This window comes from Hallella bergensis DSM 17361 (genome assembly GCF_000160535.1).
GTDB lineage: Bacteria > Bacteroidota > Bacteroidia > Bacteroidales > Bacteroidaceae > Prevotella > Prevotella bergensis.
The window spans coordinates 220,154-311,501 of sequence record NZ_GG704781.1 but is presented as its reverse complement, the minus strand read 5'-3'; the positions used below and the strand labels follow the sequence as shown (position 1 = coordinate 311,501).

General features: G+C 46.4%; 62 protein-coding genes, 1 other RNA gene and 1 pseudogene. 35 read left to right on the top strand and 29 right to left on the bottom strand.

Going from position 1 to position 91,348, the window contains the following annotated elements; all coding sequences use genetic code 11:
* The 4 genes from HMPREF0645_RS13645 to HMPREF0645_RS05195 form a co-directional block, all read left to right on the top strand.
* On the top strand, positions 1-242 hold a 242-nt coding region (locus HMPREF0645_RS13645), incomplete at its 5' end, for a UDP-N-acetylglucosamine 2-epimerase (RefSeq protein ID WP_007173856.1).
* A gap of 128 nt (positions 243-370) precedes the next feature.
* Complete coding sequence (locus HMPREF0645_RS05205) at positions 371-1,315, top strand: DUF4595 domain-containing protein (RefSeq protein ID WP_007173855.1); 945 nt, start codon at positions 371-373, stop codon at positions 1,313-1,315.
* Between the two features lie 151 nt (positions 1,316-1,466).
* Positions 1,467-1,682 carry a heavy-metal-associated domain-containing protein gene (locus tag HMPREF0645_RS05200; RefSeq protein WP_044123416.1) on the top strand — a complete coding sequence of 72 codons (216 nt, stop codon included), beginning with the start codon at positions 1,467-1,469 and terminating at the stop codon, positions 1,680-1,682.
* A 12-nt stretch (positions 1,683-1,694) separates the two neighbouring features.
* The gene (locus HMPREF0645_RS05195; protein ID WP_007173853.1) at positions 1,695-3,674 is read left to right on the top strand and encodes a heavy metal translocating P-type ATPase; all 1,980 of its coding nucleotides are present in this window, start codon (positions 1,695-1,697) and stop codon (positions 3,672-3,674) included.
* 73 nt (positions 3,675-3,747) lie between these two features.
* On the opposite strand, the gene HMPREF0645_RS05190 is transcribed toward HMPREF0645_RS05195, so the two are convergent.
* Positions 3,748-5,532 (bottom strand): glycoside hydrolase family 15 protein, encoded by a 1,785-nt coding sequence (locus HMPREF0645_RS05190; protein ID WP_007173852.1) that lies wholly within the window; start codon positions 5,530-5,532, stop codon positions 3,748-3,750.
* A gap of 10 nt (positions 5,533-5,542) precedes the next feature.
* Positions 5,543-7,717 (bottom strand): bifunctional alpha,alpha-trehalose-phosphate synthase (UDP-forming)/trehalose-phosphatase, encoded by a 2,175-nt coding sequence (locus HMPREF0645_RS05185; protein ID WP_044123415.1) that lies wholly within the window; start codon positions 7,715-7,717, stop codon positions 5,543-5,545.
* A gap of 476 nt (positions 7,718-8,193) precedes the next feature.
* On the opposite strand from HMPREF0645_RS05185, the gene HMPREF0645_RS05180 reads away from it, so the two are divergent.
* Positions 8,194-9,099: an IS982 family transposase gene (locus HMPREF0645_RS05180; RefSeq protein WP_083793816.1), complete on the top strand. Its 906-nt coding sequence runs from the start codon at positions 8,194-8,196 to the stop codon at positions 9,097-9,099.
* Positions 9,100-9,230: 131 nt separating this feature from the next.
* On the opposite strand, the gene HMPREF0645_RS05175 is transcribed toward HMPREF0645_RS05180, so the two are convergent.
* From HMPREF0645_RS05175 to HMPREF0645_RS05155, 5 genes are all read right to left on the bottom strand, one after another.
* Complete coding sequence (locus HMPREF0645_RS05175) at positions 9,231-10,892, bottom strand: glycoside hydrolase family 43 protein (protein ID WP_007173848.1); 1,662 nt, start codon at positions 10,890-10,892, stop codon at positions 9,231-9,233.
* A gap of 55 nt (positions 10,893-10,947) precedes the next feature.
* Positions 10,948-11,910: a glycoside hydrolase family 43 protein gene (locus tag HMPREF0645_RS05170; RefSeq protein WP_007173847.1), complete on the bottom strand. Its 963-nt coding sequence runs from the start codon at positions 11,908-11,910 to the stop codon at positions 10,948-10,950.
* A gap of 130 nt (positions 11,911-12,040) precedes the next feature.
* Positions 12,041-13,159 (bottom strand): endo-1,4-beta-xylanase, encoded by a 1,119-nt coding sequence (locus HMPREF0645_RS05165; RefSeq protein WP_007173846.1) that lies wholly within the window; start codon positions 13,157-13,159, stop codon positions 12,041-12,043.
* Positions 13,160-13,171: 12 nt separating this feature from the next.
* A complete protein-coding gene (locus HMPREF0645_RS05160) occupies positions 13,172-14,584 on the bottom strand; it encodes an MFS transporter (RefSeq protein WP_007173845.1) in 1,413 nt (470 codons plus the stop codon).
* Positions 14,585-14,615: 31 nt separating this feature from the next.
* The gene (locus HMPREF0645_RS05155; RefSeq protein ID WP_007173844.1) at positions 14,616-15,770 is read right to left on the bottom strand and encodes an SGNH/GDSL hydrolase family protein; all 1,155 of its coding nucleotides are present in this window, start codon (positions 15,768-15,770) and stop codon (positions 14,616-14,618) included.
* Between the two features lie 891 nt (positions 15,771-16,661).
* On the opposite strand from HMPREF0645_RS05155, the gene HMPREF0645_RS05150 reads away from it, so the two are divergent.
* The 4 genes from HMPREF0645_RS05150 to HMPREF0645_RS05135 all read left to right on the top strand — a co-directional run bounded on the left by HMPREF0645_RS05150 (position 16,662) and on the right by HMPREF0645_RS05135 (position 25,464).
* Entirely contained in the window at positions 16,662-18,623 is a 1,962-nt protein-coding gene (locus tag HMPREF0645_RS05150; protein WP_044123314.1) for an alpha-glucuronidase, read from the top strand.
* Between the two features lie 52 nt (positions 18,624-18,675).
* A complete protein-coding gene (locus HMPREF0645_RS05145; protein WP_419185646.1) occupies positions 18,676-20,238 on the top strand; it encodes a GH35 family beta-galactosidase in 1,563 nt (520 codons plus the stop codon).
* 119 nt (positions 20,239-20,357) lie between these two features.
* Entirely contained in the window at positions 20,358-23,465 is a 3,108-nt protein-coding gene (locus HMPREF0645_RS05140) for a SusC/RagA family TonB-linked outer membrane protein (protein WP_007173840.1), read from the top strand.
* A 13-nt stretch (positions 23,466-23,478) separates the two neighbouring features.
* On the top strand, positions 23,479-25,464 hold the full coding sequence (locus HMPREF0645_RS05135; protein WP_007173839.1) for a RagB/SusD family nutrient uptake outer membrane protein: 1,986 nt from the start codon (positions 23,479-23,481) through the stop codon (positions 25,462-25,464).
* 144 nt (positions 25,465-25,608) lie between these two features.
* Here the strand turns inward: HMPREF0645_RS05135 and HMPREF0645_RS05130 are convergent, their stop codons facing one another.
* From HMPREF0645_RS05130 to ssrA, 16 genes are all read right to left on the bottom strand, one after another.
* On the bottom strand, positions 25,609-26,589 hold the full coding sequence (locus HMPREF0645_RS05130) for a Gfo/Idh/MocA family protein (protein ID WP_007173838.1): 981 nt from the start codon (positions 26,587-26,589) through the stop codon (positions 25,609-25,611).
* Positions 26,590-26,630: 41 nt separating this feature from the next.
* Complete coding sequence (locus tag HMPREF0645_RS05125; protein ID WP_007173837.1) at positions 26,631-29,123, bottom strand: glycosyl hydrolase 115 family protein; 2,493 nt, start codon at positions 29,121-29,123, stop codon at positions 26,631-26,633.
* Between the two features lie 159 nt (positions 29,124-29,282).
* The gene (locus HMPREF0645_RS05120) at positions 29,283-31,415 is read right to left on the bottom strand and encodes an endo-1,4-beta-xylanase (protein WP_007173835.1); all 2,133 of its coding nucleotides are present in this window, start codon (positions 31,413-31,415) and stop codon (positions 29,283-29,285) included.
* 14 nt (positions 31,416-31,429) lie between these two features.
* A complete protein-coding gene (locus tag HMPREF0645_RS05115; RefSeq protein WP_044123413.1) occupies positions 31,430-32,467 on the bottom strand; it encodes a DUF5627 domain-containing protein in 1,038 nt (345 codons plus the stop codon).
* Between the two features lie 28 nt (positions 32,468-32,495).
* Entirely contained in the window at positions 32,496-34,298 is a 1,803-nt protein-coding gene (locus HMPREF0645_RS05110) for a RagB/SusD family nutrient uptake outer membrane protein (protein ID WP_007173833.1), read from the bottom strand.
* Positions 34,299-34,311: 13 nt separating this feature from the next.
* Complete coding sequence (locus HMPREF0645_RS05105) at positions 34,312-37,143, bottom strand: SusC/RagA family TonB-linked outer membrane protein (RefSeq protein WP_007173832.1); 2,832 nt, start codon at positions 37,141-37,143, stop codon at positions 34,312-34,314.
* Positions 37,144-37,184: 41 nt separating this feature from the next.
* The gene (locus tag HMPREF0645_RS05100) at positions 37,185-39,131 is read right to left on the bottom strand and encodes a RagB/SusD family nutrient uptake outer membrane protein (protein ID WP_044123412.1); all 1,947 of its coding nucleotides are present in this window, start codon (positions 39,129-39,131) and stop codon (positions 37,185-37,187) included.
* Positions 39,132-39,150: 19 nt separating this feature from the next.
* Complete coding sequence (locus tag HMPREF0645_RS05095) at positions 39,151-42,288, bottom strand: SusC/RagA family TonB-linked outer membrane protein (protein ID WP_007173830.1); 3,138 nt, start codon at positions 42,286-42,288, stop codon at positions 39,151-39,153.
* Between the two features lie 875 nt (positions 42,289-43,163).
* Positions 43,164-45,728, bottom strand: coding sequence for a xylan 1,4-beta-xylosidase (gene xyl3A, locus HMPREF0645_RS05090; protein ID WP_007173829.1), 2,565 nt, complete (start codon positions 45,726-45,728; stop codon positions 43,164-43,166).
* Between the two features lie 48 nt (positions 45,729-45,776).
* Positions 45,777-49,682, bottom strand: coding sequence for a hybrid sensor histidine kinase/response regulator transcription factor (locus HMPREF0645_RS05085; protein WP_044123311.1), 3,906 nt, complete (start codon positions 49,680-49,682; stop codon positions 45,777-45,779).
* 303 nt (positions 49,683-49,985) lie between these two features.
* Entirely contained in the window at positions 49,986-50,396 is a 411-nt protein-coding gene (locus HMPREF0645_RS05080) for a hypothetical protein (protein ID WP_245544004.1), read from the bottom strand.
* 35 nt (positions 50,397-50,431) lie between these two features.
* A complete protein-coding gene (locus tag HMPREF0645_RS05075; protein ID WP_007173826.1) occupies positions 50,432-50,818 on the bottom strand; it encodes a hypothetical protein in 387 nt (128 codons plus the stop codon).
* Positions 50,819-50,934: 116 nt separating this feature from the next.
* Entirely contained in the window at positions 50,935-51,447 is a 513-nt protein-coding gene (locus tag HMPREF0645_RS05070; RefSeq protein WP_007173825.1) for an RNA polymerase sigma factor, read from the bottom strand.
* Between the two features lie 55 nt (positions 51,448-51,502).
* On the bottom strand, positions 51,503-52,879 hold the full coding sequence (locus tag HMPREF0645_RS05065; protein WP_007173824.1) for a L,D-transpeptidase family protein: 1,377 nt from the start codon (positions 52,877-52,879) through the stop codon (positions 51,503-51,505).
* A gap of 212 nt (positions 52,880-53,091) precedes the next feature.
* Positions 53,092-53,403: a T9SS type A sorting domain-containing protein gene (locus HMPREF0645_RS05060; RefSeq protein ID WP_007173823.1), complete on the bottom strand. Its 312-nt coding sequence runs from the start codon at positions 53,401-53,403 to the stop codon at positions 53,092-53,094.
* Positions 53,404-53,516: 113 nt separating this feature from the next.
* Positions 53,517-53,916: a transfer-messenger RNA gene (gene ssrA / locus HMPREF0645_RS13315) on the bottom strand.
* 807 nt (positions 53,917-54,723) lie between these two features.
* Here ssrA and HMPREF0645_RS05055 point away from each other — a divergent pair.
* From HMPREF0645_RS05055 to HMPREF0645_RS04965, 19 genes are all read left to right on the top strand, one after another.
* Positions 54,724-56,220 (top strand): hypothetical protein, encoded by a 1,497-nt coding sequence (locus HMPREF0645_RS05055; RefSeq protein WP_007173822.1) that lies wholly within the window; start codon positions 54,724-54,726, stop codon positions 56,218-56,220.
* Between the two features lie 10 nt (positions 56,221-56,230).
* Positions 56,231-57,319 carry a bifunctional hydroxymethylpyrimidine kinase/phosphomethylpyrimidine kinase gene (locus tag HMPREF0645_RS05050; protein ID WP_007173821.1) on the top strand — a complete coding sequence of 363 codons (1,089 nt, stop codon included), beginning with the start codon at positions 56,231-56,233 and terminating at the stop codon, positions 57,317-57,319.
* Between the two features lie 101 nt (positions 57,320-57,420).
* Entirely contained in the window at positions 57,421-58,293 is an 873-nt protein-coding gene (gene pdxS, locus HMPREF0645_RS05045) for a pyridoxal 5'-phosphate synthase lyase subunit PdxS (protein WP_007173820.1), read from the top strand.
* On the top strand, positions 58,290-58,856 hold the full coding sequence (gene pdxT, locus HMPREF0645_RS05040) for a pyridoxal 5'-phosphate synthase glutaminase subunit PdxT (protein ID WP_007173819.1): 567 nt from the start codon (positions 58,290-58,292) through the stop codon (positions 58,854-58,856). The genes pdxS and pdxT overlap by 4 nt, the downstream gene beginning before the upstream one ends.
* Positions 58,857-59,156: 300 nt before the next feature.
* Positions 59,157-60,698 carry a sulfatase gene (locus tag HMPREF0645_RS05035; protein ID WP_007173817.1) on the top strand — a complete coding sequence of 514 codons (1,542 nt, stop codon included), beginning with the start codon at positions 59,157-59,159 and terminating at the stop codon, positions 60,696-60,698.
* Positions 60,699-60,917: 219 nt separating this feature from the next.
* Positions 60,918-63,512 carry an SLBB domain-containing protein gene (locus tag HMPREF0645_RS05030; RefSeq protein ID WP_007173816.1) on the top strand — a complete coding sequence of 865 codons (2,595 nt, stop codon included), beginning with the start codon at positions 60,918-60,920 and terminating at the stop codon, positions 63,510-63,512.
* Positions 63,513-63,550: 38 nt separating this feature from the next.
* Positions 63,551-65,263 carry a DUF4838 domain-containing protein gene (locus HMPREF0645_RS05025; protein WP_007173815.1) on the top strand — a complete coding sequence of 571 codons (1,713 nt, stop codon included), beginning with the start codon at positions 63,551-63,553 and terminating at the stop codon, positions 65,261-65,263.
* Positions 65,264-65,333: 70 nt separating this feature from the next.
* Positions 65,334-66,374, top strand: a complete 1,041-nt coding sequence (locus HMPREF0645_RS05020) for a GumC domain-containing protein (protein ID WP_007173814.1) — start codon at positions 65,334-65,336, stop codon at positions 66,372-66,374.
* A 23-nt stretch (positions 66,375-66,397) separates the two neighbouring features.
* Complete coding sequence (locus HMPREF0645_RS05015; RefSeq protein ID WP_007173813.1) at positions 66,398-67,441, top strand: EpsG family protein; 1,044 nt, start codon at positions 66,398-66,400, stop codon at positions 67,439-67,441.
* Positions 67,442-67,443: 2 nt separating this feature from the next.
* Positions 67,444-68,790: a lipopolysaccharide biosynthesis protein gene (locus tag HMPREF0645_RS05010; RefSeq protein WP_007173812.1), complete on the top strand. Its 1,347-nt coding sequence runs from the start codon at positions 67,444-67,446 to the stop codon at positions 68,788-68,790.
* Positions 68,771-69,649, top strand: a complete 879-nt coding sequence (locus HMPREF0645_RS05005; RefSeq protein WP_007173811.1) for a glycosyltransferase — start codon at positions 68,771-68,773, stop codon at positions 69,647-69,649. Before HMPREF0645_RS05010 ends, HMPREF0645_RS05005 begins: the two co-directional genes overlap by 20 nt.
* 13 nt (positions 69,650-69,662) lie before the next feature.
* Positions 69,663-70,931: a glycosyltransferase family protein gene (locus HMPREF0645_RS05000; protein ID WP_007173810.1), complete on the top strand. Its 1,269-nt coding sequence runs from the start codon at positions 69,663-69,665 to the stop codon at positions 70,929-70,931.
* A 1-nt stretch (position 70,932) separates the two neighbouring features.
* Positions 70,933-71,898 carry a glycosyltransferase family 4 protein gene (locus HMPREF0645_RS04995; protein WP_007173809.1) on the top strand — a complete coding sequence of 322 codons (966 nt, stop codon included), beginning with the start codon at positions 70,933-70,935 and terminating at the stop codon, positions 71,896-71,898.
* 48 nt (positions 71,899-71,946) lie between these two features.
* Positions 71,947-72,882 (top strand): SDR family NAD(P)-dependent oxidoreductase, encoded by a 936-nt coding sequence (locus HMPREF0645_RS04990; protein ID WP_007173808.1) that lies wholly within the window; start codon positions 71,947-71,949, stop codon positions 72,880-72,882.
* Positions 72,879-74,129: a D-glycero-beta-D-manno-heptose 1,7-bisphosphate 7-phosphatase gene (gene gmhB, locus HMPREF0645_RS04985; RefSeq protein WP_007173807.1), complete on the top strand. Its 1,251-nt coding sequence runs from the start codon at positions 72,879-72,881 to the stop codon at positions 74,127-74,129. Before HMPREF0645_RS04990 ends, gmhB begins: the two co-directional genes overlap by 4 nt.
* 2 nt (positions 74,130-74,131) lie before the next feature.
* Positions 74,132-75,121, top strand: a complete 990-nt coding sequence (locus HMPREF0645_RS04980; protein WP_007173806.1) for a GHMP family kinase ATP-binding protein — start codon at positions 74,132-74,134, stop codon at positions 75,119-75,121.
* Between the two features lie 17 nt (positions 75,122-75,138).
* Positions 75,139-75,711 carry an SIS domain-containing protein gene (locus HMPREF0645_RS04975; protein ID WP_007173805.1) on the top strand — a complete coding sequence of 191 codons (573 nt, stop codon included), beginning with the start codon at positions 75,139-75,141 and terminating at the stop codon, positions 75,709-75,711.
* Positions 75,695-76,531, top strand: a complete 837-nt coding sequence (locus HMPREF0645_RS04970; RefSeq protein ID WP_007173804.1) for a glycosyltransferase — start codon at positions 75,695-75,697, stop codon at positions 76,529-76,531. The genes HMPREF0645_RS04975 and HMPREF0645_RS04970 overlap by 17 nt, the downstream gene beginning before the upstream one ends.
* 84 nt (positions 76,532-76,615) lie before the next feature.
* Positions 76,616-77,281, top strand: coding sequence for a sugar transferase (locus tag HMPREF0645_RS04965; RefSeq protein ID WP_007173803.1), 666 nt, complete (start codon positions 76,616-76,618; stop codon positions 77,279-77,281).
* 55 nt (positions 77,282-77,336) lie between these two features.
* On the opposite strand, the gene HMPREF0645_RS04960 is transcribed toward HMPREF0645_RS04965, so the two are convergent.
* Together HMPREF0645_RS04960 and HMPREF0645_RS04955 are read right to left on the bottom strand one after the other, a co-directional pair.
* On the bottom strand, positions 77,337-77,780 hold the full coding sequence (locus tag HMPREF0645_RS04960; RefSeq protein WP_007173802.1) for a lipocalin-like domain-containing protein: 444 nt from the start codon (positions 77,778-77,780) through the stop codon (positions 77,337-77,339).
* Positions 77,777-79,351, bottom strand: a complete 1,575-nt coding sequence (locus HMPREF0645_RS04955) for a capsule assembly Wzi family protein (protein ID WP_007173801.1) — start codon at positions 79,349-79,351, stop codon at positions 77,777-77,779. The genes HMPREF0645_RS04960 and HMPREF0645_RS04955 overlap by 4 nt, the downstream gene beginning before the upstream one ends.
* A gap of 161 nt (positions 79,352-79,512) precedes the next feature.
* On the opposite strand from HMPREF0645_RS04955, the gene HMPREF0645_RS04950 reads away from it, so the two are divergent.
* Together HMPREF0645_RS04950 and HMPREF0645_RS04945 are read left to right on the top strand one after the other, a co-directional pair.
* Entirely contained in the window at positions 79,513-80,601 is a 1,089-nt protein-coding gene (locus HMPREF0645_RS04950) for a hypothetical protein (RefSeq protein ID WP_044123310.1), read from the top strand.
* 352 nt (positions 80,602-80,953) lie between these two features.
* Positions 80,954-81,628, top strand: a complete 675-nt coding sequence (locus HMPREF0645_RS04945) for an HdeD family acid-resistance protein (RefSeq protein WP_007173798.1) — start codon at positions 80,954-80,956, stop codon at positions 81,626-81,628.
* Positions 81,629-81,926: 298 nt separating this feature from the next.
* On the opposite strand, the gene udk is transcribed toward HMPREF0645_RS04945, so the two are convergent.
* From udk to HMPREF0645_RS04925, 3 genes are all read right to left on the bottom strand, one after another.
* A complete protein-coding gene (gene udk / locus HMPREF0645_RS04940; RefSeq protein ID WP_007173797.1) occupies positions 81,927-82,565 on the bottom strand; it encodes a uridine kinase in 639 nt (212 codons plus the stop codon).
* Positions 82,566-82,586: 21 nt separating this feature from the next.
* On the bottom strand, positions 82,587-83,123 hold the full coding sequence (locus tag HMPREF0645_RS04935) for a uracil-DNA glycosylase family protein (protein WP_044123309.1): 537 nt from the start codon (positions 83,121-83,123) through the stop codon (positions 82,587-82,589).
* Between the two features lie 507 nt (positions 83,124-83,630).
* Positions 83,631-84,716, bottom strand: coding sequence for an endonuclease/exonuclease/phosphatase family protein (locus HMPREF0645_RS04925; protein WP_007173794.1), 1,086 nt, complete (start codon positions 84,714-84,716; stop codon positions 83,631-83,633).
* Between the two features lie 145 nt (positions 84,717-84,861).
* Here HMPREF0645_RS04925 and HMPREF0645_RS04920 point away from each other — a divergent pair, with 145 nt between their 5' ends.
* From HMPREF0645_RS04920 to HMPREF0645_RS04900, 5 genes are all read left to right on the top strand, one after another.
* Positions 84,862-87,345: a TonB-dependent receptor gene (locus HMPREF0645_RS04920; RefSeq protein WP_007173793.1), complete on the top strand. Its 2,484-nt coding sequence runs from the start codon at positions 84,862-84,864 to the stop codon at positions 87,343-87,345.
* Positions 87,346-87,355: 10 nt separating this feature from the next.
* Positions 87,356-88,213 carry a DUF5689 domain-containing protein gene (locus HMPREF0645_RS04915; RefSeq protein ID WP_007173792.1) on the top strand — a complete coding sequence of 286 codons (858 nt, stop codon included), beginning with the start codon at positions 87,356-87,358 and terminating at the stop codon, positions 88,211-88,213.
* A gap of 18 nt (positions 88,214-88,231) precedes the next feature.
* On the top strand, positions 88,232-89,677 hold the full coding sequence (locus HMPREF0645_RS04910) for an OB-fold nucleic acid binding domain-containing protein (protein ID WP_007173791.1): 1,446 nt from the start codon (positions 88,232-88,234) through the stop codon (positions 89,675-89,677).
* 108 nt (positions 89,678-89,785) lie between these two features.
* On the top strand, positions 89,786-90,037 hold the full coding sequence (locus HMPREF0645_RS04905) for a type B 50S ribosomal protein L31 (protein WP_007173790.1): 252 nt from the start codon (positions 89,786-89,788) through the stop codon (positions 90,035-90,037).
* Positions 90,038-90,154: 117 nt separating this feature from the next.
* On the top strand, positions 90,155-91,060 hold the full coding sequence (locus HMPREF0645_RS04900) for a DNA/RNA non-specific endonuclease (RefSeq protein WP_044123307.1): 906 nt from the start codon (positions 90,155-90,157) through the stop codon (positions 91,058-91,060).
* Positions 91,061-91,152: 92 nt separating this feature from the next.
* Here HMPREF0645_RS04900 and HMPREF0645_RS04895 read toward each other — a convergent pair.
* A pseudogene (locus HMPREF0645_RS04895) lies at positions 91,153-91,348 on the bottom strand (hypothetical protein); the annotation flags it as partial.

Genomic DNA, 91,348 nt, shown 5'->3' with positions numbered 1-91,348 from the left:
GCAACGTGGCCGAGGAGTCTACATTCAACCAAGTGCCCTGCATCACGCTCAACAGCTATACCGAACACGAGGAGACCGTCAAAGTGGGTACCAATGTGCTGGTTGGCGAGGACGCAGATATGTTGGGTAAAATGGTAGGACAGATGATTGATGGTCAGTGGAAGAACTCCGGTCTGCCCGATCGATGGGACGGCCGGTCGGCCGAGCGCATAGTGCAGATATTATTGGAAAGTGCTGGGTAATGATTTAGGAAACGAGCCTTTGATGTTTCGAAAATGCAAAGCCGAGGAAAAATGAACGCATCATACATCTTGTTATATATATGGCACGGTTAATAAAAATTTAAATTATACGTAACATTAATTTACTCATGACTAAAAGACAAATAATGATGATAGCAATGACAGTATTGCTATCTGGTAGCGTTTACTCACAGAGTACTAAACGTTTAATAAAAGCATACAATGCGGAGCAGAGTATGTCGTTTGAGTATGCCCCAAATGGTAAGCTTGCAAAATTCAATTTCGTTTATGGCGCGTCGGAAACCCGTACAGACACCTACACTTATGCAACAGATAAGATTGTGCAGGAGCATGTAGAGGGTGGTTCAGGCATTGCTGATCATCATACCTCGACACTCACTAATGGCAAAATAATAAAAACGGTTGTCATGATGAACGAGAACGATCCTAATATTCCTGTATATGAAATTACCTACGACTACACATATAATGACGCAAACCAGTTGATCAAGGTTGTGTTGAAAAACGGAAATGACAACAAAAACGTCACTTCAAAGATAACGTGGGCAGATGGTGGTATCAGCAATATCAAACAGTATGAAGATGAAACTCTAATTGGAGAAATCAATTTTACATACGACCCTTCGATAACCAGTAAACATGTTATTATGCTGGTCAATCCTCTACAGAATATTCTGAGCTATGAAGGCATGCTACCGTATGGTCAGTTACTGGCAGACTACTATGGATCCCCTATTAAGCATGCGGTAAAAAGTATGCAATATGTACCTCATGTAGAGAAACACTTTGGCTGGAATTCAGAGGACAGTTTCACCATGACATATACCAAAAATGAAGAAGGCGATGTGGTGAAGATTGCTCAAACTGACACAGACGACACAGTCATGTCTTTGGAATGGACAGCAACTTCAAGCGGGATTTCTGCAGCACCCCACTGTCAGGCTATGCCGGAGGTGTATTTCAACGGTAACGGCATACGTCAGAGTCGGTTGCAAAAAGGTTTGAATATCATTAAGTCGACCGATGGCAGCGTGCGCAAGGTGCTGAAATAAGATGAGGGAAACAGCCCTTAACCAAGCTCCCTTTCCTAAGTACCTGATCACGACTACTATACAGTCGAAAATATGCAAAGTCTGCACCATTGCAGGATGAAAACACACAGAGTGCCCTTTGTCATCATAGTTTATTCTTAAAATGAAAAAAATGAAAAAAACAAAAACATTTTCCATAACAGGAATGAAGTGCGAACATTGTCGGACAAACGTGGATAATACATTGAGAAACTTGGACGGTGTATGCCATGTTGAAGTGAGTCTTGCCCACAACAATGTAACTGTGGAGTATGACGACAGCGTTGTAACTCCTGAACAAATGAAAGAAGCAGTAGCCAATGTTGGCCCTTATGAAATGACACTGTAATTTGAGAGGGGCATGAAACAAACTATTCCTGTTGTTGGTATGGCGTGTTCTGCATGCTCTGCCAACGTTGAACGCAAACTCAATTCGCTCGAAGGCATCTCGAGTGCATCCGTAAACTTGGCGGGACGAAGTGCTTTGATAGACTTCGACCCGAACAAAATCTCGCTCGAAACGATGAAGCGGGAAGTCAATAACATTGGTTATGACCTCGTGATAGAAAAAGACCGATCGGCGGAGGAAATCCAGAAACGAGAATATGCCCTGCTCAGGCGCAAGACAATCGTATCATGGATTATCGCTGTTTTGGTGATGTCTATCTCTATGCGGTGGCTTCCAGTAGGTGACAGGGACGCGGCCAACCAAATGAGTTTGGTGCTCTCCCTGTTCAATTTGCTATACTGCGGCAAGCTGTTTTACATCTCGGCATGGAAACAACTACTCCATGGCACAGCCAATATGGACACGCTTGTAGCCTTGTCTACAGGCATCAGCTTTCTTTTCAGTGCTTTCAACACTTTCTGGGGCGATGCCGTTTGGGGCAGTAGCGGTATGGAATGGCACACCTATTATGATGCCAGCGTGATGATTATCACGTTTGTTCTCACTGGTCGGTTGCTGGAAGAGAAAGCGAAAGACAGCACGGCAAGCAGCATTCGACAACTGATGGGGATGGCGCCGAAGACTGCACGGGCATGCGAGAGGGCTACACCTGCCCCAACTACCCCTTCTCAAGGAGTGGAAAATCAAAGCATCACGGATAACGAAGCTGTTCGCGAGGTTCCCATTTCCACCATCGAAAGAGGCGATATTCTGGAAGTTCGAGCGGGCGAAAAAATACCCGTCGACGGTGAAGTCACCTGGGCAAAATCCTTTATGACAGCGGATGCAGCCTACGTTGATGAAAGCATGATAACCGGTGAGCCTACCCCTATTGAGAAAAAAGTTGGTTCGAAAGTGTTGGCCGGAACCATTCCGAGCCAAGGAAAACTTCGAATGCGTGCCCGCGAGGTAGGCGAAGAAACGGCTCTGGCACACATCATCCGTATGGTGCAGGAGGCACAAAGCTCCAAAGCACCGGTGCAACGCATTGTGGACAAGGCGGCATTGGTATTTGTTCCCGTTGTAATTGGCATTGCCATTATTACTTTTCTGACTTGGTATCTCATTGGTGGCGTATCCTCTCTTCCACAGGCTACGCTGAGTGCTGTAGCCGTTTTGGTGGTGGCTTGTCCATGTGCCATGGGGTTGGCCACACCCACAGCGCTGATGGTGGGCATTGGCAAGGCTGCTGAAAAGAAAGCCTTGATCAGAGATGCCACAGCTTTGGAAAAGCTCCGTAAGACAGACGTGCTGGTGACAGACAAAACTGGAACGCTGACGATACCCAATCAGAATGTGGACTTCACCCAAGCCGACAACCTGTCTTTGGAAGACCGCGAGACCCTGAAGCCCCATGCTCGTGAGGCCATGCAGGCTTTGCAGCGTCAAGGAGTCGAGGTATATATGATGAGCGGAGACAAGGAAGAAGCGGCCCGCTATTGGGCGGAGAAGGCCGGAATCAACCATTTCCGAAGCAAGGTTTTGCCCGGAGATAAGGAAAAATTAGTTCGGCAACTCCAGTCAGAAGGCAAATGTGTAGCCATGGTTGGTGATGGAATTAACGATACCCAAGCCTTAGCCCGTGCCGATGTGAGCATCGCCATAGGAAAAGGCACAGACGTCGCGATGGATATCGCACAGATTACGCTCATGGGCGACGACCTCCAAGCCATTCCCGATGTGCTGCAACTGAGCAGGAAAACTGTCAGGATGATTTGGCAAAACCTATTTTGGGCCTTCATCTACAACTTGATAAGCATACCCTTGGCCGCCGGGGTGCCTTGGCTCTTTGGCATTCATTTCCAGATTACACCCATGTGGGCATCGGCTCTGATGGCCTTTTCAAGCGTGAGCGTAATACTCAACAGCCTGCGGTTGAAACTTGCAGCCTGAAACGGCGAGACTGCAACGGCTTCTCGAAGAAGCAATCGCAGTCTCGTCATTTCTTTTGTTTGGGTTCTCGGTACTAAAAAGGTTTGTTTGTCTCTTGGGTGAATAGCAATGCCGAATTGACCAATGCCAAGTGCGAGTAGGCTTGTGGAAAGTTTCCCAACAGTCGCTTGGTTTTAAAGTCTATGTCCTCGCTGAACAATCCCAAATGGTTGGAATATCCGAGCAGTTGGTTGAACAGTTCCTGTGCTTTCTCTTTTTTCCCGGTAACAAAGAGGGCACGTATCAACCAGAATGTGCAGAGGGTAAAGGCCGACTTGGGTGTTCCAAAATCGTCAGGCGCATTATATCTGTACATCAGCCCATGGTGAAACAATTCCTTTTTGACCATTCTCACCGTGCTCTTGTATTTCGGGTCTTGACCGTCAATAAATCCATACTCCTCCATCAGCAACAAGGATGAGTCCATGGCGGTGTTGTTATAGGTCTGTGTAAAACTTTTCAGCTCTTCATTCCATCCCTTTTTCATCACATCATTCTTCACGCGGTCGGCCTCCCCACGCCAATCCTTGGCAAACTGTTCTCTGTGCAACAGGGCTGCTATCCTCGCTCCCCGATCCAAGGCCACCCAACACATCACCTTGGATGATACAAAATGCTGAGCTTTCCCCCGTATCTCCCAGATACCCTTGTCTGCTTTCTTCCACTCCTTTTGCACCGTCGCCATAATGTTTTTCACCATGTCCCAAATGTCCTCGAGGTCTTCCTGCCGACTGGGCAGTAGGGTGAAGTACTGGTAAATCAGGTTCATGAGGTAACCGTAAGAATCGTTTTGCTTCTGATGATAGGCCGCGTTGCCCACTCTCACAGGTTTTGAATTTTCGTAGCCCGACAAGTGAGTCAACTCTTCTTCATGCAGTTTCTGCTCCCCACGTATGCCATACATGATCTGGAAAGAATCGTGATTGGCCACAAAGGTAGACCTCACAAACTGCATGAATCGCTTGGCCGAGCGGGTGTGACCGAGCTTGACGAGCGTTTCGATAGACATGGAGGCATCCCTGAGCCAACAGAAACGGTAGTCCCAGTTGCGTGTTTCGCCAATGGCCTCGGGCAGACTTGTGGTGAGCGCAGCCATCATGGCACCATTGTCAAACGACAAAAGCTTCAAGGTGAGCAGGCTTCGTTCGATAACATCATTGTAGACTTCATACTTTTTTGTCTGCTCAGACCAGTTAAGCCAAAACACCATGGTACGACAGTAGTCAGCCTTCTCTCGTTCCAATGTGACATCTGTGAGTTTTTCGTTTGATGAAAACAGAAAGAACTCATCTTTCTCCAATGTGAACACTTCTTGGCTCACAATACTTTCCAAAGGGATAGACGAATAGAGATACTGCCTGTCCCTTTCGTTCGATGTGGAATAGGATTCGATATGATTGAAAGATATGGCGAGCACACACTCCCCACGGGCATAGTCCGGCCGCGGCTCATAGACAACCGAAAAACGGGGAACACCCTTGATGTATCTGATATAGCGATACAGTTCACTGGGGTTATAGAGGTTGGAAGTACCGGGGTGATAATAGCAGGGCATAAAGTCGAATATCTTAAATTCAGCCTCGTCCGACACGTAGTGGGTGGTTAGGATGTTGGTGTGCGGAACATAGGACTGCCTGACATCGTAGTCTCCCACCAACTTAATCCCAAACTTCCCACCCCTTTCATCATCGAGCAGGGCTGCAAAACACGATGAGGAGTCAAAATGCGGCAGGCAAAACCATTCCACGAATCCATGCTCTGAAATCAGTGCAGCCGTGCTGCCGTTACCCACAATGCCGTAGTTTAAGTTTTTACTCATATCGTATTCGTTACGCTTTAGATAATTTGTTTAAAAATGGCAACACTTCTTCCTGTTTGCGAAGACAGTAGCGGGCATCATCACTGACAAGCCCCACCTTAATGGTTGTGGCATCAGCGGGCAGACTCCGAAACATACTCTCATCGGTCACGTCGTCTCCGATGGCCATCACAAAGTCATATTCATTCTCGGCACATAGGCGTTCAGCTTCCGTGCCCTTGGAGTAATCGTTGGGCTTCACCTCCACAACCTTGTTGCCATTCAGTATTTGCATGTTGATATTTGAGCATATTGGAAACAGAGCCTGCATCAGCTGCTTAGCCCTGAGCATACCCATCCAGGGATCGACCTCTCTATAATGCCATGCCAATGCCACCTCTTTGTGCTCCACCCAGGCACCCGGTGTTTTACGGGCAAAGGCATCCATGATGTCGGAGATGCTCTCATCCCACTCTATCTCCTCCACATGATTATGCCACCTACCCCTTTCCTTATAGCATGCACCGTGCTCTGCGGCCAGTATGACCGATGGAATTTGACCAAACCATTGTTCGAGGGTTTTACGATCACGGCCACTGTTAATCACCACACTATTTTTATCACTTCGACAGAAACGCTCGATGAGTTGTATTAGCTCCGGCGTTGGAGCAGCGTCCATCGGATCATCCTTAAAGCCAACTAATGTCCCATCATAGTCAAGCATAATTAGTCGGCGGTGAGCTTCCTTGTACTGGGTTACCAATTGCTCAACGATCGTATCCGTTAGATACTTGCTGTTAAGCTGGCGATTCCGTTCGACCACGGTCTTCCATTCGTTCATAAAATCGCCGGCCCATTTGTTTACAGTTTGCATGCTCACCTTGCGTTGCATGCGCTTCAGTCGGCGTTTCTGCTCTGCCTCGGACATAGAGAGCGCTTGGTATATAGCGGTTGCAATTTGATCGGGGTCGTTTGGATTGACAAGAATTGCCTCACTTAGTTCTGCCGCCGCTCCAGCCATCTCGCTCAGGATAAGCACCCCACCCGACTCTTGCTTGGCGGCAACATATTCCTTAGCCACAAGGTTCATGCCATCACGAAGTGGAGTCACAAGGGCAATATCAGCAAGCGAATACATCGCCACCAAATCCTCGAATGGAAAGCTATGATAATAATAGCACACGGGTGTCCACCCTACCTGTGCATACTTACCATTGATAATACTGATACGCTCGTCTATCTTCCGTTTCATCTCGGCATAGCGCTCAACCTTGTCTCTTGACGGTACAACAATCATGGCAAGACTCATCTTACCATGATATTCAGGGTGTTGCCTAAGGAAACTCTCGAACCCCACAAGACGATGGAAAATACCCTTGCTATAATCCAAACGGTCTACCGAGAGAATCACTCGCTTGTCCCTAAACTGCGACTTAATCTTCTCGATAGAGGCCTGAACGGTGGCACTCTCGTGTGCCTTGCTATACAACTCGTAGTTAATACCCATAGGCAGGGTTTCGACATGCACGGCACGGTTGCCCACCATCACCTCATTCAGCCTGAACTCCTTGTGCAACGTACGCTCCACGGCACTGATGAAATGACGCATGTAGTCGTGGGTGTGAAAAGCTACAAGGTCAGCTCCCAAGAGTCCCTCCAGCAGTTCTGAACGATCGGGTAGCACTCGGAAAAGCTCATACGAAGGGAACGGAATGTGGTGAAAATAGCCAATGCGGAGGTTTGGCCGTTTCTCGCGAAGCATTCCAGGCAGGAGCATGAGTTGATAGTCCTGTACCCACACCATGCTCTCCTCGTCGGCAATCTCCAACACCCTCTCACAAAATAGCGTATTCACTTCCTTATAGGCCTCCCAGAATTTTCTTTTCTGCTGCGAATAAGGAAAGAAATAATGACAGAGAGGCCACATTGTACTATTGCTGTAACCCTCGTAGTAATTGCTGTATTGAGTGCTCGACAGGAACACTGGATGATAGTTCATCCGCTCCAGCGACTCTTCTATCTCACGCTTGGCGGTTTTCTTCCTCGTGTTAACGCCCGGCCATCCTATCCAGTGTTGTTCATATTGTGAATCGAGCGAACCCAGCCCCGTGGCCAAACCGCCCTCGCTTCGTACAAACGTGAATTGTCCCTGACTTGTTTCCTGAGCCTTGACCGGCAAACGATTAGATACAATAATTAGTTTCATCGTAACTTCCTTCCTTTTGAATTTATTAGACAGCATACCAAGAATTTGCCCTGTATATGCGATAACAAATGATGGGACAATGTTGTATGCAGTAAGAACAAAAGCGTGTGGAACGTAACAAGTAACTTCCTGATATTAGAAATGACGATTGAACATTCCCCTTAAACGATGCACCTAAACTGGCTCAACTGGTGGTTCCATCATGTAAGGCATCATTTTATCAAGGTGAGAAAATGTGCCCCATCACAAAATTACAAAAAATAATCGAAAAGAAATCTTTTATCTACAACTTTTTGAAAATGACGGGGATTTCAGAAATCATCAGCAATATGCACATACGAACGTGCGCACGTTTGGTGATAACCGTAACCTAACGTGAGTTCGACGAATTATAAGTGTCTATAAATTTGGTGATTAGCGAAATTTGCTGTAACTTTAAAGTATTGATTTACAAACAATTACAAACAAAAATCGCTATGATCACCGAGGACAAAGTTACTGAAATATTTTGTATGGCAGATGATTTCTGCAAGTTTTTTGATGCAATGGTGGCAAAATATACGCTAAAGCCTACTGGAAAAAGAAAGTATCATCGAGATTCTACGATGTCAAAGGCAGAAGTCATGCTAATAATGATTCTTTTTCACGACTCTGGTTATCGCTGCTTTAAACATTTCTATCTTGAAAAAGTATGTAAGCATCTGCGTCATTTGTTTCCTAAAGTTGTGTCATACAACCGTATAGTAGAATTGCAAAGGGAGATTGTCATTCCACTCGCTTTGTTTATCAAGAAAGTCTTGTTAGGAAAATGCACGGGCATAAGTTTTGTTGACAGCACACCACTGCGTGTCTGCAAGAACCAAAGAATACATATTCATAAGGTTTTCAAAGGTATAGCCCAAAGAGGAAAATGCTCCATGGGTTGGTTCTTCGGTTTCAAATTACATTTGATTTGCAATGAGAAAGGAGAACTTCTCAATTTTATGATAACACCGGGAGATGTTGATGACCGTAAGCCTTTGGAATACAAAGCTTTTGTGGATTCCATATATGGCAAGCTGGTCGGCGACAAGGGGTACATCGGCAAGAATCTCTTCCAAAGGCTGTTTGTGGATGGAATACAACTTATTACCAAGCTGAAAAGCAACATGAAAGGAGCTTTGATGAGCGTTTCTGACAGACTCTTACTCAGAAAAAGAGCCATTATAGAAACTGTGAATGATGAGCTTAAGAATATTGCACAGGTGGAGCACTCCAGGCATAGATGCTTTGACAATTTTATCGTCAATTTATTAGGCGCTATTGCAGCCTATTGCCTGTTCCCCAAAAAGCCGTGTATCAATGTACAAAGGACTATTGACACACAGCCTGCCCTGTTCTGAATTCGTCGAACTCACGTTAACCTAAAATTCCGGACAGCACAACAACTGGCTGTCCGGAATTTTCTTTTTTGCAGTAGGCATTATCAATTGCCACCTACTTCATGTCTTCTATGTTGCCAACAAACTGACTCCTACTTCTGGCTTATCTTGTTGGACGTAGCGTATAGTCCGATACAATTGCCAATGAATCCTCCGCTTCTCGAAGTACTCAAATTAATGGCATCGACTCCCATGCACAGTGGCATCCACGCGCCGTTGCCCACAGCATAGTAGAAGTCGTAGTAGCGACCATTACCCTCAACCTTTAGTTTGAGTTCGCCGTCAGGAATGAAAGCAGAAGCGATAATCGTGCTTTGCTTCTCGGCACGGGTCAGCACCACAGCTTGTCTGCCCCGTAAAAGTGTCTTACCGAAAACAAAATTATGATCCTCGTTTTGCAATAAGGCCATGCCTGCAAGATGTTTTTCATTCTTCACCGTAAATGACACGGCTGTCTCAGCCACGAAATGTTCGTGCTGCTGACGGGTCCAAACGGCAGAAATCGCATCACGCTGATAGATGTTTGTACCCAAGGGTTGCAACAAGAGCTTGCCATTCGCAACGCGATAGAACTGCGACGGATTGCGGAGAAAAAACCATTTTTGTGAAAGCTCGGTACCCGGGAAGTTATCTGTATACGAGAAGTTGCCGGTCAGTTCATTCTTGGACGATGGCATCAATCCCTTCTTGTCGCCTACCGGAGGTATCGCAATGCCGGGCTTGAGAATAGTCGGCCATCCGTCTTTCCACGTTACGGGCAGCAGATAGGTGTCGCGCCCTGTGTTGTAAAAATCGTTTTCATAGGGACGACATCCCAAGAACACAGCCCACCAGTCGCCCTTTTTGTCCTGAATCATATCGGCATGACCGGTACTGGTGACAACATTGGGGCGGTTAGGGTCGAGTCCCGTGCGTTGTGTCAGGATGGGGTTATTAGGGGCTTCCTCCCACGGTCCTTTAGGATTCTTAGCCCGGAAAATCACCTCGCTGTGCCATGCACCTGTTCCACCTTCGGCACACATGAGGTAGTAATACTTGCCTATGCGATAGAGATGTGGCCCCTCAATCCAGATAGGGCGTTTCTCCACCTTTGTACCACCGCGTACAATCTCGATGGGTTCACCAATGGCTTTGTCGTTTTTGACATCAAATTCGATGAGACGGATGGCACGTTGACCCTCATAGTCGGCACCACCCATAACAGGAGCGTTGTGAACAATGTATCCCTTGCCATCTTTGTCGAAGAAGAAAGAGGGGTCGATGCCGTCGATAATGGGTAGGTAGATGGGGTCGCTCCAGCCTTTCTCCGGATCTTTACTCTTGACATAGAAGTTGCCTCTCCCCACATTTGTGGTAATCATATAGAAGGTTTTGTTCTTCTCGTTGTATTCTATAGCCGGTGCAAAGATACCACCCGACACACGCTGCTTCTCCAATGGCAGTTGCGAGGGACGGTTAAGCACATAGCCAATAGATTCCCAGTTGACCAAATCCTTGCTTTTGTGGATTGGCACGCCGGGATAAAAGCTGAAAGAAGAGTTGACGAGATAGAAAGTGTCACCTGCCCGACAAATGGATGGATCAGGATAAAAACCCGCCAATATAGGGTTATAGTACTGTGTCGTCGGATTGATTTTTTGTTGGAAGCGGGCATCGTCTCCCGTGTAGGAGAAATAACTGAACGATGCGTCCTGGGCCATAGCCGTGGTACACAGTGTGAACAGGGCTACGGTGCTGTATAAGAGTTGTTTCATGTATATATTCTATTTTGAGTTGCTCAACTATTTTTGGTGGTTACTCCAGAAAGCATTATTTGCTTTCCATACGAACAATTTTATCATTTTCATCATATTCCAACTCCATCACTTTCATACTCCTGAGCCATGTTTTTCCATCGGATGGTACACAGTCGTGGTGGAAGAGGTACCACTTGCCCTTGAACTCCACGATAGAATGGTGAGAGGTCCAGCCTACCACAGGGTCGAGGATGACACCTTGATAGGTAAACGGGCCGTATGGATTGTCGCCCACGGCATAGCAAATGAAATGCGTGTCGCCGGTGGAATAGGAGAAATAATAACGTCCTTTATACTTGTGCATCCACGAGGCCTCGAAGAAACGGTAAGGGTTGTCGGCCTTCAGAGGTTCACCGTCCTCGTCGACAATGAGTATTTCACGTGGAGCCTCATCAAACTGAAGCATATCGTCGGCCATGCGCGCCACGCGCGGAGAGAGTGCCGGCTCATCACCTTCAGGCAAGTGTTCCACGCCAAGCGCCTTGTTGCCCTTGTAGCGTTGCAGTTGACCGCCCCAAATACCACCAAAGTAAACATAGATTTTGCCGTCGTCGTCCTTAAACGCACAGGGGTCTATGCTGTATGAGCCACGGATGGGATCGGGCTGAGGGATAAACGGTCCTTCAGGCTTGTCGGCAATAGCCACTCCGAGATGGAAAGTTTGCGTTTTGTCCTTGGCACAATAGATCAGGTAGTATTTGCCATCTTTCTCCACGACATCATTGTCCCAGAGTTGGCGGTCGGCCCATGGAATATCCTCCAACCGAAGCATCATGCCGTGGTCAGTCACCTCGCCGTTTTCCACATCGTCGAGCGAGAAAACGTGGTAATCTTTCATTTGGAAGTGCCCACCGTCGTCATCGAAGGCCGCACCGCTATCCCAGTCGTGTGAGGGATAGATATAAAGTTTGCCGTTGAAAACATTGGCCGAGGGGTCAGCCATATAGTCTTGGGGATATAAATATCTTGGTTTCATGTTGGTTGGGTTAAATAAAAGTTTAGTTTTATAAATAGCGGCACCATCATTAAATAGAAATGGTGCACACCGATCAAGTTACGATTGGCACAAGTCCGACATGAACTTGCGCCATCATGCTATTGATGCGTTATCTGTTTTCTTCAAACATCTTGATAATCTTTTGCACTACCGGCTTTTCCTTGTAGTCTCGGTCGAAGAGCAATGGGTAGTTGGTGCGTCCGTGGATTGGCCAGTCGTTGAGCCATGACGTGGCATCAGTAACACCCCAAAGGGTAACGCGGAGAATATCTTTCTTGTTGCGTTCGATAATCTTGAAGAAGTTGAGGTATTGTTGTTCAAAAATTTTGTTGGCCTTCTTGGTCAGTCCCTTGGTGTAGGGGTTGTACTTGGTATCGTACTTAAAGTTTTGTCCTACTTCGGCACCATGGAAGTTTTCTGGCCGTGGCAACATGTTGATATCAAATTCTGTCATCTGAACTTTCACGCCTGCAGCAACAAAAGCCTTGATACTCTTCTCATATTCTTCGAGTGAGGGGTAGTCGTAACCGTGATGACTCTGCATGCCCACAGCATCAATGCGGCATCCTTTTTCCTTGAGTCGCTTGACTAAACGACAAACTGCATCGCGCTTGGCCGGATTAGACAACGAATAGTCGTTGTAGTATAGTTCTGCATCAGGGTCTGCTTCGTGTGCAAACTTGAATGCCAACTCAAAATAGTCCTCGCCGATAATCTTGTAATAAGGTGTCTTGCGATAGGTGCCATCGTCGTTAAAGGCTTCGTTCACCACGTCCCATCCCTTGATTCTGCCTTTGTACCGCGACACGACATCCGTGATGTGGTGATACATACGGTCAATCAGTACGGCACGTGTGACGGGTTTCCCTTGCTTATCAGTGAACATCCATTTGGGTGGTTGCGAGTGCCACACCAAGCAATGCCCGATGACTACTTGCCCGTTTTCTTCTCCCCATTGTACAGTTTTGTCTGCATTGGTCCAGTTGTAACGATGTTCTTCCGGATGTATTTCCTCGCCCTTCATGCTGTTTTCTGCGACAATGGAGTTAAAATTCTTTCTCACAATGTCGGCAGCCCTTTCGTCCCTGCCGTTCACAAGATCAACATTCACGGCAGCTCCCACGAGGAAGTCCTTGCCCAATGTTTCTTTCAATGTTGGTTTCTGTGCCTGCACGGTGGCAGTCCCCAATAAAAGGGCAGCACAGAAAAATACAAATTTCTTGTTCATGATTTACTGTTTTTAGTTATTGTGTCTTGCTTCTATTTCTTTGTTAATATCATCGATCACTTTGTCTGTCAGTTCATATTTCGAAATGATGAACATGCCGAGTAGCAGCAGAATGGCCGGAATGACGCACACCAACCACAGAATACCCTGCTTGGCGAAAGTCGACTGTGACACCGCGTTGGTCTCATTGAAACCTACAAACGAGAGTACCACGCCCGGGACAATGCCGCCCAAGGCCATACCCGCCTTATAGAAAATTCCTGTCAGCGCATTGACAATACCCGATATTCGCTTGCCCGTGGTGTATTCTCCATACGATATGACCTCCGGAACCAAGGCCCACATATACCCCGTCGTAACAATGACACCTGTCGATTTGATAAATTGCGCTACATAAACAAGCCAGATAACATGTTTCAGGGCAGGCACAATAGAGATTACATAGAGCATGATCATACCAATGATACCTATAGACAGGAAGAAGTAGAACATGCCTCGCTTGCCTATCTGCCGTTTAATAGCAGGCACCATGGGCATGAAAATGAATGCGGGAACCGATCCAAGCCCCATGTATATCGCCGTTTGTTCGGCAGTTCCCTCCACATTATATAATATGTAGTAAGACCCGGCAGAGTTGCCGATAGCCATCATGGCAAATGAAATAATGAAGAAGAAGGCGAGAATGCGCAGTGGTCTGTTGTGTACAAACTCTACCCAAAGATCAGAAACTTTGACATTTGCCGTCTCCTTCTCGTCCATCACAACTCGCTCCCTACATTGGGTGAAGCAAAAAACAAGCAGTGCCATTCCGATGAGGGCATAGATGCCCATCGTGATAAACCAGGCCGTGCCCGATTCGCGCGTATTCATCTTTCCATCCGGTGAGAGAGCGGCAACTATGATTGGAATGCCAAGCGACACGATAAGTCCTCCCGTATTGGCAAAGAACATGCGCACAGAGGTGAGGATGGTTATCTCGTCGGTATCCCGGGTGAGACTTGCGTTCAAGGCACCATATGGCACATTGACCAATGTGTAGCACATGGACATGCCCACATAGGTGATGTAGGCATAGAGCAATGAGCCCGAAAAACCATTCCAGAAACACAGAATGGCAAACCCCGTTAGTGGTATTCCACCCAAAATAAGATAGGCTCGGTATTTTCCCATCTTGGGATTGTGCTTGTCTACAAAAGCGCCCACGACAGGGTCCCACAGGGCGTCCACGATTCTCACAATACCAAACATCACTGCTACAGAAGCAGGATTGATGCCATATACATTGGTATAAAACAACAGCAAATACATACCCACTGTCTGATAAATCAGGTTTTGAGCTAAATCGCCGGATGCAAATCCGATTCTTTGAATCCAATTGAGCTTGTAAAAGCCCCTCACCCCACTGGTCTGTCCAGAATTATCCATATTGATTGATTAGTTTGTTTTCTGATTATGTTTATCTTCTTAGTATTTCAGCAGCATACTCGCCCATGGCTCTATAGCCTGCCGGATTAAGGTGCAGGCCGTCCTCTGAATATTCCTCACGCAATTTTTCCTTGTCAAGTGGGTCACGGGTAAGCTCGTCAAAGTCGATGATGCCGTCAAACTTACCACTCGTTCTGATCCACTGATTTACCGTGCGGCGCATGGCTTCATGAAAGTAGCTATACCATCCGTTGCCCTTGAACGGCGTGATGGTACCACCATATACCTTCATGCCCTTTTTCTTGGCTTTGGCAATGAGTTCCTCATAGGCCCTTATCATACCTTCGACCACCTTTTCATATTGGCCGTGGCTCGTGCCGATGTCATTCGTTCCCTGAAAGATGATCAGTCGGTCAACATTGCTTTGTCCAAGAATATCACGATCGAAGCGTTTCAGAGCGGGTTCACTCAACCCGCCTTTCACAACGCAGTTGCCACCAATACCAAGATTGAGCACACCTGTCGGACATTTGGCATTGAGCGCTTCAGACATCATATCCGGCCATCTGTTTTGCTTGTTGGTGGTACTTCCGCGACCATCGGTAATGGAATTCCCCAGCACAGCAACGGCTGTGGCGGTGCTAAGCACGTTGATTTTGCAGATGTTATACCAGTGTTCCAACTTCTCAAAGGCCTTGAACGTTGATTTGGGTTTCACTTCTCCACGTGCAATATAAGAGGTGGTACGCGAACCGCGATGTGAAGTGGCATGCTCAGGCACTCTGTCGCCGTAACACACGGTAATGGAAAGCAATTGCAATGGCTTGAGTGGATACTCCAACACATCAGAGTCTATCACTCCTCCGACTGGAATGACCGTTTTCCTTTTTTTATTAAAAGTAAAATATTTGCTGGTCTCGATGTTGATATTGCAGGAGTCTGATGCATCGGCAATATAAACAGATTTGACCTCTACAGGAGCTGAGCCAAACTCGTTGCTGAGTTGTAAGACAAGCTTGTTGCCGCCAAGGCTCACTTTTACAATTTGTCGCACTGAGGTGTTTGCCAGATTTGTTGTTCTCGGCATATCTCCTTTACCAGTGTATTCAGCTGCGGCAGCCCACGTTCCGGTCCAAACAGCGCCAGTCTTGTCGTTATATTGCGCCATAGCTTGCACACTTAGCATTGAACATATCAAGAGCGATAGTACTGTTCTCATTGTTAGGTTCTGTTGGGTTTAAGTATTGCAAAGATACTCAAAAATCCAAGTTCAAACAATAGAATACGTTACACATGTGTTTTAAAATATGCCATATCCCACATTTATGCGTGCTTTAGGCATAACTCCGCATTGTTCATGGCTGAGGGGTGGTATGTTCCGTTGTGTAAAAACAGATTACCGTTTCCAGGTGATTCTTTTCGGATCATCCAGAGAAAATAACGCCATGTTTTGGCGTTTTTATTCAGCTCGTGGCATGAACAAATTCTGACAGCTGTGCGATTGCTGCCTTTTCATCGTGCGGTTTGAACCCATTGGCCATGCAAAAGAGGCTTAGTTGCATCGCGACTAAAGCCTAACCACACTGCCAATAGCTATGCAACCGCAGGCGATAAAGCAAGCATCCCGTTTCAATTTTTCAGAAACAACTGATAATCAACATTTTGTAAATCGACATAAAATTCACGAATTTCGAGCCGAGGCAAAATATTTTTTAAATACGCGAAGCATTGAGAGATGTTTGTCAGGAAAAATACACTAATCAATAATTCTGTGTTTGTCCGGCTGTAACAATTTAGCACAACATGGAAGATGGCGCGCAACCCTGACAAGTTGAGTCTGGGAACGGTTTGCATACATCCTATGTCTCATTATATCAAGCCGTTGAAAGAATTAGATTAATGTCGGTGGCACAAATTTGAACGATTTAAGAATGTTTATAAACATGGCAATAGCACATTAAATCAGTCTTTTTTCGTATTTTTGCAAATACTGAAATGACAGGGCGTGGAAATGAAACACGTTGCGCCTGTCTACCCTTTTTAACCATCACTAAAAACTAAAACTATTAATATCCCGATGAAGAATTTATTGACGTTAATTCTGCTGACACTGACTTGCAGTTTATCTTATGCAGAAGACGGTTCCCGCTTATGGATGGGCACCCCCGTTTTGTCGAATCCTTGCACGGTTGTGATCAAGGCTCCGACCTCACCAACTGTTGATATTGCTCGCCAAGAATTAGAAAGCCACTGGTCACTGGGCTCCCGAGTGAGTCTGGTGTTGAACAAAAAACTGCGTTTGGGCGAGGGCTATAGAATTATTGCCAAACGTAAAGGAACTTCTTATGAAGCAGCAGTCCATGCTTCCCGACCCATTGGTTTGCTCTATGGTGCATACGATTTGCTGAGAATGCAGAACAGCGGAACCCTTGCCCTGCATGGCAGTCATGCAAACACTGCGGTTGACAAGGTTGAAAGACCTGTCTTCCCAACGCGCATGCTCAACCATTGGGACAATTTAGACGGAAGTATTGAGCGTGGATACGCCGGCAAAAGCATTTGGAAGTGGGAACAAATCAGCAACGGCACCATGACCGAAACATTGAGGAGCCGCATCCAACAATATGCTGCAGCCAATGCTTCCCTTGGTATTAATGCTTCTGTTCTGAATAATGTGAACGCCTCTCCCAAGATGCTCACGCGCGAATATCTTGATAAGGTGAAGCTCATCGCTGATATTTTACGACCCTATGGAATCACGACTTATCTCTCCATCAACTTTGCCACCCCCATGGCTCTTGGCGACACCAAGACTGCCGACCCGCTCGACAAGGATGTGGCCAAATGGTGGAAGAAGAAAGCCAAAGAGGTTTACAGTCTCATACCCGACTTCGGCGGATTCTTGGTTAAGGCCAATTCAGAGGGACAGCCGGGCCCCGGCGACTACCAGCGCACGCATGCTGAGGGTGCGAATATGCTGGCCGACGCTGTGAAGTCATACGGCGGAAAGATCATTTGGCGTTCGTTTGTCTATGGAGCCAACCATAAAAATGAAGACAGGGTTAAGCAGTCGTTGTCCGAATTCAAGCCCATGGACGGCAAATTCAGGCCTAATGTCATTTTGCAGTCTAAGAACGGACCGCTCGACTTCCAACCACGTGAGCCTTTTGCACCTATTTTTATGCACCTCAAGAAGACGCCTCAATATGGCGAGTTGCAGATAACACAGGAGTATCTCGGACAGAGCAAGCACCTGGTTTATCTTGCTCCGATGTGGAAAGAGTTTTTCTCCTTTGTACATCCGTCATTGATGCAAGGCATTGCGGCAGTTGCAAACATTGGCGATGATGCCAACTGGTGTGGGCATCCTTTCTCCCAGGCCAACTGGTATGCTTTTGGGCGGCTGGCCTGGAATCCTGAACTCTCGTCCGAGGAAATTGCAGACGAGTGGCTCAGACAAACCTTCAGCATGCCCGACGAGGCCATAGCAACGATGAAAAGCGTAATGATGGAGAGCCGTGAGGCTTGCGTCAACTACATGATGCCATTAGGCCTGCATCATATTTTCAAGTTCGACCATCACTATGGGCCGGAACCAGACGGTTTCAAGGCCGACTATCCTTTGGAGTGGTGCCCAGTCTACTATCATCGAGCAGACAGTATAGGCGTTGGCTTTGACCGCACTGTTGCCACAGGTTCTGGTGCCACCGCGCAATACCCAGAGCCCTATGCATCGGAATATGACAACATCGCAACGTGTCCCGAAGAATATTTGCTCTGGTTCCACCATGTGCCTTGGACTTATCGAATGAAGTCGGGGAAGACGCTTTGGCAGGAACTTTGCGACAAGTATAACGCTGGAGTGGCCACGGTTCGCAATCACAGATACATCTGGCATTACAAGATGAAACCTTATGTGGATGCAGAGCGATGGCAGCATGTAGACACCTTGCTCAATCATCAACTTGACAATGCCAGGGAATGGCGTAACGTTTGCTTAGACTATTTCCAGACTTTCTCAAAACTACCGGTAGAATAACACTTTTCTTGACCTAATGAAAAAACTATTATTATCCTGCCTTGCCATCGCAATGCTCTCCCTGCCTGTCTCTGCGCAGTATTATAGTCCGGTATTAGGTGGCGAGTTGAGCAATTCTGCAGCCACGTCTGTCGCCGATATTGACGAGGTGATGCCACGCATGAAAGCGATCGGACTCAACACGGTGCTTGTTCCTGCCTATTGGGAGTTGATTGAACCCGAGGAGGGTTCTTTCGACTTCACCACCGTTGACCGGGTGATTGACCGTGCGCGCGAAAACAGCCTGAAAGTAATCTTTCTATGGTTTGGTGCATGGAAAAACTCCATGAGCTGTTATGCCCCCTTGTGGTTCAAACGCGACACCAAGCGTTTTCCCCGTGCCATGACGCGCACCGGCAAACCGTTGGAGATAGCCAGCTGCTTTTCTGACAATGTGTTGCAGGCGGACTTGCGGGCTTTTACCAAATTCATGGAGCAGATTGCTGCGAAGAACAGAAATGACAAGGTTGTCACCATGATCCAGATTGAGAATGAAATAGGCATGCTCGAAGATGCCCGCGACCATTCTCCTCTGGCCGAAAAGGTCTATCGACAGCAGGTGCCCGCCAAACTCTTAAAAGCCTTGAAGATGAACAAGAAGGGGACTTGGAGTGAGGTTTTTGGCCATGATGTCTATGCCGATGAAAAGTTTATGGCCTATCATTATGCCTGCTACGTTGAACATTTGGCCAAGCAAGCACGCCAAATTTATGATGTGCCGCTCTATGTTAATGCGGCCATGAATAGTCGGGGGCGAAAGCCGGGCGAATATCCTTCTGCCGGACCATTGGCTCATCTCATTGACTTTTGGCGTTGTGGTGCACCAACGATTGATTTTATTGCGCCCGACATTTATGACGCGGGCTTCAAAGGTTGGGCAGCAAGGTATGCCTTGCCCGGCAACCCCCTCTTCATTCCCGAAACCCGTTGCAATTCGAATGCCGCATTAAGGGCACTTTATACCATAGGAGAGTACAGGGCGTTGGGCTTCAGTCCGTTTGCCATAGATCAGGCTCCTGACAACGTGACGGACCAAATCACCCAAAGTTATCGTCTGATCAATCAACTCACTCCCCTACTGAACCGGCATCCCTGCTCGTGGGGACTACTCTTCGATCAATCGGACAAGGAACGTATCATCGATGACGACGGGTTGTGCATGACGGCTCGCCACTTCTTCACGTTGCCTTGGGATTCGCGCGCAACAGATGGCACGACATGGCCCGAGGGAGGTGGCATGATTATTCGCTTGGCCAAACACGAGTATATTGTTGCCGGTAATGGATTGGTGGTGGAGTTTCAAACACGTAGCGAACGACAGCAACACGAAGCAAAAGTGCTGGGCGAAGATGGTTTTGCCGATGCCGGCAAGCAGACCCAACAGTCGTCTGCCGTGAACAAGCCCTTCACGGGCAAGCGCCTCGGCTTAGGCTATGTCGACCAGGTGAGTGTGAGTCAAGATGGAACGCTCCATTACATCCGTCGTGACAATGGCGACCAGAGTCACCAAGGCCGACATGCCCGAATCTCCGTAGGCGAGTATAAAATTCTTCATATCAAACTCTATGAATACTAATTTCAAAACGTAGAACATATTTATTTAACCTAATTCAATTCATTAAAACATGAGATTAACCAATGCCTATGAGTGTTAATAATGTTATCATGTATGATCACAATTAATCTACATTTATTATGAACCTAAAAACATGTAAAAGTAATTTTATTTTGTCGTTGGGTGTCTGTCTCGGCTTCGGCTACAGCCCCAATCTCTATGCCGCAGCCGGAACTCCTGCTGCGCAGGCTATCCAGCAAACAAAGAGAGTGACCGGACAGGTATCTGACTCGTATGGAACCTTGATCGGAGCATCAGTGATAGAGAAAGGTACCACCAACGGAGTTGTGACAGACGCCGATGGCAATTTCACAATCAACGTCAGGGACAATGCCGTGTTGGTAATTTCTTACGTGGGCTACGTCTCGCAAGAAGTGTCTACAGTGGGGAAAACGAGCCTCAACATCAGCCTTGAGGAAGAACGTAGTAGTTTGAACGAAGTGGTGGTTATTGGCTATGGCACCCAACGCAAAGAAGCTGTAACGGGATCGGTGTCGAACGTGTCAGGCTCATTGGTACGCGAGGTGCCCGGAGCCGACGTCACCAATGCATTGCAAGGCCGTGTGGCCGGTGTGCAAATGATGCAGACATCTTCCAAACCGGGAGCATCCATGCAAATCCGTGTGCGTGGTACGCGCTCGCTTACGGCCAGCAATGACCCGCTGATCGTACTCGATGGTATTCCCTTCGCTGGTAGCATCAATGACATTGCACCCAGCAATATCAAGTCTATGGACATACTCAAGGACGCTTCGGCCACTGCCATCTACGGTAGTCGTGGTGCTAACGGTGTGATTATTATTACCACATACAAGGGTTACCAGGAACAGAAACCAACGGTCACCTATAATGGTTACCTGGGTGCTAAGACCTTGTTTCATCGCTACCCAATGATGAACGCGGAACAGTTTACCAAACTTCGTGCTTATGCCAACAAATTCCAGTATGGTACAGATGAAGTGGCCTGGGGTGAGGAAGGCGCTGTCGATACGGATTGGCAAGACATGCTCTTCAAAACAGGTATAACTTCCAGCCAGGATGTGGGCGTTTCAGGTGGGACAGCCAAGGGAAGTTATAATTTTGGTGTCTCCTATTTCCGCGATGAAGCCGTTATCCCTGAACAGAATTTTAATCGCTATGCCATTCACGCAGCCATAGACCAGGAAATTGGAAAATATGTCAAGGTCGGTTTCAGTTCCAACAGCAACTACAGCATAACCAATGGAGGAAGTTTAGGGCTTTACAACACGTTGAGTGCAACGCCCGTAACCAACCCCTACAATGCGGACGGCACACTGAAAACACGTGTCAGTATGGCTAGCGACACGCAGTGGGTGTATGCCAAAGAAAGCGTGGAGGGACTTGGAGACAGCTTCAAAGACCAGACCAAGAGCTATGGTACATATAACAATCTTTACGGCGAAGTGAAGATACCAGGAGTGGAGGGCTTGAAGTATCGGCTGAATCTTGGCTTGAACTACAGGCATAGCGATTATGGCAATTATGTGGGTGTGGGCGTGTTTTCCGACACAGAAAATGCGAAGTCGCATGCCACGGCACAAGCTCAAAACACCACCAACTGGGCTATTGAGAATGTGGTGAGCTATGATAAGAGTTGGGGCAAGCACACCATCAATGCCGTAGGACTTTATTCGGCAGAGCAGACCATCTTCCGACAGACACACATATATGGACTTGACATACCTGCCGATGCATTCCAGTTCTATAATATTGGCCAAGCAGGCACTGTAACTGTAGACCCGGCCAACCAGAAATATTATAAAAGTGGGCTGTCGTCGCTCATGGGTCGTATCATGTACAATTACGACAACAAATATATGTTCAGCGTGGCTGTCCGTGCAGATGGTTCCTCACGTTTGGCCAAGGGACACCAATGGCACACCTATCCGGCAGTGTCGGCGGGCTGGAACATGGCCCGTGAGGACTTTCTCAAAGATGTGACATGGCTTGACAACCTGAAGATCCGCGTGGGCTATGGAGAAACCTCCAACCAGGCAGTCAACCCCTACTCCACATTGGGAGCACTCACCACACGCCCATACAACTTTGGCAACAGCTATGTGGTTGGTGCCTATGTATCTGCCCTGCCGAATGCTGAGCTGGGATGGGAGTTCTCCAAGACTTGGAACTTTGGTATAGATGCCACTCTTTTCGGAGGTCGCCTGAGTGCAACGGCTGAATATTACATTCAGAACACAGAAGATCTTCTCATGAATGTCACCCTGCCCGCTACAGGTGGTGTGAGCAGTTACATGGCCAATATAGGTAAAACACGCAATAAAGGCTTCGAGCTTTCATTGAATGGAACTATCATTGAAAACAAAAACGGATGGACATGGGAAGCCGGCGTAAACTTCTACACCAACAAGAATAAGTTAATCGAGCTGGCATCCGGTGGTGATACCGATGAAAGTAACTGGTGGTTCAAGGGCAAGCCTATCAACGTGCTGTATGACTATGAGAAAATAGGTATATGGCAGACTGACGAGGAAGATATCCGTAAGGTGGCCGAACCCGGTGGTAATGCCGGTATGATAAAGATTAAATACAATGGCGAGTATGATGCCGACGGTAAACCTACACGCGCTTATGGCGAGGCCGATAGGCAGATCATCGAAGTGGATCCCAAGTGGGAAGGAGGCTTCAATACACGTGTAGCCTATAAGAACATAGATCTCAGCATCGTGGCATCATTCCGTCATGGGGGCACGTTGATTAGTACAATCTATGGCTCACAAGGATATCTGAATATGCTCTCCGGACGTCGAAACAATATTGACGTAAACTACTGGACAGAGGACAATCCCACCAACGATTTCCCAAAGCCAGGTGGTGTGGAGAGCAGCAACAACCCTAAATATGGCAACTCGCTTGCATATTTCAGCGGTTCATACCTGAAGATACGTACCATCACACTTGGATACAACTTCAATCAACCTTGGCTGAAGAAGTGTGGCATCAGCAAAGCTCGTGTTTATGCAACGGTTCAAAATCCGTTTGTCCTCTTCTCTCCCTACACGAATGAGTCGGGAATGGATCCAGAGACCAACTCATATGGAAACGAAAACCAAGCTGTGAATTCCTTCTTCAAGTCTCGTCTGCTCGTTGTGGGTTTCAACACCCCTTCAACACGCAACTGGCTTCTTGGCCTTAACATCACTTTCTAAACAACAATTATCAATGGAAAAATTTCATTCTAAAATAGCTTCAGGCGTTCTCATCTTAGCAATTTCGCTTGTTGGATGTACCAACATCCTGGAAGAAACAGATCGGCAGGGATATACTCCAGAATACTTCAAAACCAAGGCCGGTGTCGAATCCGGAATCACATCGCTCTATGCAAACCTACGTTACTATTGGGGCAACGGCTACTGGCTTATCGCCAATGAAACGGGCACTGATGAATACACTTACGGCCACGGTGGAAACAACAACGACCTACCCATCGATATGTCCGGCCAAGGCGAACTCAATGCCACCAACTGTCGGGCAGACGTGTTATGGAACACAGCGTTTTCCGACATCAACACGGCATGTGGCGTGCTGGAAAACGGTGAGCAGGCAGGCATTGCCGAGAGTCTGTTGTCTGAAGCCCGCTTTTTCCGAGCTTACGACTATTTCCAGCTGGTGCAGACTTTTGGCGGCGTACCACTTGATTTGGGATCAGGCGAACTCAAGTTTAACACCAAGCCAAGCCGAATCGCTGTTCGCAACACCGTGCCGGAGGTTTACACCAAAGCGGTTTTTCCCGACCTCCTCAAGGCCATTGAGAGCTTGCCCGAAGTGGGTCGTGTGACAGGTGGCGTCACCAAGACTGCGGCACGACTCATTCTTGCGAAAGCCTATCTCACCTATGGATGGTGGTTGGAAAATCCCAACAATATTCCCACATATCCCAAGGCTGACCGAACCGATCCGGATGGGCACAATGCCCAGTGGTATTTCCAGCAGGCTTATGACGTAGCCATGACTGCTATCAAGAATCCGGGGGCGTTTGGACTGCAGAAAACCTTCTACTTGGTCAACCTTGGTTCGAACGACCGCAATAATGAGATTGTGCTCTATGCTGACCACAACGAGAACAACAACTATTATGACGGTGGCACCAACTTTGACTGGGCTAACGGAAATGCTCCTGGAAACTTCGCACGATGGATGTGTCGATGGGACTACACTTTCTTGGAAAGCTCCACCAGTCCAACTTCTTGGACAAGTGCCCGTACCGTGCAACGTGAAGCCGTACAGGGTAAAGATCGCCCCTGGAAGCAGATGGCCACACCCATAGAGGTGTCTACAAAAACGTTTGCAGACAAGACACATGACTCGCGCTATGATGGTACTTTTGCATATCAATTCCGCGGTAATTGGAACAGGACATCTCTGGCCTCTACCACAACTATGTACAATGCCAACTTCCTGCCCATCCAAGCAGGAGACTCGGTACTGACGTTCCTCGACGAGGACGACCCCAACGTGATTTATCCTAAGGCCGGAGAGGTCAACGTTGCCGGTACAGGTAAGACGGCAGCAGGATATAGTAATGTAGGTGCAGGAGTGCTGCCCGGACGTGCCGACTATGTTATCAATCCATCAGGCATCAGCCGATATGCCTACCTGAACAACTGGAAAAATGGTATCTACCGCACAGACAATGGAGCGACGCTTGGTCGTCCCAATGGTGACAGCCCGCGCCCATACCCTATACTGAAGTTTTCTGAGTTATATCTCATTGCTGCCGAAGCTGCTGTCAAGGGGGCTACGCCACAGGGAGGTTACTCCGCAAGAGACTTAGTCAATGTATTGCGTGCTCGCGCAGGCGTTTGGACTTACGACAACAATAGGCAACGGACCAAGATAGCTGACCACAGCGCTGAGATGATGGCCAAGACACCGTCAACTATCACTGTGGATTATATCCTCGATGAGCGCAGCCGTGAGTTCTTCGGCGAGGGCTATCGCTGGTTGGACTTGGTGCGCACACAGATGTGGGCTGCCAAGGCTGGCACATACAGTATCTGCGGCACACAGGCTGGTGACCACACACCGCAGATTGTCACCCGCACCATTACGCCAGAAAAATATCTTCGTCCTATTCCACAAGGACAAATAGATGCTCTTCAGATGACTCCGGAGGAGAAATCTGCATTCCAAAACCCAAGCTACTAATTTGGGAGGCGAGGTTAAAAACTAAATGATTATCCCGGACTTTGTTGATGGCAGTTAGCCGACAGTTATCAACAAAGTCCGGGACTTTTTATAGACTGACCAATGGTCGCATATCCGGCACACATCTGATTTTACAGATGAACTCTACAAATCTACATCCATCGGATATATCACGTCCCACTCCTTGCGAAGCGTATCCATCTGCTGCATGATACTGATGGTTTCAACGTGTGGCATCATGGGCGACTCCTGCAGTCCTGCGTTGATACACCGACAACACTCCATCACTTGATATTCATAACCATTGACCATATCCTCAGGCTTCCTGACAGTTTCCACCAATTCATAGTTGCGGTAAACATCTATCTGCTCGGGGCAGTTGATGTTGTCTACCCGGATATAGCCATCTACCCCACTGATAATGCCCTGCCGATCGTTCAGACAGAGCACCCCAGACTGCAGGTTGGCCATTTTGTTGTCAGCATAAGTCAGGGAGATACATTCGTGCATGTCTACACCCGTATCACCCAGTATGCAGTTGGACACTGTTTTTACGATGTCGGTTCCAAAATACATGCGTGCAAAGTTCAGCGTATAGACGCCCAAATCGAGCAACGCACCACCACACAGTCCGGGTCTTATGATGCGTTCCTTATGCTCCATCATGTAACACAGAGTGGCCGTCAAGGCACGTGGTTCGCCAATAATTCCGCTATCCATCAGTTGTTTCACCTTTTCAGACAGCGGCATGTATCGCGTCCAAATGGCCTCGGTAATGAAAACGCCCTTCTCACATGCCGCGGCAATAAGCTTTTGAGCTTCTCGGGCATTGGCCGTAAACGACTTTTCGACCAGCACGGGCTTGTGATTTTCTATCGCCAACATGGCATGCTGATAATGGTGTGAGTGTGGTGTGGCAATATACACCAGGTCCACTCCGTCGTCCTCAACCAATTGGGTATAACTGCCATACGCCTTTTTCACATTCCATTTTCGTGCAAACTCATCGGCTTTGGCCTGCGTTCTGGAAGCAATGGCGTAAACTTCGTAATCTTTCAGGGGAGCCAAGGCTTCGGCCATCTTACCGGCTATCCACCCTGCCCCAATAATTCCTACTTTAAACATAGTTCCTCAATTTATAGTGTTCGCATGAACCTGTTTGCATCTCATCTCCGACAAGGAGACTCGTTCATGAAAAGATAGGAGGGACGATAGCCGCCACAATCTACAACAATCTTCTCGAACACGATGGCCGGGTCGTTAGGTCGTATGACAAGCGTGTACAAGTCTTGAGCCGAACTGTCTATGGGCAACTCTATGACAGATTCCACTACACGGCGAGCTACCGTGGGATAGTATATGCTGTAAATATTTTCCTTCTTCTCATTAAGATTTTCGTTGAATCGCACTTCCTTGGGTTGCCCACCGTTCAGCGAAACCGTATAAGTCAAACTGCCCTTGTTGGGGTAGTCGAGTGTGGATTTCACGACGACATGCACCTTGACCGTGTTGGTCTTGATGCCGTTCAGCGAGAATTTGTAGGTTAGCATAGCGCCGTCTGTTAGCTTGTCATAGGGCATCAGGGTAAGGCCGCTACGTGTGCGTCCCATGTGGGGTATCACCGTCCATTGGGCCTCCGCGGCATCTGTTGCCGTATGATAGTGTTCGGCCTCCATGGCCACCACGCTATCTTTTGCCGTAAAGACATAGCCGCCTGGCTGCGTATTGGCAACGCGGAATACTTTGGGCATGATATCCTTGGGGAAATCATCGTTCCAAGATTTGTAGCCAATGTGCTTCTGAATCATCATACCGTCCCACTTACCCCCGGCTATTTCCTTGTTGTAGCCAGCACATAACAAAGAGTCTCTCCTGAAAGCATCGGCCACCCTATCGGCCCAAATATTGGCATCCGGATTGTTGAGTTTGTAGAGCTTGTGATTCATGGCCTGCGCATAGTACATCTCATAGATATTGGCCATAGCCTGCAGGGGAAAAAGGATAATCTGCTGATAGGCATCCCGGTGGGTGGCTGGCAACGTGATATACTGGCGCAGCGCCTCAGCCTCAAGCTTGAGATATTCATCGGTCACCTGCTTCCACTCCCCCGTTTCGATGTTGTACGTGTTGGCATCGAGCATTTCGGCTGTGATGCGACCGTTGTACTTGCACAAAAGATTGAGGATGCGTGCAGCCTCGTCGGCCTGATGATCACCGAACAACTCCCGGCAGAAAGACACGGCGTGATCAGTGATGTTGGCTGCAGTGTATCGATTAGGGTGCCATGCCATGTCGAAATAGAGCGATATGGGATATTCCATTGGTTTGAGGTCGCCCACATTGAGTATCCAAATACGGTCTATGCCATGTGTATAAGCCAACTGAAGCTGCTCCCACATATTCTGTATGGGGGTCACGTTGAGCCATTTGCTGTTGCGTGGCGCGCCCACATAGTCTACGTGATAATACAATCCCCATCCGCCCTTACGGTTGCGTTCAGCGGCCGAAGGCACACGGCGGACATTGCCCCAGTTGTCATCACAGAGCATCAGTGTGACATCCTCGGGCACGCGCATACCCTTGTCGTAATATTCCAACACTTCTTTGTACAGTGCCCATACCTGTGGCGTTTGGCTTGCCGGGCGACCCGTTACATCGGCTATGATCTTACGTTGGTTTTTCACAATGTTTTTCAGTAGTCGTGTATCGGCCTCATCACTCATAGCCTCGTCGCCATCGCCTCGCATGCCAATGGTGATGATGTCATCCGTATGTTTAGTCCGTTCGATGCCTTCGCGGAAGAACTTGTCGATAACGGTCTTGTTGGTGCGATAGTTCCACGCACCATAATTCTTACGGTTGCGGGCCCATTCCTGATGGTTGCGGGCCATGGGCTCGTGATGAGAAGTGCCAATGATAACCCCCATTTCGTCGGCGGTCTTACTGTTCAACGAATCGTCGGCATAGAATGCCCATCCCCACATGGCAGGCCACAGCATGTTGCCCTTGAGCCGAAGTATGAGTTCGAACACCTTGGCATAGAATCGGTGGTCGCCGTAATTAGTCCCGAATGTGTTTTTCACCCATGTGGTAAGGCAGGGCGCTTCATCGTTGAGAAATATCCCCCGATACTTAACAGCTGGTTCCCCGTCTGTATACTCCCCATGGCGAGCATATATCACATTGTGCTTGGCAATGGGTGCGTCTGCCCAGTAATACCAAGGAGACACACCTATCTGACGGGCGAGTTCATAGATGCCATAAATAGTGCCACGCTTGTCGCTCCCGGCAATAACAAGTTTATCATCAATAGTCTTGATGACAAACTTTTCGTATTTACCTTTGAGGTCGGACTGTTTGATGATGCCACGCTTGACAAAACGGTCTATAGCCTTGCTTTTACCCAAAGTACCAATGACAATATGCCCGTCTGCATGAGTTTGCGCTTTAGTTCCCGTAACGGCCTCAAAATCTTTCTGAAGGCTTTCGATAGCGATTTTAACACCGGGAAAATCATTGGCATCGAAAGAGATGACAGCGGGGTAATCTTTGTCTGCAAGCCGAACACCGCTATTGTTGTCATAGTCGACAAATGTGGGGGCTGCCTGAGCGTATAGCACCGCAGAGAGCAGGAATAAGATAAAATTGATTTTCTTCATTTGTTTATTGATATGTAGTGTTGATGAGAAAAAAGAGATGCTCTATTACCACGCGGACGCGTATTTCCAAGAAATACAACGTGCATCGTAATAGAGCATGCTCATCATCAAAAGTGACGTATTCAACCACAGCTGTCACGCCAAGCTGTTGCTTTCGGATTATTTACCCGACAAGCCATCGGCAAATCCGGCATAGGTGTGCTTTCTGTTATAGTTTACGTCCCATAAGCCAATAGGCATTCCGGCTCTCCAGAAACTGTCCTCAGGGCTGTCGGTAACAGCCCAGGCCGTGATGCCATACTGCTGATTGACAGGAATGATTTCAAGATACTTCTCCACGATAAACTTATAATAGCCCGCCATGGCATGATGTTGCTCTTCAGTCACCTGGTCTGTCTTGATCTCTTTTCCAGTCTCATCGGCGATGCCCATATCGAGCTCGGAAATACGAATGAGTTTGCCAGTAGCCGCCAACTTGTTAAGCATGTTGACAACAGCTTCCTCGTTGCGTTTCTGTGTGGCAGGATTGAGCGAATAGGAAACGTGCATCTGTGTGCCGATACCGTCAATCTTTGTCACTCCGTCAGACTCCCAGTACTTCACCATTTCGATAAGTCCGTCGCATTTCTTATTGTTGTTGTATGCAGCCTCAAGGTTATAGTCGTTGACGAATAGCTTCAAATCGTCGCCACCATATTGGCGGGCAAATTTAACGACCACACGGACATAGTCCTTGCCAAGATAGTCTTGCCAATAGAAGTTGTTCTCGCCACCCTCGACGGCGCCCGATTTCAGCTGGAAGGGATTGCCGTCGGACATAGGCTCATTCACCACGTCCCAAGCCTTCACCTTGCCGTCACAGGCTTTCATCATGTTGCTGACCCACTGCTCCATGGCCCAAGTGAGCGTATCGCGTTTCTCCTCATCAGTCAGCGGTATGCTGTTGCCCTTAACCATTTCGAACACCTCAACATCATCAAAGAGGATGGTTCCTGCCAAGGTGCCAAGGTTCAGCGTGAGGCGTTTGCAGTTGTCACCCGTAACGGATGTGGAAACGGTATATTCTTTCCAATCGGTTGTGAGGTCCATGTTGGGGAAGTTTCCTCTGCCGCTATAGTCCGCAGGATTTTGGAACCCGGCACCTACAGTACCTTCTACACTGCTCTTGGCCCAGAAATGCAAATAATAAGTGTTTCCCTCAGTCAAAGGCGACTCGAAGTCTATCGCAACCTGTGCTTCCCAGGGATTGACAGCAGAGGGATTGGTAAATTGCATACAGTGGCTGCCGTCATGAGAACCAGCAACATTGGTTCTCGTGGAATTGTTACCCCAGCCACCTATTGTGTTACCATCCTCAAAGTCGTATTTCACAACCGTCTTGGGTATGTCAACAGTAGGCGTTGCTCCTGTGTACAACTCAAGGTTGTCCATATAGATATCGCCAGCATAAGAGCCAATGCTGAAAAGGAAGCGGGTAGCCCCAGCACCGGTCACTGTAGCCTCTATGGTGTACTCTTTCCAATCGGTCGTCAGATTGATGACAGGAAAGTCACCACAACCTTTATAACCATTGGGGTTTTGATAACCGGCTGTAATCGAACCTTCTTGCGAGCCCTTGGCCCAGAAGTGGAGCGTGTAGGTCGTGCCCTCGGTCAGTGGTTGTGCAAGGTCTACCGCCATTTGGCTTTCCCATGGATTGGTGACAGACGGGTTGGTGGCTTTCATGCTCTTGCCGTCATAGCCGTTATCGATTACTTTTCGCGACTGGTTGTTTCCCCATCCACCAATAGGTTGCCCGTCCTCAAAGTCGTGTTGGAAAACATAGCTTTTGCCGCCGTCTCCCTCTGGTATGCGGTCAGCAATGAGCTTGCCCAGATACTTTATGTTTTGCTGTGCATGCCATGCTAAGGTGTGGCCGTAAACCGAGAGGCCGGCTTCAGTGGCCTTATCAACAAACTCCTTGACGACGGTAAAGTCCATCGAGCCGTCATCACCCACAACGGATGAGTATTTGAAAGAATTGCCCGTAACCAACTCATCGAAGTTACCCACATTGAGTGCATATACCAAACCCTGCTTATTGAAGGTGGCAGCATCTGTGGCTCCGCCCAATTTGAACATAGGATACTTTGCCCGGTCAACATAAGTTTTCAAATCTCCGTATTCGTTGAGATAGGCGTATTGAGCACCACGCTCCGGGGCTGCAGTCCTAAAATCCTGATAGTTGTCATCAGCACATGAGGCAAACGTAAGCGCTGCCGCGGCCATGACCAATATTTTTGTTTTGTTCATAGTGACTTGCTGATTTATTTTTGTTTGTATACTGTGGCAAACTCTTGACTTTTCACTCCTCTACGTTGCCATATCAAAGTGTCGCGGGTGCTAAAGGAAGCATCAGAGAATTCTACCTTATAATCAAGATACATCGCGTCGCGGTCTTTATTGCCCCATGCTTTTTTCTCTGACTTAACCTTGTAAGCTCCCGTTCCAGATACCTTCACACCGTTTGTTCCGCTCTTGATCGTGCAGTTATCCTTGTCGTCGAAGGAAAGAATTAAGTCACAATTATAATTCTTCTTATTAACGGTATAGGTAACGGGATACTTGATGGAGTTGAGAGAAAGCGTGGTGATGCCTGTAAAGATTTCATCCTTGTCAAGACGGCCGGCATGACGCACGTTTTTGTATGTACTACCACCGGTCTTGATTTCGTCGATACCACGACGAATATATTTCGCATCATACTTGCAAATATATTTCACCAGGTAGAGAACATAATTCTTGGGCTGAACATCCCAGTAGGGAGCATTGGTGAGCTGAGGTGTCTCGCCGGCGACCATCGCTTTACCCGAAAGAATAGAATCAGCACCTGTCTGACTTTTCATCAGAAGCGGAATAACATAATTGTTGGTCAATGCCTTTGGATCGTTGAAGAATGCATCGGTAAACTGCACATCAACATAACCCTTCACATCACCATTGAACTTAATGGTGTTGCTCCCCAGAGTATAATAATTGGAGGGCATGGGCAAGACAGGAGTCTCGCCATCGGAAAAATACAGATTGTTGCACAAGGAGTTGTCAACAGCCACTTCAATATTAATGTTGCGACCGTTATAGGCACCACCCATCGTTGCTCCAATCTTGCACTTGTGTGCATTGTCCAATGTCACATCGTATTCGTCTTCACCCATCACCAACGTTCTGACGGGATTCTGCGTGGGGAAATAGACAGTTACACCCTTTTCATAATCAGGAAAATCTATTTCCCCATTCTCACAGGATACGGCAAGCATACCCAGCATGAGAAGTGCCGACGCAGTTAAAATATTGTATGTTTTCATTTTATAGAGTTTAATCATTTGTCACGAGTTACCAGCCCTTGTTTTGCTCAAGATTAGTCCACTTGCGGGTTTCCGAGAAGGGTATGGGGCCGTAATACATATATTCTTTAAAATCGCGAATTTCAACCTTGGGCAGTACCTTGTAGGTAAGCGTACCAGCACTATTCTTATCGATCTCCATGCCGTGAGCAGCCTCATTGAGTTTGCTCAAATCGACTTTCCAACGACGGAGGTCATAGAAACGATGGTTCTCAAAACAGAGTTCAAGGCGACGCTCATTGCGAATCAACTCGCGCATTTTGTCTTGATTGCCCTTGATTGATTCAAGATAGGCATCACCGTTGCCAGCACCTACGCCGGCACGTGCGCGCAACGCCTTGATTACATCATAAGCAGAGTAGCCATGTGTGCCTCGTCCCGTTGGCCCCCAAGCTTCGTTTGCCGCCTCAGCATAGGCAAGGAATATTTCCGTGTACCGTATACGGGCAAGATAGTGGTTCTGGGTTGTCGAGTTGGAAGGATCCAAGTTGATATCACTACGCAGTAACTTACGCAGATAATAGCCCGTACGTGTGGAGCTGCCGCTTTCACGGTTTAATGCATCGCGGTTGGTTCCATACACGCCTGTCGTGATTGTCGATCCGGCACTTCCAATAGTACTCTCGTTGAGCAGGATGTAAGCAGCCAGACGCGGGTCACGGTCGGCATAGGGGTTGTCAGCATTGTATCCGCTGTTGGCATCGGTTATGGGGTATCCATTCGCCATAGGGAAAGCATCAACTAAATTCTGTGTCGGATTGACACGACCCGAACCATAGAGAGAGGGAGGATAGTTGTTAGACTCAAGATCATTGTTCGAGCCTCGGCTAGCACGCCAAACAATCTCCTTGGGGTCGACACCGGCCTTGAGGTTGTCAATTTCTTCGTGATTATCAAACCATTTCCAACCGTTGGTATCAATACCACCGATACCGTCGATATGGTCGAGCACAACTGCGGCATAGTCGGCAGCCTGTGCCCAGCTCATCCCAGAATCAGCGTTGTAGGCAGGACTTGCTGCCAGCAAAGCCACCTGTGCACGGAGAGCCCCGGCCACCTTGCCATTGATTTTGCCACGGAGATGATTACCAAAGGCACGGTTGTATTCGCCCATGGTGCCTCCCTGACTGGCATATTTGGCAGGAACATCGTTATCAGAAGCTACATCTCCATCCTCGTAGGGCAACAACACCAGGGCGCTATCCAAATCAGAAATGATCTGATCCACACAAGCCTTAAATGTAGCACGGGGTTGATTGAAATCGGAAGAGGCGCCTTCTGAATTCAAATGGATTTGTACTCCCATGAGTTGTCCATCATTGGTGTAGCCAGCATGAGCACGCAAAAGGTAAAACATCTGCAGAGCACGCAGCGCGTAACTCTCACCCATGAAGTGGTCGCGGAACATGCGATTCAACACAGGGGTATTGGCCCATTTTACCTTGTCGCAGTTTTCAATCATGATATTGATATACTGAATGGCATTATATCGGTTTTGCCACTGTGAAAGCGGATCGTTGTCTGCTGCCCACGAACCGGTTGCAATACGCAGATAGTTGTTGCTAAAGTCGTTGGTAACAGCATCGTCTGTGGCAAGGTCACTATTGGGTGCACCCTGATAAGGCAACAACACATAGGCGTTGGCCAAAATGCCCTGCGCATAAGACGGCTCCTCCCACATGGCTTCAATGGATCGTTTGTTCTCCAATGCCGGCTCAAACAAGTCGTCGCATGCGGAGAAAAGCGGCACGGCAATTAAAAACAGCAACTTATATATATTCTTATTAGTCATAGCTTGTGAAGTTTTAGAACGTTAGTTTCACACCGAGATTATAGAAACGAGCTGTCGGCTCGGAGCCTACATTCATTTCCATGATCTCACGATTCTTTGAGATGGTCAGCAAATTGCTTCCGCTCACATAAGCCGACAATCCGTGAACAAAGGAGTTGCCAAGCATGGTGGACGGGAAGTCATAGGTTAATTGCACCTTGGCCAGATTAAACTGGTCTCTTGAATACATCCAGAAGTCAGAATTGGTGAAGTTATTGGCTCCGTCACCCGTTGTCAAACGTGGATATGTGGCCGTTGAAGCAGTCTCGGGAGTCCATCTGCCTCGCACAGGAGCTGAGTATTTTTTCTCTCCGCTAACCCACCAATAGGAGTTGTTTTTGAAAGCCTTAGCACCAAAACCTCCTGTTCCGAGAACAAAGAATGTGAAGCCTCTGTACTTGGCCGTGAGATTCAATCCCAATGTCAACGGGTCTCCATACCATCCGCCTCGGCCAAGATAAACCTGGTCTTTGTTATCGATGATATTGTCGCCATTCTGGTCTTTGTACTTCAAGTCACCAGGGGCGATATTACCACTCAAGCGACTTTGGCTGGGAGAGTTGGCAATATCTTCCTCACTCTGGAAATAGCCAAGGCACTCATAACCCCATATGGCATCCACCGGGCGTCCCTGACGATATTGATACTCATCAAGAAAGTTGGTATCGTTGCGCTTGGTAGCTTTCGTATCATAATATGTAGCATTCAAGCCCGCCGAGAAGTCAACCTCTCCAAACTTCTTATTGTAATTCAATGAGAAATCAAAACCTATGCGACGGTCGTTGTCGTAGTTCATATACGGAATGAACGTGGCATCAGGATAGTAAGTGAAGAAATAGTTAGGATATGAGGCATTGCCTGTAATCACCTTTCCATTGAGCGTGTTGATAAAGAACGAAGCATCAGCCGTCAGGGTTCTATTCCATAGCGAAGCCTTCAAATTGGCCGAGAGTTCCTTGCGCTTCAAGAAGGTCAAATCCTCGTTACCTCCTCGGTTTGACACGGTGGGGTTCATGGAGACACCCTCTGTCCAACCCCACCAATAAGCATTGGTCTGGCTGAATGCGCCGGCATACATGTAATAGTCATCAATACCTATATCGGTATTCAAGACACTGCCACTTACACTGAAAAGCAAATCATCGAATGCAGAGTCCTCCATGAAGGATTCGCGCGCCAGGTTCCACCCTAACGACAGCGAGGGAGAGAGTGCCTGACGATGTCCTTCTGCCAGACGAGCCGAATGTATGGCGGCAGCAGAGAAGTCAGCATAATACTTGTGATCATAGTTATAAGCCAGCTTCAGACCTAAGTTTGCATTACTGGTCTTGTGGTATTGCTGCGAGAACGTCTGCTGATAGCCATTAACAACCAACTGAGCATTGACATTGTGCACTCTGTCGAAAGTCCTCTCATAGTCGAAATGAGCATTGAAGTTCATCACTTGGTTATCCGTGCTGTTGCTGATATTCTGTACACCCGACTTCTTGTCCAAATTGAACTTGTTTAATCCTACAATGACGTCCTTGCCTCCATAGTTCGACCATTTCGGCTCATAGGTGGCAAAATCATTGTTATAGGATGTAGTGTAAGACGTCTGGTAGTCTACTGAGAACTGTGTATGGAAAGACAATCCCTTCAGCACAGCGTCCAACACCACATCTATTCCGGCATCGAACTGGAACTGCCTGCTGGTGTACTTGCTACGTCCACCGGCATAATAAGAAGCGAAAACGTTTTTCAGATCGCTCTGCGTACCACCAAGGAAACCACCGTCAAAAATATTTTGGGTCTCGCCAATCATCTTTCGGGCTGCCAACGCATTAGGATCCAAATAACTCATTGGAATAATCGGACTAATACGATTGGGACGGAAAGTCGATGCCGTGCTCCAGTAATTATCGCCCACTGGTGTCTTCTGGTCATAGAAAGTCACATTGGCATTAACATAGGCTGAAATGAAGTCGTTGAGCCGCAAGTCGACATTACCACGCACATTGAATCTTTGCCGACTGTTGTTCTTGGCCTCTCCAAAATTCAGATAATCGCCGTTGCGATAGTAGCCAATGTTAGCATAATACTTAGCCAACGTTCCGCCACCGCTTATCTCCGTGTTAACATCAGTGCGATTGTAAGCTTTCTTGATATAGTCCGAGGAATAGAAATTAACGTTCGGGTAGCGATAAGGGTTCAAACCGTTGCCGTAGTTGTATATCTGCTCCGGTGTATAAAGTGGATTCAGTCCATCGTTGGCCAAAGCCTCATTGTAGAGTGTCATGTATTCAGCAGAACCCAAATACTCAGGATAACTCTTGGCTACGTTCCATCCGGTGTTGACACGTACATCAACACGCAGCGGACCCTCTTTTCCACGTTTCGTTGTTATAAGTACAACGCCCTTGGCACCACGACTGCCGTAAAGCACCACAGCCTGTGCACCCTTGAGAAACGTGATGTTCTTAATTTCGTCGGGCTTCACGTTGTTAAGATCGCGTGGCACACCGTCGATAAGGACAAGCCAATCGTCCATTCCCCATAGGGAGTTACCATTCCAACCTCCTACATAACCTACCGTGTTGTCAAGGCTGTAGGTGTTGTAGCTTTTCCTTGTCAGCTCCTCAACGTCTACAACCGACACACCCCCAAGCGTCTCCTTCAAGGGTGTCTTGGCAAAGGCAATAGGAACATTGTTGTCTGTCTGCAATGTATCTGCCACAACTTCATCCAAGCCTTGGGCTGCCATGGGCAGATGACACGCTATGACTGCCAGAGCCGGTAAAACAGTACATTTATATATATATTTCATATCTATTCAATGCTATTTATGATTTGTGATTGTGTCTTAGCTTACCAACCGGGATTCTGTGGGAAGTCTTCGTATAGGTAAATGTCCTTGTCGAGTAATGGGAACCAATAATGCTTGGTACCAAATACTCTGGTTACAATATTCTTTTCTCTCCAGTTGGAAACCTTGGCATCACGAGGGTCATTATTCTTGAAGAAGCTTTCGTTCTCCTGACGGTCGAACTCCTGCGATGTCTTGATATTGTAAGGATATACCGTGAGAAGCAACCAGCGTTGCAAATCGTTGAAACGGAAACCTTCAAACGCAAGCTCTGCGGCGCGCTCCCGACGAACCTCATCCATGAACTTATGATCGTCTGCAACATACGAGGCGTTCACATGACCTGAACCAACTCTGTCGCGAAGCACGTTGATGGCGTCTTCCGCGGTCTTGCCATAGTTGGTAGACTTAGCCGAAGCACCGCCAAAAGCAGCGCAGGCCTCAGCATACATCAGGTAGATGTCGGCCAACCGCATATAGGGCAAGTAAACGTGCAGGCTACCGCTCCAGTTATACGCTCCGTCAAACTTGTTGGCCGTATGGGGCACAAGTTTCTGGGTGTAATATCCCGTGCGGCTCGCATTGGCTGCATCACGTGTCTGACCACCCGTGTAGAAACCGGTATACTGCTGGTTGTGACTGGGGTCACTAGCAGGAATCGTAGTATTCACATATTTGAAACCATCAAAGATAATGTCGTGATAAAAGCGGGGATCACGGTTCTTGAACGGATGTTCCGGGTCGAATCCGGAGTTCGGATCAGTAATGGGCAAGCCATTGGCCATACCATAGGCATAGTTCACATAGTTGGCCGTGGGCTGATGAATCACATTGTCATGTTCCACAAGACTGTTGATTTTTGTACCCCACGTCTTGGTAAAGTTCCAGTTACTACCATTGTAATCGGTAGACGGTCCCCGCATAATAGCCTCTGTGCTTCCCGGCATCTTCCAGTTCTGCCCCGTGGTATAGAATATATCAGAGTAGCAGGTTTTTGCCGAAGACGATTTGATATGGTTATAAATGTCACTGTAGTCAAACTCGGCAAGCGCATACTGCGTCTGTCCGCTTTCCACGAGTGCGAGCAGTTCGCCAAAGGCCTCTGCCGACCTGCGGGCATATTCCTTATTATAATCGTATGTCTTTTTGCCGTCCAGTTCCGCACCATGTTCCATCAGCGGACTTGAAGCCCACAGCAACACCTTGCCGAGATAGCCAAGAGCGGTGATCTTATTGATACGCAAATCGTTCTTGCCAAGAGTTTTGCGACCCACAGTCGTCTTGTCCCAATTAACCGGCAGCAAGTCGGCAGCCTTGCGGAAATCCTCTGCACAACTGTCCGCACATTCCTGAAACGACAGGCGCGGATATTCCATCTTTTGTGTTGCGGCAATACTGTGTTTCAGGTAGGGAAATCCGCCGAACCATTGCATCAGTTCCTCATACCACCACGCACGAAAGAAGTATAGCTGACCGGCAATGATGTTCTTCTCTTCCTGGCTGGCAACAGTGAGTTTATCCAGATTTTCAAGCCCCATATTGGCCTTGCGTATGCAGTACCAAGCATGGCGCCAAAGAGAATGATTGAATTTATTCATGGGGTCAGAATTGACCGGGGTGCGGTAAAGCCAGTTCTGATTATTAGTGGACCAATTGCGGAATGCACCGAGGTCTACCTGGTGGGTCATGTGGCTATCGCCCAAACCGCTGTTCATGATTTCGTCATCACCCCAGTTGAATGATGTAACCCAATAACATTTCTCCTTATCGGGTATACAGTTGTACATTTCCTCAATATACCCCTGGAAGTTATTGAAGTTTACAAACGACACATCTTCTGATACGGTCGAGTCGGCCTCTTTGTCCAGATAATCTGTGCAAGAGGTCATTCCCGCCGATATGCAGACAGCAATGGCGCTGTATGCCAAAATACCATATATTTTTTTCATTGTCATCATATCTTATTTGTTAGAAGCCTACGCGTAATCCAAAGTTAATACGTTTCACCGTAGGATAGGCACCCTGTCCGCCCGCACCGGCAAAGTTAGACTCGCGGTCGTCCGGCATGCGCGACCATACCCATAGGTTATTGCCACTGACATACAGTCTGAGATTTGAAAGCCCAATGGTCTTCACCCACTTCTGTGTGAAGTTGTAGGCCAACTCAATGTTTTTCAAGCGCACGTAAGAACCGTCATACAAATAGCGCGTGCCACTGGCATAGTTCGCTTGCTGTGAAATCCAGCGCGAAGGAGACACGTCAGCATTCATGTTGTCAGGTGACCACCAAGATCCTTGGTCGAAGACAGTGTTCATCTTTCCGCCAAAGTTGGTCAGCGTCACCTCACGGGTAACGTTGGTTACACCATAGAACTGTACAAAGAAGCTAAGTCCTTTCCACTCTGTACCCACGGTAACACTGTACGTGTTTTGTGGTGATCCGGAATAGCCGTATGGGGCCTGGTCATTGACATCCACTACGCCGTCACCGTTGAAGTCGACGATATATTTGTCGCCCGGCAATTTCATCTCATTGTTGGAGTCGAATCTCGGACTGGCATAAATCTCGTCATAACTATTCATATAGCCCCTGTCGATATAGGCATGTGTCTGCCCGATGGCATATCCGGCAGCTTTTCTGTAAGCAGGGAGCAAGGGTTGGTCATCCTTCACGATAATCTCGTTTTCAGCATGGGTCATGTTCATATCACCCCAAACTCGCAGACCGGTAGGAAATACCTTGTTGACACGCAATGCCAACTCGTAACCGCGGGTCTTCACCTCTCCGAGGTTAGCCGTAACAGCACTCTGTCCGAAATAAGAAGGCACCGACCGGTCGCCTCCACCAACAAGAATGTCGGTACGCTTGTCGCGGAAAACATCCACACTTCCCACGAAGAGTCCATCGAAGAATGAGTAATCAGCACCGATGTTGAGTTTTCTCACCTTCTCCCAATGAACATCCGGATTACCTACCGAAGCCTCTCGATACCAAGTGTAGGGACTTGAGCCATGGTTGACATCCAACGATGCATTACCACCGTATGCCCACTGATTCATGTAGAGCCAGCGCGAAGGCACGTTGTCGTCTCCAATCTCACCATATGAAACACGAAGCTTCAACATGTCGAGGAACTTCACATTTTTCATAAACTTTTCCTCTGTCACCATCCAGCCGAGTGCGCCAGAGTTGAAGAAAGCAAAACGATTGTCCTTGCTGAATTTCTCAGAACCATTGTAGGCACCGTTATATTCTATAAAATATTTCTGTGCATAATTATAGGTCGTACGAAATGCCCAGTCCTCGCGATAGTTAGGCACCATGCTTCCCCAAGCCGTTTCCTGACGGCTGAACAGTCCCATGGCAGTAAGGTCATGAACACCGAATGTTCGTGCCCAGTTCATTTGCAACTGATAGTTAAGATGTCGCTGCGTGCGCCAGTTTTGCACCTCTCCACCTTGTATGGTCCAATTGACGGGTTGTTGAAAGTCGAAATGGTTATTGTTCTCATAAGCCTGCTTGTAGGTTACTTCACCCGTCAGCGGGTCAATCCATTTCCGCTGAGCATCATTGAAGAGGTCGTTGATACCGCGTTTCCACTCCACAAAGACATTATCCCACGATATCATGCCATGGAAGTTCAATCCCTTGGTGATAAAGTCGAGCTTCTGGTCGAGCGAGAAGTCGGTGTTGATACGGGTCGTCGTGTTCTTCATGGTACCGCCAAGCGACATCTCCTGTGCCGAGTTGGTCACATTGGTGCCCGAGGGATAGAAACCCCACGATCCGTCGCTGTAGGTGGGAAGAAATACGTCGGGTGCAATGTTGTAGGCACCGGCCCACTGCTGTGCCACTGCCCAGTCGGATGTACTGTTATGTTCCGAGTTGTTGTACGGAGCCTTCTGCTGACCATTCGAACCAGCCACATTTACTTTCAGGGTTGTGGTCTTGGTGATTTGAAAGTCAAGGTTGCTGCGAACGTTGATGCGGTTGTAGCCGTAACCGGAGTTGTAACCACGGTTATTATCGTAAACGCGGAAAAGGTCGCCTTCATTGGCAAAATCGACCGACGCAAAGTATTTCACGAATTTTGTGCCACCACTTACATTCAAGTTGGCATTGTAAGACATGACGGATTTCTTAAACAAGGCGTCCTGCCAGTCTACGTTAGGATAGCGCTCACGCTGTTCCAAGGAGGTTTGGTTGCGATAGTTGTCTATGAATTCCTGTGAGCGGATATCAGCCCACGACTCGGGGCTTAGGTTCAGCTCATGCTCTATGGCCCTGTTTCTCATCATCAAGGCATCGTATGCATCGTATTTGTTGGGAAGCTTCGATGGAACCTTGACAATAGAGTTGAAAGTGGCATTGATGCGGGCTCTGCCCTCGTTACCACGCTTCGTCGTGACAAGGATAACGCCGTTGGCTCCCTTCACACCATAAACAGCCGTAGCCGAAGCATCCTTCAACACCGAAATGTTTTGTACCGAGGAAATGTCCACGGAACTCATCGGTCGCTCTATACCATCTACCAGTACGAGCGGAGAACTGTTGTTCCACGAACTTGAACCGCGGATGACAATCTGCGGCTCTTCCTCACCGGGCAAGCCCGAACTGGCCATGGTTATTACGCCTGGCAGATTACCCGTCAGGGCAGCGCCGACATCTGTAATACCTGCCGCACGCTCGAGCACCTTGCTGTCGGCTTGGGTGATGGCACCCACAACACTGGCTTTCTTCTGCTGTCCGTAGCCCACAATCACAGTCTCCTGCAAGATATTGGCTTCTTCTCTTAACACAATCTTCAGCTCGGTCTTTGAGCCTAAGGCTACTTCCTGAGTTACCATACCTATATATGATACAACAAGTGTAGCTTGTCGGGCGTGGGGAACCGAAAGTTTGAAATTACCGTCAAAGTCGGTAATGGTAGCAAGTTTTTCATTGCCTTTAACCATAACGGTTACTCCTATCAGAGGTTCGCCCAATTCGTCACTCACGTTTCCCTTAATCATCGTGTTCTGTGCCACGGCATTAGTCAGGCCGATACAAAACAGGAACACATTAATCAAAAGAAACTGCAATAGTTTGTCTTTATTCCTTTTCATGTTTTAAGGTAAGTAAATTAAACATTTGGTCTTATTATTCCTAAGGTTGGTTTATTAAGATTGATATATAATCATATGTGTGCTGCAAAATTGCAGACTAAGTTTTATTCCATGTGGTCATCGTTTTTTGTTTCGTTAGAAATGAATATTAGGTTTCTCGTTGCAAATATACGAAGTAAATGGCAGGGTTGGAAATTATCCTCCACCTAAATATTACAGATATATTTCACAAACGTTCAAAAATGTTCCACCGCTTGTTCCACCCCACTGTTTATGGGCATTCCGCAATGATAACGTTCATCAACAAAAACGTACATGTTTCGACACTATACATTCATCCGAGGAATGGATTTTGTAAAAAAACAAGCTTGAAATCTGGGGTCTAACCGTCTGCTACTCTGGAAAAATAAAATGAAAAATGACCGTCAGACTTGTCATTTCCAACAGCTTCTTTTTGTGCTCGCGCCACGGTTGCTATCCTTTGGCACTGCGATTCGACCCTCAAGGCATGACGTTACGGCAGGAATCATGCTGCGTCGAAGGCTCAAACGCACCATGATTAAGCCCTAAACGCAAGGTGAAATAAAAACTCATGAAGACACAAAAGAAAGAAATATGACACAAATCGATGAATAACAACATATTAAAGAAAACCCGAAAAATGCGCGTATTTGAGACCACGGCACCTCTTGTTTGCAAATACGCTAATTCTGAGCGACCTTTTGTACGCTTTTTTCAAATACTATTGTATGCTGAAATTCAACACCACTTACTCGCGCCGAGAATTTCATCGTAGAAGGCGGACACAAAAAACGCTGTGTAAAACCATAATATCAACGGTTTCACACAGCGGATTTAACCACACTGAGCGTGTTTTACTTGAGATTAACCATTATGGTTTTCAAATTCTTGGCCATGCTCGAACTACCCACCATCACTTCATAATTGCCGGGTATGACACGCATGGTGTTAGAAGAAGCATCCCACCACTCGAAGCTTTCACGGGGCAAGCTGACAGACACCTGCTTGGTTTCGCCCACCTTGAGCGACACTCTTTGAAAGCCCCTCAGGGTTTTGATGGGTCCTGCCGCGTCGTCAGTACGTCGGATGTAAACCTGCACCACCTCGTCTCCGTCTCGTTTCCCAGTATTCGACACGCTGACTTGCACTTGATTGTTAATGTAACGGGGCTGACCAATCGTGAACTGGGTGTAGCTCAGACCATACCCAAAGGGGAAAAGCGGAGTTTCCTTGAAATAACGATAGGTTCTGCCTGCCATGCGGTAGTCGAGGAAGTCGGGAAGCTGAGCATCGTTCTTGTAGAATGTGACAGGGAGCTTGCCCGAGGGGTTGTAATCGCCAAAAAGAACATCGGCCACTGCTGTGCCTCCCTGTTCTCCGGGATACCAAGCCTGCAGAATGGCATCCACGCGCTGGCTCTCGGGAGTCAGGGCTATGGCACTGCCCGAGCAGTTGACGAACACGATGCGTCGTCCGGCTTCGCTGAGCGCCTTGATCACCTCGCGCTGTGCCTGTGGCAGCTCGATAGTGGTGCGATCGCCTCCCTTGAAACCCGGGTCGGACACTTCCATTTCTTCGCCCTCAAGTCTGGGCGATATGCCTCCGACAAAGATCACAACGTCAGCTCCGGCCGTCTTACGAACAATATCCTGGGGTGTGGATAAACCCGTGTGGGTGATGTCAAACTTGATCATGGCCAGCGAGGTGACCTGCACATAGTCTATCTGAACCTTGTACTGCTGTCCTGCCTTCACGTCAAGCTCCTTGTTCATCACGTCTATACGCTCCCTACTCGTCCAATTATTGATCAGGGTGTCGCCATTGACGATGACTCGCACCTTATCGTCGGCCGAGACATTAAGATGGAGTGTCTCTGTGCGCGTGGGGCTGAATGTACCCTCATAGCGGGCAGAGAAATGGTTAAGGTTTACGCCGGGGGCAAAAACCGTGGCACCACCGTTACTTTGGTTGATAGGTTCGCGATGCACCATCTGCGCTGCTGGTGTGCCGATCATGTTCTCATTATTCCAATAAGTGGCTTGCATGCCCGGTTGGCCGTTGTGTGAAATCTCATTGTATCTGCTCTCGCGAAGTTCGTTGCGCGTAAGGCCACAGCCGGGAATAAATGTTACTTGGTCCGACTTGGTCTGCAAACCCTGCAATATGGTGACGGTTTGCGTGGGATAGCCACTATAGTTGCCCCACATCATTGTGGAATCAATGGCATTGGCTCCCACCACCACAATTTTCTGTCCACTCCTCTTCAGCGGCAGGATGTCGTTGTTTTGCAGCAACACCATGCTCTTGCGGGCCATGTCAAGAGCTAACTGCTTGTGAGCCTTGGAGGCAACCACGCTTTCAGATATCTTTGTCCAGGGCACCAGTTCATCCGGGTCGAAGTCGCCCAATGCAAACCTGGCCTCCAAGAGCCGTCTCACGCTCACGTCTACATCGGCCTCCTTGATGATACCTGCTCGGACTGCTTCCGGGAGATTGCTATAATCGCTGCCGCACTCTACGTCGGTTCCTGACAGCACTGCCTTGGCAGAAGCATGGGTTGCATCGGGCGATACCTCGTGATGACCTTTCTTCCAAAAATCGGGAACGGCCCAGCAGTCGCTAACCACCATGCCCTGATAGTTCCATTCGTTGCGCAGAATGCTCTTTAGGAAACGGTTGTTGCCACAGCAGGGCTGGCCATCAATGCGCTGATAGGCACACATCACCTCGGCGACATCGCCTTGCTGCACCAAGGCTTTGAATGCCGGGAGATAGGTTTCCCAAAGGTCGCGCTCGGGCAAGTCCTCCACATTGAACGTGTGGCGGTTCCATTCAGGGCCGCTGTGCACGGCAAAATGTTTGGCACATGCGAGCAGTTTGCGATATTTACTGTCTGATGGTCCTTGCAGGCCACGCACCACAGCCAAACCCATGCGCGAAGTGAGATAAGGGTCCTCGCCATAGGTTTCCTGTCCGCGCCCCCAACGTGGGTCACGGAAGATATTGATGTTTGGTGTCCAAAAAGAAAGTCCTTGATAACGTTTAATTGTTCCGGAACGTTTGGCTTGTTGAGCTTTGACCCTACCCTCGTCGCTCACAGCATCAAACACTTTCTGCAGCAATGCATCGTCCCAAGACGATGCCATGCCCATGGTAATGGGGAAAACAGTTGCAAAGCCATTGCGCCCAATGCCATGCAACGCTTCGCTCCACCATTCAAACTGGGGTATGCCTAAGCGTGGAATGGCAGGTGATCCGTTTTGCATGATCTTGCTTTTTTCCTCCAGAGTGAGGCGTGAGCAGAGGTCAGCAGCACGCTCCTTGGGCGATAGATCGGTGTTTTGGTAGGGAAATTGCTGTGCCTTCATAGGCAAAATGCAAATCCATAATAAAAAGAAAAGGATTTTTTTACGATTCATTGTTACATGGTTCAGTATAGGATTGGTAATATGTTGCAGAGTTAAATCCTAAGAATCAACCTGATCGGGGGTTGGTTCGCCCGTGTCTTCCTGGTTGGCATATTCCGAAGGAGTCATTCCAAAATGCTTCTTGAATGCCGACGAGAAGTGGGTCTGGGAGTTGAAGCCTACCGCATACGCAATCTGGGTGACATTCTGTTTCTTTTCCTTGATGAGCCGTGCAGCCTGTTGCAATCGTATATTACGGATGAAACCACCAGCAGAAATGCCGGTAATTTCTTTCATCTTGCGATGCAACTGGGTTCTGCTGATGCCAACCTCGGCCATCAACATCTCTACATTGAAATCAGGATTAGAGAGGTTGGCATTGATACTCTTCATGATACGATCCATCAAGAGGTCGTTGTTGCCCTGGACCTCTATGTTCTCCACCGTATCGTCCTGACTTTGCGCGCCACTGAACTTGCCGCGTAGGCGGCGCACATTGTCGACGTGGTTGACAATGAGCAAACGTAGTTCGTCAATATTGAACGGCTTGGAGATATATGCATCGGCTCCCTCCTTGATGCCCTTCAGCCTGTCTTTCACCTCAGACTTTGACGTGAGCAAGATGACGGGAAGGTCGCTTATCTGGGTGTTGTTTTTGATATTCTTCAACAACGTGACTCCATCCATCTCGGGCATGATAATGTCAGACACCACAGCATCATAGTCGCCAACGAGTAATGCCTGAAGGGCTTTGCTGCCATTGGGGAAGATGTCCATATAGAACCAATTACTCAATTCCTTCTTGATGTATTGTGCCAACTCCAAATCATCATCCACTAAGGCTACCTTCAGGTTCCTGTTGGGGCGTGAATAGGCTGGCGTCTGTGTAACTCGTCCATCCGGACGAGTCTCTGCCATTTGTTCAGGCTTGAGATGTTTGTTGCCTTTGGGCAGCTCGACCGTGAAGCATGCACCGGAGTGCCCGTCGCTACGATTGGCGGCCTTGATGGTTCCACCGTGCATGTGCACAATTGACCGACAGAGATTAAGGCCTATGCCAGTTCCGGGCTGTACGGACACAGGGGTGCCACTGCCTTGGTAAAACCTGTCAAAGAATCGGTCGGGATGCTCATCTTGAAAGCCGGGACCATTATCCTGGACGATCATTCTGACCGAATTGGCGTCCTCTTCCAACGTAATGGTTATCTCTCCTCCGTCCGGTGTGAACTTGAAAGCATTGGAAAGTAGGTTGGAAACCACCTTGTCAAAATTGTTCTTGTCTATCCATACCATGTAGGGATGGCTGTCATGAATCAATCGCAATGTGATGTCCCGCTGGGTTGCATTGTACTGAAAAAGCGATTTGATGCCCATAATAAGTTCTACCAGATCGGTTTCGGAACAATGCAGGTGCATCTGCTTCATGTCTATCTTGCGTCTGTCCAATATCTGGTTGACTAACAACAGCAACCGTTGCGCATTCCTGTCGATAATGTCAAGGTCGGCCAATGTATCTGGGTCTGTCAGTCTGTCTTTTAACTTTTTCAGAGGACCGAGTATCAACGTGAGCGGAGAACGGATGTCATGGGTAGCGTTAATGAGGAAACGCATCTTCGACTCTTCCATTTCCACACGCTTGCGACGCATATAATAAAGCACAATCATGAAAATAATGCCACCAATAATCAGGGCGTAAATCAAATAGGCCCACCACGTGGCATACCATGGGTTGTTGACTACCACGGTCAATACCTTGCACTTTTCGGACACGACGCCATTGTTCACAGCACGCACACGAATGGTGTATTTACCGGGTTTCAATCTATAAAAGAATATGCGGTTGGTTCCCTCAGCAGTGGAAATCCACTTACCTCCATTCATGCTATACTCAAAACTCGTATTGTCTGCATTCCTGAAGTTGAGCAATGAGAATTCCATGGAGAAAGAATTCTCTGAATAAGGTATTTCGAACTTGTTGGAGAGGAAGTCGACATATTTGTCGCCCACGATAAAATTGGTGAGATAAATATCTCCCATCTCCACATGACTACTGCGCACAACATCAGGATAGAAGACGGTAAGCCCGTCTCCTGTGCCAAAGCCAATCATGCCGTCCTTGGTTGTCAAGGCCGCATTCAGAGTGTACTCGCGTGTCACGAGACCATTGCCATTCATGTGTGCAATAAACTTTTTGCTCTTAGGATTGTACTCCCATATCCCCATGCTGGTACTAATCCACAGCTCTCCCTTCTTATCCTCAACAATGGCACATATTTTCTTGTCTTCCATCACCTCTGAATGAGGAAAGCTTTCCACACGTTTTGTCTTGGCATTGAAATGATATAAACCTGCATCCGTACCCACAAGAATACCGTGTCTGTCCGACTCGTAAATGTGCGTACAATGTAATCCCTCCAATTGGCTGAGCCATCCCCACGGGCGGAAGCTCCCCGTGGCTGGGTTGAAGCACGAGAGGCCGTTCATGGTGGCCATCCACACCAAGCCTTGTCTATCAACAATAAGTGATTCTATCCAGTCGTTCCACAGATGCCCCAGTCTACCTTTTTGGTTCATGTTGTAGTTGACGGTTCGTCCGGTGTATTTGTTATAGATATAAAGCCCCTTGCCAAAGTTGGACACATAAAGGTTGCCTTTGCCATCATCTGCGATGCCATAGATACCCCACCCTTCAAACTTGGCCTTTCGCTGACTGGTTCCCGTGATGGGATTATAGCTGAAAAGCACATTCTCTGTGCTGATCCAGCAGTCGCCTTGACGGTCGCGGTAGAGAAAGTTTGTACCTACCGGAGAGTTCGGATGGCCAACAATATTACCCTGACCGTCAAAATGATAGATGCCATTGTTGCGCACAGCACACCAAACATCACCATTGTCACCGGGCACGAGTGCGGTCGTGCTACCGCTCACCATATAGTTTTGGGATAAAAATTCCCAACTCTTGAACGCCGTTTGTTGCTCGTTGACAATGTATGCCCCTTGATCATAAGTACCAATCCAAAGGTTTTGTGTGCGGTCCTCGAAAATGGCAACCACATTGGAACGACTTAGATCTACTTGTGCATTGGAGCCTTTGACAACCTCTGCTCTTTGCTTTCCCGCAGGAATAACCATCAGGCCAAGGCTCTTGATACCTATATATAGGTTGCCCTTACTGTCCAAATACGAACTCCTGATGGAAAGGTTACCTGAAAGTTGAGGCAAAACATAATCAGCCTTTTTCAGCTTGCCCGTGTTATAGTTATACTCCAATATGCCATACAGGCAAACAATGAGAATTCGCCCATCGTTTAACTGATGGAACTTGTTGATGGGGCCAACTGAAGATTCGAAAGCCTTAAAGCCGGCAGGCTTTCCATGTCGCATTTGATAATAACCGAAAGATGTCAGATGATTGCACTTCCAAAGGTTTTGCTTGTCGTCCTGAAATAAATAATACACAAAGTTTTCATCCCTTACGCCAAACTCCTTGGCAACCTCAATCGTTGATTTGCCTTTCCTCAGAACATATATTCCATAATAGCCGGATGTGCCGATATAGATATCTCCTTGGTCGTTTTCCACCATGGCCGTCACACGTGGTTTCACGCCATGAGGGAAATGATAGGTTCGAAAGTCATTGGATGCATAGTTGAATTTCACCAAACCACGGTTTGTACCAATCCAAAGATTGTGCTGACTGTCGTTCATAAACGAAACAACCGTGTTATCAACAAGGGATGTGGAGTCTTTTCTATCATGAAGATAGTTGATATATCGATATCCATCAAAACGATTCAACCCATACTCTGTGCCAACCCATAGAAAGCCATGATGGTCTTGAAAAATACTGATGATCATACTGCTTGATAACCTGTCTGACGAGTAGACATAGTTATTCCTTGCTTGTGTGGAGAGCATCCCCACCCAAAGAAAGGCCATCAAGATGTAACATTTATAGTATCTCATAGTTTTAGTCAAGAACGTTTTTTCCTCATGCAACACTTCGCTTTCAAAAAGAAGCCTCTTTTGCGTATGTGCAGCGTAAGAAGTCGGAAAGATAGTGATAGTGACAGCAAAAATACAAATAATTTTGGAAATACCACATGATTTAAGAGAGAGATTTCCGATGACAAGAAATCGCTGACACAAGTATCAAGTGCAGACGTAGCCAAACAACTTCTTATCTGTACCTAATACTGAATTCCGCACAGAGGAACCCAGCCCTTTTCTCTGTCAATTAAAGAGTCATGATAACAGCAAAGCTATAAATTACCTTCGCTTGGCCGCACGCCGAAATGCCTGGCGGTGGAACTTTTCTTCTGCCCTGATAATCCGAAAAACCTTACTGGGCGGCAGAATTCTGCAAAACTTAGTATGGTATTGCTGCTGCAATTTCTTAATTTTAAGTTCCGTTTCATCTCTGCCTTGAATAGCTTCCAAGCATGCCTTGTCATCCCTTACGTCAACATGACGAAAGCTACGCATCTTGTTAAACAACAAACGCTGCTTGTCCTGCATCTCCTTATAAACAGGAAAAAAGACAGATGCTTCATAAGGAGTGAGTGCTGCTTCCGTCACAATAAATTGCTGAAGCTCAGCCTCATATTTCTCAGGATTGAACTTATGTCTCTCATGCGCATTCAGCTGTACTGCTGCAAATGCTATGGCTAAAATAAACAAGAACCTTTTCAAGGATTTACATATTAAATGGTTAACTACTCAGCATCTTCCATATAGGCATACATGTCTTCGGCATCAAGCATGGCATAATCTGCGATGGCATCCACCGCAGAGAATGAGACAGGCGAAACGCCGTTTGCTACTCGAACGTGTGACTCAGTAACTCCTGGTGTATTGCTGTGCAGATATACGCCCACTCCAAAGACGGCTGCACAGACACATGCTGCTACAACCGCTATCGGACGCCAGCGATGCCAACGATTTGTCTTCATGACAACCCAATGTGGTGTGGTGGCACGTTCGTTTTTCTCCGGCAACTTTTGCATCATCAGAGAAGCAAAGTCTTCAAAGTATCCGTCGGGCACCCTAAATGGAGTTTCTCGACCAAACCTGTCAACCAAAAATTGATCTTCTCTTTCCATATCTTTCTTTTGTCTATTTGACGTTCTTTAGGCCTTAAGGTTTAAATTGAGATGAACTTGTTGTACTCGAAATGCACAAAAGAAATGCTCTCTCTCTCAATATTCTTAACCACCATTCACTCCCTTCTCTCAATATACGCCTTAATTTTTTTAACAGCTAAATGATAGCTCGCCTTCAAAGCCCCCTCGCTGGTGTCGAGAAGTTGGCTCATTTCCGAATATTTCATTTCATCGTAATATCGGAGATTGAACACCATACGCTGCACATCGGGCAGTGATGCGATGGCCTGTTGAAGCAGGGCCTCGGCTCGAGATCCATCAAAATACTCATCGGCCAAAAGTTTAGCAGACACCGCCTCATCATCGGCACTGACCTGCTGTGCCTGTTTCTGACGCCGAAGGAAATCAAGAGATTCGTTGATGGCAATGCGGAAAAGCCAAGTAGAGAACTTCGATTTATTTTGGAATGTTGACCGTTTGTTCCACGCTTTGATAAAAGTATTTTGCAAAACGTCATTGGCATCATCATGCGAGAGTACCATGCGACGAATCTTCCAATATAGCTGCTCACTATATTGATGAACAACGAGCGCAAAAGCCTTATGCTGCTGTTGTGGGTCGGCCAGCATGCTGACCAGTTTATCATCGTCGCACCCTCTCACTGTTTTTGCCTTGGAGGTTTCGTTATATGTAATTTCTCAACTGTTGGTATATCAATGAATCGTACCCATAGACATCGCTGAACGTCTCGATTTTCCCACTTGCATCAGGATACATCGTATAATATAAGATGAATATGGGAACCATAGGTTTAATATTGACACTACCTATAAGCCGACTTCGATCCAGGGTATCAGCCACGAGCATCATCCGCTCTGTCATTTCCTCTTTTTTCATATTGACAGGCGACACGTCTGCATGCATCGAATAATTTATCCTATCCACAAGCTTGTCATCTTTTTTGGCAAGCACAAACTTGCTCAGTTCAAAAGGCTTCTCCACTCTGATGCATCCATGACTCACATTCCTTACCGAACGATCGAATATTGTGCGAGACGAGGTGTCGTGCAAGTAAATTGATAAATTATTATCAAACCGAAAGACAATTCTTCCCATCGCATTCCCTTCCCCACCTCGCTGGATAACAAAATAATCGCCGCTCTCAAGCATTTCGGGCGACACACTGCTGACATCAACATGCTCACCGGTTTGACGATTGCGGATGAAATATCTGTTTTGTGTAAAATAATTGATGTTACCTAACTGTGGCACAACGCTCTTCCTGACGATACTTTTGGGCATCACCCATTGTGGATTGACGTCCATTCGCTTGATAGCACTGACAATCAAGGGTGTTTTATTTTTGTTGGAACCAAATGCAATTCGCATCGTCAGCACCTTGTCGCCGTCCACAGCCCGTAGGTGGAAAGATGGGATGTTCACGAGAACATATTTCTCATGCCTTTGCGGATTGTCCTGCATTCGCCACCTGCACCGCTCCATATTGACCAAGATCCTATTCCGCTGCATGCGTGACAGTCCCGGACTCTGCAACAGCCTCTCCAAGCTATCGTAAACTTCGTCGTTCGGTTCCGCTTTTCTTATAAAATCGGCTATGCTGTCTTCACGAATCATGCTCATAGCGGTCCGGTAAAATCTGTCACCTGCACGCTCCGTCTTAATGTCATATAATGTACGGTACGTGACTGTATTTTCCTTTTGTTCATGCACATCAACGTGGTTGAGCACATATTTGGGATTCATAAAACCAAATCGCTGGCCGGAGACATAGCGGAAATAAGCCTTGGTAAGATTGTATTCCAACCGTGCCAACACCTTATTGATGGAGTTGTCCGACCCATCAAAGTCCAAGTTTCTAAGCCGTTGCAAATCGCTCTCTATCCGAGGGAGACGAAATTTGTTTTTAGAAAAACCTATCCTCGTAATGTTCTGTAGACAATCTATCAGGCTGTCTGCCCTGCCGTCAATCCCCTTTCGGTCTATCCACAAGAAAGAATAATTGCTCTTGTAATACTTACGGGTACGATAGTCCGGAGCCATTGAGTCCTTGTCAGACCGACACAAAAAACCAATGTGCTCACGTATTTTCCGAGCATTTATATGATAAATAGTTGTATCCAACGACTTATAGTCATCTAATGACAAATGACTATTCACGTTGATATTCTTTTCATGGCACGACTGAAAGCAAATTCCAATGAAAAAAACAGCCAACAGCCAACGGATAGGTTTCAAGTTTACAGGCGTTTTTCTTATCTAATCGATATTTTGCGAACCATCTTGCCCACCTTAACGATATAGCAACCTTTGGGTAAGTTCAGGCTGTAGCTCCTGTCGGCTCCATCTATTTTCAAGTTCATCACCCTTACGCCTGTAATGTTATAAATGGAAAGTTCTTGGCCAGCTGCACCCGTAATGCGCATTACAGACTCCTCATTAACTGTAATGGAAATCTTTTGAATTTCATTATCAATAATTTCTATAGCCGGCGTGGCATCTGCCACTCGGGGAACTCCTAAAAAAACTGTTACCAGTAAGAGCACAGAAAGTATTTTATGATTCATACGCGTATTCCTTATATAATGCCGTTTTTGCAAAGATAAGGTTTTATGTATAACATCCGGGCGTAAACGGCACTTTTTATTACCCTATTAAGATAAATTAACCCTTAACATAGTAGTGGAGCTGGCGGGAGTCGAACCCGCGTCCAAACAGGGAAACCATACGCTTTCTACATGCTTATTTCGGCCTTTGTTTTTCGTGTAATGGCAAGACCCGAACCACCAACCATCACCTTAGCCTCTAAATTTCACCCGAGCATCGAGACCTACACGGGCTATTTCCGATTTAACCTGCACCGCTTGATCTCCGGATTCGGAACAACATCCTCGGAGCGATGTCTCGTTCCATCACCTGGTGACGGAATTAAGCCAGTAATCTACTGTTCTTCAATTAGGCAGCGAGAGCGTAATTGTTTTCGCCAATTAAATTTTTGATAACTCAGATTAAGGAGCAAGCTACCGAAGCTCCGCATGCTTACATACCATCTCATCCTGCTGTCAAATCCAGTCAACCCCAAGATTTCATGATATCGCCCCCTTAGCACGCTTGCCAAGAGGACTGGGATGCAAATATAGTGTTTTTATCTGAATAATACAAACTTCCCTGCCTTTTATTTTTGACGATAACGTTTATTCACTTTATCACACAGGTTGAATCTTCCTGTAAATATCTCTGAAATATCACGACAAAGTGCCTCGAATGCTTGCCGTATTTGAAAGCGGAAAAGGCATTGGGCGAAATATGCGAAATTTGCCGGTTTTTTACAACGTCTAAGAACACAATGAGTTAAGAGGAGCGAGTGAAAAATCAGCACTTCATAGTTTTCTGAAGGCCTTGCCGTTGGTATCTCATCATGCCACGATTCAAGCTTCATCGCAGGGCGGCAAAGCCTTATCCGTCTCACGACTAAGGCTTATTCACCGTGTGACAAGACCCTGATCGCACTCTCGTCTCTTTTTTGACTGACCGTCATCGGGCGTTTAGGATCCTGGCAGGACTCTTCAATTTCTGGAACGCCAAAAATTTTCGACTCCGTTTTGGTATAGTTTTCTTGACAAAATCAGCCTCTGTACACCTCGTTGACAACCTACAACTGTAAACCACCCACGCGTGGTGTTAGCTGCTCATCCTTTCTCTTGCCAGAGATAGAGGGTCCTTGGCAAGATATCCGTAATTTTCTTGCAGGTTCTAAAAAAAAATTACGATATTTGCCCATCATTTCATGAATGAGGTGTCGAACGAAGACTGCTGAACATCGCGAATTGCCCAATCATTGGCTACATCAACTTTTTAACGATTCCATCTAACACGTTGTTTTTATCATGTCAAAGAAGAAAAAGAAAAATGGGGCAACACAAATGCCGTCTCTGTCCCCCGCAAAATATCTGAAAGAGAAGGCTCGGTCATTAGCGATAGGCAAATGCTATATTAGTGAAGATATCGAGACCTGTGGTGAAGGTAATGTCATTGTGACTCGCATGCACAAGCACGGCAAGGTAAGCGTGGGCGTATTCCTTGTGGATATATTTTGTCTTGGTGTCAAGGATGCCTTCTATATGCTCCGTATGGAGGAATATGAATTTGAGCACTTAAAGGAGAGGTTTGCCACAACGAGAACCAGGGAATGTAGTTATGAAGAAGCACACAACTGGATTTATGGTGCCATAGCCTTTGCGGAAGAGGGCGGTATCAATCCCCACCCCGGCTTTACACTTGCTCAATATCTTTTGGAAGAAGATACGGACGATGTGCCGCTCATTGAATACGACTTTGGAAAAGACGGCAAACATTTACTTATCGCCAGCAGCAAATCAGAAGCCAACAAATATGTGCCCACGCTGAAAAAGAATTTGGGCGACAACTTCGAGGTCATTATCCGTGCAGAAGATGATGAAGACGAATATGACGAGAACGACCCCGATTTTTTTGATGATGTCGACGAAATGACATCATTCGACACGGATTTCAGCGACAGTCCCATGATCAAATCTTATGGGTCGGATATGAAATATACTTATGTCCACCCGGACTATCCACAGATATTGACTGTGGAAAACCAATGGGTGCTTGAGGATTTGCTTAAGCCGGAAAACGCACTTGCTCTGAAAGATACGGTCGTTGACGAAATGCTTGCCCTACCCAAGGAGTCGCTGCGCAAGGACTTGGAGAATATCATCATGTATTATATAGGTCTGACCTGTGATGAGATTCCACAAGAGCTTAAAGAAAATTATACCGGGGTGGTTTCTAACGCAACCATGATGTTGGCTGAGGTTGGAAACGACAGCACCAGTTTAGACGTTGTTTTGGAATTGCTCAGGCAGTCTCCCGACTTTTATGACTATCATTTTGGAGACGCTGCACCAGAGATAGTAATACCCACATTATATAAATTAGGGCAGCACAAGTTAGACGTATTGATGGACTACCTGAAAGAAGAGGGACTTTACACCTATGCCAAGATAAACGTATTGAAGATTGGTGAGGAAGTAAACTTTCACAATCCCGACCGACGTGAAGAAGTAATAGACTGGTATCACCGGCTCATTCTTTTCACCATAGACGCACTTCCCCAGTCTGTCTGCTGTGACGCAACTGTTGCAGGATTCTTGGTGAACTATATTGTTGATATGGGTGCACGAGAACTTTTGCCCAGCCTTAAAGATTTGTTTGCTACAAATATGGTTGATATTGGGAGTTGTGGCAGTTGGGAATCTGTGAAACGTGACCTGAGCAATCCGGCCATCCAATCTTACAGAGAAAGTTCTGAACTGGATATTCACAAACGTTTTAAGCAACTCGTAGAAATGTTCAATTGATGAGCCACCCATGAACTTCATGCCATACGTTTTGAGCATTACGGGCTCTGACAACACCGGTGCTTCCGGAATACAAGCCGACATCAAGACCATATCGGCTTTAGGCGGCTATGCTCTGACGGCTCTTACCACAGTGACCGTACAGGATGGGCAGGGCATACACGACTTGCTCAACCTGCCGTGTGACATCGTTGTTAGGCAAGTAAGAGCTGTCATAGAAGCCCACCATCCCAAAACCGTGAAAGTGGGGATGGTGCGCGATGCCGACACCATTGCGGCTTTGAAGGATGAAATTGTGGGGTGCCCTCAAAAAGTGATGGTGCCGGGAATCCTGACTTCTCATGGCAAACAGCTGATTGGCAACGAGGCCATCAGAGCTTGGAAACAAGAACTCATTCCCGAAGCCACTGTGTTGCTCACACGATGTAACGAAGCCGAAATCTTATTGGGCAGCCCCATTGTTTCGGATGATGAGATGTTGGAGGCGGCTCAACAATTTACCGCCATGGGAGCACAAGCCGTACTCATACGTGGCGGGCACCAGACTGAAGGTCGACTCACCGCCGTACTGATGGCAGGGGAAAAACATCAGTTTTTCAGTTCACAAAACACCGAGGGGTGGCAACGACACGGTGTGGGCGGAGCACTGTCGGCAGCCATTGCCACACACCTGGCCATGGGCAGCAACATCACAACTGCCATCAGCCGAGCCCACGACTATCTACACAGCCAAGTGGTGTATGCCGTAGACTGCCGTGTTCAAGGACACCGACAAGCTGACCTCTACAACCAGTTCATGGCTCTCATTGCAACGCATTATCGCGAGGCTCACGACGTGGCGTTCTATGCCGACCGTCTCGCCATCACCCCCCGTTACCTCACACGCATCACGGCCACGACTGTTGCGAAAACACCCAAACAGGTTATAGCCGACTACATCATGCGCGAGGCCTCTACCCTATTGGCCACGTCCAGGCTGACCATCAGTGAGGTCGCCACCAAGCTTGGCTATTCATCACTCCCCATGTTCAGCAAGTTTTTCAGCTCACATCAAGGTTGTTCGCCCGTGGAATACCGCAACCGGATGAGCCGCTTGTGATTTTCGGCACAATGCTTACCGATTTGGGAACAAGAACTTGGTTGTTCTCATTTTTATATATAGCTTTGTGAGCAGTAATTTTTTAAATCGTTAATAAGACAATGGAAGATAGAACAACTCTTAACCGCAACTTGGCACAGATGCTCAAGGGCGGTGTAATCATGGATGTAACTACCCCCGAACAAGCACGCATCGCCGAGGCCGCCGGTGCTTGCGCAGTTATGGCTTTGGAACGTATTCCTGCCGACATACGTGCCGCCGGAGGTGTGTCGCGCATGAGCGACCCGAAGATGATCAAGGGCATTCAGGAGGCCGTGAGCATTCCTGTGATGGCCAAATGTCGCATCGGCCACTTTGTGGAAGCACAAATCTTGGAGGCCATTGAGATAGACTATATCGACGAGAGTGAGGTGCTTTCGCCGGCCGACGATGTGTATCACATCGACAAACGCCAGTTCAAGGTACCTTTCGTTTGTGGTGCCAAAGACCTCGGCGAAGCGCTTCGCCGCATCAACGAGGGTGCCACGATGATTCGCACCAAGGGCGAGCCGGGCACGGGCGACGTGATACAGGCTGTGCGCCACATGCGCATGATGCAGAGTGAGATGCGCCGACTGACATCGATGAGTGCCGACGAACTTTACGAGGCTGCCAAACAACTGCGTGTGCCCTACGACTTGGTGGAGTATGTACACGAGAACGGCAAACTGCCCGTAGTGAATTTTGCAGCCGGAGGTGTGGCCACCCCAGCCGATGCCGCCCTGATGATGCAGCTTGGAGCTGAGGGTGTGTTTGTGGGTAGTGGCATCTTCAAGAGCGGCAACCCCGAGAAGCGCGCACAGGCCATAGTGAAGGCCGTGACCAACTATGACAAACCCGAGATGCTCGCCGAACTGAGCGAAGACCTTGGCGAGGCCATGGTGGGCATCAACGAGAGCGAAATAGAACTTCTCATGGCAGAGCGTGGCAAATGAGAATAGCCATTTTAGCATTGCAGGGAGCATTTGCCGAACATCGGCAAATGCTTGCCCGTATGGGTGTAGACTCGTTTTTGGTACGTAATGTGGAAGATTGGGCACAACCCAAAGACGGCTTGATTATTCCAGGTGGCGAAAGCACAACCATGATGCGTCTCGTACAAGATCTTGACCTCTGCTCTCCTATCAGGGAAGCTATCAAGAAAGGGCTGCCCGTGTTTGGCACTTGTGCCGGACTCATTATGCTCGACCACAACCACCTTGGCACCATGAACATTACCGTGAAGCGTAATGCCTACGGCCGTCAGCTGGGCAGTTTCGTTGCCAACGAGGAAATGAAGGGTGTCGGCAAGGTGGATATGGTGTTTATTCGTGCGCCTTATATTGAAAAGGTGGGCGAAGGCTGCGAAGCACTTGCTATCATAGACGGGCACATCGTTGCCGCTAAACAAGGCAACCAGTTAGTTACCGCCTTTCACCCCGAGCTGGGGGAAGACACCCGCATACACGAGTATTTTGTAGACATCTGCAGAGTTCAATTCAAAATTCATAATTCATAATTCAAAATTAGGCTGACGCGGGTTGCAATTCACAATTCATAATTCAAAATTCAAAATTCAAAATTAGGCTGCGCGATGGTCATGCACAATTTTCCGCAACGACTGACACGACTCTTCACAACATGAGCAGATAGTCGTGGGATGTCGTGGATGTCGATGCAGGAAAGCAACATGGATGTCGATGCAAGAAACCGTAAGTATTTTTAAATTCGCGTAATTCGAAAGGGTGTTTGTCAAGATAATGCACCATTTGCTCCCACTCATAAAAAAATAAATCAAGATCCATTCAGCTTTAAAAACATGAACAAGAGACTAACCGCACTATTTGGCGTTGCAGCAAGTGCTGCCTCCCTCTGTCAGGCGCAGACCACCGACAGACCCAATATCATTCTGTTTCTGGTAGACGACATGGGGTGGCAAGAGACCTCTGTGCCATTTTATAAAGAGAAAACCCTGCTCAACCAGCGTTACCGCACACCTAATATGGAACGTCTGGCAGCCCAAGGTGTGCGCTTCACCCAAGCCTACGCCTGTGCTGTATCGTCGCCTTCACGCTGTTCGCTACTCTCGGGCATGAATGCCGCCCGCCACCGTGTGACCAATTGGACCCTGAAATACAACGAGCAGACCGATGCCAAGGATAAAGAAATTACTCCGCCGGACTGGAACTGCAACGGCATACAGCCCGACACCGTGAGGAGCCAGCACAACCGACACCTTACCACCCTTATCACCGCCCTGCCACAGGTATTGAAAGACAACGGCTATTTCACCATCCACTGCGGCAAGGGACATTTCGGCGCGCAGACCACTGCCGGTGAGAACCCCACCAACTTCGGATTCCAAGTGAACATTGCAGGTGGTGCCAACGGCGCTCCAGCCAGCTATCTCGCCCAGGAAGATTATGGCAAAGGCGATTTCCACGTGTCTGGGTTAGAACAATATTACTCCAAGGGCACGTTCTTGACCGAGGCGCTGACCATAGAGGCGCTGAAAGCCCTTGACAAGCCCATTGCCGACCATCAGCCCTTTTTTCTCTACATGTCACACTATGCCATCCACGCGCCATATAGTCCTGACGAAAGGTTTACTCCAAACTATATGACCGCTGACGGTCAAGGTGTCTTCGACCCCATGCTCCAAGCCCCACTCAACAAGCAAGAAATCAATCATGCCGCGCTTATCGAAGGCATGGACAAGAGTCTGGGCGACATCATGAACTATCTGGAGGCACGCCCGGAAGTGGCACGCAACACAATCATCATATTCATGTCTGACAATGGCGGACAGGCCATCAATATCCGTCAAGGCCGCGCCAACTATGACCAAAACTACCCTGCCCGCGGCGGCAAAGGGTCGGCCTTAGAGGGAGGTATCCACGAGCCGATGCTGGTCAGCTGGCCTGGAGTGATCAAAGGAGGCACCACCAACGGCAACCGCGTGATGATTGAGGATTTCTACCCTACCATTATTGAGATGGCGGGCGTGAAGCATTATAAAACCACGCAACATGTGGACGGCAGGAGTTTTGTCGACCTGCTCCGAAATCCCAAACTCAGCAGGGAGCGCGAGATTGTGTGGCACTATCCCCATCTCTGGACTACAGGCATCAGCGAGAAAGACGGCTACGGACCCACTTCATCGATCATGCAGGGCGACTACCACCTCATCTACTACTGGAGATATGACAAGGTGGAATTGTATAATGTGAAACAGGATATTGGCGAGAGCCATAATCTGGCAGAACAAGAGCCCCAACGTGCCGCCAAATTGAAGAAACGCCTCTTCCAACAGCTGAAATATTACAAAGCGCAATACCCCAGCAGAAAGACGGAGAAATAGTATATTCTGAAAAGTTGTGGCTACATCCTGTCGGGGTGGCCACAATTTTTATCTTTGCCCAACAAGGGAAATCATAGACTTGAAATTCATGAAAAGCACCCAAAGTAGACGAAAGGCTTTGCCATTCGCCGATTTTATCATAACTTTGTGGCAAGAATAACAATATTTTAGGGAAAGAATAGTTATTTTTATAGCATTTAAAAATCTCACAAAACGATAATGAAGAAACTCATTATAGGCATCATGTTGGCGACCCTATGCCCTTCTGGCATCTGGGCTCAGAGTTCCATGACAGATTCTCAGGTCGCAGAATTCGTACAGAAAGAAGTGGAAAGGGGAACTTCACAAGCCCAGATCGTGACCAAGTTGATGCAAAACGGCGTTGACATTGCACAGATTCGCCGGGTGAGGAAGAAGTATGAGCGGCAGGCAAAGGGTTCTGGCTTAGGCAACGTGGACCAAAAAACCAAGGCCAACAGCCGGCTGCGCAGTAACAATGTCAAGCCTCAAGACAAGGAGGAAACCAAGCAAGCTGAGCAAAGGCGTGCCGCCACAACCTCACAGCGCATACAGGGGAACCCGGAATGGAAAAACGAATACGATGAGAACAGCTCCGATTTTTTGCAGATGCAAACTGAGCTGGGATTGATGACACCAGCCGACTCCTTGGAAATGCTGAAGGTGATGTTGGAGAATCAGAAAAAAGAAAAAACAAAGGTATTCGGCCGCGACATTTTCAATAACAAAAACCTGACGTTTGAGCCTGCCATGAACATTGCCACGCCGCAGAACTACCGCCTCGGTCCCGGGGATGCGGTGATTATCGACATCTACGGTGCCTCGCAGAAAACCATAGAAAGTTCGGTGTCGCCCGATGGTGACATCATTATCGAAAACTATGGCCCAATTCAAGTGAGTGGACTCACCGTGGCTCAGGCCAATGCCCGCATACGCAGCCGACTTGGAACCAGATACCAGAGCAGCCAGATTAAGATTTCGCTCGGGCAAACACGTACCATCTCCATCAATGTGATGGGTGAGGTGAAAGCACCGGGCACCTATACGCTGTCGGCCTTTGCCAGTGTGTTCCATGCTCTGTATATGGCCGGCGGAACAAACAACATGGGTACGTTGCGCAACATCAAGATATATCGTCATAACAAGCTGGTGAGCGTGTGCGATATCTACGACTATATCCTCAATGGCAAAATGACTGGCAACGTACGCCTAACCGACGGCGACGTGATTATCGTGGGTCCCTACGACTGCCTGGTGAATATCACGGGCAAGGTGAAGCGTCCCATGTTCTACGAGATGAAGAAGAACGAGAGTCTCGAGAGTCTGCTGAAATATGCCGGAGGATTTGCCGGAGACGCCTATACCAAAGCCGTGCGGGTGAACCGCAAGACAGGTCGCGAGTATGCCGTGTTCAACGTTGAGGAATTCGACATGAGCAGCTTTCGCATAGCCGATGGCGACAGCGTGAGTGTGGACTCCATCCTGCCACGCTATCAGAACACCGTGGAAATCAAGGGAGCCGTCTTCCGGCCGGGCATGTATCAGCTGGGAGGGGGCGTCAATAGCGTGCGCACACTCATCGAACATGCTGAAGGACTCACTGAGGAAGCCTTCACCAACCGCGCAGTGATGCACCGCATGAAGAGCGACCGAACGCTGAAAGTGGTGAGTGTTGACGTGCAGGGTATTATGACCGGTCATGTGGCCGACATCCCATTGAAAGAAAACGATGTACTCTTCATTCCGAGCAAGCAGGAGGCCATGACGGAGCGCACTCTCACGATTCATGGCGAGGTGCAATATCCCGGCATCTATAAATATGCAGACAACGAAACCCTGGAAGACTTCGTGCTCCAGGCCGGCGGACTGAAAGAGACTGCATCGACTGTCAAAGTGGATGTGGCTCGCAGGGTGAGTAATCCCCAAGCCATGACTACCGATAGCATTATAGCCCAAACTTATAGCTTTGCCCTGAAAGACGGTTTTGTGATTGACGGCGAGCAAGGTTTCGTGCTGATGCCGTTCGATCAGGTTTATGTGCGTAAAAGCCCGGCTTATTCTGAGCAACAAAATGTTACAATAGAGGGCGAGGTGATGTTTGGTGGCACATACACCCTAAACAAACGCAACGCTCGCCTGACCGATCTGTTGAAGGCAGCCGGTGGTGTGACCGACATGGCCTATATCAAGGGTGCCCGACTGGAGCGCGTGCCCAACGAGGTGGAACGTGCCCGTATGCAGGCAGCCCTGAAGATGCAGCAAGAACAACTGCAACAACAGTTGCTCCAACTGGCTGCAAGCAGCAACAATGCCGGGAATATTCAGCAAATGAGCCAACAGGCATCGAACACACAGTTGCAGAAATTCGAAATACCCAGCACGTTCCCCGTGGGCATTGAGCTTGACAAAGCACTCCAAGACCCAGGAAGCGATGCTAACATTGTATTGCGCGCCGGCGACCGGCTCATCCTGCCACAATACACCGCAACGGTTAAAATCAACGGCGCCGTGATGTATCCCAACACTGTAGCCTACGAAAAGGGGAAACGAGCAAGATACTACATCAACACAGCCGGCGGTTTTGCACAGAACGCACGCAAGAGCAAGGCATACATTATCTACATGAACGGCATGGTTGGCAAAGTGAGCCAAGGTGCAAAGATAGAGCCGGGCTGCGAAATTGTGGTTCCGAGTAAGCTATCTCGCAAAATGAGTATTGCCGAAACCATGAGCCTTGGCACTGGCATGGCCAGCATCGCCGCAATGATTGCAACGATAGCGAATATAGCAAAATAATTGTTCTCATATTTAGATTTAAGGAGGGAAATACAGGCATGAAACATATAGGATGTATTATTACAGTCTTAGCGATGATATATGGAGGATGCGCTCAAGCAACAAGCCTGTTTAAAAACCAAAAAAGTGATTATAAGATAATACTATTCCAAAATGCTTCCGTTTCAGAGCATACCGCCGCAGAAGACCTTCGTATATATCTGAAACAGATAAGCGGTGCCGACATTTTAATTGTATCACCTGACAGAGCCGCCAAAAAAAACAACATATTCATAGGCTACCATCCCAGCATCGCCAAATACACCTCTAAGACTAAGCCCGATGCAGACGATGATAGTTTTACCTATAAAACGGAAGGTGACAACTTATATATCTACGGAGGAAGTCAGCGAGGCACAATGTATGGGGTGTATGCTTTCCTCGAAAACGAACTTGGAGTAAGGTGGTACACCCATGAGGTGACGAAAGTCCCAACCATACAGCAGTATATCTTGCCTGATTTAAACCATACCGAAAAACCTTCTATTAAATACAGGTACGTAGAGTTTAAGCACTTTCACACAGACTCTGCGCTATATGCCCGTAATAAGATGAACATGGTGTGGGATGCAGCGCCTACCAAATATGGGGAATTGTATAACTATTGGGGTATACATACATCAGAATGGCTGATTCCTACAAAAAAATATTTTGAAACACATCCAGAATACTTTAGTTACAGAAAAGGTAGAAGGATACCCCATAGCCAACTATGCCTTTCCAATCCAGAGGTATTAAATACAGTAGTTGCAAACCTGAAAACGAAGATTAACCCTGTTATAAACTACTGGGGATATGATGTTTCCCAAAACGACAATCTATTATACTGCGAATGCAATAATTGTAAAAAGATTGAGGCACAATACGGTGGCCACTCTGGTATATGGATTTGGTTTGTAAACCAGGTGGCTGCTAAGTTTCCACACATCACTATCGGAACATTTGCTTATCAATACACACGCCATGCTCCAAAGAACATCAAACCCAGAGCCAACGTATTGATTCGGTTGTGTTCTATTGAATGTTGCTTTGCTCACCCCATAGAGTCGTGTCCCCCAAACCAGTCCTTTATAAAAGATTATAAAGACTGGATGGCACTAACAGACAATATTTTTATATGGGACTATGTAGTTAATTTTAACCAATATCTAATACCCTTTCCTAATTTTGGAGTGCTAAAACCTAATATACAGACCTTTGTAAAGAACAAGTCGGTTGCAGTACTGGAGTCAGGCCAATACACATCGGGCGACGGCGAGTTCTCGGAAATGAAAGCTTGGGTTCTCTCCAAACTCTTGTGGAATTCTGAACTGAACACTGACAGTTTGGTGAATGACTTCATATGTGGATATTATGGCAAGGCTGCACCATCCATAAGAAAATACTACGATCTATGCCAAGACTTGGTAAAACAGGACACCCACATGGGTTGCCATATTAAAGGAACTAATAAAATATTTACTGACAAATTCATATCAGACGCAGAACCATTAATACAGACAGCCTACGCACAATCTGAAAATAAGAAGATAAAGCATAGGGTTAAGATGGTAGACTTACAAATACTATATCTAAAGTTTGTACGCAATAGAGTCAAATCGTTTACAGACGGAACCTATGCACGACTTTTACAAATAATGAAAGAGGAGCGACCATATATCAATGAAGCTATAAGTGCTGAGGATTTTATAAATAAACAAGGATATATATGACTGGCTATAGCTTTGTCAATTCTCTTATTTGTTACTATTATTACTCTTGTTCTTAGAAAATATATAAATCATGCCGGAAAAAAAAGACATTAACCCCATTGACTTGACAAAGATTGCACAATCTATTTGGAAGCATAAGAAAATATACTTGATAACATTGCCTATTGCATTTGTATTAGGTTGTTTTTATGTACTGAGTATTCCAAGATACTACAACTGCCAAGTAAAGCTGGCTCCGGAAACCGCTAATACCAACTTAGGAAACCTGGGCAGCCTTGCATCCTCAGTCGGCATAGATATCACAGGCAAAATGGGACACAACTTAGATGCAATATCTCCTGAACTTTATCCAGACCTGATGAGTTCAATAGATTTTCGAGTAAGTCTTTTTCCCGTGCAAATCAAAACCCAAGATAATCGTTTTGAAGACAATTACTACACCTACCTTGAACGTCATCGGAAAAGCCCTTGGTGGGCTGTCATCAGGGGCAAAATATCTGAAATATTAAAAAAGGAAGAAAAGTCTACTTATAATGGCGAAAAAAAAGTATCACCATTCCTCTTGTCGAAACGTCAGCATGATATTGCAGGGATTATTGGGGAAAATGTGAAATGTGCGGTAGACAAAAAAACTAATGTTATATCCATTGACGTTGAAGACCAAGACCCTTTGGTTGCAGCAACCATCGCAGACTCAGTAAGTTCTCGCCTTCAAACTTTTATCACAAACTACAGAACACAAAAGGCACGCAACGATTTGGCCTATGTCAAGGGACTTTATATTGAGGCTAAAAGCCTGTATGAAAAAGCACGGCAAAAATACGGAGCTTACGGAGATGCCAACATGGATTTGCTACTCCAATCTTACAAACTGAAGCAAGAAGACTTGGAAAATGATATGCAACTACGATATAACAACTACACTGCATTAGCAATGCAATATACTGCAGCCCAAGCAAAAGTTCAAGAAAAGACACCTGCATTTACTACATTGCAATCGGCATCCGTTCCCATCAAGCCAACAGGTCCCAAACGCATGATTATAGTAGCATTCGTTTTGCTGCTGACTTTCATCGGAACCTCACTGTATGTTTTCCAAAAAGACGCATAATACCATCTCCACAAGCATCAGACGTGATAACATCAATAATCATAATACTGTTACTTACCTGTATCTTTGCTTTCTTTGAAGAGAGACTGGGCAAGTCAAAATGGTATATATATATAGGTTTGGGACTCTTATTGATATTCCTTACAGGATTCCGACCTTTGGGTATGGATAATGATGCCGAAGCTTATGAGCAATATTTTCTACATTATGACACCCCAGTCTACGAGAAGGTTGTAGAATATTCTTTCCGCCTGGCTTCGAAATGGCTATATCATATTTTTGGGGATGTTCACAGTATCTTCCTACTGTACGCCTTTTTGGGTATTTCTATCAAGTTTGCTGCTCTCAAGAAGCTAACGCCCTTGGTGTTTTTAGCACTGGTGATATACATGGGCAACTATTTTATACTGCATGAATTTACACAAATAAGAGCAGGAGTTGCTTCCAGCATTATGCTTCTTGCCATAAAACCACTTGGAGATGGTAGGCGATGGCATGCCCTAATCTTGATGTTGATCGCCATATTCTTCCACTATTCTTCGCTCCTCATGATACCATTACTTCTTCTGACCAATCGAGACATGACAAAACAACAGCGATTAATATGGGCTTTGCTGGTACCAGCAGGTTACGTTGCTTACATAATGCAAGTTAGCATCACAGCATTACCAATTCCATATATTGGAGACAAGCTGGAAATCTATCAAGACTTAAAAGAGCAAGGCTTTTTAGACGAAATTAATGTCTTTAACTTGGTGTTCCTTGTCCATATCATAATATACCTGTACTTACTATACATGTATGATCTCATAAAGGGGCATAACCTTTATTTCCCCATCATGATCAAAATGATGGGATTATCGGTATTCTCTTTTGTCGCTTTGTCTTCTTTACCGGTGTTAGCGTTCCGTGTAAGCGAATTATATGGTATTGTAGAAATTATTCTATTCACCAATATTTATTATACCGTGAAACCAGCATGGGTATCCAGATGTATTGTCATGTTCATAGGCATAACTATGTTCTGTATTAATGTGTTCTACAACGAACTGTTACAAATCATATAAGTATGCTAAAAAACTTCTTTGATAAATATATGCAGGGTAACAAGCGCACAGTTTTGTTGAAAAAGAACATACTTGGCTCTTTTTTCATTAAAGGATGGACCTGTCTTGTTCAGCTGATATTGGTTCCTGTCACTCTCGACTGCTTGAACCAGTACGAATATGGGATATGGCTTACTATCAGCAGTCTGCTCATTTGGATAGACTCTTTTGATATTGGCTTGGGAAATGGGCTAAGAAATCTTCTTGCCGAGTCCATTGCTAAGAATGATCTTAAAAAGGGTCAACAGCAAGTAAGTACAGCTTTCTTCATGCTTGTATGCATAATATTACCGACTATACCCATATTTACAAGTATAGTACATAAAATAAACTGTTATAAGTTATTCAATGTTGATCCACAATTAACGCATAATTTAGAATATATTTTAATTGCATCATATACCATTGTAGCTATTACATTTATATTTAAATTCATCGGAAATATATACATGGCTCTTCAATTGCCTGCAATAACCAATTTATTAATTGGAATTGGACATACTATTTCATTGTTTCTCATATATACTATTTCAAGATTAGGTAATGCAACTCTGTTCCATGTTGCTGTTATCTATACGATTTCTCCACTGATAGTGTATCTCTTTTCGTACCCTATTACATTTACTAAATACAAATATCTCACACCATCCATTAGGCTGTTTGACTACAAAGAACTCAAGCCCTTATTTGGGTTAGGAATAAAATTTTTCCTGGCCCAAATATCTGGCATGGTTATTTTTGCGTCATCCAATATATTAATATCACGACTTTTCTCGCCTAAGGAAGTCACCCCCTACCAAATAGCCTATCGATATTTTGGTATGGTGAATATAATATTCACTCTAATATCTGCTCCCCTTTGGTCTGCAACAACTAATGCATATACACAAGGAGATACTGCATGGATTAGTAATGCTGTAAAAAAAATGAGAAAAATAATATTTTTACTTTCTTTTTTACTAATTATTATGATTATAACTTCCCAATTTGTCTATAGCTTTTGGGTTGGAGACACTATAGAGATTCCGTTAGAGTTATCTATTTCCATGGCATGCTATATGTTTGTCATTATTTATGGTACATGCTATTCTAACATTATCTGCGGAATGGGTAAAATTCAGTTAATCACCATCATTACTATTATTGAAGCTTTATGTTATATTCCTATGGCTTTATTTTTAGGTAAGTATTTAGGTGTTTATGGAATTGTGGCTGCACTTATATTTGTTAATTCGATTAGTGCAATTACTAATCACCTACAATACAGGTATATTATATCAGAACGCGCATATGGTCTTTGGAACAAATGAAAATATGGAAAATATGGATGTTAAAATATTAGCTATTGTTGTTTTATATAATCCGGATATTAAACTTCTCTATAAAAATATATCTGCATTCCAACAGCACGTAAATAAAATAATATTATGGAATAACAGTAGCAATACTATGACGACTTTGCGAATTAATCAATTGGCTGAGACCTCTTCAAAAATCATAGTTATGCATCAAAATGAGAACATGGGCATATCTGTTGCATTAAATTACGGATGGTCATTTGCCAAAGAATATGGGTATAACACTATTCTAACTATGGATCAAGACTCTGTTTTTTATAATTTTCCTGTTTTTAAAAATAAGGTTATAGACCTTTGGTATAAAGGACACCAATGTATTTGTGGCCCCATATGCACACCTAAAACAACATGTAAGACCTATGATGATTTTATAGAGAAAAAACATATTATAACCTCTGGAATGCTTGTTCCAATAGAACTATTAGATAAAGTTGGCGGATACTGTGAAGATTTTTTTGTAGACGGAATAGACATTGACCTATGTGTAAAAGCACGAAAATATAACTACAAATCATTATTATATAGAGGAGCATATTTAACTCAAATATATGGAATACCACAAAGCAAAAGGATTCTTGGAAAGACAATTCACAGTTCCGGGTATTCGCCAAACAGGCTGCGTGAAATATTCAAAAACCACATTATCATCTATAGAAAATATAACTATCCATTAGATATTCTAATACATATACTATACCTTTATGTACTGGGGTTTACCATAAAAGGCGTACTACTTATAGAAAACAATAAAAAAGAGAAATTAAAGGCTATCTGTCAAGGAATTAAGGAGGGGATATCTGCAAAAATATAAACAGGATATTACAATGAACAAATGCATTTTTACTATTGTTGCCAAAAATTATATTGGCTTAGGACAGATTTTAGAACAGTCTGTCAGAGATCATCACGATGATATAGATTTTTATATCTTTGTTGCAGATGAATTCACGGTCATGCCTAACGACTTAAAAAGCAATATAATTATAGCAAAAAAATGTTTGGAATATACGGATTCTGAATGGACTGATATGTCTTTCAAATATGACTTGACAGAGTTCTGCACATCTATAAAGCCAGGGTGCTTCCAACATCTATTTGACAAAGGGTATGATGCAGTTGTATATTTTGACCCAGACATCTATGTATTTTCTCCACTCACCAATATTTTTGACAAACTTGTCAACTATGATATAACCCTTACTCCACAGATTGCAGGTATCCATATTAACTACACAGGAGAGCACCCAGAATGGGCTATGAATGTAAATGGCATTTTCAATCTTGGCTTTTGTGGAATGAGGTCTACCAAACTCACAGCTAACATACTAAACTGGTGGCGTGTTCGACTCATGAGCAATGCCTACATGGACAGGAGCATCGGCGATTTTACTGATCAAAAGTGGATGGATTGGATGCCGGGCTTCCTTGGTAATGACCATTTATATGTATTTCGCGAATTAGGCATGAATATGGCTCCTTGGAACTTTTTCGAACGAGAAATATTCGTTAGAGAAGACAACCAATTATTTGTAAGATATCGAACTAATGACAACCCTCAAAGAGAAGATGCGTTAGTCTTTCTCCACTTTGCCGGATATGATTATCAAAAGATGAAAGAAGGAATTATCTCAAGGAAACGAATAGAAAATCTTCAGGAATACGACGATTTGAGTTTAGCTACCAATATTTACTGCAAGGCGATTATCCAACATCAGGCAACTTTTGATAAGTATATATCCTACCCTTATTCATATGCAACCTATAATAATGGAGACCGTATTGCCTCTTTTCACCGTAGACTTTACCATGGCATGACGGAAGCAGGCATAAGTTACGCAGATCCTTTTGCAACAGATAAAAATACTTTTCACTCACAAATCAAAAAGAAAAAAATGATCATATCTACAAATATAGATAAGCTAAACAAAAGAAACATAGAGGGGGTTGATAAGAAAAAAAGAATGATAGGCATACTATTCTCACTACTCTATAGAGTAATGGGGTATAAGCGATATAGCTTATTCATTAAAAGTCTATATAATTACTGTAGACCAGAATTGCACACATTCTTAATTTACAAAACCAAGCATTAAGATGAAGAAAATTATATACATAAGGAAAGCTCCTCAAGGAAGCAATGATGGTACAGCAAATTATTGCAAAGCACTGTATGCAATGTTTTGCAATGACTTAGAAACTCGGGCTAATCCTATTGTAGACTATCCCGTCACCCCATCCAGAGTTTTTAAATACTATTACCGTAAAAAAACATTGATAGATGCCATTAAAAAAGCTGACATTGTACATATTAATGGCTATACCGCCATGGGTACCGCTCAATCCTTGTACTATGCACACAAACTTGGAAAAAAAGTTATATATACAGCACATTGGCATCCTTTTCAATATTTATGCCATCCTACTTTAGGAAAGATATTTTTTAACATGATTATCAAACCATTGGTAAAAAGATGCGTTGACAAAATTGTTACTATTAATAATGAAGACACTGCATTCTTCCAATCGTTCCACTCACAGGTTCACCAAATTCCCCACTGGTACATCCCCAAAAAAACAGAGGAAATCATACCAAAGAAAAAGAATATGATTCTTTTCATTGGCAGAATTAATGACCCTGTAAAGAATATAGGAATTCTATATAGCCTACCTATAGGGAAGTACGAAGTGCACTGCGTTGGTACTGGAGAACTTCAGAAAAGACCTGATTTTATACAGCACGTCAACATTTCAAACAAAGAGCTAACACACCTTTACGCACAGGCATCCTTAGTTGTTATTCCGTCAAAGTACGAGGCTTTTTCTTACGTGGCCTTAGAAGCAATGGGACAAGATACACCTGTTGTCATGTCGGGAAGAGTAAGAATCTCCGACTATCTACACGGTGTCAAAGGGCACAGCATTTTCAACTACAACGACAGCCAAGATTTTCTTGACAAAATAGAGAATACAATAGGTACAGAAGTTGATACAAAAACCATTAAAGAGATTTTTTCTCCAGATAGAATTAAACCCTTATACAAGAAGCTTTATTTGAAATAAAATGCGTAAATTTGCTTCAAACCTATATAAATACAAATATTTTAGTCTATGAATATACTTGTTACTGGTGGTGCTGGATTTATCGGTTCACATTTATGCGACACTCTTTTAGCCGATGGCCACACGGTTACGGTGGTGGACAATATGGTTTTGGGCTGTCGTGAAAACATCGCCCATCTTAAGAATAACACAAACTTTCTATTTATCAAGGAAGATTTACTGAACATGGAATCCATGCATAAGATTTTTTCGAAGGGAAAGTTTGACATGGTTTATCACCTTGCAGCAAATTCGGACATACAGAAAGGAGGCAGCGACCCACAAGTAGACTATGCCCTGACCTTCAACACCACTTTCAACGTGCTGATGCTAATGAAGGAATTTCAGGTAAAAAAACTCTTTTTTTCCTCTACCTCTGCTATCTTTGGAGAGGCCATCGGCAAACTGAATGAGGAATTTGGCCCCCTACGCCCAGTATCAAACTATGGTGCTGGCAAATTAGCAAGCGAGGCATTCATCAGTGCTTTCAGCAATACTTACAATATCAAGACATGGATTACACGTTTCCCCAATGTGGTTGGAGAGCGGTTTACACATGGTGTAATTTTTGATTTTATTAAGAAACTCCACAACAATCCCAAGGAATTGGAGGTTCTGGGCAATGGCGAACAATGCAAGCCTTATATATATGTGAAAGACCTCATTGAGGGCATCCAGTTTGTCATCAATCATTCTGAAGAACGTTTCAACGTTTACAACCTTGGACCGGATAGTCGTACAAAAGTAAAAGAAATTGCCAAAATGGTAATAGAGGAGATGGAACTCGATGCCTCTATCCGCTATACTGGAGGTGACCGTGGTTGGGTGGGCGATGTACCTGAGTTCAGCTACGATCTCTCGAAGATCAATGCAATAGGCTGGAATGACCCTAAAACATCTAATGAGGCCGTAAGAACTGCCATCCAAAAAGCATTGGGAAAATGAAAGTTGTAATTATTGCTGGTGGTCAGGGAACACGCATTGCATCATTAAACAGCGAGATTCCCAAGGCCATGATACCCGTTTGCGGGAAACCGGTGATTGAACATCAGGTAGAAATGGCCAAGCGATATGGCTTTACAGAGTTCATTTTCCTAATAGGTTACTTAGGTGAACAGGTTGAAAGTTATTTCGGAAATGGAAGCCACTGGGATGTTCACATCGACTATTACCACGAAACAACCCCTCTAGGAACGGCTGGAGCTATTGCAGAAGTACGAGATAAGCTTTCCGACGATTTTTTTGTCTTCTACGGCGACACCGTAATGGACGTCGACATGAGACGCATGGAAACTTTCCACAAAGAACATAGAGCCGATGCAACCCTATTTGTTCATCCCAACGACCACCCATACGATTCCGACATTGTAATATTGGACAAGGATCATCGGGTCATGAGTATTGCAACAAAACCACATGCTGACGACTTTGTGAGCCACAACATCGTAAATGCCGCACTATTTATCTTCAGTAAAAACATAGTGGACTGTATTGAAAAAGGCACCAAGACTCATATTGAGAAAAATGTATTGCCCGAGTGTATTAAGCGTGGCATGAAACTTTATGGTTACCTTTCTTCTGAGTACGTGAAAGACATGGGGACGCCTGAGAGATACGAGGCTGCGTGTAAGGCCTGGGCATGCGGTCAGGTCGCAAGTATGAACTTCAGCAATCAGCGCAAGGCAATATTTCTCGATAGGGACGGTGTAATCAACGAGGATACTGGATTAGTGTACAAACCTAGTCATCTTGTACTAATTGATGGTGTGGAAGAGGCTTTGAAATACATTCACCAGAAAGGATACTTAGCCGTGGTTGTAACCAACCAATCAGTTATTGCAAGAAATCTGTGTACCATTGATGAACTATATGCAATAAATGCACGCATGGAAACGTTATTAGGAAAAAAGAATGCATTCATCGATGCTTTATATTTCTGTCCTCATCATCCACACAGAGGTTACCCAGAGGAGCGCAAGGAATATAAAATCGTATGTGACTGCCGAAAGCCTGCTCCAGGAATGCTTCTGAAGGCCGCGAAAGAACTAAACATCAATCTATCAGAATCAGTGATGATTGGCGACAACGCCAGTGATGTTCAAGCAGGTATCAATGCCAAAGTGAAACAGTCCTTTCTCATACCCAAAAATCAACCTGGTGCACTTTTAGAACTGCTAAAGAAAGAAATTTAATAATGATTATAACACGAACTCCTTTTCGGATATCATTTGCTGGCGGAGGATCAGACTTACCTGCTTTTTATCGCAAAGAGCCAGGGGCTGTGCTGAGTACTACCATTGACAAGTACATGTACATCGTGATTCATCCATTCTTTAACAAAAAGAAAATTCAACTTAAATACTCCAAAACAGAGTTGGTAGACTACATTTCCGACATCCAACACCCTATTTTCCGAGAGGTGTTGGGGATGTATGACCTGAAAGGTGTTGATGTTAATTCCATCGCTGACATTCCTGCGGGAACGGGTATGGGATCCAGCAGCAGTTTTACCGTAGGTCTTCTCAATGCTGTAAGAGCCTACATTGGCAAGTTTTCCAGCGCAGAAAAGCTGGCTTCCCTGGCTTGTGAAACAGAGATTAATCGTGTTGGGAGCCCTATCGGCAAACAAGATCAATATGCTGCCGCCTACGGTGGTATCAACTACATTACTTTTTATCCCGACGAGTCCGTAAAAGTAGAAAAGGTCTTATTAAGTAACTCTCTAAAAAAACAGCTTGAAGAGAGCCTACTTCTTATTCATGTGGGTGGAAGTCACTCTGCCAACGAAATACTGCAAGCCCAGCAGACCGCTATCAGCGATGCAAAGAAACTGGATACACAAAGAAAAATGGTTAAAATGGCCGAAGACCTTCGCAAGACTTTACAAAAAGGAAACATCCAGGACTTTGGCATGGTCCTCCATGAAGGATGGGAGATGAAGCGCTCCCTGGTATCAAGCATTTCAAACAACGAAATAGATGATATATATCGTCAAGGACTCAAAGCTGGGGCATTGGGCGGGAAACTCCTCGGTGCAGGCGGTGCAGGATTCTTGCTATTCTACTGCCCTAAGGAAAAACAAGATTATTTCAGACACGAAATGCACAGTTTCATGGAGGTAGAATTCAGGTTCGACAATTTTGGATCACAAGTTGTGTACGTCGGCGATAAGTTCATCCAATAACTTAAAATAGGATAACAATGGATTACAAAAAAGATATTGCAAAATATTTTGAGAGGGTTAAAGCCACTATTGATAAGGTGTCTATAGACGACTTAAACAATCTCCTCAACCTGCTCAACCAGGCCAGAGACAATGGCAAGTTTGTATTTATCTGTGGCAATGGGGGATCGGCCTCTACTGCTTCCCATTATTGCTGCGATTTCAACAAAGGCATTTCTTCTGAGCAGGAGAGTAAGTTTCGCTTTGTATGCCTAAGTGACAACATGCCCTCCATGATGGCCTATGCCAACGATTTCTGTTGGGAAGAAATTTTTGTTGGTCCCCTCCGCAACCTCTTCAATCCTGGCGATTATGTCATCGGCATCAGTGGTTCCGGTAATTCTTCCAACGTAATTAAGGCTTTGCAATATGCTAATGAAAACGGTGGCGTATCTATCGGTATTACCGGATACGATGGTGGCATGATCAAACAGATAAGTCAGCATAACGTCCATGTTCCCGTAATGGACATGCAAATATCAGAAGACCTTCATCTTATGCTTGACCATTGCATGATGAGCATCCTTTGCAAATATGGAGAACAACGATAAATTGCACCATCCATTAGTTTCTATCGTGATGGCCACGTTCAACGAGTCTGTGAACTTCATTACGGAAGCCATTGAAAGCATCCTCCATCAGACATACAACAATTGGGAATTACTAATTTGTGATGACAGCACCAATGCAAAAACTATTGATGCTATTAATCAATTAGCCAATACCGATTCACGTATCAAGATTATCAGGAAAAGTGAGCGAATGGGATTTGTTAATGCACTCAACGAGGGACTTTCAAATGCCAAGGGAGAACTTATTGCTAGAATGGATGGTGACGACATCGCAATAGACACACGTCTGGAAAAGCAAGTGGCCTTTGCTGCCACCCATCCGAACATTAGCTTATTCGGTGGAAACATATACATCATCAACGAGCAAGGAGAAGTGCTTACTGAACGACATTACGAAACATCCCCTCATAAAATACAACGGATGTTCATGTACAGGAACCCCTTTGCACATCCAACCATCATGTTCCGACGAAATATCATTGATCGTGGTTTCTTATATGACACTCAATTCAAGAAGGCAGAAGACGTAGAGTTCTATCTTCGCCTCTATAAGAATGGCTATCAGTTTAGAAATTTAAATGACTTTTTGCTGAAATACCGAGTAGTAGGTGATATGCAGAAGAAAAGACAGTTGGACAATTGGTATTTTAACCATAAGGCAAGATCAAAAAATTTCATACGCTCCAAACCTCTGTTTAGCATTTGCTCTTGGTTTATTTCCTTAGTATACAAATACACCCCCAAAAAAGTAATTTCATATTTATATAAAAGGGAAAATCAAGCAAAGAGATTAAAATAAGTACAAGTTACATTTGAATTATTCCCTACTTCCGTGCAATATGATTCATTAACGGCCGTTATATAATAATAAAAAAGAAGATCAATGACTGGACCAATACCAGATTATATCAAATACAATGACGAAGTAGACAATCCACGATTCATTCCCGACGGCATGAATGAGTTTGAACGCAATATCAAGCGTACCGTTGATTTCTGCGCTGCAGCAGTCTGTTTGCTTGTATTCTCCCCTTTGTTCCTTATCTGCTACATTCTTGTCAAACGGGAGGACGGCGGCCCTACCATCTTCAAGCAGGAACGTATTGGGCGCTTTGGCAGACCCTTTACCATTTATAAGTTTAGAAGCATGAGAATAGATGCCGAAAAAGATGGGCCACAACTCTTCGGACACGAACACGACACACGCATGACTAAGATTGGACGATATCTCCGCGACCACCATCTCGATGAGTTGCCACAGCTATGGAATGTTGTCAAGGGCGATATGGCACTCATCGGACCAAGGCCGGAGCGAAAATATTACATCGACCAGATTGTCGAGCGTGACCCAAGATACTTTTATCTCTATCAAATTCGTCCGGGTGTCACCTCATACGCCACACTGTACAACGGCTACACCGACACCATGAAGAAGATGCTCAAGCGGCTTGAACTCGACCTCTACTATCTGGAGCATCGCTCATGGTGGTTCGATTTCAAAATTTTAGTTAAGACTTTCATCAATATTGTTTTTGGAAAGAAATTCTAAACACAAACCCCGGAAGCTTCGGCCTCCGGGGTGTCATTTTTATATGCCTTTTGAGTTAGAACTTTCTGTATATCAATCTTAATGTACTGCTCACCAGCACCAATCGGCTACCGGTGAGTTTCTCCACCTTGAATGTTTCGCTCAACCGGTTGATACCGTATGGTGTGAGCACAGCCACATCGGCCACTTCCGGGTCACCAAGGCTTCGGTCATTGAGTCGGGCATCCGAAAGCACCAACTGATCTCCATCATAAGAGAAACGAAACATATATTTTTCGCCCATGTCTGCATCGCGCACTTCGAGAAAACCACCTTGTACAGCAAGGTATTTCCTGTCTGTCGTCACATCCAAGCTCCCGCCCGTCCCAAGAGTGTCTATGCCTGTCAGCTGCCATAGTCCATCCAACTTGCCATTGTCTGATGTTTCCAAAAAATCGCCACAAGAGGCCAGTATCATGACGATGAATGCCAAACACTGAGTCATTATCATTTTTTTCATAAGCTGAATATTCCTGATTTGGATAATGTGATTTGGAAGCCTGCGTTATCACCCAATATCTTCCCGAAATCCATACCATACGCACCCGTCACTTTCCACTGCTTGGGGAAACGATATGCCGCCTCGACCAGAAAACTCGTGTTATACCGCTTGTCCGGGTAAGGGTTGTCATAGGTTCCATATCCTGTTTGATGAGTCAGGAGCACCCGGTAATCCAGTCTTTCTGTGGGTCGTCCGTCGAAGCCCAGGTGGTAAGCGACGAAGCGGTTGTTCTTAAATTCTATTCTGCCATCCGCGTTATAAACAGGTGACGTATATAGCGGATTACCTATCGCCTGTCCCCAGTGCTGCCATCCCGTAAAAATATAATGATTATAAAAGTTGTCTATCCCACTGACATGCTCTGACCTACCTTCCGTGTGGTCGTGATAAATCGGACCGCTTTGGTACTTGGTATAAATATATTCAAAAACAATATTACGGAACCATCTGCCATGTTTCAGATTGAACTCTGCACCAAGCATCAAGTCCTTCAAATCGTACATAAAATAATGTCTGCGCTTCCTTACATTCCATTCCTCCCCTTCTCCGTAACCGTCATAGTCTAAGAAAAGCATGGACGAATGGTCTTCAAAATACTTGTCGGCATACACGCTCAGGTTCCACCCATCTGTGTTATAGTTCGCCCGGAACAACCAGCTGCCCAAGATATTTCCCTCTTCGTTCTGGTAGACAGTTCCATGTTCCGGAGCGTCGGCACCACCAGGAACCAACGCTTTTAAAAAGCTCTTGACACTCGATGCATTCTTCATGGGCATCATTTTGCCTTCAGCACCAGGCTGGTAACTTGTTCCGCCAAACTGCGAGGCCATCTCCACACCCAACTCCACCGAAAAAGGCAAGAATCTATCTTCTTCACTCCCAATCTTCAGATAGCCTGCCTTGCTGTGGTAAAGCACATCATCAGCATATTTGGATGCCTTACCCGTAAAATCATGTTGCCACTGGTCATCGGTCATCTTGCCGTATGCCAAGTGTCCCTTAATATGAAACCACCGCCCCAAAACCGGTATGGTCCAGTATTTGGGCAGAGCCAGCCTTATCTGTGGCACAGGGCGTGCGTTGATACCAAACGTTTGCGACCCACTGCTCAGGCTGTTGTTCTTCAGTTCCATGGGATATTCCTTCGCACCGACACTCAACACACCGTGCAGCCACCGTGCTTCCACAAATGCCTGCTGCACGACCACGTCGCTCGTATAGTTCATCGGAACTGCCATATCTATACCATAGCCAACTCCCCAGCGCCTGGTCGAATCGTTGTTCAACGGACGTATAACCTGTCCACGGAGATAACCATTGTTCTTTTCCAACGACGACAAGCCATACTTGTTGGCATTCAACCACAACGGCGTCTTCTCCCCCGAAAACGATCCCTGTGCTTCTATTTCGTAAGTAATGTTCTTGCCCAAATCCAGTCTGTCGGCATCGGCACCTTCCTGCCATGCATATTGTGCAGAAGTCCTCAATGCCATCAACATCAAGACAAAAACAGTCGACAAATGCTTCATCTGATTCTAATTGTAATACTTGCAAAGATAGTACTTTTTAGGGATTTTCCCCCCTGGATGTAGGGAAAAACCTTTCCCATCCCACTATATTCTTCTTATCTTTGCAATGTGAGGACAACAAATGCTTCACAACTGTTGTTGAATTTTTTAAATATTGGGATATGAAGAAGTTAGCATTAACACTTATAACATTGTTCACCATGGCCATCCAAGCATCAGGCATGAGTTACATGGAGGCTAGGGAGCGTGCCTTGTTCCTCACCGACAAGATGGCATACGAACTCAATCTGACCGACGACCAATATGAGGCTGCATACGAGATCAACCTCGACTATCTGATGAGTATCGATGACTATGACAACCTTTATGGTATCTATTGGACACAGAGAAATCTCGACCTGAGCTACATCCTGCTCGACTGGCAGTATCGCACGTATGTCAATGCCGCATATTTCTATCGTCCACTTTATTGGAGGGCTGGAAATTGGCACTTCGGCATCTATGCCCGATACCCGCGCCGCGACTATTTCTATTTTGGCCGTCCACACTTCTACGTCAGCTACCGTGGCGGTCACAGCTGGAGAATGAACTCCGGACGCAGTTGGTACAGCGGGCGCAGCTACGGGGCACCCCGTGGGCGCGGAGGAAGGCACGTGGGAATGCGCGACGGATTCGACCGCGGTGATTTCGGACGGGGCACACGTTTTAGCTCTACTGACTCCAGGAGCCGAAGCTTCGGCAATGGCACACGATTCAATTCCCCACAAAACAACGGAACGAGGTCTTTTGGAAATGGCACGCGCACCAACACATGGCAAAACAATGGGACACGTAGGTTCGGGAATAATTCACGCACCAACACACGGCAAAATAATGGTACACGATCCTTCGGAAATCAAGCACCACAGAACCGTACACGCTCTTTCGGTTCGGAAAACCCGGGGAACGGAACACGGTCTTTCGGCAACAGACAGAGTAGCACACGCTCTACTGTAACCCGTCCTGCCACACAGCGCTCGTTCGGCAACCAGCCAACAAGAACAACGACTCCACGCAACACATTCACCCCGAATAGCAGTAGAGGGCGAAGTTTCGGAAACTCCTCTCCGAGTCGTTCATACAGCGCCCCTGCCCCATCGTCCAGAAGCTTTGGTGGTTCGCGCAGTTCAGCTCCCTCACGCAGTTTTGGCAATGGAGGTAACCGTTCAGGCGGAGCATCCACGGGTGGACATTTCGGCCGAGGCAGATGATGACGACATATTATAGGCCATACAAACAAACAACCGACAACAACCGTAAAGACAATTCAATGGTAATTGCCATAAGGTAAGAAGATTTTCAGGACAACAAATTAGAGAGTTATGATGAAAGCCGCGTGGAATTTGTTTCCATGCGGTCTTTTTTTTGCTCCGTCTGCTTTATGGATAGCCATTATGCATAAAGTAACCGTTTTACATAAATACAGTATCACCTCCCCTCTGCTCTCTTCAATAATTTGTATCAGAAATTTCAAATTAAATTTAGGTTACACCTTGCTTTTTCCAAAAACTTCACCTAACTTTGCAAAACAAGAAAGAATCTGTCCAATTAAACAAATTTACAATGAAAATATTGCAAAGCAGCATCTTCCGTGCTATCTGCGCCATTGTCGTAGGTGCACTTCTTATTAAATATCGCGAAGAAACCGTAACTTGGCTCACCATTGCCATTGGCGTACTCTTCTTTCTGTCAGGGCTTATCAGTTGCATCGCCTATTTATCTGCCAAAAAGAAGAGCGACGGCGTGGAGGTATACGATGCCCAAGGCAATCCCATCACCCCGTCTACCCCTGCTTTCCCCATCGTTGGAATCGGAAGCATGGTGTTGGGAGGAATACTCGCCCTGGCTCCCAATCTTTTTATTCACGGACTCATGTATGTCTTGGCAGCTGTTCTTATCCTTGGCGCGTTGAATCAGTTTTTCAATCTCGCCTCGGCCAAGAAATATGCTCATATCGGATTGGCATGGTGGCTTTTCCCAACGATTATTTTTCTTGTGGGTCTGTTGGCCATCATCAAACCTGACCTCATTGCCACCGCCCCGCTATTTGTAATCGGTTGGTGCATGATGATCTATGGTGTGATCGATATGGTCAATGCCATCAAGGTTCATCAGTGTCGGAAAGCGTATGAAAAGGCTCATACCCCCATTGAGCAACCCTCTGAAACAACGATCACCATGCCGGCTGAAGGTTTAGAACAGACCGAGGAGCCCGTCTCGTCAGACCTTCCGGAATAATCATTCCGCACATTTCTCTCCCTTTTTACCCTATCCGAGCCAAAATAAAATCTTCTATCAGGTTTGGCGGTATGGGCGGATGCTGTCTCACAGTCCACTATGTTGGCATATTGCGGTCGTAATACGATCGTTTTGCGTCCGTGATACAAGTGCATTTCGTCCGTAATACAAGTGTACCTCGACCGCAATACGCTTGTATCACAGTCGAAGCACATCATTCAACAAAGCCTGAAGGAGAAGGATGTTGTCCTATTGTCCAAAGAACAAACGACAATTCTTCGAGCCAACACTCCATCGGTTATTCTTTGTCCGACACGAGACCCTCTATATACTTACACAGGATGCCGATGCCCTTGAGGTTTTCGCCTCCCTGCGGTATGATGAGATCGGCATAGCGCTTGGTTGGCTCGATAAACTGCTCGTGCATGGGTTTCAGCACCTTGAGGTAACGCTCAACGACCATCGATACCGTCCGTCCTCGATCGATCGTGTCACGCTGGATGTTGCGGATGAGCCGCTCGTCGGAGTCAGTATCCACGAATATCTTGAGGTCCATAATGTCGCGTAGCTTTTTGTCAATGAGCGTCATGATTCCCTCGATGATGATGACTGGTTTTGGCTCTACATGTACCGTTTCCGGCAGTCGGTTGCTGATGAGATAGCTATAGGTGGGTTGTTCCACGGCGCATCCCTTGCGCAACTCATTGATATGCTTATTGAGCAACTTCCAGTCGAAGGCATCAGGATGATCGAAGTTGATGGCCTTACGCTCCTCATCGGTCATGCCCGTTGTGTCGTTATAATACGAATCGAGAGGTACCACCACTACATGATCGGGGGGAAGAGCCTCGACAATCTTGTTGACCACCGTGGTCTTGCCCGATCCTGTTCCTCCGGCAATACCAATAATCGTTATTTTACTGTTTTTTGAGTCCATCGAATGAATATGAGATTAAAATTAGGTATTATGAGTTAACAAGCCAATGTCATGAAACATCTTGGCATAATATGCAGCCTTATGTTCCACCTTCATGGGATAGGCACGCGAGGAACTTGGTTCTCGATAGAGACTGATGGTGCGTCCCTCAAACTGGAATTCGATGTGGTCGCCCATTTTCATCTTTCCTGCCTTGATGCCATAGTGTTCCGTAAAAATAGTTGCTGCCAACTGGCCGGCAGCCACTACTGCTCTGCATTCCGGCAGAGCACGGAGCATGCCATCGAGATCGGCCTTCTCAACAACTTCAAGATCCTTGTCGGAGGCTGTGCCCTTGGTACGCCGTATTCGAAGGCAGGTGTCGAACAGCGCTACGCCTGTACGGGCAAGGAAGTTTTTCAGGGCCTCCAGATGGTAAGTCTTGTTCTCCGAATCGACGAAGTGCATCTTGTCATCAAAAAAACAGATGCCGAAAATACGCCACATGTCGTTGGTGAAGTTGGGATAATACCATGGCATGCACCAACGTTTGGGCGCAGGGGGGAATGTGCCAAGCATGAGAAGTTTGGCATTGGAGGGGAGAAAGGGGGTGAAAGGGTGGGATTCAGCCTCTCCCCCCAGCCCCCTCTCCCGTGGGGGAGGGGGAGTGGTATGACTGTTGGATGGTTTTGAAGATGATGTGGACATTGAGGATGGTGTGAAGGTTTGAGGATGTTGTGGATAATTGAAGAATTTAGTGAGGCTGTGCTTTATGATTCAATAATGATAGCTAGAAATGAGAATGAATGGAATAGACAACTCACCTTATACATATTCAAAGGATATAAGCAGACATATCACTCCCCCTCCCCTACGGGAGAGGGGGCTGGGGGGAGTGGTATGACTGTTGGATGGTTTTGAGGATGATGTGGACATATGAGGATGGTGTGAAGGTTTGAGGATGTTGTGGATAATTGAAGAATTTAGTGAGGCCGGACTTTATGATTCAATAATGATAGTGAAGAGGTGAGAAAAACAGATTAGACAACTCTCCCTACACACATTTAAAGGATATATGCAGACATATCACTCCCCCTCCCCTACGGGAGAGGGGGCTGGGGGGAGAGGCTTTTGCTCCTTCACCAAATACACGCACACCGGCAGGTGATCCGAATAACCATCAAGCCACACGCCACCGGCAGTAGTTCGCTTAGGAGAGCCCTTGTATTTACCCTCGGTTTGGAACAGATAGGGCATGCGTTGAATCTCACACTTCCAATACTTCAGCTCACGGAAATCTCTTGAACCCTTGGGGTTGAGTAGGTTGGGAGACAACAGAATCTGATCGAACAAATTCCATCCGCCCTGGTACATCAGAGTGCCCGTGCCTTGCTTGGTGAGAATGTTGTACCAAGGGTTGTACATGTCACCCTCGCCCACCTTGGCAATGTCCTCCTTGCCTCTGAGAATCTCACACATACTCTTGTTCGTGGGATCATCGTTCATGTCACCCATCACAAACACCTTACAGTTCTTATCATTCTGAAGCAACGAGTCTTTCACCGCTTTTGCTTGTGCAGCACCCACTTCCCGATAGTACGACCCACTGAAACGGCTCGGCAGGTGGCAGACGATCACAGCCACATGCTCTCCCGCGAGTTCGCCACTCACGGTAAGAAAACCGCGCGTCTTGAAATCACTGTTCTGTTTCTCCGTGGGGACATATGGCACTAACTTAACATCCTTCACCCTGAACAAACTCGGATTATAGAGCACAGCACAGTCTATGCCCCGCTTGTCAGGTCCCTCGACGTGGCAAAACTGGTAGTTGCGTGCTTGGAGTTCGGGTTGGTTGCAAAGATCGGTCAGAACCTTGGCATTCTCCACCTCGGACAAGCCAATAATGGCGCAACCCACGCCAGGCAATGTGCCTGTGCCCATATCGCTCAGCGCCCGAGCCATGTTGCGAAGTTTACGAGTATATTTCAAACCATCCCAACGATAAGAGCCCGTGGGCAGAAACTCATGATCGTTCTTACCCTCATCATGACATGTGTCGAAGAGGTTTTCCTGGTTATAGAAGCCTACGGCATAGACTGAAAATTTCTTTTGTGCCGATACTGAAAGCATGGCTGACAGCATCAAGGCAAATAGCATTACTTTTTGTTTCATCACTTAGACTATATGTTTGCTGCAAATTTCGCAATTAATTCGGAGAAAAGCCCTTATTCCACAAAGATTTAATGTAAAATATTTTATGATTTAAAATATATTTTGTTAATTTGCAACTAATAAAATAATTATTAATCATTATATTATGCAGAAACAGTTTATTCTGGCTATGATGGCTCTAAGCTACGCACCGCTGACGTTTGCGCAGACAGACTCGACAAGCGTTGGTGAGGCCGCTTTCACCTTCACTGAAGCCCAACTGGGCGAGGATGACAACATGGAGCAGAATGTATCCATTGTCAATTCCAACTCCAGCGCCTATGCTTCCGGGTTGGGCTATCTGTTCTCGCCCATGAGATTCCGCTACCGGGCTTTGAATCAGAAGTATAACGAAATCTATATCAATGGTGCCCCCGTCAACGACATGGAGTCGGGACAGTTTCGCTACTCGATGGTGGGCGGACTCAATCAGCAGACACGCAGCATGGAGTCGTCGCTGCCGTTCGAGGCCAACAATTTCGCGATTACGGGTATAGGAGGGTCGAACAACTACAACTTCCGCCCGGCGAGCATGCCTGCAGGACATCGCTTCACTCTCTCCGCTACCAACCGGAACTATACGATGCGTGGCATGTACACCTACAACAGTGGATTGAACAGCAAGGGGTGGGCCTTCTCAGCCAACGTGACCTACAGATGGGCCAAGGAGGGTTATGTGCCGGGGACGTTCTATAACTCACTATCCTATTTTTTCGGCATTCAGAAACTTATTGGCGACAACCATTCCATCTCCCTGTCTACCTGGGGAAACCCCACGGAACGCTCCTCGCAGGGTGCATCGACCGATGAGATGTATTGGCTGGCCAACGACTATCAATACAACCCCTACTGGGGCTACCAGAACGGGAAGAAGCGCAACAGCCGCGTGGTGAACGACTACTCGCCTGCAGCCATGCTGACTTGGGACTGGACGCTGGACAACAATAATAAACTGACCACCTCTCTGTTTGGTAAGTACGGGATGTATTCGAGCACAAAACTGAACTACAACAACGCGGAGAACCCGCACCCGGACTATTACAAGCGTTTGCCCTCCAACAATTACAACCCGTGGAGAGACAACAACTCGAACACAAGGGAGGGATATGACCAATTCATTTTCACGCGAGATTACCTCATGGGAAGTGAGCGGGCACGACAAATCAACTTTGACGAACTGATTTTCGCCAACCGCCAAGCTGCCAAGCAAGGTGCCGACGCTATGTATTTCATACAGGCCAAGCACAACGACGTACTGAATCTGACACTGTCGTCCTCTCTGAGTTCCCGGGTAACGGAGAAGAGCGTATGGAACAATGGTTTCATTTTGGCACACAACGATGCCAACCACTACCAAACTATGGAAGACATGCTGGGAGCTGCTTCCTACCACAATATCAACAATTATGCCTTGGGCAGGTATGCGGCTGGGTCGGACAAATTGCAATATGACCTGAACAATCCAAACGCATCGGTCAAGGAAGGCGACCGCTTCGCTTACGATTACCACATCATCACCAACAAGGCGCAGTTGTGGACAAGTTATACCGAAGACTTCGGACTTGTTCACTACAACGTGTCTGCCCGCTTGGGTGGCAAGACGATGCACCGTGATGGTAAGATGCGCAATGGTCTGTTTGCCGAAAACTCATACGGCAAGAGTGGCACCGCCAAGTTTGTCGAAGGAGGCATCAAGGCCAGTGGCGACTTCAACCTTGGGCGTGGCAACACCCTGACATTGGGTCTCGGTTATGACTCGCATGCCCCCGAGGCATACACTGCTTTCAACGCCCCAGAGATGAACAACGACTTTGTGAACAACCTCCACAATGAACGCATCTTTTCAAGTGAGGTTGGTTATCAGCTTCGCACCAGCTGGTTGCATGCCAACATTAGTGGATACTACAACCACATCTCTCACGTCACGGAATGGACTTGCTTCTATTTTGATGATATCAACAGTTTCTCGTACAACTCCTTGTCAGACATCACCAAAGAATATTATGGTGTCGAGGCTGGTTTGAAATTCAAGCTCACCTCTGCTTTCGACCTTAAACTGATTGGAACCATGAGTGACGCCAAGAACGTGAGCAACGCCAACGTACGCTATCTGAACTCGACACAAGGAACCTACAACGACGATATCGCCCTCGTGAAAAATATGCGTGAGAATGGAACGCCGCTCACAGCGACCTCTATAGGACTGAGCTATCACCAAGGTGGTTGGTTTATCGACCTCAATGGCAACTGGTATGACCGCATCTACCTGAGCTACTCGCCCTATTACAGATACAAGAGTCCATTGGAACGCATAGGTAGTGAGGTGTCACCACAAGACAAAGGGCACGGCGGCTGGATGTTCGACGGTTCTATCGGCCGAAGCATTTATCTCAAACGAGGCAGCCTCTCCATCAACCTCATGGTGACCAATATTCTGAACAATCAGAAGATTGTGACCGGAGGATATGAGCAGAGTCGTTCAGACTATAGCGCTTCAGGCAATAATCGCACATATATCTTCTCTAAAAATCCGAAGAAATATTATGCCCTTGGCACCAATGGCATGCTCAACATTGCTTACAAATTCTAAACAACAGACAATGAAGACATTTAAATATATCATAATGTTTGCCTTGGCATGCAGCCTCACAACAAGTTGCATGGACGGCAATTGGGACGAGCCGGACCTCACTCCCGACCAAGCCGGCATCGGCAACAACGCCATTCAGGAAACCCATGTTATCAGCATCGCCGACTTGAAAACGAAATACAAGGACTACATCAACACCGATTATCGCGACGGCAACTCCTTTGCGCAGGTCACAGAAGACTTGCAAATCAAGGCCGTAGTGACAGGAAATGATGTGCAGGGTAATCTTTACAACGAGATTGCCGTGGACGACGGCACCGGCGCCATCATCATTGCTATTGCGCAAGGTGGCATATACGGTCAGCTACCCATAGGCACAGAGATACTCGTAGACCTGAAAAACCTTTATGTTGGCAATTATGGGAAACAGGCAGAGATTGGCACTCCATTCACCAACTCACGCGGACAGACCTATGTGAGTCGCATGAACCGTTTCATGTGGGTTCAGCATTTCAAGGTCACGGGAACAGGCAAGACCATCGAACCCATCGTATTTGACAAGAGCATGACCGTTAATAAGTACGGTAACGTGTACGACGGGAAGCTCGTCACACTGAAAAACGTGAGCTTCAAAAGCGCCGACGGCAAAGCCACCTACGCATACGCAGGTAGTGGCCCGGGCTCGAAGCAGGTTTATTTCAACGAGTTCAACAGCAAATTAGTGATGCTCTATACCAGCAATTTTGCTAAATTCGCTGCCAATCCATTGCCTACCGGCAAGGTGAACGTGACGGGTATCATGAAGCGTTTTAATAACACTTGGGAAATCATCATCCGCACATTGGACGATGTTGAGGAAGTAAAATAATAATAATAAAAATAAGAAATGAAGAAACTTATCTATTCAATGCTCGCGTTAGCCATTGCCACGCTTGCATTTACAAGTTGTGAGGACGTGCCCGCACCGTTCGATACCGACTATCACGAAAATGGTGGGAGCATCTCTACCGACCCAACCGGCGAGGGCACTTTGGCCTCTCCATACAACGTGGCCAAGGTGATTCAGATTATCAAGGCTGGCGAGCAAACCGACAAAGAAGTGTATTTCAAGGGTATCATCACCAATATCAAGGAAATCGATACAGGTCAATTCGGCAACGCAATCTACTCTGTCAGCGACTCAAAAGAAGGCAAAAATCCATTCTTGGTATATCGAGGCAAAGGGTTGAACGGTCAAAAATTTACTACAGGAAACGAAATCAATGTGGGTGATACGGTGGTCGTGCTTGGTCAGTTGACCATCTTTAACGGCACGCTCGAAACCACTCCGGGCAGCAAAATTATCTCCATCAATGGCAAGGGAAGCACTGGCGGAGATGAAACGCCATCCATCGCCCCGGCTGGAGAGGGCACCAAGGAATCACCCTACAATGTAGCCAAGGCACTTGAACTGACCAAAGCACTTCCCAAGGACGGCAAATCAGACAACGTATACGTAGAAGGAACCATTGTCGGAACACCCAACATTGATACTGGCTCTTTCGGCAACGCCACCTACGACATTTCTGATGGTGGATCGTCTACCGTTACGTTTAAGATTTTCCGTGGCTACGCTTTCAATGGTGAGAAGTTTAAAGCTGGTGATAAGCTGAAAGCAGGCGACAAAGTTGTTGTCTATGGCAAGCTACTCAATTACTTTGGCAACACGCCCGAAATGGCACAAGGCAACAAGCTTGTATCTGTTAACGGCAAGACCAAATTTGAAAACACCGGTGGAGAATCCGGTGGGGACGACACCCCCAGTGGAGAAGGTGCTACCGGCAAAGAAATGACCTTCCAATTAATCAAGAGCGGAGCCATTGGCAGCATTACACTCGACACTAACAAATATGGTGATCAAAATGTTTCTAATGAAAGTACGTGGTATACATGGAAGTTTAACAACATCACCTATAAAGGAGCAAGAATCTGTTTAGGCGATGGAACATGGGGTGAAGGCCTGCAAATGCAAGGTAATGCCAGTGATAAGTCTAAGCAAGGCTTCTTCTTTAATGCTGACGCTTTCAGCAAAGACATCAAGAACGTTATGGTAGTGATGAGCGTGAAAAAGACAAGTTCCTATGCTCCAAACTACAGTTTCTATGTTGGAGACAGTGCACATCCCACGACAACCAGCATCAATGCCAAACCCACCGTTAAAGAGGGCGAAGGGGAGTATAAATATTATACATATACCTTCGACCTGAGCAGTGGTAGCTACAAATACTTCACACTTGCCAATGACAAGGTTGGAGCTGCATATCTTATGAAGATTATCGTTACTTTGAAATAAGCAATGAGCAAATAGTCCCTGAAATATTTGGCGACCTGCATTATTCTTCGTAATTTTGCACCGCTAATTATTTAGCGAAGACATTATTCATAAACAATAAATATTAAAATGAAAAAAGGTATTCATCCCGAAAACTATCGCCCCGTCGTATTCAAGGATATGTCCAACGGCGATATGTTCCTCTCAAAGTCTACATGCAAAACCAATGATACCGTAGAATTTGAAGGCGAAACTTACCCAGTGGTTAAGATTGAAATCTCAAGCACCTCACACCCATTCTACACGGGCAAGAAGAAGCTTGTTGACACAGCAGGTCGTGTTGACCGCTTCATGAACCGTTACGGTAAGTTGAAGAAGTAATACTCTACATACATTTCACTGTATAACCGAAATTAGTAAAAGTGCGGTCAGACGTAGTTGCATATACGTTCTGCCGCACTTTTCTTTTGCAATGTCTCAACTCTTGATATCATTGAGATGAAATTTAAACACCTTCTTCCGTTGTGTGTCCTCCCACTTTGCTTTGCCTGTGGTGACAACAACGACATTCTCGAGCCGGAGAAGCCCGACAAACCAGCCATTACTGGCAGTAACATCAATGCCAATCCTATCTACAACGAGGCTTATACCCGACTGGAAATGCCACGCCTTCATCAAGGCAACGACACCATTCTGGTACATCGAACGGCTGGAAACACTGTGAATTATATTATCGAGTGGGATATTGACAAGAAGTCACAGCGCTGGAGCTGCTATGTAATGAACCGGACACTGGCGCAACAAAACACGAAGCGGTATTACAGCGACGACAACCAATACCCAAACAACCCGCTCATCCCCACATCCATGCAATGGAGCCACGACCCTTATTATTACAACGGGCAGAAATTAGACCATGGGCACATCTGTCCCTCAGCCGACCGCCTTTCGTCTTTCGAGATGAACTATCAAACCTTCTTTCTCACCAATATGCAGCCCCAATTCAATGCTTTCAACGCTGGGTTGTGGGCTAAATTAGAGAAAAAAGTGCGCACGATAGCGTCCACCTGTGACACACTCTACGTATGCAAAGGCGGTACCATTGACGAGGGGAAATACAATGGTTACAACAAGGTGTATCGCAAACTGAGCAATGGTCTCATCATGCCCCGTTATTTCTTTATGGCTATGCTTCGCCAGAACAAAGGCCAATACAGTGCTATAGGCATCTGGACTGACCAGATTAACAATGCCAAGGACAGCGGACAAAACCTGCTACAGTACGCCATCAGCATAGACGAACTGGAGCAGAGAACAGGTATCGACTTCTTCTGCAACCTGCCCGATGACATTGAAAACAAAGTAGAGAGGAGCTATGGGGCTTCGCTTTCATGGGGGCTGTAACCTCCCATGGCAGTTCACACACATACCCAGTTACCCCTACACAGCAAATTCCCGCCCCCAAAACCCAAGTTTCAGGAGCGGGAATTTACTTGTTATTTCATCACAAACTTGATCTTCTTCACATTTTCCTTGACTGAGGCTCGCGTTGTCTTATAACGATCGAACCAGAAATCATCCACCTCATGACCGTCTGTGGCCCACAGATAACCAGTAAATGTACGGTTATCCAGGTTTAGGTCGTCATAGTCCACAACCATCACATAGTCCCGCACATTGCCCGCACTGTCC

What these genes read in the sequence shown, in the direction of transcription:
- HMPREF0645_RS05190 (WP_007173852.1), bottom strand. Translation starts at nt 5,532, where the DNA reads ATGAGTAAAAACTTAAACTACGGCATTGTGGGTAACGGCAGCACGGCT.
- HMPREF0645_RS05180 (WP_083793816.1), top strand. Translation starts at nt 8,194, where the DNA reads ATGATCACCGAGGACAAAGTTACTGAAATATTTTGTATGGCAGATGAT.
- pdxS (WP_007173820.1), top strand. Translation starts at nt 57,421, where the DNA reads ATGGAAGATAGAACAACTCTTAACCGCAACTTGGCACAGATGCTCAAG.
- HMPREF0645_RS05135 (WP_007173839.1), top strand. Translation starts at nt 23,479, where the DNA reads ATGGAAAAATTTCATTCTAAAATAGCTTCAGGCGTTCTCATCTTAGCA.
- HMPREF0645_RS05205 (WP_007173855.1), top strand. Translation starts at nt 371, where the DNA reads ATGACTAAAAGACAAATAATGATGATAGCAATGACAGTATTGCTATCT.
- HMPREF0645_RS05065 (WP_007173824.1), bottom strand. Translation starts at nt 52,879, where the DNA reads ATGGCTCCGGACTATCGTACCCGTAAGTATTACAAGAGCAATTATTCT.
- HMPREF0645_RS04915 (WP_007173792.1), top strand. Translation starts at nt 87,356, where the DNA reads ATGAAGACATTTAAATATATCATAATGTTTGCCTTGGCATGCAGCCTC.
- HMPREF0645_RS05060 (WP_007173823.1), bottom strand. Translation starts at nt 53,403, where the DNA reads ATGAATCATAAAATACTTTCTGTGCTCTTACTGGTAACAGTTTTTTTA.
- HMPREF0645_RS05050 (WP_007173821.1), top strand. Translation starts at nt 56,231, where the DNA reads ATGAACTTCATGCCATACGTTTTGAGCATTACGGGCTCTGACAACACC.
- HMPREF0645_RS05070 (WP_007173825.1), bottom strand. Translation starts at nt 51,447, where the DNA reads ATGCTGGCCGACCCACAACAGCAGCATAAGGCTTTTGCGCTCGTTGTT.
- HMPREF0645_RS04905 (WP_007173790.1), top strand. Translation starts at nt 89,786, where the DNA reads ATGAAAAAAGGTATTCATCCCGAAAACTATCGCCCCGTCGTATTCAAG.
- HMPREF0645_RS04965 (WP_007173803.1), top strand. Translation starts at nt 76,616, where the DNA reads ATGACTGGACCAATACCAGATTATATCAAATACAATGACGAAGTAGAC.
- HMPREF0645_RS05200 (WP_044123416.1), top strand. Translation starts at nt 1,467, where the DNA reads ATGAAAAAAACAAAAACATTTTCCATAACAGGAATGAAGTGCGAACAT.
- udk (WP_007173797.1), bottom strand. Translation starts at nt 82,565, where the DNA reads ATGGACTCAAAAAACAGTAAAATAACGATTATTGGTATTGCCGGAGGA.
- HMPREF0645_RS05000 (WP_007173810.1), top strand. Translation starts at nt 69,663, where the DNA reads ATGAACAAATGCATTTTTACTATTGTTGCCAAAAATTATATTGGCTTA.
- HMPREF0645_RS04910 (WP_007173791.1), top strand. Translation starts at nt 88,232, where the DNA reads ATGAAGAAACTTATCTATTCAATGCTCGCGTTAGCCATTGCCACGCTT.
- HMPREF0645_RS04955 (WP_007173801.1), bottom strand. Translation starts at nt 79,351, where the DNA reads ATGAAGCATTTGTCGACTGTTTTTGTCTTGATGTTGATGGCATTGAGG.
- HMPREF0645_RS05150 (WP_044123314.1), top strand. Translation starts at nt 16,662, where the DNA reads ATGAAGAATTTATTGACGTTAATTCTGCTGACACTGACTTGCAGTTTA.
- HMPREF0645_RS05160 (WP_007173845.1), bottom strand. Translation starts at nt 14,584, where the DNA reads ATGGATAATTCTGGACAGACCAGTGGGGTGAGGGGCTTTTACAAGCTC.
- HMPREF0645_RS05020 (WP_007173814.1), top strand. Translation starts at nt 65,334, where the DNA reads ATGCCGGAAAAAAAAGACATTAACCCCATTGACTTGACAAAGATTGCA.
- HMPREF0645_RS05115 (WP_044123413.1), bottom strand. Translation starts at nt 32,467, where the DNA reads ATGAAAACATACAATATTTTAACTGCGTCGGCACTTCTCATGCTGGGT.
- HMPREF0645_RS04925 (WP_007173794.1), bottom strand. Translation starts at nt 84,716, where the DNA reads ATGAAACAAAAAGTAATGCTATTTGCCTTGATGCTGTCAGCCATGCTT.
- HMPREF0645_RS04995 (WP_007173809.1), top strand. Translation starts at nt 70,933, where the DNA reads ATGAAGAAAATTATATACATAAGGAAAGCTCCTCAAGGAAGCAATGAT.
- HMPREF0645_RS05105 (WP_007173832.1), bottom strand. Translation starts at nt 37,143, where the DNA reads ATGAAATATATATATAAATGTACTGTTTTACCGGCTCTGGCAGTCATA.
- HMPREF0645_RS05010 (WP_007173812.1), top strand. Translation starts at nt 67,444, where the DNA reads ATGCTAAAAAACTTCTTTGATAAATATATGCAGGGTAACAAGCGCACA.
- HMPREF0645_RS05130 (WP_007173838.1), bottom strand. Translation starts at nt 26,589, where the DNA reads ATGTTTAAAGTAGGAATTATTGGGGCAGGGTGGATAGCCGGTAAGATG.
- HMPREF0645_RS05005 (WP_007173811.1), top strand. Translation starts at nt 68,771, where the DNA reads ATGGTCTTTGGAACAAATGAAAATATGGAAAATATGGATGTTAAAATA.
- HMPREF0645_RS04945 (WP_007173798.1), top strand. Translation starts at nt 80,954, where the DNA reads ATGAAAATATTGCAAAGCAGCATCTTCCGTGCTATCTGCGCCATTGTC.
- HMPREF0645_RS05055 (WP_007173822.1), top strand. Translation starts at nt 54,724, where the DNA reads ATGTCAAAGAAGAAAAAGAAAAATGGGGCAACACAAATGCCGTCTCTG.
- HMPREF0645_RS05165 (WP_007173846.1), bottom strand. Translation starts at nt 13,159, where the DNA reads ATGAACAAGAAATTTGTATTTTTCTGTGCTGCCCTTTTATTGGGGACT.
- HMPREF0645_RS04935 (WP_044123309.1), bottom strand. Translation starts at nt 83,123, where the DNA reads ATGCTTGGCACATTCCCCCCTGCGCCCAAACGTTGGTGCATGCCATGG.
- HMPREF0645_RS04960 (WP_007173802.1), bottom strand. Translation starts at nt 77,780, where the DNA reads ATGAAAAAAATGATAATGACTCAGTGTTTGGCATTCATCGTCATGATA.
- HMPREF0645_RS05185 (WP_044123415.1), bottom strand. Translation starts at nt 7,717, where the DNA reads ATGAAACTAATTATTGTATCTAATCGTTTGCCGGTCAAGGCTCAGGAA.
- HMPREF0645_RS05140 (WP_007173840.1), top strand. Translation starts at nt 20,358, where the DNA reads ATGAACCTAAAAACATGTAAAAGTAATTTTATTTTGTCGTTGGGTGTC.
- HMPREF0645_RS05110 (WP_007173833.1), bottom strand. Translation starts at nt 34,298, where the DNA reads ATGACTAATAAGAATATATATAAGTTGCTGTTTTTAATTGCCGTGCCG.
- HMPREF0645_RS05155 (WP_007173844.1), bottom strand. Translation starts at nt 15,770, where the DNA reads ATGCTAAGTGTGCAAGCTATGGCGCAATATAACGACAAGACTGGCGCT.
- HMPREF0645_RS05125 (WP_007173837.1), bottom strand. Translation starts at nt 29,123, where the DNA reads ATGAAGAAAATCAATTTTATCTTATTCCTGCTCTCTGCGGTGCTATAC.
- xyl3A (WP_007173829.1), bottom strand. Translation starts at nt 45,728, where the DNA reads ATGAATCGTAAAAAAATCCTTTTCTTTTTATTATGGATTTGCATTTTG.
- HMPREF0645_RS05100 (WP_044123412.1), bottom strand. Translation starts at nt 39,131, where the DNA reads ATGAAAAAAATATATGGTATTTTGGCATACAGCGCCATTGCTGTCTGC.
- HMPREF0645_RS04900 (WP_044123307.1), top strand. Translation starts at nt 90,155, where the DNA reads ATGAAATTTAAACACCTTCTTCCGTTGTGTGTCCTCCCACTTTGCTTT.
- HMPREF0645_RS04990 (WP_007173808.1), top strand. Translation starts at nt 71,947, where the DNA reads ATGAATATACTTGTTACTGGTGGTGCTGGATTTATCGGTTCACATTTA.
- gmhB (WP_007173807.1), top strand. Translation starts at nt 72,879, where the DNA reads ATGAAAGTTGTAATTATTGCTGGTGGTCAGGGAACACGCATTGCATCA.
- HMPREF0645_RS05195 (WP_007173853.1), top strand. Translation starts at nt 1,695, where the DNA reads ATGAAACAAACTATTCCTGTTGTTGGTATGGCGTGTTCTGCATGCTCT.
- HMPREF0645_RS05030 (WP_007173816.1), top strand. Translation starts at nt 60,918, where the DNA reads ATGAAGAAACTCATTATAGGCATCATGTTGGCGACCCTATGCCCTTCT.
- HMPREF0645_RS05095 (WP_007173830.1), bottom strand. Translation starts at nt 42,288, where the DNA reads ATGAAAAGGAATAAAGACAAACTATTGCAGTTTCTTTTGATTAATGTG.
- HMPREF0645_RS04920 (WP_007173793.1), top strand. Translation starts at nt 84,862, where the DNA reads ATGCAGAAACAGTTTATTCTGGCTATGATGGCTCTAAGCTACGCACCG.
- HMPREF0645_RS05175 (WP_007173848.1), bottom strand. Translation starts at nt 10,892, where the DNA reads ATGAAACAACTCTTATACAGCACCGTAGCCCTGTTCACACTGTGTACC.
- HMPREF0645_RS05035 (WP_007173817.1), top strand. Translation starts at nt 59,157, where the DNA reads ATGAACAAGAGACTAACCGCACTATTTGGCGTTGCAGCAAGTGCTGCC.
- HMPREF0645_RS05170 (WP_007173847.1), bottom strand. Translation starts at nt 11,910, where the DNA reads ATGAAACCAAGATATTTATATCCCCAAGACTATATGGCTGACCCCTCG.
- HMPREF0645_RS04970 (WP_007173804.1), top strand. Translation starts at nt 75,695, where the DNA reads ATGGAGAACAACGATAAATTGCACCATCCATTAGTTTCTATCGTGATG.
- HMPREF0645_RS05025 (WP_007173815.1), top strand. Translation starts at nt 63,551, where the DNA reads ATGAAACATATAGGATGTATTATTACAGTCTTAGCGATGATATATGGA.
- HMPREF0645_RS05120 (WP_007173835.1), bottom strand. Translation starts at nt 31,415, where the DNA reads ATGAACAAAACAAAAATATTGGTCATGGCCGCGGCAGCGCTTACGTTT.
- HMPREF0645_RS05145 (WP_419185646.1), top strand. Translation starts at nt 18,676, where the DNA reads ATGCTCTCCCTGCCTGTCTCTGCGCAGTATTATAGTCCGGTATTAGGT.
- HMPREF0645_RS04980 (WP_007173806.1), top strand. Translation starts at nt 74,132, where the DNA reads ATGATTATAACACGAACTCCTTTTCGGATATCATTTGCTGGCGGAGGA.
- HMPREF0645_RS05085 (WP_044123311.1), bottom strand. Translation starts at nt 49,682, where the DNA reads ATGAGATACTATAAATGTTACATCTTGATGGCCTTTCTTTGGGTGGGG.
- pdxT (WP_007173819.1), top strand. Translation starts at nt 58,290, where the DNA reads ATGAGAATAGCCATTTTAGCATTGCAGGGAGCATTTGCCGAACATCGG.
- HMPREF0645_RS04975 (WP_007173805.1), top strand. Translation starts at nt 75,139, where the DNA reads ATGGATTACAAAAAAGATATTGCAAAATATTTTGAGAGGGTTAAAGCC.
- HMPREF0645_RS05075 (WP_007173826.1), bottom strand. Translation starts at nt 50,818, where the DNA reads ATGGAAAGAGAAGATCAATTTTTGGTTGACAGGTTTGGTCGAGAAACT.
- HMPREF0645_RS04950 (WP_044123310.1), top strand. Translation starts at nt 79,513, where the DNA reads ATGAAGAAGTTAGCATTAACACTTATAACATTGTTCACCATGGCCATC.